The sequence below is a fragment of the Acinetobacter nosocomialis NIPH 2119 genome (assembly GCF_000368085.1).
GTDB lineage: Bacteria > Pseudomonadota > Gammaproteobacteria > Pseudomonadales > Moraxellaceae > Acinetobacter > Acinetobacter nosocomialis.
The window spans coordinates 1,521,082-1,636,424 of sequence record NZ_KB849239.1 but is presented as its reverse complement, the minus strand read 5'-3'; the positions used below and the strand labels follow the sequence as shown (position 1 = coordinate 1,636,424).

Sequence of the window (115,343 nt, the reverse complement as noted above, 5' to 3'; positions counted from 1 at the left end):
TTAAGCAAATCTTAACGCTTGAAGATAAATTGGGCGAGCGTGTAATGGGCCAAGATTATGCACTTACACAATTGGTTCAAGGTATTAAAACATCAAAGGCTAAATTAGAAGATCCAAATAAACCTCAAGGTGTATTCCTTTTAGTTGGCCCTAGCGGAGTGGGTAAGACTGAAACCGCAATTACCTTAGCAAATGAGCTATATGGTGGTGAGCAGCATTTAATCACGATTAATATGTCTGAATATCAAGAAGCACATACGGTATCTTCACTTAAAGGTGCACCTCCAGGATATGTGGGCTATGGTCAAGGTGGTGTGTTAACCGAAGCAGTACGCCGTAATCCTTATAGTGTTGTATTACTCGACGAAATTGAAAAAGCACATAGCGATGTGCAAGAGCTGTTCTACCAAGTATTTGATAAAGGTACTTTAGAAGATGGTGAAGGTCGCGTTATTGATTTTAAAAACACGACAATTTTATTAACTTCAAATGCAGGTTCTAGTGCAATTATGCAGGCGTGTTTAAATCAGCCTGTTGAAGAGTGGCCTACAGCAGAAGAGTTAATTGAGCATTTAAAACCAAGTTTATATAAACAATTTAAACCAGCCTTTTTAGGACGTATGAGAGTTGTGCCATATTTTCCGTTGCATGACGATTTATTAGTTCGAATTATTAAACACAAGTTGGGCAAAATTACCGCTCGAATCGAAAAACAATATGGAACAGCAGTCCAATATTCAGAGGATTTAGTCGAGTTACTACTTAGCCGTTGTACTGAAGTGGATAGTGGCGCCCGTAATGTCGATAACATCTTAAATTCGACAGTTTTACCTGCTTTGGCAACTGAGATTTTAGTGGCGTTAGCAGATCAAAAATTGCCGAAAGTAATCATGATTGATGCCAAAGATGATGAAATCCAATATTTACTAGATCCTGTGGCGAAGCCTGCTAAAAAACGGACTAGTAAAAAGTTGAAATCAGAAGTTTAAAATTAATAGAGCTAAAATTAGATGAGTATTGATATTTCTGAACTACTTAAACCCATTAATGACAGCTTAGTTTGTGGAGAGGATTATTCATTTTCTAATGAATTTCACGAAATAAAGAAAGCGAGAACAGAGGATGATCTATTATTAGATCAGGGGGATTGGGTTGCTGAGCGGAAACAGGCAGATTGGGATTTTGTCGCAAAGAGCGTCAGTAATTTGCTCACAGAAAAAACCAAAGATATCCGTCTATTAACATGGTTAATAGAAGCCTGGACTCATCTAAATGGCTTTGAGGGTATGGTAAAGAGTTTAACTTTAACCCATACCATCCTGAACCAATATTGGCAGGATATTCATCCGATTATTGAAGATGATGATTTAGACCAACGTATTGGTTTATTACAAGGTTTAATTAATCAGTTGCCTGGTTTGTTGAAGAAAGTATCTTTAACTAACACAGCGCCTTATTACAACTTACTTGATTACGATAATTTTCTATACCATGAAAATATTCGTCGTAAGCAAACTGAAGAGTACGACAGCCAGTCAGGTCCATCTGAATTGGAACAATTTGATCAAGCAATTTTTAATACGTCTAAAACCTTTCAATATACAAATTATCAAGAGTTTACTTCGGTTCTAACGGAGTGGAATGTTTTAAAACAGACGCTTGATCACTTAATGGGATTAGATGCACCAAGTTTTGCTGCAATTGATTCTGCATTTGAAACCATTCACAGCACCTTACGCAAGATTTATAAAGCAGAGGCTTTTGGTAGTGGGCTTGCCCAAACCCAAGAACAGATCGCTGTTATTACGACTCCATCTATGGAAAATCAAGTGCCTGTACAAATCGTATCAGAACAGCCTATGTTTCAGCCTCAAGCACAAACTCACTTGGCTAACCGTGAGCAAGCAATGAAAGTGCTACAAGAAATAGCCGATTATTTTCAGGCCAACGAGCCACATAGTCCTGTGAGTTATATGCTTCAAAAGACCATTAAATGGAGTCAAATGCCATTACATGAATGGTTGGCACAAGTCATTAAAGATGAAAACCCATTACAAATGGTTCAGGAAATGTTAGGTGTGCAGCCTAAAAATGAATATGAATAAAGATTGGTAAAGACATATGTTTAAAGCTGAAAAAGTCCTGTGGGGCGAAGGTTTATTTTTAAGACCTCAACATTTCCAAATTCAAGATACCTATCATGAACAACGCTTAAATCACACTGTTCGTGCTGTTGTGCCGTTTTCATATGGTGTTCAAAAATTAAGTTTTGATGAAGCACAGCTTAGTACACATATTCTTGCGCTTGAATCGGTAGAAATGATTTGGCAAGACGGTGAAATATATCAGGCACCGGCTTACGATTTATTACCTGAACCAATTCTGCTTGATGAGCTTAATTTACGTGGTGAAATGGTCATCTATTTGGCATTACCATTATTACAAGCCAATAAACAGAATTTAATTGATCAGAATCAATCACAGAAGGGGCGTTATCAATCACATTTGGTTGAGACCCACGATCTGTTCACAAATGCGACAGAAGCAGATATCAGCTTGTTACGTCGTCGAGCTGTGTTTAAATTATTAGATGCAAACAGTAATCCTGATCATAATCTGGATGGTTTCCTCTATTTGCCAATAGGTAAAATCAAACGTCAGAGTTCAGGTGCTTTTGAAATTGATCGTAAATTTATTCCACCTATTTTGCATGTCGATGCATCTGAGACATTGGTTTCGAATTTAAAAAGAACATTGAATGTTATTAAGGCAAAAATTAAAACCATTCAAACCAACAACCGTGAAAATGAACAGAAATTAATTGAATTCCGTTCAGGTGATATCGTTTCGTTTTGGTTAGTCAATGCTTTAAACACTGCACATGCTGGTCTGAATCATTTCCTGCAATATCCACAAATTCATCCGGAACGATTGTTTTTTGAATTATTGCGTTTAGCGGGCTCATTATTAACTTTTTCGACAGCTTATGAAGTTGATCAGTTACCGGCCTATAAACATCACAATTTGCAAGAGAGCTTTACCCAGCTCGACACCATTTTGCGTGATTTATTAGATACCATTATTTCTAGTCGCTACATCAGTATTGCCCTTAAAGAAATTCGACCTTCATATTGGGTGGGAAGCCTCGAGACAGATAAGATTACTCGTGATACTAGACTTTATATAGCCGTATCTAGCAGTGCAATGCAGACTCACGAGTTGATTCAGATTGTACCTCTACGGTTTAAAATCGGTAGTACGCTGGATGTTGAACAGCGTGTTGTTGCAGCATTACCAGCCATTCCATTACACCACTTAATTCAAGTTCCAACGGCTATTCCAGTGCGTTCTGGTGTGAGCTATTTCGAAATCGAACCGCATCATGAACTCTATCAGCGCATGTTGGATTCAGAAACGATTTGTATTTACGTTCCAGCGGGCTTCCAAGATATCAGTATTGAGCTGATTGCGGTCATGAACGCTTAAAGATAAAGGAGAGAAAAATGTCACAATCTACAGGTGCTCCTTCTTTATTTGATGACGGGCAAATCGGGACAGGGGGAAATAATAATAGCCAGTCCCAAGCAAAGCTACAGGCGATTAATCTGATCGATTTATTGCACGATGGTTTTTATTTAATCTTTTTGATTCGAAATCAGTATGTGCCAGCTGACGCGCAGCGGTTTCGTGAAAAGATTTTAGATTTGCTTAATCGATTTGAACAACAAGCTAAAAAGTTGCAGTTTTCAGCAGATGATATTCATGATGCTAAATATGCATTTTGTGCATTGATTGATGAAACAATCGTGACCCAACAAGACCCAAGCTATTTTAATTTGCAAAATGCTTGGTTGATTAGTCCGTTGCAATTGAGCTTATTTGGTTCTCAATTGGCGGGTTATCAGTTCTTCGAAATATTAGAACAGTTGAGAAGCCGAGGAAAAGATCGTTTGGCTGCTCTTGAAGTATTCCATTACTGTCTATTATTAGGTTTTCAGGGTAAATATCGAATTGAGTCTATCGAAAGCTTAAATCATTTGGTTGCGCGAGTAGGTGACGAAATTGATTATTTAAAAGGTAAAAAAGTTGCTTTTTCGCCGTTCTCGGCAATTCCTGATCAGATACGAAATATTATTCATCGCGAATTACCTTTTTTCTGGATTTTGATTTTCTTATTGATTTTTGCATTGCTTACCTTCGTGGGTCTAAGATTTATGTTGAATAATCAAAATGATAAAGCATTATCTACTTATCAAAATGTGATTTCTGCCCCACAAGAGCAGGCACATATTACAATTTATTTACCTTGATGATGGAACGAAATGGCTCAGGAAAAACCAACTTCTATTCGAGTTTTGCAATCGAATAAAAAAAAGTCGAGATCACCAGTAATCTATATCATCATTGGTATTATTGCCGGGGTGTTTGTAAGCATCTCACTGTTCCTGTTCTTGTCTCAACCGTATTCGTCAGATCCTACCACTGTTGAGAGTAAGTCAAATCAAGATCAGGAACGTGATCCAGTATTGATGACGAATTCTTCTACGCATGGACAAGTTACAGTTGATCAGCAAGAGCAAGCTGATCCAATGAGCCATGATGGTTTTGAGCAACCTAAAGAAAATGAACTGAGTGGTATTTTTAAACCTGCTCCTCATAAAAATGCGGCTCCAACTCAGCAACGTGTTTCACCTTTTGATGCACAGTTAACAGGTGAACGGGTAGCACCTAAGCAACAAGTTGTGGCTAAAACCACTCAACCAATACAACCAGCTCAGCAAAAACCTATCGCTCAACCTAAGGTAGTTCAAGCTAAACCTGCTGAAGCTAAGAAAGTTCCAGTTGAGCCAGAGGCTGAGGCGGAAACACCGAAAGCATCGGTTGATATCAAAGTGACTCGCAGTCCATTTGCGGTGAATTAGTAAATTCATGATGATTTTTCTAATTTTCTTTTGTTTTGCCTGCCTTGCTATAGGGCTGGCATTTTTAATGTCTTACGAACTCAGAAGTAAAGGTAGAACATTTGTTTTATCGTTATTACCTCAGGGACGTCGGCAACTAAATCAGGTCAGGCAATTTGCCCAGACCATGAATCAGGCAGCTGCACCTGAAAAATTACAATCTCATTGGCATTTGCAACAATGGTGGATTGTAATTGCAGGTTTTTTTTTATTTGCTAGCATTTTAGTTTTTGCCTTTACTCGTCCGATTAGTTCAACTCGGATTGAAGCCGAATACTTAAAAAAAACTGATCCGCAAATTTACGCATTATTAAATGGAGAAATCTTATCACCACCACCTGAAGTGGATGAAGGTCTGATTGAAGCGGCAATTGTTGAAGCGACTCAATTAGAACAACAATATGCTTCTCAAGACAGTGGTGCAATTAATTCTTCACCTATTGATAAAGCAAGTTTCGATGGTCGTGCAATTTTAGATACCAATATGGTCAATCGTAAGTGGGACAAAATGAACCCACGCTATAAGCAGCGTTTGCTTATGGTCTTTAAAATTATGAAAGAGCAATATGGTTATGAGTTAGTCTTGCTTGAAGGTTATCGCAGTCCAGGGCGCCAAAATATGTTGGCAGGCAACCCGAATACAACCAAGGCAAAAGGTTATCAGAGCTACCATCAATTTGGTTTAGCAGCAGATGTAGCATTTAAACGAAATGGTAAAGTGGTTATTTCTGAACGTGATCCATGGGCTATGCAGGGGTATCGACTGTATGGGCAAGTTGCAGAGTCCGTTGGACTGACATGGGGTGGACGCTGGAAATCTATACAAGACTATGGTCATACCGAGTATAGAATGCCTGGTTTGAAGAAAACTCAGGAAATGGCGGAAAAATTGATTGCTGAAAGCTTAAATGAAATAAGTTAAAAGCTTAAGAGAGCGATTCGAAACGATCCTGCAATACAGTAGTGATCTTATCAGCAAGCTGGGAAATCAACCCAGCTTTTTCCCATGTGTAAATTGAAACTACCATAGGTGAAGCTTCACCTAACGACCTATATTTACGTACACGACGACCTTTAGTGGTACTTACAGGAAGTAAAGATATTCCCAAACCTGTTTCGACACTGACTAAAACACTTTCTAAACTACTGCCTGTAAAAGCAATATACCAACGTTTCCGTTCTCGCTCTAAGGTTTCAAACATTTCGTCTCGATAAAGTCCTCCTTGGGGGAAAGTCACTAAACGAATGGGATCGGTTATGGGTGTAGTGGTATTTTCACTTTCAAACCAAGCCATTTCTTCAGGAAAAGATGCATAGCAATCAGCACTGGCAGTAGGCTCTTTCACAATAACAATATCCAGTTCACCATTTCGATAACGCTCTGTTAGGTTACGGCTTAGGCCAGAAGTAACATCTAAGCGAATAGATCGATGGGCTTGTGCGAATATGCCGAAAACTTCTGCCATAGCAGTACTCATCATATCTTCTGGTAAGCCAATCCGAATAGGAATACTACCTGCTGGATCTTTTAAAACAGCTTCTGCTTCTTGTTGAAGTGTCAAAATTCTTTGAGCATAACCAATTAAATATTCACCTGAGGCAGTCAATTGTAAAGGTCGTGATGTACGATCAATGAGAGTATGACCAACAGATTCTTCAAGACGTGCCAATTGCTGACTAATCGTTGATTGGGTCAGATGTAACTTATCAGCAGCGATGGTAAAACTGCCACTTTCAAAAATAGTCACAAATGCACGAAGAAGACGAGGGTCAAACATAAGAATTATCACCAACAATGCAAAAAGCACAATAAATAAGTATTTATAATCTTAATACAATCGATTAAATAATTTAATTTCCAAATACTTTTAAGCACATTTATTCTAGTTCCAAATTGTTCTGCTCTTAAAGCTTGCTTAGAGTTTTTCATACCTAAGTTTCTTATCTAGATAATTGGATCATTGCTACAGCATGTACATTCAAGTGAATACTGTGAAATTGAAAGTTACTTCTTTTAGTCGGCGCAAAGTTGGTTGAGGATAAATGATGAAAGAAAATCAAATGCTTTTACGCCAAGCGTTAGAACTTGCTTATCACAATGTTGAAAAAGGCGGCAGACCATTTGGCGCAGTAATTGTAAAAGATGGGAAAGTAATTGCTTCTGGCGTAAATCAGATTTTAACAACCAATGACCCGACGGCTCATGCTGAATTACTTGCAATTCGTGCAGCTAGCCAAGTTCTAGGAACTGCAAATTTAGAAGGTTGTTCTGTGTTTGCAAGTGGGCATCCATGTCCTATGTGTATGGCCGCAATGCGTTTAGCAGGTATAAAAACAGTTCATTATGCTTATTCTAATGAAGACGGAAAACCTTTTGGTTTATCTACAGCTGAAATATATGCTGATCTTGCAAAACCATTTGCTGAGCAGACTATGAAAATTGAATATGTACCTGTCCGATTTGAAGGCCGTACCGATCTTTACGTACTGTGGAAGAATTATCAAAGCAATCAGTCAGGCCTAAAGTAATGAATCAGTCTGGAGCTTCTTTTGCTCGATCCATGCTCATCGTTACAGTCGCCTTGGTTGGACTCAATTTAAGACCTTTTATGACAAGCATTGGTCCATTAGTCTCCAGTATCCGAGCAGACACTGGGTTGACTCTACAAGGAATAGCTTTACTCACTTTATTGCCGATGATGTTAATGGGAGTCATTGCATTTATTGGTCCAATCGTACAAAGCATAGTTGGCGAGCGCAGAGTTGTTTTGGGTGCTTTACTGACTATTTGTATTGGATGTGGCCTTAGATTTTTATTTCCTACAGCTGAGGGTTTAATTATCAGTGCGGTCGTGATCGGTTTAGGCGTCGCGCTGATACAAGCAGCTTTTCCAGGCATTATCAAAAGAGAGTTTAGTCAACATATTGGTCCGATGATGGGACTTTATTCCGCTATGCTTATGGGGGGCGGTGCATTAGGCGCATGGTTAGCGCCTGTGGTCTCAAATATAACGGGTTTATGGCCTGTGGGATTGGCTTTCTTTGCTCTACCAGCTGTATTGGCATTAATCTCAACATTTATTTTTTTACCCTCAGCCGTAAGTTTGAATGTATCTGCAGCACCTGTAAAGACGTTGCTTAAGAAACCTAGAACATGGTTATTAATGCTGTGTTTTGGGCTTGTTAATGGTGGTTATTCTTCGGTTGTTGCTTGGTTAGCACCTTCTTTTCAAGATCATGGTTGGAGTAGTGGACAAAGTGGAAAATTGCTCGCTTTACTTGCTTTAAGCCAAGCAGCATCGGCACTGATTTTGCCTATTTTAGCTAGACAATATAAAGATCGCCGTCCATGGCTATGGTTTACTCTATTCATGCAATTTGCTGGTTTTTCTGGACTTGCATTTGTGCCCAAGTTTGCATCTATTTTATGGGCAATTTGTTTAGGGATTGGCTTGGGAGGCTGTTTTGCTCTAACACTTATTGTTGCACTTGACCATTTTGAAGAACCTAGCAATGCAGGAGCTTTATCTGCACTTATGCAAGGGGGTGGTTTTTTACTTGCAGCAATACCACCTTGGCTAGTCGCAGCATTACACGACTTTACAGGGAGTTATAAAGCTGGATGGATTTTTCATATATGTAGTGTGATACTGGTGATAGTTTTAGTGATAAGGCTAGCACCTAAAAGTTATCGCAAAATTCGTCTATAAATTTTTATGTGAGTAGAGAATATTACATATCTAAAGAAATACGATTTAGTTGCAAAGAATATTAAAGAATAGTGATAGGATGATTCTGAAATTTTTAGATTTGAAATGAATACAATAATATTTGATTTTTATGACATCTTCTTTGAAAAAAATTGCCTTACTTAAACAAGGCTTAGGAAAAAATAGTCCATTTGCGACAGGAGTAGATGGAACCTTACAGGCGATTGAACATTTAGGATATGTGCAGATTGATACCATCTCTGTGGTTGAGCGTGCTCATCACCATATATTATGGAACCGAGTGTGTGACTATGAGTTAAGCCATTTAAATAGTTTGGTTCGCGAACGTCAAATTTTTGAATATTGGTATCATGCGGCGTCTTATCTTCCTATGAAAGATTATCGCTATGCTTTACCTGCCATGATGTCGGTTAAGAAAGGGGAAAGCCGTTATTTCAATAGAGGTGATCAACACCTGATGAATGAAATATTGGCGCGTGTTCGTGCTGAAGGTAAAATTCGATTACGTGATATTGACAAGAAAAATAAAAAAAGTTTAGGGAATTGGTGGAATACAGGTCCGGGACGCCGTGCTTTTGAGCAGTTATATATGCAGGGCGATCTGATGATTTGTGAGCGTAACGGTATGGAAAAAGTCTATGATTTGACTGAGCGTTGCTTGCCTGAAAATATTGATTTAACAATGCCCACGCTTTACGAATATGCGCAGTATTTATTTAATAATACGCTTCGAGCACATGGGGCATTTACATGGAAACAATTAGTTCATTTAAAGAAAAATGATTTAAAAGAGGCTATGCGTGTTGTGCTCAAAGAGCAGGTTGATGCTGGTATTGTATCAGCGGTTAAACTTGCTGACGGTCAAAGCCTATATGTGGATGTAGCAGCAATAGAGCAAAAAGTGGATAGTGAATTTGGTTTAAAAATACTTTCGCCTTTTGATAACTCGCTTATACATCGTGACCGCTTAACTTCTTTATTCGAGTTTGATTATCGGATCGAATGTTATGTACCAGCAGCCAAACGGATATTTGGATATTTCTGTTTACCTATTCTCTATCAAGATGAGTTGGTCGGCCGAATTGACTGTAAAGCGCATCGGAGTGTGAAAGAGTTAGAGGTAATTAGCTTACATTTAGAAAAAACAGTGAAAGATAAAGAGCATTTCTTTTTCGAGTTAGAGCAAGAACTCAAACGTTTCGCAGCATTTAACCAATGTTTAACTGTTAATGATAAAGTAAGTAAGCTTATTCGCAGCAAGAATTAAATAAACATTATTCTAGGTTTAAAAATAAAACACCAAAAGAATTAAGGCTTTTGGTGTTTTTACTTGTTAGGTTAAAGACATACGATATTGAATAACGCCGGGCTTTTGTGCAATCCAGTCGTAGAGTTTTTGAGCGGTATGATTACTTTCTTGTGTATGCCAGTATAAACGGTCGCAGTTATGTTCGGTGGCTTGCTTCTGAACATACTCAATAAGTTGCTTGCCAATGTGTCTTCCACGAACTTCAGGTGATACATACAGATCTTCTAAATAACAGTAGTTATTTTCTGCCCAAGTAGACCGATGAAACATATAAGTGACAAAACCTAAGATACCTTGTTTATTTTTGGCAACAGCACAATAAATGGGTTCTTTTTCATCGAAAAAACGATCCCAAGTCATTTTTGTGATATGGAGGGGTAAATTGACCTGATAGAAATTTTGATAGGCAACCCAATATTCTAACCATTGAGTATAGTCTTGTTGTTGAACTGGCGAGACTTTGATTATTTCATTTTGAATCATAATTACACTTCATTCTGACTGATTGATGAAATTATATGTTGGATATAAATAGTTTATAGAAACATTAAAGTATTAAAAACTAACACAATAAATCTAATGAGAAAAGAAATTGCTTATTTTTATGAGTTTTTAAAATAAAAAATTTTTATTAATATTATTTTAAGCTAACTTAATTATTATAAAAACATCAAAGCTCGTCTAAGTACACCTTTTAGCCACATTCTCCAGATGTGGCTCTTTTTATTTAAGGTTAAAAATTTAGAAAATGAAATAAATATAATTAACTTATTTATTTTTAAATAGCTAGAGAGATTTTTAATCTTCTTCCATAGCATTACTATAAAACTTAACACCAAGTTTAATACGATCTCGGCCATTACTCATACGCCAGCGATTTGTATCACGTAAAGAATAGACACAACCACAATATTCTTGCTGATAGAATTCTTCACGCTTACTAATTTCAATCATACGGCTAGAGCCACCATTTTTTCGCCAGTTGTAGTCCCAGTACTGGATTTCTGGATAGTGTGAAGCAGCGCGAATCCCGCAATCGTTGATTTGTGTCATATTTTTCCATCTTGAAATGCCTAAAGAACTACTGATTAAGCTAAAACCATGTTCATAAGCGTATAAAGCAGTACGTTCAAAGCGCATATCAAAACACATGGTACATCGAATACCACGTTCAGGTTCATTTTCCATTCCTTTAGCACGAGCAAACCAATTGTCTGTGTCATAATCTGCATCAATAAACGGAATATTATGTTTCTCTGCAAATCGAATATTTTCCTCTTTACGAATGAGATATTCTTTCACTGGATGGATATTAGGATTATAAAAGAATATAGAAAAGTCTATATTGGACTCAATTAATGCTTCCATGACTTCTCCAGAACAGGGAGCACAATATGAATGAAGTAATAATTTATTATGTCCTAAAGGAAGTTCAAGTTTTTGTCTCTGAGTAGTCATAAGGAAAAAATCAAGATATATTTCTATATATTCTAAGTTTTTTAAATAAATATAGGAGTGAATTTTTTTCAATTCAAGATGAAAAATATTTAATTATTGATTTTAATATAGTTCTTAAAAAAATAATTTAAATTATTTTTTATTTTATATAATAATATAAATATTATGTTTATGTAATTTTATAAGTATTAAGTTTGATTTTAAAATATTTGATCTAATTGAAAATGATAATTATTTTATATTTTGTTAACTATTTGTCTTTTATATATTTATTTTTTATAATTTGACAGCCAATTAGTGTGATAAACGTCACAAATAAGTATTATTTTTTAATTTTAAATATTTTTTTAGATTTATATTTTTATTAAATTTATACTAAAACAGTTATTCTATTTTTTTAATTTGAGTATGTGATATTTTAAGATATGGACGATTGGCAATGTAAGTATTGTAATGGTTACATTATGGTTAATCATTCAAATATAGAGGTAGGGGAAAAAGTTTACTTTTTGGTATATAAATTTGATGCAAAAAATGAAAGAAAAAAGCTATATAAAAAAGGAACAGTGATTGCACGCTGTGATAATATTTTACATATCGAATCGAGAAAAAAGACATATAAAATAGAAGAAGCTAAAGTCTATCCACTCAGCGCACCTATGCCATTTGTTTACAATATGTTTTGGGTTTGTGGCTGTGAAAATAGACCATAGCATTTTGTTTTATATGGCCTGACCTGAAATATTAATTTAAAAGGTTTGATTGTTTTTTGTTCGTTTTTGGATATATATTCTTAATTCATTCTAGTAGTTTAAAATTTAGATAAATATTCTAAATGCTTGAACTGTTAAAATTAAATTGTCTTATTTGACAAAGTTTAAGCATCCTTTTATAAAACCTCAACTAAAGTTGTGATTAATAGAAATGACTGAAACGAATCAAAGCCGTTTGTTGACTGTAGGTGAAGTTGCAAAACGCAGTGGTGTTGCAGTTTCAACGCTTCATTTTTACGAGTCTAAAGGTTTAATTAAAAGTATAAGAACCAATGGTAATCAACGTCGTTTTACTTTAGTGGTGTTGCGTTACATTGCGATCATTAAAATTGCCCAAAAAGTTGGGATTCCATTAGATGAAATTAAACAAGCTTTAAGTAAGTATCCGATGGGGTCTAAATTAACTGCACAGCAATGGAAAGAGTTATCTCTTGATTGGCGGAAAAGTTTGGATGATCGTATTCAAAAACTTACGCGACTTAGAGATGAAATGGATTGGTGTATAGGTTGTGGGTGCTTGTCATTAGAACAATGTCCACTAAGAAATCCAAATGATGTATTGGGACAAGAAGGCGTTGGGGCACGTATTTTAGAAAGATTATAGTGCACAAATTTGTTAATTGATTCTATTGCTAATAATGTACCGCTTGGAATAATTAATTATTTTATAAGTTACTCTCTATGAAGGTTTTTTATTGTAAACAGTTTATATAAAACATGAATTTTTTTGATATCTTTAGTTTTTTTAGTAAGAAGTAAAATTTATGAAAAAAACTATCTTTCTTGGATTAGCGCTTGTTTCGTTAACGGCTTGTTCAGCAGTACAGCATAAAGAATTAACTCCACCAAAAATTGGTTCACCAAATCCGGCAAGTCAATATTGTGTTGAACAAGGCGGAAAATTAGAAATTAGAAATGAAACAAATGGTCAGGTTGGATATTGTCATCTGCCAAATGGTCAAGTGGTCGAAGAGTGGAAATTATTCCGTGATAACCAAGCTAACTGCGTAGCAGAAGAAGCTCAAAAATTAGTGGGGTTATCTGGCTTAACTGATGACCAAATTAAGCAAAAAACGAAGTCAGAAATTGTACGTAAAGTAGCTCCTGGTCAGCCAATGACGATGGATTACCGTTCAAACCGAGTAACTGTTACCATTGATCCAGCAACTAAAAAAATTACCAACGCGAACTGCGGTTAATTTTTTAACTAAAAATTGATAGAAGACTGAATAAGAAAGCCTGTCAAAAGATGGGCTTTTATTCTTTTAGTTTAAGAAGAATGGAAGAGAGGATATTGCTTTTCGCTATGCTTATGAAGCTGATATAGCAGTTTTTATCTATTACAAAAAAAAGCCCCTAGCGGACTAGAGGCAGAAAAACTTCAGATGCAGGTAACAGGTGAATTATGCATCTGAGTTAAGTAGGTTGTATCAAACCATGTAAAGCACTTTACCAGTAAAAATGAGTAAAAATAGGGAAGTGCGACTAATGGCTAATGTTCCCTGTATCTTTTTTAATCTTTTCTGCAGCCTCGTTTAATTTTTGAATCGTTATTATTAATAAATTAGAAAAAAGCTTTCAAAACTTATTTTATTTATTAGTTCTAGAGTTTTTGCCTTTGTTTTTCCTAAATTTTTTTTAGACAAAAAGAATTTTAGAACAAAGACTATTCTTTTTTGTGTATATCGTATACGATATATGAAGAATGATTGGACAGCTATTGATACCCATTCCATAACTTTTGAGATGGATTAACTCAAAAGTACAACTACCAATAGTTTTAACTATATTACTGAGGAATAATTATGAGTAATATCTTCACAGGATGTATCCCGGCGCTAATGACTCCATGTACTTCTAACCGTGAGCCAGATTTTGATGCGCTTGTGAGAAAAGGGCATGAGCTTATTGAAGCGGGAATGAGTGCGGTAGTGTATTGTGGTTCGATGGGCGATTGGCCTTTATTGACCGAAGCTCAACGTCAAGAAGGTGTAGCACGACTTGTAGCTGCCGGTATTCCGACAATTGTGGGTACTGGGGCAGTTAATTCAAAAGAAGCAGTTTCTCATGCAGCTCATGCAGAAAAAGTAGGTGCACAAGGGCTTATGGTAATTCCACGTGTATTATCACGTGGTGCATCACCAACTGCACAAAAGGCACACTTTTCTGCGATTCTAAAAGCTGCACCTAGCTTACCTGCGGTAATTTACAATAGCCCGTATTATGGATTTGCGACTCGTGCAGATTTGTTTTTTGAATTGCGTCGTGAGTTTCCAAACTTAATTGGTTTTAAAGAGTTTGGCGGTGCTGCTGATATGCGTTATGCAGCCGAGTTCATCACTTCTCAAGATGACTCTGTGACATTAATGGCTGGCGTAGATACTCAAGTTTTCCATGGCTTTGTTAACTGCAATGCAACGGGTGCAATTACAGGCATTGGTAATGCTTTACCTAAAGAAGTTTTACAGTTGGTCGACCTTAGTAAGAAAGCTGCAGCAGGTGATGCAAAAGCTCGTCGTTTGGCACAAGAATTATCAAACGCTTTAGAAGTTTTATCATCTTTTGATGAAGGTACTGATTTAGTCCTTTATTACAAGTACTTAATGGTACTTAATGGTGATAAAGAATATACCTTACATTTTAACGAGACGGATGCATTGAGTGAATCACAACGTAAATACGTTGAAACTCAGTATGAATTATTCCGTACTTGGTACCGTAACTGGTCAGCTGAAATCTAAGCAAATATCTATAAAAAAAGAGGCTAATGATTTAGCCTCTTTTTACTTATATTATTTATTTTTTAGTGAGAACAATAACGCAGAGGAATATTAAAACTAAACCTAAATAACTATTCATTGTTAAACTTTCGCCTACGACAACAACTGCCAATAACGCTGCAACAGGAATTTCAACCAAAGCTAACGTCATGGCTTGACTGGCTGGAATACGTTTTAAACCAAAGCTAAAAAATAAATAGCCTAAGAACATAGGTACGATTGGGATATAAAGTGCCACCCAAATATTATTTGGATAATTAAATAGGTGAGTTGCTGTAATTAATAAAGTAGGTAATAACAGAACTGCTGAAATCCCAAAGATCACGCCCATTGCAGCTCTTGAGTCGATGCCTTTATGGATTAAATTTTTCATAATCCATGAATATGATGCATAACTCAGACTTGAGAGTAAGCCAAAAAATACACCTAATAGCCGTTCGGATTGAACGCCTTGATGTTGGTGACTATGTTCGCCTGCATATGAGAGTAAAATAACTCCTAAAAAGCCAAGAATAAAACTGATAAGCCATTTTAAAGAAAGCTTACGTTTATCTAATAGCCACTCAAGCATGACTGAAAACAAAGGGGCGCAACCAATTGAAATAACAGTACCAATAGAAACACCAGCTAATGAAACCGAAGAATAAAAAGCAAATGGACAAAGAATAGAAACAATGACGGCAATCAAAACTTTGGTTTTATAGCCAAAAAGCTTTCGGTAATCTTTTTTAATGGCTTTTAAACTTAAAAATGTGTGAATTAAACCACCGAAGCCCACAGAAATAGTAGCAATTACAAGTGGACTGATGCCCTTTGCAAAAGATGCTGCAGTGCCTGCCGTACCCCATAGAAAAGCAGCAAATAGTACAGATAAGAAACCCGTATAATAAGTCAGGGAAAATTTTGCTTCTGTTGGCGTACTCATATGAAGTGACTCAAACTCTGAAAGTTTTATGCAGCAAGATTTCTACAAGATAAAAATTTTTACCTTGTAAGGAATAATCAGCTCAATGGATAAGAATTTTTGACAGTTTCCCGTCAGGAGAACAGGGTAGTATGCTGGTATTTATGACGATTTGCTTGGTTAAATACAATAAAATAATGACGATTTCGGCATAGTCTAATAATAGTTTTGTGAATTAAATGGTATAAAGTATACTTTGTATAGGAATGATTTTAAAAATTATTGGTTTGTAGTGATATAAAAATAGTTTTTAAAAGCTTTATATGAAGGATAAACCGTACCGAAAATGATGCTTTCAAAGCAATAATTTCATTATGGTGGATGACTAAAATTATCATCCTTTTGTTTGTGTCATATTTTGAGGTTAAGAGAATATTCGTGACGCTACCATCTTTTAATGTATCAAATCTTGGTGCAATGCCTTCGGTATCAGAAGTTATTGTCAAATATATTAGAGAAGCAATTATTGCAGGGCATATTGCTGAAGGTGAGCCTATCCGTCAGGATGAAATTGCCAAGCTATTTAATGTCAGCAAAATTCCGGTACGTGAAGCCTTAAAGCAACTTGAAGCCGAAGGCTTGGTGGAGTTTATAAAAAATCGTGGTGCAATTGTGACCCGAATCTCTGAAGAAGAATTAGCTCAGATTTTTGAAGTACGGGTTATGTTAGAAACGAAGTTGATTCAGCTCGCCGTGCCGAATATGACAGAAGAAACTTATAAAAAGGCAGATGAAATTTGTAATGCCTTTATTGATAACATGGATATTGGAAGCTGGACCACACTAAATTGGCAGTTACATGCCTGCCTGTATGAACCGGCACAGCGGCCTTATATGCTCGGATTAATTCGTTCTATTTACGATAAAATTGAGCGCTATTTAAGATTACAAATGAATGTTTCCGAAGGTAAATCACGTGCAAATGATGAGCACAAAGAAATTGTGAAAGCCTGTAAAGCCAAGGATGTTGATTTGGCGGTTAAGTTAATTGAAGAGCATATTAATGGTGTTTGCCAATCACTTTATGAGCACTTACCTCATCATAAAAATGTGAAAAAATAAGTGCTGCATTCTTTATCATTTCAATTAGGCCAATGGCCTAATTTTTTTGTCTTTATTTTAGCTGAAGCAAGTTTTTACTATGCTGATTTCGTCATAGATTTATAAGAAAACGATCAAGCTTGCTGTTTTGAGATCAGTCATCCTAAAGGAAAATGTAAGGATACTTCTATGAAAACAGTAAAAATTTTGGACTCTCATACTGGTGGCGAACCAACACGATTAGTACTTGAAGGTTTTCCTGATTTAGGCACAGGAGATATGGAAAGCCGCCGAAAAATATTATCAGAACAATATGACCATTTCCGTAGAGCAACTATGTTAGAGCCGCGCGGTAATGATGTTTTGGTTGGTGCATTATTATGTAAACCTGTGAATCCCAAAGCGAGTGCTGGCGTTATTTTCTTTAATAACACAGGCTACCTCGGCATGTGTGGTCATGGCACGATTGGTTTAGTGGCTTCGTTAGCACACTTGGGCAAAATACAAGTGGGTACACACTTAATTGAAACTCCAGTGGGCGATGTTGAAGCGACATTGCATGAAGATCATTCGGTTAGTGTGCGAAACGTACCTGCATATCGTTATAAGAAAGCGGTTGAGGTTGACGTTGAAAAATATGGAAAAGTTACTGGTGATATTGCATGGGGCGGTAACTGGTTCTTCTTGATTAATGATCATGGACAACGTGTTGCAAGTGATAATTTAGATCAACTTACCGAATATGCGTGGACGGTTAGACAAGCGCTTTCGGCACAAGGAATAACCGGTAAAGATGGGCAAGAAATTGACCATATCGAGTTATTTGCAAGTGACACCGAAGCAGACAGTAAAAATTTCGTGCTTTGTCCAGGCAAGGCCTATGACCGTTCACCGTGTGGAACTGGAACGAGTGCGAAAATTGCTTGTTTGGCTGCAGATGGCAAACTTGAGCCAGGAAAGTTATGGAAACAAGCCAGTATTATCGGTAGCCAGTTTATTGCCTCGTATGAGCAAGCAGGGGAATATGTGATTCCAACCATTCGTGGTGAAGCTTACATGAGTGCCGAAGCAACTTTATTTATGGATGAAAATGACCCATTTGCTTGGGGTATTCAGCTATGAGAACCGATGCCATCGTCATTGGTGCAGGTATTGTAGGTGCGGCATGTGCTTATGAATTGGCTCGGCAAGGGTTAAATGTGCAAGTTTTGGATGCTCGGATCGGTGGTGCAACTGCTGCGGGCATGGGGCATTTGGTCATTATGGATGACTTGGAAGCCGAATTAAAACTTAGTCATTGGTCAGTTCAGCTATGGCATGAATTAGGACACGAACTTTCGGAAGACTGTGCCTATCGCCAAACGCCAACTTTATGGCTGGCAAGTAGCGCAGAAGAAATGCAGATTGCTGAGGAAAAATATCAACGTCTCACTGCACAAGGTGTCCGTTGCCAACTTCGAAACGCAGATGAAGTTCATCAGCTTGAACCTCACTTAAAGCAGGGTCTTTATGGTGGTTTAGAAGTTTTTGATGATGGAATTTTATATGCACCTTGTGCTGCTGAATGGTTATTAAAAAAATTTCCTCACAAGGTTCAGGTTCAACAAGCTAAAGTTATTCATATTGAAGAAAATCGAGTTCAGTTAAGTGATGGAACATGGCTAGAAGCTACGCATATCGTTTTGGCTAACGGCATTCATGCGACTGATTTTTTTCCAGAGTTACCGATTGAACCTAAAAAAGGTCATTTGGCGATTACCGACCGTTATCCCGAATTAAATGTAAAACATACGTTGGTGGCTTTGGCTTATGCAGCCAGTACTCAAGCGACAAGTGGAATTTCGGTGGCTTGTAATATTCAGCCTAGACCGACGGGCCAGCTTTTTATTGGGTCATCTCGTCAGTTTAATACAGTTGATCCGACTGTAGAGCCAGAAGTCTTTACTCGGGTGCTTAAAGAAGCTACTGATTATTTCCCAGCATTGGCTGATCTTAATGTTATTCGGGCATGGACTGGCTTTCGCGCAGCCACTCCGGATGGCATTCCGGTAATTGGACGACATCCTGCATTTCAATCGGTTTATTTAGCGGTAGGTCATGAAGGATTAGGTGTCACCACAGCGACAGGTACGGCAAAACTGATTGCTTCACACGTGTGTGGGTTAACTTTTGATATAGATCCAGAACCTTTTTTACCTCATCGCTTTATAGGAGCTGCATAGATGATTCAGCTTTTTATTAACGGCCAATCGGTTTCTGTGATTGAGGGCACCAGTGTTGCTGCTGCTTTAGCACAAAAGAAGTCCTATAGCCGTTTGTCTGTCTGTGGTGAAAAACGCACTCCATTTTGTGGAATGGGAGTTTGTCAGGAATGTCGTGTCAATATTAATGGACTCAGAGTGCTTGCGTGTCAGACGCTGTGCCAGCAAGACATGAAGGTGGAAACACAATAATGGAAAAACAATACGATGTGGTGGTTGTTGGGGCAGGTCCTGCGGGGTTGTCAGCTGCTATTGCAGCCGCCGAAAGTGGCGGGCGAATTTTAATATTGGATAATAACCCACAGGCGGGCGGTCAAATCTGGCGGGCTGGACCGATTTTTCCTGTGCCTGAAATGGCGCAGCAGAAATATCAACAAATCAAGGCTCATCCTAATATTGAATTTATGTTTGGTTCGAAAATTGTCGCCGCGCCTTTTGCAGGACAATTACTCGTTGAGCGACCTCATGACAGCCTAAACTTGTCTTATCGCCAGCTTATATTGTGTACCGGAGCAAGAGAGCTATTTTTACCTTTTCCCGGTTGGACTTTATCTGGCGTAACAGGGGCAGGTGGGTTGCAAGCCTTAATTAAAGCAGGTACACCAATCAAAAATGAACGCGTTGTGATTGCAGGTTCCGGCCCATTACTTTTAGCAAGTGCGGACACAGCAAAAAAAGCAGGGGCGCAAGTTCTCTATGTTGCTGAACAGGCGGCTTCATCTTCTGTTCGTAAATTTGCGCTACAACTTTGGCGCTGGCCTTCGAAAGTAATACAGGCGTTATCTTTACCTTATCGTTTATATCAACCTGACAGTTATGTGATTGAAGCGATTGGTCAGGAACGTCTTGAGCGAGTAAAACTACAAACGCCGAAAGGAATCATTGAAATTGAGTGTGATCGACTCGCGTGCGGGTTTGGCTTAGTACCGAATACTCAATTGGGGCAGCTAATGGGTTGTCAAATTAAAGACAATGCGATTACGGTTGATGACTATCAACGTACATCACAGCCACAGGTATGGGCAGCAGGTGAGTGTACAGGTTTTGGCGGAAGTGAGCTGGCGATGGTTGAAGGTAGCATCGCAGGTTATGCGGCTATAGGTCAAAATGAAAAAGCCAGTCAATTATCTGCCCAAAGACAACGGTATCGTTTATTTGCACATCTTCTTGAGAAAAGCTTCAAGTTACGTGCTGAGTTAAAAACGCTTGCACGTCCAGAAACTATTTTTTGTCGATGTGAAGATGTGACTTTTGATAAAGTTGCCGAGCGTAGTAGTTGGATTGATGCAAAATTACATACACGTTGTGGAATGGGAGCGTGCCAAGGAAGCACATGTGCAACAGCAGCAGCTTGTTTATTTGATTGGCAGTTGCCTAATGCTCGACCACCATTACTTCCTACTCGTATAAAAAGCCTCATGGCGATGTCTACTTCTCCTTTAAATCAAAAATAAAATGTTCTAGAGTAGACAAGTTATAATTTTGTCCGCTCTAGCTCATGACTTTGGTTCAAATTCCGAAACTAACTACCACTTTGGAAGATTTCTTAAAAAATCTGGAGAGTATAGAACCATTGTTTGATGCTTTATCTTCGGTGGTTTTTTTCATCAAAAATACCGAAGCACGCTATGTCTTTGTCAATCAAACCTTAGTAAATCGCTGTGGTCTAAAAGATAAAACTGCAATATTGGGGAAAACCTCTTCTGAAGTTTTTCCTCATTCACTTGGAAAAATATATACATCGCAAGACTTGCAAGTTATTCGCCGTGGTAAAAAGTTAACAGAGCAATTAGAGCTGCATTTATATGCAAAAAATCAGTCGGGTTGGTGTTTAACTTATAAAGAACCTTTATTTGATGCGGATGGAAACTTAGTAGGAATAGCGGGTATTTCTAATGATTTAAATGTGCCTGAAAATACACACCCTGCTTTTTACAAAATGGTTCAGGTTGAGGAATATATTAAAAAGAATTATGCCGAAACCATTACTTTGGCGCATTTGACCGCAATTGCTGGTGTGTCGGTGGCTCAGTTAGAACGTTATTGCAAAAAAATATATCATTTAACGCCTCGGCAAATGATTAGCAAAATTCGTCTTCAAGTCGCCACTGAACTATTGGCGACAGATTTACCAATCACTCAAATTGGTTTGCGCTGTGGTTATACCGACCATAGTGCTTTTTGTCGTCAGTTTAAGTTGCATACAGGCATGTCACCTACTTTGTATCGGGCCTCTATCAAAAATATTTAGACAAAAAAATTGGGCTGTATAAAACAACCCAAAATGATTATTAAGTGCTGAATTTATATATTAAAGACTAATCTTTGAAAGCCAATGACCGGCCTTTGGTTTCTTTCACTAGCAAAATCGAGACTATAGAGATCAGACTTGCAGCAACCAAATATAAAGAAATCGGAATTGAGCTATTAAATTCTTTGAGTAAGGTTAAGGCAATTAATGGAGCAAGCGAACCTGCCATAATTGGCGCAACTTGATAACAAAATGAAAGCGCCGTATAGCGGATGTGAGTTGGAAATAACTCAGTCATTAACGCAGAGTAAGGCGAGTAGGTCATGGACTCAATAAATAGACCGAGCACAATTGCTAGCATAATGAGCCAGTCATTGCCTGTATCCATTAAAGGAAAGCCGACAAAACCCCAAAAAGCAGTAAGTACAGCCCCAATAAGATAAATAGGTTTACGGCCAAATATATCGCTCAAATGCCCCATAAAAGGAATAATAAAGAAATGGATGAGGTGGGCGCCGAACATAAGCAATAAGATTTGCGAAGTATCTTTATGGACGACTAACTTTAAATAACTGATCGAAAAAGTAACCACCATATAGTACAAAATATTTTCTGCAAATCTGGCACCGATACCCGCAATAACAGATTTCTTATGATATTTTAAAACTTCAATAATCCCAAGTTGTTGCTTTTCAAGAAGCTGTTGTTTGGCCTGTGCTTCTTTAAACACTTCGGCATCATCTACATTTTTTCGAATCCATAGTCCAATCAGTACCACGACTGCTGAGAACCAGAATGCACAGCGCCATCCCCAATCTAGGAATTGTTCGGGTGAGAGATTTTTTGAAAGTAATAATAAAACCAGCGTGGCTACTAAATTCCCGAGGGGTACGCCAGTTTGTGGCCAGCTTGCCCAATAACCTCTGCGATCATCTGGACTGTGCTCTGAAACTAAAATAACTGCGCCGCCCCATTCACCACCAAAAGCAAAACCTTGAATTAAACGCAATATCACTAGGAGTGTAGGTGCCCAATAGCCAATTTGATGGAAGGTCGGAATACAGCCCATTAAAAAAGTAGTGATACCGACAATAATGAGGCTAATTTGCAATAATTTCTTGCGTCCAATTTTATCACCGTAGTGACCAAACACGAGGCCACCGAGAGGTCTTGCTAAAAAGCCAACGGCATACAGGGCAAAGGCCGCCAAAATGCCATCTATAGCATGGCCGGTTTGTTGAAAGAAAAGTTCGCCAAAGACAAGGGCAGAAGCAGTTCCATAAAGGAAAAATTCATACCATTCTGCTACGGAGCCGACCATAGAGGCCGCTACTACCTTTTTTAATGTTGTCGTCATATACCAATATCCTTATTTGAAAATATGTTACACATAGATTTGATGGGGTATCTTGTTATTCATTTTTTGCACTTTTTTATTTAAATAATGTGCGGTTACGCTGGAGGCTTTGAACTAAAAAAGGAGTTCATCTCTTGGATAAACTCCTTTAAAAAAAATTAAAGAGCAGCTTTACTCATTTCACCATTGACCAAGCGCGCGATACCAAGCGGATTGGCATTTTGAAGGGCGAGTGGCAATAAGTGATCTGGATAGTTTTGGTAGCATACTGGACGTAAATAACGGTCAATTGCCAAGGTTCCTACCGATGTACCGCGTGCATCTGAAGTTGCAGGATATGGCCCGCCGTGAACCATAGCATCACAGACTTCCACACCTGTTGGATAACCATTTAGAAGCAAACGTCCTGCTTTTTCTTCAAGTAAGGGAATAAGGGTCGCGAAGTTCTCAAAATCTTGTGGTTCGGCAATTAATGATGCTGTAAGTTGACCACGCAGACCATTTAAAGCTAGAGCGAGCTGCTCTGCCGATTCAACTTCAATCACAATTGTCGTTGGACCGAACACTTCTTCTTGAAGTAACTCATCATGCTCTAGTAAAAGAGATACATCGGCTTTAAAGAGCTGAGGATAGGCTTGTTGACCTTGCTGTGGTTGACCCGCTAAATGCTCTATTTGGTCATGTGCGAGTAATTCTTTCAGGCCATGCTCGTAGCTTCTTAAAGTACCTTTATTAAGCATGGTTTGTGGCGGTTGCTGAGCCATTGCAACCTTGAAATGGTCAAGGAATTGGCTAAATTCAGGTGATTTAATTCCAATAATTAAACCCGGATTGGTACAAAACTGACCGCAGCCTAAAACCACTGAACCACTAAGTTCGGTCGCAATTTTATCACCACGTACTTTTAGAGCTTCAGGTAATAAAATCATTGGATTAATGCTCGACATTTCGGCAAAAACAGGAATAGGTTCAGGACGTGCGGCAGCTAAATCGCATAGAGCACGACCACCTTTGAGTGAACCTGTAAATCCAACGGCTTTAATTGCTGGATGTTTTACCAGTGGCTCACCGACACCTTGACCATAAATCATGCTAAAGATGCCTTTTGGCATAGCGCATTTCTCAATCGCACTACAAATGGCATTTGCAATGTATTCGGCCGTTGCCATGTGACCGCTATGAGCCTTCACAATAACTGGACATCCAGCCGCAAGTGCTGAAGCGGTATCGCCACCAGCAGTAGAAAAGGCAAGAGGGAAGTTACTTGCACCAAATACGGCAACTGGTCCAACACCGATTTTATATTGACGTAAATCTGGACGTGGAAGTGGTTGACGTTCAGGTAAAGCCAAATCAATACGGGCACCTAAATAGTCGCCACGGCGTAATACTTGAGCAAACAGACGCAATTGGCCTGTAGTTCGCCCACGTTCACCGCGAATACGAGCTTCTGGTAAGGCAGTTTCTTGACAGACTGTCGCAATAAACTGGTCATCAAGCGCATCAATTTCACTGGCAATCGTTTCTAGAAAAACAGCACGTTGTTCTGGCGTAGTTTGTCTAAAAGCAGGATAAGCCAATGCAGCTGCTTGAGCTGCCTGATCAATTTCTTCAGGAGTGGCCTGAGCAAATTGATAGGGTAATGCTTCATCTGTTGCAGCATCGTAGCTTAATACAAACTTACTGCCTGCACTTGAACGTTGACCTGCAATAAAATTTTGACCAGTAATATTTAACATTATCAACCTCACTTGAGAGTGAACGTCAAAAGTGGTTCTTCTGACGTTGGAGAGTTATCAAAGTGAAGGTTTTACATTTGAAAATATTGTATTTTGTATACGGTATTAATCAAAAGAAAACCTTAACTTATATGTGTTTAAGCAAATGATCGCTAAGCTTCATCGTCATTTTTAATCAGTGCTTTTGGTAAACCTGAGCGTATTCCCCAGTAGTAACAACCAAGAGAAATCACCATGACGAATAAGGTGTCGAACGGCGCTGCCAATAGGTGTGTTGCGCCATCACCAAAGCTGCCAAGGTAAGAGGCAAGAATCATTAAGATGTAGTAAACAAGGAGCCATGTTGATGACTTTAACTGTTGGGCAAGGCTGACTTCTTGGGTTGGCACGTAGCGCTTAAAAATGACATAGAGTGCAAACAACACAATTTGTGCGCCTAACAACCATGAAATGACATTCCAGCCAGACCAATACACAATAAAAGACGCAATGACAAAAGCCAGTGGGCCTAGAATGGTAAATCCTTTTACATAGAATGGACGTTCAAGCTCAGGAGCATTACGGCGTAAGGCACCTACTGTGACAGGAGCAAGGGCATAACTTAAAACTAAAGCTGCCGAAACTACGGAAATTAATTTATCCCAAGATGGAAACGGCATGGTCCAAAATACTGAAAGTGCAAACGTTAACCATAATGCATAACGAGGAATACCTGATTTTGGATCTACACGCGTAAAAATACGGAAGAACGTATTACTGTTTGACCATGCATAAATGACACGTGGAGTTGCAGCCATATAGATGTTGCCGCAGCCAGACGGAGAAATAATGGCATCTGAAACAACTAACAGTGCTAACCATCCCAAACCTAATAACATGGCAATGTCGCGGTAAGGTAATGGGAACTTGTCACTAAGTCCTGACCAACCATTTGCTAGCATATCGGTAGGTACTGCACCCAAGAAAGCGACTTGAAGCACTACATAAATAATCGTTGCCAAAACGACAGATAAGATGAGTGCAAAAGGAATCGTAAATTGAGGACGTTTTACTTCACTTGCTACCGAAATAATCGGCGTTAAACCCAAGTACGCAAAAATAATACCGCCAGCAGATACGGCACCTTGTACGCCGTGAGCGCCCATTGGAGCAAACTCGGTCATTGAAAAGTTTGCAGGTTTAAAATGGTATAGAAGTGCAACCATCACTAAAACCGGCACAGCAAATTTCAATGCACTAATTAGGTTGTTGGCAATTGCAAAGGTCTTTACGCTGTAATAGTTCAATGCAAAAAATACGCATAAAAGCGCGAACTGAAACAACCATCCAATGGTCGTTGGAGTTCGAACACCATCATGTACGGCGGTAAGAGAAGGGAACCATGCGGCTGCATATTCACGAGCAGCGACGACTTCAATTGCAATTAAACTTGAAAAGGCAATGACGGTCACAGAACCCAATAAATATCCTTGTAATGGGCCATGTGAAAATACGGGGTAACGGATAATACCGCCTGCTCGGGGTAAGGCTGCGCCTAACTCACAATAAATAATTCCCAGAATTAAAACGGCAAAGCCCCCAATAATCCATGACAATATACCCGCAGGGCCGGCTTGAGAGGCCACATGACTTGCTGAAAATAACCATCCTGAACCGAAAATGGCGCCTAAGCCAATGAATGTAAGATCCATTAGAGATAACTGTTTTTTAAACTGACTTGTCATTACGTTTTCCTTAACGACAGAACTATTGTTCTTTCATATATCGTATACGATATATGGTTACTGGTAAATAGGGGAATTTTTATTCTATTTATGGGCAATGGATAATTTGAAAATTATGTAAATGTTTGTTTTTAATTGATTTTAAATGGTTTAAATTTTAACTAAATAACTTGAAAACCAAATATTTTTTATAAAAAATTGGCAAAGGTTTGTGATTTTATTTGCTCAAAAGAACAATTCTTCAATATGGGTTGAGTCATTTACCGTTTAAATTAATGGAAAATTCAATTTTTTAGAAAGACTGTATTAGCAATTGATTGTGTTGTTTTTAGGCAATGAACCATTTATTTTCAGTGCTTTATAGATGGCTTAATGATAATTTTAGAGCTATCCGAAAGGACACAATAATGACGAACATACGAATAATAATGAATCGAAGGTAGGACTACGTGTTTATTAGTGTATTTGATCTTTTTAAAATTGGCATCGGCCCATCTAGCTCCCATACAGTTGGACCAATGCGTGCGGCATACAGTTTTGTGGATGATTTATTGAAGCAAAACGATTTACAAGCAACGGTTAGAGTTCAGGTGAAGTTATACGGTTCGCTGTCGGCAACCGGTGTCGGTCATGCGACAGATAAAGCAGTTCTATTAGGCTTAATGGGTTTTGACCCTGAACATATTGATACTCAAGTAAGTACAAACTTGATTGAAGATGTTCTTGAAAATAAAGCAATCCAGCTTAATGGGCAAAAGACTATTTCTTTTGACTATAAGCATGATGTGCTTTTTTTAGATGAATCTTTGCCTTATCACCCCAATGCAATGGAATTGATTGCGTATAACGAGGCTCAAGAAATTTTATATGCAGAAACTTACTATTCGGTTGGTGGTGGCTTTATTGTTAGTCAAAGGCAACTAGTACACACTCAAACTGAAACTAACGATGTTAAGGTTCCATATCCATTTCACAGTGCGGCTGAACTTTTAAGCTTATGTAAGACTCATCATTTATCAGTGAGTGAGTTAATGCTTGAAAATGAAAAAAGCTGGCGTAGTGAGGCTGAGATTCGCAGCAAGATTATGGAAATCTGGAAAGTGATGCAGCAGTGCATTCACAACGGATTAATTAATGAAGGAATATTACCGGGCGGATTAAACGTAAAACGTCGGGCCAAGAAAATTCACGATAAGTTATTAAATAAGAAAAACTCAAACCTGATTGTGACGACTTTTCATGCCATGGAATGGGTCAATTTATTTGCCTTAGCGGTAAATGAAGAAAATGCCGCTGGCGGCCGAGTAGTGACGGCACCTACAAATGGAGCAGCAGGGATTATTCCGGCAGTTTTATATTACTACGTGACTTTCTCTAAAGATTTTTCTGAAGATAAAGTGGTTCGCTTTTTTCTAAGTGCGGCAGCCGTCGGCATTTTATGTAAACTCAATGCTTCTATTTCTGGTGCAGAAGTAGGGTGTCAGGGCGAAGTCGGCTCGGCGTGTGCGATGGCTTCGGCAGGTTTAGCCGAGATTTTAGGTGCATCACCTGAGCAAGTGGAACATGCGGCTGAAATTGGGCTTGAACATAACTTGGGTTTAACGTGTGACCCGATTGGTGGTTTGGTTCAGGTGCCTTGCATTGAACGAAATGCAATTGCAGCTGTAAAAGCCATTAATGCAGCCCAAATGGCACTTCATGATGACGATGAACACTTTGTCACCCTAGATAAAGTGATTCAGACCATGAAAGAAACAGGCAGAGATATGTCTGAGAAATATAAAGAGACTTCAAAAGGTGGCCTCGCTGTTAACGCCATTGAGTGCTAAAAAAATGAGATGGGGACGAGGTGACCCCATCTCATTTTAAACATTAAGCCTCGCGAGCAACTAAAGTTAAAATGTCGTAAGTTGCGACAAGTTCACCGCGTTGGTTTTTGACTTTAATATCCCATACCACAACCCCATGCGCAGGTTGAGACGGATCTTTTTGTGGTTTAGGCGTTTTTTGTTTACAGGTGAGTTCAACCTGAATTGAGTCACCAATTTTAACTGGTTCAACAAAACGTAAGTTGTCCATACCATAATTGGCAATCACAGGACCTTGTGCTGCATCGACAAATAGACCTGCTGCGGCAGACACAATAAAGTAACCGTGTGCCACACGCTCACCAAAGAAAGACTCGGCCGCTGCGATTTTGTCGGTATGCGCATAGAAGTAGTCACCGCTTAAACAAGCAAAATTGACAATATCTGCTTCTGTTACTGTACGACGTGCCGTTAATAAACGCTCACCAATCACTAACTCATCAAAAGACTTTTTAAATGGATGTACGCGGTCTTCGTTAACTTTCGAGCCAGCAGTCCATGAGTGGGTAATTTGCGTCAGACTGTTTGGAGAGCCTTGAATTGCAGTGCGCTGCATATAATGTTTAACGGCACGAATACCACCTAACTCTTCACCGCCACCTGCACGACCAGGGCCGCCATGTACTAAATGTGGAAGTGGTGAACCATGTCCTGTACTTTCTTTTGCTGACTCTGCGTCGAGTACATGCACACGCCCATGCCAAGGCGCAATTTTTTGAATAATCTGCTCAATATTCTCATCATTATTTTTAACGACAGAAGCCACTAAGCTACCTTCACCACGTGAAACAAGGTCAGCGAGTTCTTCAATGTTTTGATATGGCATGAGTGTACATACCGGACCGAAAGCTTCTGTGGTATGCACATGTGTCGCTTGTAAAGGCTGTTCGCAGAGTAATAAAGTTGGAGCGAAAAAAGCACCTTTTTCAGGATGATCTGCATTAAATGTAAAACTATCGTTGCCACCAAAAACAATTTTTGCATCTTTGCTGAGTTCGGCAACTTTTTCTGCAACGTCATGTTTTTGTTTAATGCTCGCTAAAGCACCCATGGTGGTTTCTTCTTTTTGAGGGTCGCCCACCACAACTTTAGCAAGTTTGGCAGTTAGCTTTTCTTGCACAGTCGCTAACAAGTTTTCAGGAACGAAAGCACGACGAATTGCAGTACATTTTTGGCCTGCTTTGGTGGTCATTTCACGGAAGACTTCACGCACAAATAAATCGACAGTTTCTTCATTTGCCTCAGGGCTTAAAATTGCACTGTTTACCGAGTCGGCTTCCATACTAAATGGAATCGAATATTTATTGAGGTGAGGGTGGTTACGTAGTTTTTGACCTGTGTAAGCAGAACCTGTAAAGGTGACACAGTCTTGTGGGCCTAGGTGGTCGAACAGGTCATAAGTTTGACCGCAAATGAGTTGTAGTGCGCCTTTTGGTAAGACATGTGTTTCCTCAATGGCTTTTACAACGGCTTGAGTTAATTGGGCACCATCGGTTGCTGGCTTCACAATACATGGCACGCCTGCAAGTAGAGTCGGTGCAATCTTTTCAAGCATTCCCCAAATTGGGAAGTTAAAAGCATTAATGTGAACGGCAACACCCGCTTTAGGGCTTAAAATGTGTTTAGCGCCGAAAGTGCCATTTTTAGATAATTGAATCCAGCTATCTTCAGTAATAATTTTTTCATCATTGAGTTCACGGCGAACCAGACTTGAATAAGCAAATAATGTCTGGATGCCACCTTCAATATCAATCCACGCATCTTTACGAGTTGCGCCTGTCGCATAAGCAAGTTTGTAGAAGTCTTCCTTACGTTCAAGTAAATGTTGGGCAATTTGTTTTAACGCATTGGCACGTTGGTGAAACGTCCAGTTAGCCAGTTCTGAACCATTCTGTTTGGCATATTGAACAACACGTTTCATATCTATGCCATGACTACTTACGGCATAAATCGATTCACCTGTAATGGCATGATAAACGGTACGTAATTCTTCGTCAGACGAATGCCAAGTTCCATAGACATAAGAAGCAAGATGAGGCAGTTGATGCTCAGACTGCTGAAAATCTGTGTCAGTTGAGGTTCCTTCTAGGTGTGCTTGTTCAAGCATGACCAAACTCCTTTTTTATTTGATACATCAATTATAAAAATTGCAAAAATATGATTCATAATTTCAGATTAATTTGTATAAAAGTCAACTTTATTTTGATTTTTAAAAGTAAAAAAGTTTTTTACATTTAACTTAATTTTATTAATTTCAATAGCTTGAATTGTTTTATTGTTGTGAATTTAATTTGATACTAAAAAATTAGTTGACTTTGTTTTTTGTGTATCGAAAAATAGATTTAAGGGTGATACCTACAGGGAATGAAAGAATGGAAAACAATTACCAGAAATTTGAACAAAATATTGCCAATGAAATTACGATCGAGGCTAAGGATCAAATGCCTGATGCCTACCGCAAAACATTGATTCGTCAAATCGGGCAACATGGCCATTCTGAAATTGTAGGTATGTTGCCTGAAGGAAACTGGATTACGCGTGCGCCGACTTTAAAACGTAAAGCGGTTTTGCTCGCGAAAGTACAAGATGAAGCGGGTCATGGTTTATATCTGTATAGCGCGGCAGAAACCTTAGGTGCTGACCGTGATGACATGATGGAAAAGTTGATTAATGGGAAAATGAAATACTCATCAATCTTTAACTATCCAACTTTGACTTGGGCAGATGTCGCTGCAATTGGTTGGCTTGTCGATGGGGCAGCCATTGTGAACCAAGTTGCGCTTTGCCGTACCTCTTACGGACCATATGCACGTGCGATGGTACGTATTTGTAAAGAAGAAAGTTTCCACCAACGTCAAGGTTTTGAAGCCATGATGGCTTTGGCAAACGGTACACCGGAACAAAAACAGATGGCGCAAGATGCAGTGAATCGTTTCTGGTGGCCAGCACTGATGATGTTTGGTCCAAGTGATGAGCATTCTCCAAACAGTGCACAAAGCATGGCGTGGAAAATCAAACGTTTTAGTAATGATGAATTACGTCAAAAGTTTGTCGATAACACCGTACCTCAAGTGTTGCAACTTGGCTTGGAAGTACCGGACCCAGATTTAAAGTTCAATGAAGAAACAGGCCACTATGAGTTTGGCGAGATTGACTGGCACGAATTTAATGAAGTGATTGCCGGACGTGGACCATGTAATCACGAGCGTATCGAAGCACGCCGTAAAGCATGGGAAAACGGCAAATGGGTTCGTGATGCAGCAGTAGTCTACGCGAAAAAACAGCAGCTTGAAGCGAACAAAGTGGCTTAACAAGATTTATGGAAAAATTTGAGGAAATCAAAATGGAAGATAAAAACAACTGGTCGCTCTACGAAGTATTTGTACGTAGTAAACAAGGCTTAAGCCACCGTCATGTAGGCAGCTTAAGAGCACCTGATGATGAAATCGCACTGCAACATGCTCGTGATGTTTACACGCGCCGTAATGAAGGAATTAGCATTTGGGTGGTTCGTTCAGAACTGATTAAGTCATCACAGCCAGATGAAAAAGCTGAATTTTTCGATCCTTCTTTAGACAAGGTTTATCGTCATCCGACTTTTTACCATATCCCAGATGGCATTGAGCACATGTAAGGGGAATGGCAAATGAATCATTCAGTTTTATCTAAATTCTTATTACATATTGGCGACAGCCAACTGGTTTTATCTCAGCGTTTGGCTGAATGGTGCGGGCATGCACCTGAGCTAGAAATTGATATTGCCTTAGCAAATATCGGCTTGGACTTGTTAGGTCAAGCAAGAAACTTTCTGACTTTGGCTGGTCAATATGATGAAGCTAAACGTGATGAAGACCAACTTGCGTATTTCCGTACAGAACGTGAGTTTTTAAACCTATTGTTGTGTGAACAACCCAATGGCGATTTTGCTCAAACGATTGTGCGCCAGTGGTTGATGGACCATTACCATTTTCATTTATTTACGGCTTTAGCGCAAAGCTCACTTCCTGAATTAAGTGCGCTTGCTGTGAAATCTTTAAAAGAAGTGAAGTATCACATCCGTTTTTCGACAAGCTGGATGGAACGTTTAAGTTTAAGCACAGATGAAGCACATCAACGTGTGCAAGACGGTTTAAATAATTTATGGCGCTTTACCGCTGAATTATTTGAACTGAGTGCAGACGAACAAGCATTAGTTGCAGAAGGCGTGATTCCAGATTTTTCAAATGAAAAAGAACAATGGAACCAAACCATTGCAGATGAGCTTAAGCGTTTCGAATTAAATGTTGCTGTGAACGGTGCTTATCGCCGTGGTGCGAAACAAGGATTACATACCGAGCATTTAGGTTATTTGTTGGCTGAAATGCAATGTATTCAAAGAACTTATCCGGGAATGACCTGGTAAGACAAGGAGGTGAGCCATGCAAATGATTCGTCATTGCATCGACCAATGTTGGGATGTTCTACAAACGGTAAGTGACCCTGAAATTCCGGTTTTATCGGTTGTCGATTTAGGCATGATCCGCGGTGTAGAGATTAACAATCAACAAGAAATTATTGTTCGTCTAACTCCGACATATAGCGGATGCCCAGCAACAGATATGCTCAAAGCACAAATTGTTGAGGCATTTACCGCAGAAGCTTTGACACCGGTCAAAGTCATGGTCGATTTATCAGAAGCATGGACCACGGACTGGATGTCTGAAGCAGGGAAAAAGAAACTGCAAGTTTATGGCATTGCTCCACCTGAAGGGTTGGCGCATCAGTGCGGAACTCACGTTCATTTAAATGATGGTGTTGAGTGCCCACGTTGTAAAAGCCGACATACCCGACTGTTAACAGAGTTTAGTTCCACCGCCTGTAAAGCACTTTATAAATGTCAGGACTGTCTTGAGCCTTTTGATTACTTCAAATGTATTTAAGTCTTTAGATAAGGAAATCAGCCATGAGCCAATTTGTACCATTAAAAGTAAAAAGTATTACGCCGCAAACCGATCAGGCAATTTGTATTGCATTTGACGTTGTACCTGAACAACAAGAACAATTTCAATTTCAACCGGGTCAACATCTAACCATTCGCCATTTAACCGAAGCGGGTGAAATCCGTCGTTGTTATTCAATTTGTAGCTATGCGGGCAAAGAAGACATCAGTATTGCGGTTAAAAAAATTGATCAGGGTCAATTTTCAAATTGGGCAAATGACCATTTGAAAGTGGGCGATGTACTTGAAGTGATGCCACCACAAGGTGTGTTTTTTCAAAAAGCAGCCAAGATGGGTGGACAAAACTATTTAGGCGTTGCTGCGGGTAGTGGTATCACGCCAATTTTATCAATTATTAAACAAGTTTTATTTGAACAACCTGAAGCTAACTTTACCTTGCTCTATGGCAATCGTTCATGGAAACAAACCATGTTTGCCGAGCAAATTATGGATTTGAAGGATCAGTTTAAAGAACGCTTTCAACTCATCAATATTTTTTCTCGTGAGTTCAACGATAGTGAGCTCATGAACGGTCGTATTGATGCAGAAAAGCTTAAGCAACTTTTTGATTATGAAGTGCTTGAAACAAACTTTGACCATGTGTTTGCCTGCGGCCCAGACGAAATGATGAATGCCGTAGAAAACACGTTGCCGAACTTTGGTATTGCCAAAGAGCGCATTCACACCGAACGTTTCCATACAGGACAAGCGCGTAAACGTAGTGTTGAAGCGGATGCAAACCGTAAAGAAGAAAAGGTCAATATCATTTTAGATGGTCGTGAACTGATTGTTTCTGTAGCTCAAGAAGATGAAAGTATTCTTGATGCGGCTTTACGCGCAGGTGCCGACTTACCGTATGCATGTAAAGGTGGGGTGTGTGCGACCTGTCGCTGTAAGGTGCTTTCAGGCGAAGTCGACATGTTCCTGAACTATAGTCTTGAAGAAGATGAAGTTGAAAAGGGCTATGTGCTGAGCTGTCAGACCTTACCAAAAGGCTCAAATGTTCGCTTGAGTTTTGATGAATAGAGGCTGTCATGCAAGAGTTGATCAAAGCCAGCACAGCAACTGACGGTGTTTTGTTATTAACCCTAAACCGTCCGGAAAAAAGAAATGCTTTAAACAATGCAACCTTGCAGTGTTTGTGCGAGTTGCTCGAAGAAGCTGAACATAATGCTCAAGTCAAAGCAGTGGTTTTAACGGGTAATGCTCAATGTTTTGCGGCTGGAGCAGATCTTAGTGAGCTAGCTGCAATGGACGCCGTGTCTTTGCAACTCGATATTCGCCCGAAGCTTTGGCAAAAAATTGATGCGTTTAGTAAGCCACTCATTAGCGCAGTCAATGGCTATGCCTTAGGCGCTGGGTTCGAGTTGGTTTTGCATTCAGACATGGTGATTTGCGGTGAAAATGCCCGTTTTGCATTACCTGAAATTACCTTGGGGATGTTGCCGGGTGCAGGTGGAACACAGCGTTTAGCACGCTTGGTTGGACAACAACTCACCATGCGCTGGGCCATGACAGGTGAGATGATTTCGGCAAAACAGGCAGAGCAACACGGCATTTGCAGTCAAGTGGTGCCGACTGAATTAACAGTTGAATATGCGATTCAACTTGCAGCCAAAATTGCCAAACAAGCGCCTTTAGCGATTCGCGTGATTAAACAATCAATTAAAAGTATTCATGAAACGACTTTAAGTCAGGGACTCAAGTTTGAACGTCAAAACTTTGTCTGGCTGGCGGCTACAAAAGATCGAAACGAAGGGATTAATGCTTTCTTTGAGAAAAGAAAGCCAGTGTTTAGAGGTGAGTGATGGACTATCAAAATATTATTGCTGAAGAAAAAAATGGTGTTGGCTACCTGACATTTAACCGCCCAAAAGCACTGAATAGCTTTAACGTTGATATGCACCGTGAAGTGGCCGAGGTTTTAAACCTGTGGACCAAAAATCCGGATGTTCGATGTGTTGTGATTAGTGGTGAAGGCCGTGGCTTCTGTGCAGGGCAAGACTTAGGTGATCGTGTAGTAGACCCAAATGCTGAAGCTCCAGATTTAGGATATTCCATTGAAACTTACTATAACCCGCTCATTAAAAAGATTGTAAATATGCCAAAGCCTGTAATTTGCGCCGTAAATGGTGTGGCGGCAGGTGCAGGGGCAAATATTGCACTGGCGTGTGACTTGGTGATTGCAGCTAAATCGGCAAACTTCGTACAAGCATTTTGTCGCTTAGGTTTAGTTCCAGACTCTGCGGGTACATGGTTTTTACCACGTGCCGTAGGCCATGCGCGTGCTATGGGATTGGCTTTGTTAGGTGACAAGCTACCGGCAGAAACCGCAAAAGAATGGGGCATGATTTGGGATGTGGTTGAGGACGCTGAGCTTAAAGAAAAAGTCACTGAACTTGCTGAACGTTTAGCGAAACAACCTACTTTTGGCTTATCTCTTATTAAAAAGGCCATTCATCAATCAAGTAATAACACCTTTGATGAGCAAATGCTGTTAGAGCGAGATTTACAACGTATTGCGGGTCGTTCCGAAGATTATCGTGAAGGGGTACAAGCCTTTATGAATAAACGTGAACCAAATTTTAAAGGGCGCTAAGCATGACAGATTTAGACTTATCTCGTGCCCGAATTGCCGTTATTGGTTCTGGCACTATGGGCATCGGCATTGCCCAGTTAGCAATTGTTAATGGGCACTCGACTGTTTTATATGATCTGGACGCTCAAAAAGCGCAGCAAGCCGCTCACGGCTTGGGGCAGACGTTTAAAAAGCTGGTTGAAAAGAGCAAGCTCACACAGCAGCAAGCGGATGAAGCTTTAGCGCGTTTAACGGTGGTCAATCAGGTTGAAGAACTGCGTGATGCTGACTTGGTCATTGAAGCGGTGGTTGAGAAAAAAGAAGTTAAACAGTCTTTATTTAAACAGCTCGCTGAAATTTGTAGTGCGCAAACCATTTTTGCAAGCAATACATCTTCAATTTCAGTGACTGCAATTGCGGCGGGCATTGCTCACCCTGAGCGGGTAGTGGGTTTACACTTTTTTAATCCTGCACCAGTCATGAAACTGGTTGAAATTGTACAAGGCTTAAAAACCCCAAACAGCTTATGTTTGACTTTAAAAAACTTGATGTTGGGCTGGAAAAAAATTCCGGTACTCACCAAGTCGACTCCTGGTTTTATTGTTAACCGAATTGCACGTCCGTTTTATGCAGAAGGTTTTAGAGCACTGCAAGAACAAGTCACTAGCTACGACCAACTCGACTATGCCTTAAAGCAGTGTGGCGGTTTTGCGATGGGACCGTGTGAACTCACTGACCTCATTGGGCAAGATGTTAACTTTTCGGTGACGCAAAGCGTTTACCAAGAATTTTTTTACGAGCCACGCTACCGTCCAAGCCTCATTCAAAAAGAATTGGTCGATGCAGGTGCTTGGGGCCGTAAATCAAAACAGGGCTTTTATACCTATAACGAAAAAAATCAGTACGAGACATTTCAGCCTCAAGCTGTAGTTGCCACACCAGTTGATGCCCATATTCAGCTAAAAGGGACTTGGTCTCAAATACCTGCGTTTTTAACACGTTTAGGTTTAAAAAGTGGATCTGCAAGTGATGACAATATCCTTCAAATTGATGATATCGACTTACGTTTAAGTCAAGGTGAGTCAGCCAATATTCATTACTTAAGCCGTAAAGTGGTTTTAATGGATTGGCACCATGATTTTGAGCATGCAGAGGCTTTAGTACTCAGTCATAACGAACTTTGTGAAGCAAGTGATCTAGCTAAAGTTGAGGCTTACTTTGCACAGTTTGGTATCAGCGTGATGTGGATTAAAGACCATCCGGCACTGTTAACTTTACGCACCATCGCTTTACTCATTAATGAAGCCTGTGAAGCAAGTTTACATGGTGTTGCGAGTCTGGAAGATATTGATAATGCCATGAAATATGGAGTGAATTATCCTAAAGGTCCTTACCAGTGGTTGACACAAATGGGCGGCGCTTATGTGCTCCAAACCTTAAATAACTTATATGCACTGTATGGAGAGGAAAAATATCGCGCGAGTATCTACCTCAAACAATATGTAGCGAAAACTCAAAACATTGCTACTCAATATTCACGTGATATGACCGAATTTGCATAATCAGGAGTCAACATGGAAGACGTTTTAATTTGCGATTTTATTCGTACCCCAATTGGACGATATGCAGGTGCCTTAAGTGCAGTACGTGCAGATGATTTAGCTGCATTGCCCATCAAATATTTAAAAGACAAACACCCGAACTTGCCGTGGAATACGGTAGACGAAGTGTTTTTAGGATGTGCTAACCAAGCAGGTGAAGACAACCGTAACGTTGCTCGTATGGCAACACTCTTGGCAGGCTTACCTGACACAGTACCAGCGATGACGGTCAATCGCCTATGTGCTTCTGGTTTAGATGCAGTAGGACTTGCGGCACGCTCAATTAAAGCAGGTGAAGCGCAGTTTGTGTTGGCAGGTGGTGTTGAGTCAATGAGCCGTGCGCCATTTGTACAAGCTAAACCAACAGAAGCGTTTAGCCGTACACCTGAAATTTATGACACCACTATTGGCTGGCGCTTTGTAAATAAGCAACTTAAAGCACAATACGGCACCGACAGCATGCCGGAAACTGCCGAAAATGTAGCTGAAAAATATCAAATTAGTCGTGAAGACCAAGATGCGTTTGCATTGCGTAGTCAACAAAAAACGGCTGCTGCACAACAAAACGGTTTCTTTAACGATGAGATTTTGCCTGTCGAGATTGTAGACCGTAAGAAAAACGTGGTTGTGGTGAACCGCGATGAACATCCGCGTGAAACGACACTTGAAGCACTCGCAAAACTAAAAGCCCCATTTAAAAAAGAAGGCGGTTCGGTGACTGCCGGAAATGCCTCTGGTGTAAATGATGGTGCTGCGTGTGTGTTAATTACCAACCGTGAATTTGCAAATACACATGGTTTAAAACCTTTAGCACGCGTGATAGGCATTGCAAGTGCAGGGGTTGAACCCAAATATATGGGTATAGGTCCTGTTCCGGCTGTGCAGAAAATTTTAAAGCAAACAGGTTTAACGCTAGATCAGATGGATGTGATTGAGCTGAATGAAGCATTCGCGGCCCAATCTTTGGCTTGTATGCGTGAACTCGGTCTAAAAGATGACGATGAACGCGTGAACCCAAATGGCGGTGCGATTGCACTCGGACATCCGCTCGGTATGAGTGGTACACGTTTAGTGATTACCGCAACACGTGAGCTAAAAAAACGCGGTGGACGCTATGCACTTTGCACGATGTGTGTAGGTGTTGGACAAGGCGTCGCACTGATTTTAGAAAACTTAAATTAATTCAGACGGTTTTTAAAAATACATAATGAGGAGATAGGCGATGGACAGCCTCACAACGGATAATGTTGAGCAATTAACACTTGCAGAGCTTAGAGAGCTGCAAACGAAACGGTTAAAACAAACCCTGACTTTTGTATATGAAAATAGTCCGGTCTATAAGAAAAAGTTCGATGAGGCAGGTGTACATCCTGATGACTTCGTCACTTTAGACGATCTGGCGAAGTTTCCATTTACCACCAAACAGGATTTAAGAGACAACTATCCGTTTGGAATGTTTGCCGTACCGCAAGAACAGATTGTACGTTTACATGCATCATCGGGTACAACGGGTAAACCGACCGTGGTGGGTTATACCCAAAAAGATATTAACACTTGGTCTGACATTGTTGCGCGTTGCTTACACATGGCAGGATTAACCGCGAAAGATATGGTTCAGGTGGCTTATGGCTATGGACTATTTACAGGTGGTTTAGGCGCACATTATGGTGCCGAGCGCTTAGGTGCGACTGTTATTCCTATGTCTGGCGGGCAAACTGAAAAGCAAGTACAGCTTATTCAAGACTTTAAACCGACTGCAATTATGGTTACGCCATCGTATTGCGTGAGTATTATTGAAAAGCTCGAACAACAATTTGGTACGGCACGTAATACGTCTTTAAAAGTCGGTATTTTTGGTGCCGAGCCGTGGACCAACGAACTGCGCCGTGAAATTGAAGAGCGCCTCAATATTAAAGCACTCGATATTTATGGCTTGTCTGAGGTAATGGGGCCGGGTGTTGCCATGCAGTGCTTAGGTGAGGGCGAGGGATTAACCATTTGGGAAGATCATTTCTACCCAGAAATTATTAACCCTGAAACGGGTGAAGTCTGTAAAGATGGTGAACTTGGCGAGCTAGTCTTTACGACTATTACCAAAGAAGGCTTACCGATTATTCGTTACCGTACCCGCGATTTGACCCGCTTACTACCGGGTGAAAATCTGGCAATGCGCAAAATGGATAAAATTGTGGGCCGTAGCGACGACATGCTGATTATTCGCGGCGTAAACGTTTTCCCGACTCAAATTGAAGAGCAAATTTTGCAAGTTCCGCATTTAGTTCCAAATTATGAAATTTTGGTGACTAAAAAAGGCCATATGGATACTTTGCATATTCGTACAGAGATGTGTCATAACTGTACTATACAGGCCAATCAACTTGCTCAGGAGTTGATGAAACGTATTAAAACCATGATTGGGATTAGCGTTACTGTAGAAGTTGTGACAGAAGCGACCTTACCTCGTTCGGAAGGTAAGGCAAAGCGGGTAATCGATATGCGTCAGATTGCTTAACATCAAGATCATTCAGGGTATAGAATCTATACCCTGAAACTAAACGCCAAGACATGAGTATGAGTGCAAAAATACAGCAAATAATTGATTCTGTTGTAAAGAATGAAACCTTAAGTGGAACTTCGCTTATTTCGACAATTTTTGGAGATTCAGTACTTCATCGGGGTGGAAACATTAGTCTTGCAAGCTTGATTCAGTTATTAGAGCTATTTGGTTTTAATGACCGCGCTGTAAGAACCTCTGTTTTTCGTTTAGTTAAAAATGATTGGTTATGTTCAGACAAAATCGGCAGAACCAGTTTTTATCGAATTACCGATTCGAGCCGTTCGACTTATTTGCAAGCCGAACAACGTATTTATAACGACCAGATGAAAGAGTGGGACCATTATTGGGATCTTATTCTGATGTCTAGTCTCGACACTGAAAATAAAGCGTTGTTAAAGAAAGAACTTGAATGGTTAGGATTTGCCAATATTTCGACAAACTTAATGGCGTATCCGGGTTGTAACCGTATTGAATTGCAACGCTTGTTGGTTGACTTAAATATGAGTGAGCAAGTGGTGGTGTTTAAAGCCGAAACCCTGCAGCTCTTTAATAACTCGGTCGATACCATTGGTCGTATGCTCAGAACCAACTGGCCAATCGATGAATTACGCCAAAGATACCTACAGTTTCTCGATATTTTTAGAGAAATTGGCGTGTTGCTGATGCAGGAAAACGAACAACTCGAACCTGTTCAGGCCTTTCAAATTCGAACTTTGCTGATTCATTATTATCGACGGATTTTATTGAAAGACCCAGCACTACCGCTTGAGCTGTTGCCAACTGACTGGCCTGCGATTAGTGCACGAACGTTATCAATGAATATTTATAAAAAAGTATTTGAACCTGCGGATGAATACTTCTTGTCTGTTGCCGCAACAGCAGAAGGGCCAATGCCAAATGCCACAGCACACTATTGGCGCCGTTTCGGAGGTTTGGTGGCGACAAATGAGAGGTTAAATCATGCCTTGTTATAGTATTGACGGTGTTATTCCCGTCGTTAGTCCAGAGGCTTTTGTACACCCAACCGCTGTTTTAATTGGTGATGTGATTATTGAAGCGGGCGTATATGTAGGGCCATTTGCTTCATTGCGTGCCGATTTTGGCCGTATTCATATTAAGCAAAATGCCAATATACAAGATAGCTGCACCGTACATGGCTTTCCGCAAAGCGTGACTTTAGTTGAGGAAATGGGCCACATTGGGCATGGTACAACTTTACATGGTTGCCGCATTGGAAAAAATGTTTTGGTCGGCATGAACAGCGTAATTTTGGACTATGCTGAAATTGGTGAAAACACCATTATTGGCGCAAATAGCTTGGTCAAAACCAAAGATATAATTCCGGCAAATGTATTGGCAATGGGTAGTCCTGCCAAGGTTGCGCGTGATTTGTCAGAACAAGAAAAAAAGTGGAAAACCAGAGGCACGCAAGAATACATTGAACTTGCACAGCGATGCTTAAATACAATGCAAGAAGTTCAGCCTTTAAGTTCAGAGTCAGATGACCGTTTGACCTATAAGGACTTTAGTTCTTCAAACTATCAGATTAAACAAGATAGCGTTTAACGGCTTATAAAGTCGATTTCAATACATATGAGTTCATAACATTTAAGGAATACTCGCACGAGTAGGGAGGCGTTTGTGCAAAAAATGGAAACTACCGCAGTTGATCAATTCGCAGAGCTATTGGGTGTACAAGTGCTGCATCGCAGTTTTGATGAGGCGCGTTGTCAGCTTAATGTAAAAGACGAACACATGAATGCCTTGGGCGGTGTGCATGGTGGCGTCATATTTTCTTTAGCCGATATCGCTTTTGCGATGGCTTGTAACGCAGGGGATGCGCCATATACAGGGCTACAGGCGGATATTCGTTATATGAGCGGTGCGAAAGATAAGGTGTTATTTGCAACAGCTACCAAGGTCGGAAGTAGTAAAAAATTTGCGCATTATGAAGTGGTGATAACAGACGGTTTAAATAATAGAGTCGCTTTGTTTACATCTACGTGTTACAGACTTGCGCCGTGAATGGCTTGCATACAGTTAGTAAACAAACTAGAGTGTAGAAAAACTACTTCTTTATTTTTTCATGTTATCTCGTCGAAAACTTCCATCCTTAAATGCTTTACGTGCTTTTGAAACAGCGGGCAGGAAGTTAAGTTTTCGCGCTGCTGCTGAAGAATTAGGTGTTACGCAAGGTGCAATTGCCCAACAAGTTCGTGCATTAGAAGATCATTTAAACGTAACTTTATTTCAACGGCTTCCACGAGGACTGTCTTTGACTCCTGAAGGAGCAAAGTATCTGGTCAATATTACTCGTGCTTTTGACATTCTTACTGATTCGACAGAATTACTATTAGATCAGCCAGATAGCGTTACTATAAGTGTTACACCAACTGTTGCTGCCAAACTTTTAATTCCTCGGTTAGGCGATTTACATACTCTATTACCTGACATTAACCTACATACATTAGCTACTGAAGCAGTATCTGACTTTGATCGGGATCAGGTTGATATTGCTATCAGGCTTACCACAAAATCATTTCCAGAGAATTTGGAAACACAATTATTGTTTCGTCAGGAACTCGTAGCTGTCGCAAGTCCTTATTTTGTCAAAGATTTAACGTTGCCATTAAAACGTGAACAGTTATTATCAATGCCACTTCTGCACGATGCACACGATCAATGGCCAAAATTTCTAAATACATTCACCAAGTTGTCAGGGCCTATATTTAATCAAACCACTCTGGCGTTGGACGCTGCTGTGTCAGGGCAAGGAATAGCTTTAGCATGTCGAGCATTTGTAGAAGCAGATATTAAGTCAGGAAAACTAGTACAAGTTATTTCCGAAACTAAAATTGTTGAGCCAAGTTATTTTCTTGTCAGAAAAAAAGTTCCACATCCGAATGACAAAGTAGATCAAATTTGGAAATGGTGTATTGAATATTTAGGTACAGAGCAAGATTAAAAAGAGAGTTTTATTGCTGTGATGAGTTTAACTCTAATCTTGAAGGGATAATGGTTTAGCAATTTATCCCTTCAAATTTTTATTAAGATTCATTATACAGAGCGAGTTAAGCCACCATCTACTCGGATATTCTGCCCTGTAATATAAGCAGCACTATAAGATGCAAGGAAAGCAACTGTATCTGCTATCTCTTCTTTTGAACCATATCGCTTCATTGGAACATTGTTAGTGCGTTCATCTATTTCTGGCTGAGTATCAATCCATCCAGGTAAGACATTATTGATACGGATATTATCAATCGCATAGGTATCTGCACAAATTTTGGTAAATGCTGCCAATCCAGAACGAGCAACTGCCGAAGTTGGAAATAGTGAGCTAGGCTCAAATGTCCATGCACTAGAAATATTAATAATTACACCTTGCTTTTGTTTTTGCATTACAGGAATAACTAAACGTATAGGTCGTACAGCATTAAGAAAGTAAGTGTCTATACCATCATGCCAATCTTGGTCTGTTAATTCTAAAATTTCCTTGCGGGGACCATGTCCTGCACTGTTAACCAAAACATCTATTCGTCCCCAACGAGAAAGAGTTTCATCAATAAGGCGTTGGACATCGTCTATTGATTGATTTGATCCAGTAATACCTAGACCATTCAGTTGGTTTGCGAGAGCTTCACCTTTTCCTGATGAAGAAAGAATCGCAACATTAAATCCATCTGCTGCTAATTTTTTTGCAATCGCTGCGCCCATACCACTTCCCGCAGCCGTAATAATAGCAACTTTCTCAGACATAATTTTTTACCTCTTAATTTCATTAAAAATATGAAACATTTAACAAATTTAAAGATGATGTTAAAATTTAAGAGGGTGTTGAGCAAACGATATATATTCGTTAAACCCAGTAGAAAATCTACTGTCTTACTTAATATTCAAATTATAGTTTTTAGAAAAAAGTATCCTAAAATAATTGAAACCGATGATTTATTAGACATTTCAAATTTTTATTAAGTTTCTAATGGAAAGCTTGAACTCGGTTATATAGGTCTTCACACAAAGCTGCATCTGTGTACTGATAATATTTTTTCTGAATGTGTAGTTACCCAAGCTTTAGTAAGAATTTACGCATTATGAGATGGTGATAACAGACGGTTTAAATAATAGAGTCGCTTTATTTACATCTACGTGTTATAGGCTTGCGCCGTGATGTGTGGTTAGTTTTAAGCAGAGTGGTTGGGCTTATTTACGCACATTTTCACTTATTAGTTCCGTTTTGATAAAATCAATTCCTGACTTTCATTGTAAAAAGTTAAGGTATAGCTTTTTAAAGTTTTCCCATTCGAACTGATAAAAAATTTGCCTGAGACTGGAACTTTCCATTCAGAGTCGACATTGCTTGCCAAGCCAATCCATGCGTATCCATTAAAAGTAAATACTCGTTCCTTTTCTATATGGAAGTCTTCAAAATAAATGGCATCACACCAAAATTTGTCGGTGTTATCAAAGTCTTTTTTAGAGAATTTCCAACAACTTAAAATTGAAAAGTTACTTTCAAACCATTCATCCTTGTAGTTGAGGTGAATATAGTTATGAATGGCCTCGGCCGTAAGTTTTTCTAATTGTAGAACCCTTCGCTGAATGCGTCTTTTACTCGAATAAATAAACTTTGTGTGTTTTTCTCCTTGGTATTCATTTCTTTCCATAGTTTTAGATATGTTCTATTGGCTTGAATAAAGTTAGTATATTAAACCTGATATAAAACATCTGAGTACATTTATATTGAAAAGTTTTTATCAGATAGAATTTTTTATACTTCAGATAACGTCCATTGTGTTAAATAGTAGAATTTATGATTCTAAATGAATGTGTAAAAAATAAAATTTTCCCTTATTTTCCCAAAAAAAATGATAATTTGGGCCACCTTCATCAGGACTATTAGGGACAATTTTAGAACAACCTAAGATTTCATAACTATTTGTAGTATTTTCAAAATTTAAAGTACATAAGTATTCTTTCAGGACTTTGGCACTTAAGCTCGCAGGAGATTCATTTAAAATTATATCTAATTGATTTATTAGACCATTAGCCTGTATTGCTAATTCTTCGATAGATATTTCTTTAAACTCTGTATTAACAATCCATTCTCTAAATGAATAGTCTGCTCTTGTTTCTTTATTAAGAATACATGCAAGTAACTCATTAATATTGTCTTCATAATAAAACAAATCCAAGCAAAAAAATTGAATATAGCTTGCTTGTTCAGTATGAATATACAAATGTAAAAAATCATCTCCATAGTAAATAGGATTTTTTACTTCTGTTATCTTACTTATTTGGAAGTCTAATTTTTTCATATTGAATAATTTAGATTATTTAAAATCAACATAATACACCTTATACGTACTCTTTCTAGCTCAAATAAAACCTCCCATCAGCAGGTTATTTTCATTGCTCAACTTAACAATAACCCACCCATTATTTAGCCTTACTTTTCTAATGATTTAATTTAAAACAAATGGCATGTTGCGTGCTTGACTGCAAAAGGGTTGGGCACTATTCTTTGCCTGCTGGCCACATTGCCAGCCGGTCGTCGCGGACCGATTACAACAGCATCAGAATTATTCCTTTCTGAGGGATAATTTTGTGTGAGCATCTCCTCGTCTCCTCCCGTAGCGGTAGGACGGGAGAGGGACACCTTCGGGTGTGCTGGTTGTTGTACCAGTCCGCGAACCCTTTCTCGTTCTGCCACCATAATTTCTATTCATGTCGGCAGAACTCCCAATAAAAAGGAGTTGGCTTTGCACATCCATTATTTCTTGGCTCTCAATGCCAAAAGCTATAACGACACAGCTTAAAAATTAAAACAGCTTGATAACCAAAAGGTTTTCAGGCTTAAAGTCATTTTTACTTAAAACTTAGCAATAACAAACTTGAGATGTGCCAAGCACAGTCTTTACGGCTTTGCTGTGCCTTTTTTTCTCCCAAAAAAGTATCTCATTTACAAACAACAAGAATTTATAACGGTAAAACTATGCCAAATTTAGTTCTCTCAACACGTGCTTTAGAAGTAGTAAAAAAAGGGATTAATCTGTTTCATCACGGTGGCTTTCACATGGTAGGCGTCGACAAAATTGTGAAAGAAACCGAAGTGAATAAAATGACGTTTTATAACTACTTTCACTCTAAGGAACGCTTTATTGAAATTTGCCTGATCGTACAAAAAGAACGGCTCCAAGACCAAGTGCTTGCAATGGTTGAGTACGACTTAAGTACTGCCGCCATAGATAAACTCAAAAAGCTTTATGACTTACATACCGATTTAGAAGGGCCGTATTACTTATTGTTTAAAGCCATTTTTGAAACTAAAAATAATTATCCCAACGCCTATCAAACCGCGGTGAGGTACAGAACATGGCTGACCAATGAAATTTATAGCCAGCTTAGAGTGTTAAACGCGGATGCTTCATTTAATGATGCCAAGCTATTTGTATATATGGTGGAAGGCACAATTATTCAGCTTTTAAGTTCAGATGGGACAATCGAGCGGGAAAAGATGTTGGAGCGTTTTCTTCTCGCCACTATCCATTCTCATTAGCTAAAGAGGCTGCTTTAATATCGCTTAAATTAACCTCTAACCAATCGGCAAGTGCAGCAACACGTTTAGCGACTTCTTCACCTAATAAGGTTAAATCATATTCGACATGGGGAGGGACGACTGGATAAGAAGTTCTACGTATAAAACCATCTTTTTCTAAATGCTGGAGGGTCTGAGTCAGCATTTTTTCGCTCACCCCGTTTGCTTTACGGCGTAACTCACTATAACGATGGGTGCCATCACGTAAAGCAATCAGGCATATCACTCCCCAGAGGCTTGTAACATGAGCAAATGCTTCTCGGGACTGACAATTATTTTCTCCAGTAAAAAGATCGCCTCTTCGGACTCTTTCGGTCAAGGTGGGGACTTTTACATTTTTCGTACCCATGCTTTATTTATCTCCATTTAAATGTGAATAAGCTTAATACTAACCTTGAGGTACGTACCTTATATGGCTCAGGAATAAATATTATATTAAGGCTCATCTCTATATTGGATCCAGAAATTTTAGGATTTTATTTACTCAACTAATTTTGAATATGGGTTCCATCAATGTAAGTAATACCCTTTTTATAGGATCAAACTTTTTTATAGATGCAGCTATACAATTTACACAGGATGAAGAATGAATAATTTGAATTTTAAAACGCTAAAGAAGTACTGGCTGAGATTCGTGGGTATTGCTGTAATCGCAGGCGCTTTAGTATTGGCATTTGCTTGGACCGCTGGTCTATTTGGACACCGAACAACATCCAAAACTTTTTTGGGTGACACATTAAAAAACTTTGATCCCGGATACCGACGTGCACACGGTAAAGGGATTTGCTTTGATGGGACTTACCATAGTAATGGTGCGGCAGCAGCACTCTCGAAAGCCACTGTATTTGCCAAGTCGGATATACCGGCGATTGGCCGATTTTCTATTGGTAGCGGTAACCCGCATGCGGCAGATAATTCTACCGCAACAGTGAGTATGGCTTTATTACTTTCCGCAGCCGATCATTCACAGTGGCGCATGAAATTAAACAACTTTCCCTATTTCCCTACGCGAAATGCTGAAGGTTTTTTGGCGCAGCAAAAAGCATTTAAACCCGTTCCATCTACTGGCAAACCTGATCCAGCCCTTGTTGAGGCATTTTTAAAAGAATATCCCGAAGCGCGTAAGTCTATTGAGGAAAAGGCCAAGATGCCATTAACCGGTAGTTTTAGCGGTGCAGAATTTTATGTCGTAAATGCCTTTATATTACGAGCGGCTAATGGACAAGAACAACCAGTCCGTTGGTCTATGCGTCCTCATTCAAAATTTATTAGTCTGACCAAAGAACAACGTGATCAAGCTGGCCCTGATTTCTTATTTAAAGACATCAAAAAACGTTTGGCTGAAGGGCCGCTTTATTGGGACTTAGTTTTGCAACTTGCCGAACCAGGAGACCCAGTGAATGACCCATCTCAGCCTTGGCCAAAAGAACGTAAAGAAGTTATAGCCGGAACATTGGAAGTCAAAAATGTAACTGATCAGGTAAATGGCGCATGTCGTGATATTAACTTTGACCCGACTTTGGTGCCACCCGGAATTGAGTTATCAGATGATCCAGTACTCGCAGCACGAGCGGCGATCTATTCACAGTCTTACAATGCTCGATTACGTGAAATTGGATTTGGCAAAGCAACAGATGCCGTGGGCAAATAGGAGAGCTGAACAATGCAAAATAAATCTAACGATAATGCTCCACGTCATTTTAATTTGACTGCTCGAATACTGCATTGGTTTATGGCGGCAGCAATTTTGGCCATGCTATTTATTGGGGTAGGAATGACCACCTCAATTACTTGGCGTCCATGGTTAATTGATATTCACCGTCCTTTAGGAATCGCAATCTTACTATTGGTCATCATAAGATTAATAAACCGACTCTGTTACCCAATTCCACCTTTGCCGCCGACTGTACCGCGCTGGCAGGCATTTCTTGCCCATGCATCACATTGGCTACTTTATATTTTGATGTTTAGTTTGCCATTGCTCGGATGGGCAACACTATCGGCAGGTAATTGGCCTGTCACTTTATTTCCGGGTTGGGACCTTCCGCCTATAGCACCAACCAGCTCTACGCTTTACGCTTGGTTCCGTACATTACATGGAATTTTGGCTTGGCTATTATTTGCTGTCGTTATTGGTCATTTATCTGCTGCGTTATTACATGCATGGATTTATCGCGATGGCGTATTTTCGAGTATGGCTTTGGGACCTTCTTCTAAAAAAGAGGACGCTGACTAGTTTGCTTGAAAGTTTTCGATTGAACGATGAATTAATGGTGAAGCTTTTATAAAGTTTATTTAAAACATATAAATAAGCTCGCTGATATAACGACTTAAAATAGAATTGATTTCTCAAGTTGAGAAATCAATTCAGCTATTTAGATACCTTCAACAAAACTCACCATGACATCACAGCAGCCTTGGCGTTTACTTTTGGCAAGCTGACAGATCGTGAAGAGAGGGCTGGGAAGATGATAGAGGGCTTAAGGGTTGATCTTGCCACGTCGTGCATCCACAACATAATTACCATCTACACAATTGATTGATATCAAATTGCCAGTGTCATCAACATAGTCGGCATTTAAAACCGAACTACATGGATGTTGTTGCAATCTCAGCGCACTAGCCACAGCCTCTAATATTTCGGGTTGAGTGGCAGCACGCTCGGTTGGCATCTTTGGCATTTCAGCTAATCGATTAGCATTAAAATAAACATTTTGCGTAAAACCGAGTAGTTGGCCAAGTAAGGGTAGAGGCAATTCTTGTTGGGTCTGTGCATTAACATTGCTAATCAGCATTGCTGAAACAAACCCAAATAGGCAAATGCGCGATTTCATTTACCTTTAACCTCACCTGTTAGAGGCAATACTTGATAGCTTTCTCCGCCAGCACACTTCACTGATATTTTTGAACCATTGGCATCTAGCGCGCGCGCGTCCACCACGCTACTACACTTTTTACCACGAACACGAACACCCGCAGCCACACCATTATAAAGTTCAGCTTTCGTCAACGGATGCCCTTTAGGAAATTGAGGCATATCCTCTGCTTTTTTTATACCTACAAATGCATTATATACAAAAGCTCTCAAGCCCAAGTGAGTGGCATCCATAGGAGCTTCCTCGGCGTGAGCAGTAGACACCAATAACAAACCTGTAAGTAATGCGATAACGTTATATTTCATATAAGTAATTTTTGTAAAGTTAGTCTAGCTAATACTCACATAAACGCATTTTAGAGTCAAGAAAGTTGACCATCACCTTATTATTTTTCTTCTAATAAAATAGTAACTTAAGAGTAATTTTAAGTGCGTACATAGTGAGGGGATAGGGTTAAAAAGTTAATTGGACAGTAAGGCTTTTTAAGGCTTGGTTCCTTATGTTCAAACCTCTTTTATTTTAAGCTTGTTTGTTCAGTTCAGGGGGTAAATGCTGCGCCAAATAATCAATTGCAAGACGCGTTTTAAGTGGCATAAACGGCAGTGCAGGCCATACCAAATGAATCGGAAAAGCAATGCTCGACATGGTTTCTAACACTTGTATGAGCTTACCGCCGTGTAATTCATTTTGAATAAGCCAATCGGGTAGCCAAGCGACACCAGCTCCAGCAAGCGCTGCATTTTTAATGGCTTGTAAGTCATTTAAAAGGAGTTTTGCTTTGGGCTTAATAAATAAAGGCGCGTCATTTTCCTTTTGAAGTCGCCATTTTTGCATTTGACCAAAATGCGGATCGGCAATCGTGGCGTGATGCTCTAAGTCCTCAATATGTTCTAGGGGACCTGCTTTATTTAAATAGTCAGGTGAGGCACAAAGTAGCATTCGATGCTGACCAATCGGTTTGGCAACGAGCTGAGTGGTATCAGGCAGTGCCCCGATTCTTATACACAAATCAAAACCTTCTTCGATCAAGTCTACAGTTCGATCATTAAATGAAATTTCTAGCTGTAAGTCCGCATGCTGCTGAGCAAATTTAACCATGAGCGGGGCAGCAAAGAGTTGTCCAAAAAGTACAGGCACAGACATTCTTAATCGGCCTGTTGCGTTAATTTTCCCTTGGTCTAATAACGCCGCCGCATTTTGTATTTCGTTCACTGCTCGGCGGCTATGTTCATAAAACAAAGCACCTTCGTCAGTCATGCTGAGTGAACGTGTTGTTCTTTTAAATAGAGCCACACCAAGCTGTTCTTCAAGCCGAGCAATATTTTTACTTATGGCTGAGCGAGTTAAATGCAATTGCTCGGCAGCCTTTACAAAACTTCCAGCTTCAACCACAGTCACAAATATAGATATTGCACTTAGTTCATGTTGCATGATTGTTGCCTAAAAGGAACCAATGACAAGAAATAATATCACCACTGTTGAATTTATTGTGGGGTTACTATGGCTTCATCAAAAATATGGAGACAGTCATGGCTAAAATATTGGTATTAAAATCCAGCATTATGGGTGAGGGTTCACAAACCAATCGCTTAATTGATGTAATGCTTGAACACCGTAAAGATCAAGGTTTGCAAGATGACATCACCATACGCAATTTAGCTGAAATGAATCTGCCTGTATTAGATCTGGAAATTTTTCAGGCGCTGCGTGGTGCGGAAAATAACAATCAAGACATTCAGCAAATCGTTGCTTTATCTGATGAATTAATTGCTGAGTTAAAAAGTGCTGATTTATTGGTGGTAGGCGCACCAATGTACAACTTAAATGTGCCGACTCAACTCAAAAACTGGTTTGATTTAGTGGCACGAGCAAGACAAACATTCCGCTACACCGAAACTTACCCTCAAGGTTTAGTTGAAGGAGTAAAAGCGGTGGTGGTAAGTAGTCGGGGTGGTATTCATGTTGGCCAAGAAACTGAGGCAGTCACGCCTTATCTCAAAGCAGTGTTAGGGCTAATGGGCATTCATGACGTCGATTTTATTTATGCAGAAGGCTTAGACATGCAAGCTTATCGCAGCAAGGCATTAGATCTGGCAAGCCAGCAAGTTAAAGAATTCGCTATTTAAAATTATGGGTTGAAACTCTTGTATCTCTAATTGATAACAAGAGTTTCTAAGTCTATTTAAATCACATTTCTAAGTTCATTTGCCGTGTTGCGTAGCAATGGCAAAATTTGCTGAACCAAATAATCTTCTTGTACACGGTTAGTTTGAGACATGCAGTTAAGCGCAGCAATAGCTTGACCTTGGGCGTTAAATACGGGCACTGCAATCGCAATCACACCAAGCTCATGTTCTTCTTTGGAAAGACAATAATCCGATAACGAAATACCCTTAAGCACTTCAAAAAATTTTGATTCATCTACTATAGTAAATGGTGTTAAGCGCTTTAAACCGTAAGTTTTTACCCATGCATGTTGAGTTTCTTCGGGTAGTGCTGCCAGCAATACTTTACCTGTGGAAGTGGCATGGGCAGGGAGTCGGTTTCCTAAATGCATACCATAAGGGCTGACACGTAAATTATCTTGCTGTGGTAAATAACTACGGGCAATCGGCACCACTTCGTTATCGTCTAACACCACAATTGAAAAAGTAAGAGATGTCTGTGCACACAAAAGGTTTAAAAATGATTGAGTAACTTTAGGCAGGTGGGCAGAGCTTAGATAAGAACTCGAAAAGCGCAGCACACGATGAGTGAGCCAAAAGTAATGTTCATCGGTTTCTAAATAGCCTAAGTATTTTAAAGTTTTTAGGTAACGCCTTGCCGCTGTACGACTAATACCGGTTCGCTCGGCCACTTGAGTGACATTGAGTCGTTGCCGATCTGTTCCAAAAGCTTCCAGTAAAGCCAAGCCTTTTGCTAACCCTGCAATGTAGTCATCTTGACGTATTTTCTCATGCGAGTTTGGGTGCTCTAGAAAAGCATCGAGAGAAGGCATCCTTTCATTCCTGTTATTTTGATTGTTTCTGTCCGCTATTCGGACAAACTAAATGATAAACGGTTATTTTCGTCTTGGATACATAGTGAACAAAAGTTAAAGCCAGTAATTTAAAAGTCAGGATGAAACAAGGATGAAGTTATGGATATTTTAAAGACACAGGTTGCAATTATTGGTTCTGGGCCAGCAGGGTTATTGCTTGGGCAACTTCTATATAAAGCTGGCATCGATCATATTATTGTTGAGCAACGTAGTGCTGAATATGTGGCTTCACGGATTCGTGCAGGAATTTTAGAGCAAGTTTCGGTCGACTTACTGAAACAAGCAGGCGTTGATCAAAACTTAAAAGAAAAAGGATTACCGCATTCGGGTATTGAAATCTTAACCAATGGTGAAAAGCATCGGGTTGATTTGGCAGCACTCACGGGTGGTAAACAAGTGACTGTATATGGACAGACCGAAGTCACCAAAGATTTAATGTCTACGCGTGAAGCAGCACAGCTCACTTCATTTTATGAAGCTCAAAATGTACAGGTAAAAGATTTCTACACGGCACCAAAAGTTGAGTTTGAGTACCAAGGTAAAGCTTTTCAAATTCAGTGTGACTTTATAGCAGGGTGTGATGGCTACCACGGCGTCTGCCGTGCCAGTGTGCCAGAAGACAAAATTAAGACCTTTGAAAAAGTTTATCCGTTTGGCTGGTTAGGGGTGTTGGCGGACGTTCCACCTGTAGCCGATGAACTCATTTACGTACAGTCTGAACGTGGATTTGCTTTATGTAGTATGCGTTCAGAAACGCGTAGCCGTTATTATTTACAAGTCCCTTTAACAGATCACGTCGAAGACTGGTCGGATGAAAAGTTCTGGGATGAGTTAAAAAACCGCCTAGACCCTGAAAGCCGTGAAAAGTTAGTCACAGGACCTTCTATTGAAAAAAGTATTGCGCCGTTACGTAGCTTTGTGACCGAGCCAATGCGTTTCGGAAAACTATTTTTAGCAGGTGATGCTGCGCATATTGTTCCACCGACTGGAGCAAAAGGTTTAAATCTCGCTGCATCTGATATTGCTTATTTATCAAGCGCACTCATTGAATATTATGCCGAAGGTTCCGAACAAGGGATAAATGAATACTCTGAAAAATGCCTACAACGTGTATGGAAAGCAGAGCGTTTTTCTTGGTGGATGACTCATTTATTGCATCGTTTTGAAACTGAAAGTGAGTTTGATCATAAGATTAAACAAGCCGAGTTGAGCTATGTATTAGGTTCAATTGCGGGTAAAACCACATTGGCTGAAAACTATGTCGGTTTACCTTATGAAATTACGCAAATAGATCGTTTTAAGCACGCAAGTTAAAGGCTAAATAAAAAGTAAAAAGAGCATGAAAATGCTCTTTTTTTATATAAGAATTTAAGTAGGATGTAATAGATTAAGAGATTGTTTTGCTTAAAAGATCAGCATTAATAAAAGCTTTTGTCACATTTTTTCAGTATATTGCTATTAATTTCTTTATTTATAAATTCTAAGTTTGTATGGAACAGGACCAAGCACGCATACCTAAATATATTCCTATTCGCGATGCAATTGCCCATGATATTGAATCTGGCGTATTAGAAGCCCACGCAAAACTCCCATCAGAAAGAGTGCTTTCTGAACAGTTCCAAACCACTCGTGTGGCTGCACGTGAAGCTTTACTGGCTTTGGAAACTGATGGTTTGATTTATCGACTAGACCGCCGTGGTTGGTATGTTCGTTCTCCTCGTATTATTTATCATCCGCAATCGACAAAAAACTTTAACCAGTTTGTGATTGAACAAGGCTATGAACCATCTACAGAAGTAATTTCGAGTGAACTGACTCAGGCTACTTCTTGGGATGCCAAGCATTTAAAAGTTGAAAAAGGGCATCCGATTTATTCAGTTTGGCGACGTCGTTGTATTAATGGTCGCCCTGTTTTGGTTGAGCATTTACGGGTGAATGCCGAACTTTTCCCTGAGTTTTTAACTCATGATCTTAAGCAATCCATTACTTTACTCATGGCAAATCAATATGACTGCCATATCACCCGAGCTGACATTAACCTGTATCCAACTGCTTTATCTGAACAACAGGCTAAAGCACTGCATGTGAATGTTGGGGCACTGGGTTTATATATTTGCCGTAGCAACAGAAATGAAGAAGGCGTGATTACCGATGTTGACCAAGAATATTGGCTACATGATGTTTTAGATTTACATTTCGAAGCGCGAGCATAAAAATACAATCTGGTTTAAACCAGATTAATTAAACTGTCATATAAAGCTGTTGAAATACGATCATCAAATAATTGCATTCGATGGTTTGCAGATGAAACAGTACGTTCAACAGACAATTAAACTCGGTACTGCATCAGTTTTAGGTGTAGTGGTCGCTATTCAGATGGGATGTTCATCAGCAACATCAAAACAATCAGAAGAAATTACAGTCTATACGGCAGTGGAAGCCGACCAGCTGAAGCAATACCAAGAGGAATTACACAAAGCCTATCCTGAACTGAAAGTAAAATGGGTACGTGATTCAACAGGTGTGATTACCGCTAAACTTTTGGCAGAGCAGAAAAATCCTCAAGCGGATGTGGTTTTTGGTGTGGCTTTAACCAGTTTGCTGGTCATGGAAAAGAAAGACATGCTTGAGCCTTTTAAACCTGAAGGCATTCAAAACTTAAAACCGGAATTTGTCAGCCAAAAACCTGTACCGACTTGGACGGGTATGGATGCATGGGAGTCTGCAATTTGTGTCAATAAAGTTGAATTAGAAAAGCGTAAGTTACCAATTCCAAAAACTTGGAAAGATTTAACCAATCCAATTTATAAAAACCTGATTGTGATGCCAAATCCAGCCTCAAGTGGAACAGGCTATTTGGATGTCACAGCTTGGATGCAAATTTGGGGTGAAAAGCAGGCATGGGACTATATGCAGGCTTTAGATAAAAACATTTCACAATATCCTCATTCAGGTTCCAAACCTTGCAAAATGGCGGCACAGGGTGAAATCCCAATTGGTGTTTCTTTCGGTTATCCGGCATTTAAATTAAAAGCAGAAGGTGCACCTTTAGAAGTGGTTTATCCAACTGAAGGTTTAGGCTGGGAAATGGAAGCCTCAGCAATTGTGAAAGGAACTAAAAAATTAAGTAGCGCACAAAAATTTATAAATTGGTCGGTAAGCAAAGCAGCAAATGAAGCTTATGCACATAACTTTTCAATGGTGGCTTATAAAGGCATTGAAAATACCACCATGGACTTCCCAAAAAATCTTCCTCAAATGCTCGTAAAAAATGATTTTTATTGGGCGGCCGAGCAGCGTGAACGTATTTTGGCTGAATGGTCAAAGCGCTTTGAAAAGTGATCTTTTAGATAAGGGCCTCATTATGCAAATTCCTTCGTCATTGCAATCATCGCTGCTAGGTCAAAACCCAAAAGGCGAGTTAGCAGGGCATTTATTATCGTCATTAACGACATATAAATATCCTGAACATGGCCCGTCGGTTTTAGAAGTGGTGGATATACAAAAAAAGTTCCAACACTTTCAGGCCCTAACGCATATTAATTTAGACCTGAAAGCTGGCGAGTTCGTGAGCTTTTTGGGGCCTTCAGGGTGCGGTAAAACTACATTATTACGGATAATTGCGGGTCTAGAAAAACCTGATTATGGAAAAGTCATAAAAAAGGGCGCAGACATTACGTTGCTCAGTGCTGAAAAGCGTCACTGTGGTATTGTGTTTCAGAACTATGCGTTATTTCCAAACTTAAACGTCGAAGAAAATATTGCTTTCGGCTTAGATAAAAAAAAGTGGGATAAAGCACAGCGTAGTCAACGAGTTCAGCAGTTATTAGAGCTGATTGAATTACCAGATATTGCAAAAAAATATCCAAATCAATTGTCGGGCGGGCAGCAGCAACGTGTTGCGCTTGCTCGGGCAATTGCACCGAAGCCTGATATTTTACTGCTAGATGAACCGCTTTCTGCACTTGATGCTCAGGTACGTCTGAACCTAAGACAAAAGATTCGTTCGATTCAATCACAGCTTAATTTGCCAACTATTATGGTCACACACGACCAAGAAGAAGCATTAAGCATTTCTGACCGTGTGGTGGTGATGAATCATGGCGTCATTGAGCAAATTGATACGCCGCACAATATTTATTACAAGCCGCAAACCCAATTCGTTGCAAAGTTTATTGGCACCATGAACTTTTTGGCAGCCACTTGTTCGGTCGTTAATCAGCTCGAGGTTTTGGGTTTTATTCCTCTGAATTTGGAACAGCAAAAACTTAAAGCAGGGCAAAGCTACAACATTGGTTTTAGACCCGAAGCTGTCGAGTTGGTTGATGATTTTGGTAGTGATAAAGAGTCGTTGTATTTGCCAGTTAAAGTATTAAGCACAGAATTTTTAGGTGCCAAACGTCGTTTGTTTTGCACTATTCATATCGATGGAATTGAGCAAGCAAAACATTTTTTGCAAATTGAAATTGAAAATACCAAGTTCAAATCTTTGCAAGAACTCATGTTTATAAAAGTGCCTAATCAGCTCATTCATGTCTTTGACGAACAAGGGTACGCACTATGTTAAATGAAGCTGCTTCAGCGGTTTTAAAAACACAGCCGCGTCGAAAAACTGAATATTCATTAAGATCAAATATTGCTTTAGCAAGTGTTGCAATTGCTTTGACTTTAGTGATTATTGCTCCATTAATCATGCTGTTTGAAACTGCATTTTTTGATGAAAATCAAAATTTTGTTGGTCTTGAAAATTTTTATCATTATTTTGGTAGTCCAGCTTTACTTAGTTCCGTATTTAACTCAGTGTGGGTTGCTTGTGCTGCTACTGTCATTACAGTATTGATTGCCAGTATTTATGCTTTTGCACTCACCAATGTAAATATAAAGGGTAAAAACTTCTTTAAACTGGTGGCTTTTTTACCCATTTTAGCGCCATCACTTTTGCCTTCTTTAGCATTGGTTTATTTGTTTGGTAAGCAAGGCGTATTAAAGCCTTTACTGGGCGATATACAAATTTATGGCCCAATCGGTATTTTAATCAGTTACTGCTTTTGGCTATTTCCAGCAATTTTGATATTGATGATGGTGTCTTTTCGCAGTGTCGATCAGCGTTTAATTGAGGCATCTTTGTCGCTCGGCAAAAATATCTGGAAGACCCATTACCACGTCACGCTACCTGCAATTCGGTATGGACTCATCAGCGCAAGTCTAGTGGCTTTTATTTATGTATTAACCGATTTCGGAATTCCGAAAGTCATTGGCGGTTCATTTAACATGATGGCGCTTGATGTCTATAAACAGATTATTGGTCAGCAAAACATGAGTATGGGGGCGGTAATTTCCATCTTGTTATTGCTACCAGCAGTGTTTGTCTTTATTTTCGATCGAATACAAAGCAAACGCCATGCACGGTTTCAAGCCTTTCAGGCTAAACCTTATGTTTCAGCACCGAATAAAAAACTTGAAGTCGTTCTGAGCCTATTTTGTGGTTTGGTTTCAGGTGCAATTTTACTGATTATCTTTACAGCTGTGCTGGCGTCATTTATTCAGTCTTGGCCTTATGATTTGTCTTTGACCTTGGCACATTACAGTTTTGAATATGTCGATGGTGGTGGTTGGGCGGCGTATTTTAACTCGGTTCGTATGGCACTCTTTAGTACGGTTTTTGGAACAGCACTCATTTTTATGGTGGCGTTATTAACCGAACGTTTTAAAGCACATCCACTCATTAAGAACTATGTGCAAGCTTTGGTTTTATTACCTCTTGCTGTGCCGGGATTAGTTCTAGGTATTGCCTACATTTTGTTTTTTAACCAGCAAAGCAACCCGTTAAATGTGCTGTATGGAACCATGACCATTTTGGTGATTTCAACCATTGTGCATTATTACACTGTGCCACACCTCACTTTAACCAATGCCATTAAACAGATTCCGCTACAGCTCGATCAGGCGGCGGAAACTCTAGGAACATCGAAGTGGAAAACCTTTTGGAAAGTATATTTGCCTATGTGTTTTCCAGCGTTGTGCGATGTATCGGTCTATATTTTTGTGAATGCCATGACCACTGTGTCGGCCGCGATTTTCCTTTATTCACCAGACACCAGTTTAGCGGCGGTGGCGGTTTTAAATATGGATGATGCGGGAGACACGGTTGCTGCTGTTGCGATGAGCATTTTGATTTTAACCACCTCATGTGTTGTAAAACTCATTCATTGGTTATTTACCAGAAAAATTATGGCAAGAAGTCAGCAATGGCGTGAAAGTGCTCACTAAGTTTTAGCTAAACACAATTTTTATTTAACCGACTGAAATGAAAATGCTTTGTTCAACAAGGCAAGGGTTTATTCATCCTAAATTTCGCAAATTGGAAGTCTTATGAATCACGCACAGTTTGATTTAATTGTTGTCGGAGCCGGTATTTTAGGTTTGTCCGCTGCCATACAAGCGCAAGAACAAGGCTTAAAAGTTTGTATCTTCGAGAAAAATGCCAAACCTGTAGGGGCAACTCGTCGTAATTTTGGCATGGTTGGAACATCGACATTAACTCATCCAGAGCAGCAGTGGCGAAAGTACGCACTTGAAACGCGTTGTTTTTATCAGCGTATTCAGGCTGAAACCGATATTTCATTTGCTCAAAGACAAGGTGTCTATTTCGCCAATACGGCACTTGAATGGCAGGTTTTAAATGAGTTTGCCGAGCGTGCAAATAACTACCAAATTCCTGTGCATTTACGAAGTCATGATGAGCTGGTCACCCAATTTTCTTATTTAAACCCCGAGCAGCATTTTCAAGGCGGCTTGGTTTTTGAAGAAGATTATTCGGTCGAACCACATGTGATTGGGCAGCGACTGTTGGCATATGCCGAAAGAAAAGGTGTAGAGATTTATACCAATGCTTGTGTCGTTCAAACTCAATATCAGCAGGAAATTTGTCGGGTCCATTTGGCAAGTGGTGAGACTTATCGGGCAAATAAAGTTTTGATCTGTCACGGTGAAGTGATCGATATTTTATATCCAGATCTCTTACAAAGCTTGAATCTGAAACGTTGTGGCTTACAAATGGCGCTGACGCAACCATTTCAACAAAAATTAAATGCTTCTCTTTATTCAGGCTTATCTATTTCACGTTATCCAGCTTTTGAAATTTGCCCAAGTCATTCTGAGTTGGTTAAAGCGTCACAGCAGGGATTCATTAAAGAATTTGGTATCCATATTCTGATTAAACAAAATGAATTTGGAGAACTGATCGTGGGCGATAGCCACGAATATCATTCGATTAATGAAGCACCTCAGTTTGAGCAGCGTGAAGAGATTAATGAGTTTATCCAAGCTTACTGTCACGAAAAATTAGGGCTGACTTTATCCCCAATTCAAAAACGCTGGAATGGTTATTACCTGACCCATGAACATGAGTTGGCTTGTGTCACTGAAGCCGAAAAAAATATCTTTCTGGTGAGTGCAATTGCTGGCAAAGGCATGACCACAGGGGCCGGATTTATGAAAGAAGTATTAGAACAAAATATTTACTAGTTTGTAATCTGGTTTAAACCAGATTGGTGTATATTGAAATGAACGCGAAAGAAATGAGTAACATTATGAACATGCAACCCCAACTCGATATGGATTTAGAGAACAAATATTTGCTTCTTACTCCAGGACCATTATCAACATCGGCAACAGTACGCCGCGCCATGCAAAAAGACTGGTGTACTTGGGACCAAGAATACAACTCGCTGGTACAAGATATTCGTAATCGACTGGTCAACTTGGCAACCAGCGAACCTGAAAAATATACGGCTGTGTTAATGCAAGGCAGTGGAAGTTTTGCTGTGGAGTCTGTGCTTGGGTCAGCTATTCCACGTGATGGCAAAATCTTGATCATTAATAACGGCGCATATGGTGCACGTATGGTGCAAATGGCGCGTTGCTTAAATATTGAAGTGATCGAGCTGAACTATTTAGAAACCCAGACACCAGATTTACAAGAGATTGAGCGCGTTTTACAAGATAAAACCATTAGCCATGTTGCGTGTGTACACTGTGAAACCACCACAGGAATTTTAAACCCGATTCAAGACATTGGCCGTTTGGTGAAAGCAGCAGGAAAAATCTGGATTGTGGATGCCATGAGTTCATTCGGTGGTGTGCCTATGGATATTGCCGAGCTTGAAATTGATTTTCTAATTTCAAGTGCAAATAAATGTATTCAAGGTGTTCCGGGTTTTGGTTTTATTTTGGCAAAGCGTGATTGCCTAGAAGCATGTAAAGGTTTAGCTCGTTCGGTAAGTCTCGATTTGTATGACCAGTGGAATACGATGGAGCAGCATAACGGTAAATGGCGTTTTACCTCGCCAACCCATGTGGTACGTGCATTTTATCAAGCATTACTTGAGCTTGAGACAGAAGGCGGTGTTGCTGCACGTTATCAACGTTATTTACAAAACCAACAAACCTTATCTAAAGGTATGCAACAACTGGGCTTTGAATTGGTACTCGGTGAAGAGTGCCCACAATCGCCCATTATTACTACTTTTCTTTATCCAACAGCCGAAACATTTAGCTTCCAGTCATTCTATGAAACGCTGAAAAAATCAGGCTACGTAATTTATCCGGGCAAAGTCACAGATCTTAACTGCTTCCGTATAGGCAATATTGGCGAAGTTTATATTCATGACATTGAAGGGCTTCTTGCTGCGATTGCCAGCTACTGCGAAAACCACCTAAACCAAGCTGTAACAGCATAATTTTTATTAAATTAAAGGGAATACACCATGACGACCAACAATACACAAATTCAGGCTGTGGTTTTTGACTGGGCTGGTACAACTGTAGATTTTGGCTCACGCGCACCAATTTTAGCTTTTATGGCTTTATTTAAAGACAATAAAGTTGAAATTACGGTTGAAGAAGCCCGTGCCCCAATGGGATTAGAGAAACGTGATCATATTGCAGCAGTTTTAAAAATGCCGCGTGTAGCAGCGGCATGGCAGGAAGTATATGGGAAACCTGCAACTGAAGCAGATATTGACCGTTTATATAAAGACTTTATTCCGTATCAGTTAAATTCTATTCCGAAATGTTCTGCTTTAATTCCGGGTGCATTAGAAACGTTTGAAAATATTAAAAAGCGTGGTGCAAAAATTGGCAGTAACACGGGCTATGCATCCATGATGATTGGTCGTTTAGTTAAAGATGCTGCTGATCAGGGTTACCGACCGGACTGTATCGTTACTGCCAGCGACGTGAAATATGGCCGTCCATATCCTGAAATGCTATGGAAAAACTTAATTCAACTCGATGTATCCGACATCAAAACCGTTGTAAAAGTAGATGATACTGTGGTGGGAATTGACGAAGGTTTAAACGCAGGTTGCTGGACAGTCGGGCTTGCGATTAGTGGCAATGAAGTCGGTTTAAGCTATGAAGAGTGGAGCGCATTATCGGCCGATGAACAGATTGTTCTAAAAGATAAGGCATACCAAAAAATGAATGCGTCGGGCGCTCACTATGTGATTGATAGTGTCGCCGACTTACCAAATGTACTCGATGATATTGAACGCCGTTTGGGGCAGGGTGAACGACCTTGAACAAAGTTTAGGCCTATATCTTTTTAAGCTTAGCTCCCTTGGGAGCTAAGCTTACCTAAAAAATTAAAATGAAGAGTAATAAACTCTACATATGTGGAAATAAGGAATAACTTTGAAACGTCAATTCCTTATTTCCTGCTAACCATCTAAAACACATGTTTAGATGGTTAGTACCATCAATCCTATAGGCATAGGACCTATAGGATTTTTTGTGATGGATCTCTTTACGACTTTTGAGGGTCGTATATTTTTTCTTTAATGAACAGGGCTGGTATCACACCACAAATTAGGTAGGCAGCCCCCATCACGACAAAACCTAAACCAATAGAGCCGCCGGATGCCAAGAAACCAATCGTTGCAGGGGCTAATGCAGCACCTAAACGTCCGACGTTATAGGCACCACCAATAGCTGTACCGCGAATGGCAGTCGCAAAACTTTCGGTCATATAGGTTGCATTTACGCCATAAGGGATACCGTATAGAAAACCAAAGGTCACCAGTAAATATAGAATGTTGCTTGGCGAGTTATAAAAAACAATCAGAGGTAGGAAAATAGCAGTACCGATTGCACCAAAGGCATAAGTAAAACGACGCCCTAATTTATCGGCCATCATGCCCGCAAGAACTTTACCCAAAATCATGGCGGTATATGTACCTACCATATAGGCGGTCATTTCCTTGAACTTCATACCGAGTTCACTTTCAAGGTATGACGGCATCCAGTTATTTACACCATAGTAGCCAAACTGTAAAAAGCCTGCCGTTAACGCCCATAAGATAAACATATTACGGTTTCGTTTATCTTGGAAAATAAGCTTAAATGCTGAAGTTTTCGATACATTTTGAGCCACAACTGGTTGTTGTAGTCGAGACTTTTGCCATGCTTCTGGTTCGGGTACAAGCACATGCATGAGAACAGCAATAATGACGGGAATAATCGCAACATAAAACAGCATGCGCCAGCCATGATCAGGAATAATCCAGCCTGCCAGTAAGGTCGCAACAATATAGCCAACGGTCCAGCCAGCTTGTAAAGTGCCAAGTACTGTTGTGCGGAAACGTGTTGGGACATACTCGGCCATGAGAGTATTACAGGCGATATAAAGTGAACCCAAGCCAAGAGATGCAAAAAATCTTAAAATACCAAACTGAAGAAAGCTGTGGGTAAAACCTAAGCCACAGGTAAGAAGTGAGAAAATTAAAATAGAAATAACCACAATACGCACGCGACCAAATTTATCGCATGCCCATCCCCCAAAAATGCCACCAACAGCCATACCTGCTAATGTAAAACTGCCAAGCATACCTGCTTGTACTGAACTTAATCCAAAATCTGCCTTAATACTATTTAAGCTATAAGACAGCAGCATCAAATCTGCACCATCTACCAGAAGTGCCAGAAATGCAAAAATAAATGCTATTTTCCACGTATGAGGCTGTATACGAGAAAGACCTTCTTTGTAATTTGTAGCCATAATCCATTACCTACATTTGATAAAAAGCACTTCAAGTCGTTTTGAAGTGCTTTAAATTTGATTAAGACGCAGCGCGAATCATATTTCGGGCAATAATCACTTGTTGAATTTGAGTCGTGCCTTCATAAAGGCGGAACAGACGAACATCTCGATAAAAACGTTCAATGGCATATTCACTGATGTAACCCGCACCACCATGAATTTGTACGCAGCGATCAGCAACGCGGCCACACATTTCGGTTGCAAACATTTTTGCGCAAGAAGCTTCCGTGCTGACGTTTTTTCCCGCATCGCGTAGGCGTGCAGCGTCTAAGACCATACATTTAGCTGCATAAATTTCAGCTTTTGAGTCGGCAAGCATGGCTTGAATGAGTTGGAATTCGGCAATTGGTTGTCCAAATTGCTTGCGTTCGATGGCGTAATTTAAAGAATCATCTAGCATTCGTGTTGCTGCACCGACACTCAAGGCAGCAATATGCAAACGGCCTTTATCGAGTACTTTCATGGCAGTTTTAAAACCAACACCTTCAACACCACCAATAAGTGCTGAAGCAGGGATGCGGCAATTTTCAAAAATAACGTCACAGGTATGGGCGCCTTTTTGTCCCATCTTTTTATCGCGTTTGCCAAGAGAAATGCCCGGAGTTTGGCTATCAACAATAAAAGCAGAAATGCCACCAGCGCCTTTAATATCAGTGTTTGTACGTGCCATGACTGTGAATACACCAGCATGAGGAGCATTGGTAATAAAGCGTTTGGTACCATTTAAAATATAAAACTCACCATCTTTTACTGCGGTGGTTTTTAAAGAGGCAGCATCAGAACCTGCGTCAGGTTCGGTTAAGCAAAAAGAACTGATCACTTCACCACGAGCTAGACGCGGTAAGAAAAATGATTTTTGTGCTTCGGTCCCATCAATAATCAGGCCACTTGAGCCAATGCCATTATTGGTCCCAATAAGAGAGCGAAAAGCAGGAGAGGTACGACCTAATTCAAAAGCGACATAGACCTCTTCTTCCATCGTTAGGCCAAGACCTTCGTATTCTTCAGGAATGGTTAAACCAAATAAGCCGAGAGCTTTCATTTGCTCAACAATCTCTTGAGGAATTTCATCCGTTTCAGCGACTTCATTCTCATGAGGAATTAAGACACCTTCAACAAATTATCGAATCATATCAACAAGTTGATTTAAGGTTTCCTGATCTCGAATCATAGTCTCGTCCTTTTACTCTATGCAAAAAACATCAATGTGATGTTCGTAAAATCACCAATATTTGAAGTGATAGTAATCAAAGGATGAGCGCAAAACAATATATTTTGAAAATTAATTTCGCAATGCGATACTTTGTTGTTGTTTTATCTTTGGCTAATTTATTGATTTATTTAAGCTATATTTTCTTATAAAAAATCATCATTTTTAGTGGAAAATTAAAGTTTGATTTTTAAAAAGAGCCGTGTATATTAAAAATATATATCGCTATGCGAAATTTTAAATGGATAAGTTTTCCTATAGGAAATGAATCACAAAATATAGTGGGATGAAGATGGGTGCTTTAAATGGAATTCGGGTGCTTGACTTAAGTCGGGTATTGGCTGGGCCTTGGTGTGGACAGATTCTTGCCGATTTAGGCGCAGAAGTAATCAAGATTGAACGGCCGAAGGTTGGTGACGATACTCGTTCTTGGGGACCACCTTGGATGAAAGATGACTCAGGTCAAAATACTCAAGAAGCCGCTTATTATCAGTCAACCAACCGTAATAAATTATCGGTTGCCATCGACATTGCCAATCCTGAAGGCCAAGAATTGATTAAAGCACTTATTCAAGACACCGATGTCGTGATTGAAAACTACAAAGCGGGTTCTTTGAAAAAGTACGGTTTGGACTACGAGTCTTTATCTGCAATTAACCCTAAACTGGTGTATTGCTCAATTACAGGTTTTGGTCAAACTGGTCCCAGAGCAGAAGAACCCGGTTATGACTTTATTATTCAGGGTATGGGCGGACTCATGTCGGTCACTGGTGAGCGTGACGATTTGCCCGGCGGAGGACCACAAAAAGTAGGTGTTGCATTTTCTGACTTAGCCACGGGGCTTTATTCTACGATTGCCATACAGGCTGCTTTACTCAACCGCCACGTGACAGGTTTAGGCCAATACATTGATATGGCTTTGCTTGATGTTCAAATTGCTACAATGGCAAATCAGGGAATGAACTATCTTTCATCGGGTAATATCCCTAAACGTTATGGCAATGCACACGCCAATATTGTGCCTTATCAAGTGTTCAAAGCCTCTGACCGTGATTTTATTATTGCATGTGGAAATGACACTCAGTTTATTCAACTCTGTCGAAGTATTGGTTTACCCGATTTACCAAATGATGCGCGTTTTGCCCGAAATGCAGACCGAATCAAGCATCGCGATGAAATTATCGGAATTTTACAAACTCACTTTTTAACAAAAACAGCAGATGAATGGGTAGACGCAATTTATGCGGCTAAAGTTCCGGTCGGTGTCATTAATAACTTGGAACAAGCTTTTCAAGAACCACAAGTGATAGCCCGAGAAATGTTAGTCGAGATGAACCATCCTCAACGTAAAAAATTGAAGATAATTGGCTCGCCAATCAAACTTTCTAGAACGCCTGTTGAATACAAAACAGCACCTCCATTGTTGGGTGAACATACGCAGGCGATTTTAGGGCGAGTAGTATCTACAGAAAAGTTAGCAGAGCTTAAAGAAAAGGGCGTAATTGGATAAGTAACCTAAAAGCGAAAGGTTAAAATGATATTTAAAATCAGAAAATAAAATATTTAATCTTTCGCTTTAATGAGTTAAATGAAGTTATTTTATAAATGCAGACTTGGACGTTTGCTCTTTTGCTATTTATAGAAAAAATAGATTATAATTTTCGCAGTGCGAAACAAAATATGGATTGGTATGACAATGAACGATGCAGTTGATGCAGAACAGACAGAAAAATTACTCGCGCCTTTAAGGCATGAATTATTACATCCAATTGAAGACATGCAGGATGAAAATGATCGCCAATTTATTACTGCATTAGCACGTGGTTTAGAACTATTACGTTGTTTCACGCCTAAACATCAGCATTTGGGCAACCAAGAGCTTGCTCAGATGACTGGTTTGCCAAAACCGACCATTACTCGCCTGACACATACTTTGTCGCGTTTGGGTTATATCAAACAAGTACCAAACTCAAGCAAATTCCAGCTTTCAGTTGGTGTTCTTGCTTTTGGTTATTCCATGCTCTCTAACGTATCGATTCGCTCTATTGCTCATCCATATATGAAAAATTTGGCAGACTATGCTGGTGCTGCTGTAGCAATGGCAACACGCGATCGACTGAATATGATTTATCTTGATGTGGTACAAGGCAAAGGCAATATGACCATGCGCCGTCAAGTCGGAACCTATTTACCGATTCATTTAAGTTCGATGGGGCGAGCATGTTTAGCTGCCATGCCAGAAGATGAAAGAGAGTTCTTGCTTAATGCCATTCGTAACAAGCACAAAGAAGACTGGATTAAAATTAACCGTGATCTAGACAAAGCCTTTAAAGACTACCAAGATTTTGGATACTGTTTTTCAATTGGCGAATGGCATAAAGACGTTAACTCGGTTGCGGTTCCACTCATTCATGAACAACATGGTTTGCTGGTATTTAACTGTGGTGGTCCAAGCTTTATTATGAACCGTGAAAAACTCGAAGAAGATATTGCACCGCGTCTTTTACACATGGTGAATAATATTCGTACCGAGATTAGCTAAACGTATCTGATTCATTTATAAAAGCCAGCCTTGTTTTTCAAGGCTGGCTTTTTAGTGTGTGAGTTTTAGGCTGTTTGCTTATGGAAGTTCGGTTTTCTTTTTTCTTTGAAAGCATTTAATGCTTCTTTAAATTCAGAACCCTGTAAACAACGCGAGAAAATAGTCGACTCATGATCAATACGATTGAGTAGATCATAGATTGGCATATCTCTTAGTAACTTTTTACTGAGCTGTAAGGCTTGACTTGGTTTGTGAGCGAGTTTAATGGCTACGTCTTCAACCACTTGATCCAGCTCAGTTGCTTCAAATATCTCATTTACCAAACCATAAATTTTTGCCTGGTCTGCCGAAAACTTTTCACCCAGTAAAATAAGTTCCGAAGCACGAGCAAAACCCAATAATCTTGGCAAGATGTAACTTGAACCGGCTTCGGGTACCAGTCCCAAATTCACAAAGGGAAACTGAAAAATAGAGTTTTGGCTTGCATACACAAGGTCGCAATGTAGAAGCATAGTGCTGCCAATGCCAATTGCTACCCCATTTACTTTAGCAATAATCGGTTTTGGAAATGTTGCTAAGCTTTTTAAAAAAACAATCGAAGCGGGTGGTTCTGAAGTGGTGGTATCACGTTTTTCAAAAGCATTAACGTCATTTCCACTCGTAAATGCCGAACCTTTGCCAGTAAGTATAACCACATGAACATCTTGATTGGTTGCAGCCTTATCTAATGCCTGACTTAAAGCCGTATACATTTCATAATTAATTGCATTCTTTTTAGTGGGGTTGCTCATGGTGAGCGTTAGTATATTTTTATCAAAATGCTCCTGAATTGTACCTGTTTTAAGCTCGCTTTGAGTTACATTGTCCTGTTGCATCATTTATTCCTTTAAATTAACTATTTGAAAAATATCTGCTTTCAGTTGGTGGAAGCTCATACTTTTCAGATGACGTACTGTCTAAAACTTAAACTTATTAAAATAATGCTATCGAAAAATAATTCCGTTATCAATTATTTTGTTTTATATTGTGGTATAAAATTTTGTATTGTGAAATTTTTATCTTAAGTCACTTTAAATGATGACAGGATTTATGCGTAAATAAGCATCTAGCTCTGCTAAGGAAATAAGAAGCTAGTTATAGAACGGTGAGTGGAAAGAATATGAAGACTAAAATTACAGAACTATTTGAAATCGAGCATCCAATTATTCAAGGTGGTATGCATTATGTTGGTTTTGCAGAGCTTGCGGCTGCAGTTTCGAACGCGGGTGGGTTAGGCATTATCACTGGCCTGACTCAGCGTACACCTGAAAATCTGGCAAAAGAAATTGCACGTTGCCGAGAAATGACCGACAAGCCTTTTGGGGTGAATTTAACCTTTTTACCAACGGTGAATACTCCTGATTATCCGGGTTTTGTAGAGGCAATCATTAAAGGTGGAGTCAAGATTGTAGAAACAGCAGGACGTAATCCTGAACAGGTCATGCCGTATTTAAAGGCTGCTGGTATTAAAGTAATTCACAAATGTACTTCGGTTCGACATAGCTTAAAAGCGCAGCAAATTGGATGTGATGCAGTTTCTGTAGATGGTTTCGAGTGTGGTGGGCATCCGGGTGAAGATGACGTGCCAAACATGATTTTATTGCCCTTAGCAGCTGATGCTTTAGACATCCCATTTGTTGCCTCAGGTGGTATGGCAGATGGACGCTCACTCGCGGCTGCTTTAGCAATGGGGGCCGATGGAATTAATATGGGCACCCGTTTTATTGCCACTCAGGAAGCTCCCGTACATGCAAATGTGAAACAAGCGATTTTGAATGCAACTGAAAGAGATACGCGTTTAATTATGCGTGCTTTGCGTAATACAGAACGTGTCATGAATAATGCTGCTGTTGAAAAAATTGTGGCAAAAGAAAAAGCGCTAGGCGATAACATTAAGTTTGAAGATATTATTGAAGAAGTTGCGGGAGTCTATCCAAAAGTTATGATTGACGGCGATGTTAATGCAGGTGCATGGTCATGTGGGTTGGTAGCAAGCTTGATTCATGATATTCCGACATGCGATGAACTGGTTAGCCGAATTGTTAAAGATGCAGAAGATATTATTCGCGGACGCTTATTAGGACTTTTATAGAATTATCCTAGCTTCTATACTTCATTATTAGCCTACTTTATATAAGATCAGCACAAGCTTTAATTGTGCTGATTTTTTGCATCATGCACACAGTAATAAAGACATAAAACGGCAAAAATTAAGCCTAAAACACAGACACCTGTCCATCCAAAATGTTTCCAAGCATAACTTCCCGCTGTTGTGCCTAAAGCGCCGCCAGCAAAGTAACCCGTCATATAAATTGCATTAAACCGTGAACGTAATTCTTGGTTAAGTTTAAATACAATACTTTGGTTGGTGACATGTACAGCAGAAAGAGAAGCGTAGAGAATAAGTAAGGCAATAATATAAAAAGCAAAATGGTAGGTTAAAAGTGAAAAAAGAATCCAACTTAAAATCAGCCCAATGCCGCAATAAATTGAAATTTTATGGATATAGCCTTGGTCAATAAATTTGCCTGAGAAATTAGCAACGAAAGTTCCTAACACGCCAACAAAACCGAAAAGGCCAATGGTAAAGTCACTAAAATAATAAGGCGCTGGAGCCAGAAGCAACGACATGGTGGTAAAGGTTAAACTCACACAAGCAAATGTAAAACCGCCAATATAAGTTCTGGTTCTTAAACGTGGATTTTGAATAAAAATCTGTGGAAGAGAACGAATGGTCTTTGTATAGTTTTCTGATTTGGTTGGTGGAAATAACCCAATATTACGGTGCAAAATAATGGCAATGATGAGTAATAGAAAGCCACTGACCAGATAAATAATATTCCATGCAAAAAGTGTAGACATTAACCCTGAAAGGGAACGGGCGAGTAAAACCCCCATCATGAGACCACTCAGTAGAAAGCCAACGACACGGCCGCTTTGTTGAATTGGAACCAGACTTGCAGCAAGCGGTAGCAAAAGTTGGGCTGCGCTGGAAAATAAACCGGTAATAACGGTACCAAGCAGTAAAAGATAAATATTGTGCGAAAAGCCACTAATAATTAATCCGCTTGAAGCTAGTAACATAAAGACAAATAGCAGCTTGCGCTTTTCTAATATGTCTCCCAGCGGCATTAAAAAGAGTAAGCCACAGGCATAGGTGATTTGGGCTAGAGTGGGCACCCATGCTGTAGTGGTTTCAGTTAAATTTAGGCTTAGACTAATTGAATGAATAAGTGGCTGACTAAAATAATTTCCACCTGTACAAATGCCTGCAGCAATCGCCATTAAAATAATGGTTGGGGTATAGAGTGCGTTTTTCATCATGCCTATCGTCATAATGAAAGTGGAACTTTAATCAACACAACCATTACTGCTTGAAGTAAGAGGGTTAGTGCGTTTCATTCAAGGCATCTTGAATATTGTGCACCATGTGGATTAAACGTGGTCCAATTTCACCTTCAAGTTTTTCCGGATTTAAATGAAAACTTGGCGCACCACAGTTAAAAACATAAAGACCATGTTTGGAGCTGACCAAAGGTACAGCTACTGAGTTTACTTCTTTATGCCACTCACCCAAAGACAAACAATATCCATAATCTTGATAATCACGGAAAGCTCGTTCTAATGAGCGTTTTATAGCTGGCCAATTTTCTGGATTTTTTTGTTTCAATGCATCAAGTAGAAAGTTGCGCTCACGTTCAGGAGTCGCAGCCAAGCATGCTCGTCCCATAGAACTGCTATGCAGTGGTAAAGTCGAACCAATTGGACGGCGCATATTTAAGGCTGTTTCAATTTGCACAACATCGATATACACCATATTTAAGCGATCACGCGTTGCCATCGCTACGGGCGCTTGAACATACTGGCTCATCTCTTCCATATATTGATGAGCAATATTACGAATCGAGATGTTAGATAAAGCTGCATATCCTAAGGATAAGACACCAATATCTAATGTGTATTTGGTCGAGTTAGGTAATTGTTTTAAATAACCTAATGACACAAGGGTATTGGTAATACGTGCAATGGTCGGTTTAGGTAAACCTGTCATTTTTGCTAATTCTTGGTTACCAAGCACCTGATTATTTGCAGAAAAGCATCTTAAAAGTTCTAAGCCGCGTGCTAAAGAAGCAATAAACTGGGGGTTATTTTCCCGATGTATATGCGAAATAGGATCTAAACGTATCTCATCAAAATTTATTGGTTTTTCAGTTTCCGTGTTTTGAGACATTCGATCCTCAAATATAATTAAAGCAATAGTTTGCCATTATATTTCGCTCTGCAAAATAAATCCATTCATCACTGCGCTGTTGTGATGAATGGATATTGGGTTCAATGCTTATGAAACGTTTTCAATCACCATCGCAAGACCTTGACCTACACCAATACATAGGCTCACCACGGCATATTTCTTTTTACGGCGAATTAACTCGCGGGCTACTGTTAACGCAAGACGAGCGCCAGATGCACCAAGTGGATGGCCAACAGCAATCGCACCACCGTTCGGGTTCACACGTGGATCATTAAAATCAACATTTAAACCTTTTAAACAAGATAAAACTTGTGAAGCAAAGGCTTCATTAATTTCGATAATATCCATGTCATCTAAAGTAAGGCCAGCACGCGCAACTGCTTTTTTAATAGCTTCGATCGGGCCTGCACCCATAATACGTGGTTCAATACCTGCAGCCGCAGCGGACAAGATTTTTGCCATTGGTTTTAGGCCATATTTTTGACCCGCAGCTTCTGAACCAATCAAAAGTGCTGCTGCACCATCATTAATACCAGAGGCATTACCAGCTGTAACCACGCCACCTTCAAAGAGTGGTTTTAACTTTGTAAGTGCTTCAACAGTTGAGCTTGGGCGAGGGTGTTCATCTTCTGAAACGAGTTTAGGGGGCAATTTTTTACCTTGGAAAACCTCAATTGGCGTAATTTCATCGGCAAAGAAACCTTCTTCTTTGGCTTTTTGATATTTGGCTTGTGATTGGGCTGCAAATAAGTCAGCTTGTTCACGGCTAATCCCAAACTCGGCTGCAACGTTATCACCCGTTTCAGGCATTGAATGACCGCCGTACTGCGCAATAATTTTTTTATTTGGAAAGCGAGAGCCAATCGTAGTGTCATAAATTTTTGCATCGCGGCTATAAGCACTTTCCGCTTTACCCATCACGAAGGGAGCACGTGACATACTTTCTACACCACCTGCAATATAGAGTTCGCCTTCACCACAAGTAATAGCACGCGCTGAGTCAATCACGGCACCTAAACCACTAGCACATAGGCGGTTTACCGTCTGGCCCGGTACAGTAACAGGCAAACCTGCAAGTAATAATGCATTTCGTGCCACATTACGACTATCTTCACCCGCTTGATTGGTGTCGCCTAAAATCACATCTTCAATATCCACGCCCGGTACACCAGTTTTTTCAAGTAGTTTTTGAATAACGGTTGCTGCTAAATCATCAGGGCGAATTGAGGCAAGTTCACCTGCATGACGGCCAAATGGACTACGTAAACCATCATAGATATATGCATTTAACATTGAGAAATTCCTTTTCAAGACTCGTGAGTAAAAGTAAGAGGTAAATGAAGTGCGACACGACGCTGTAACCACGGGCTAGGGCGGTAACGCGGGTCATGGGTAAGTGCTGTTATACGGTTCAGAATAAGTAAGACTTTTTCGCTACCGACTTGATCGCCCCATTCAATTGGTCCAAATGGATAGCCTAAGCCAAGACGTACTGCAGCATTAATATCATCTACTGTGGCAATATTTTGCTGGGCAATATCGCAGCCTAAATTAATGACCATGGCTAAAACGCGTTGTGCAACAAAGCCAATACTTTCATTAATCATACTGACCATATTTCCATCTAAATTGAAAATAGAGTGAGCTGCTTGACGATATTCAGGTTTGGTAACAAGTGATGGCATTAAGGTGCGATGTTTTGCAATGCCATAAAGCATGTCTATCGCAACAGTATGCTTTGGATTAACTCCTAGGCGAGTAGCTGCTTGAGTTGTATCTTCACCATAACAAGCGAGTAAACATAAGCTATCTGTTTGTGGTTCAGAATTAGTGTCTAGGGCAATATTTTGCTGAGTTAAATAATCTTCGAGTTGTTTCTTATCTTGAGGGAAATCGGCAGCGATCCAAACTTTTGGATATTGTGCTAAACGCTCTACCAATTTGGCTGGTTGTTCACCTGTTTTTGAACCGGTTTCATAGTTATAAAAACCTTGATTAACCTTACGTCCAAGTTGCTTGGCATCAAGCATTTGCTTGGTCAGCGGGCTTGGTTTGTAGCGGGCTTCTTCATAGTACTGGTGATAAATCGACTCCATCACAGGATGCGAAACATCAAGGCCAGTTAAATCCATTAATTCAAATGGCCCCATTCTAAAACCAACGCCGTCACGTAAAATTCGGTCAATTTCACTGATGTCACAAACGTTCTCGTTTAAAATTTTGAGCGCTTCAGTTCCATAAGCACGGCCCGCATGGTTAATAATAAATCCAGGGGTGTCCTTTGCCACAACAGGACGATGACCAAATGCACGAGACAAATCGTTTAAAGCATCAATAATAAGTGGATCTGTTTTTAAACCACGAATGACTTCGACCACTTTCATGAGTGGAACTGGGTTAAAAAAGTGGTAACCCACAACACGCTCAGGCTTTTTGCAGTTTGCCGCAATGGCTGTAATAGAAAGAGAAGAAGTGTTTGAGGCTAAAATAGTAGTATCCGAAACAATGTCTTCAAGCTGCTGCATCAAGCTTTGTTTAATATCGAGACGTTCAACAATTGCTTCTACAATGAGGTCACAATTTTTTAAATCTTCAATTTGATGAGCAACAATTAAATGGTTATTTGCCGCTGTTGCTTGCTCAGGCGTAATCTTATTTTTGTCGACTAACTTTTGAAATGTAGCAGCCAGTTTTTCTTTAGCCTGCTCTGCGGCGCCTGCTTTGGCATCATATAAATAAGTGGTATGACCTGACTGCGCAGCAATTTGAGCAATACCACTGCCCATGACACCTACACCAATCACAGCCATGCTTTTAATATCATAAGTCATGTCGATCATCCTGATGATTAATCTATATTTGAAATTAAACGGAAAAATAAGGTTGGGTGATTTAGCTTAAGCATTGTTTATCACCATCAATAGGTAAGATTTGCCCTGAAATTGAGCGACCACTATCTGACGCTAAAAATAGGCATAAATCTGCAATATGCTTTGGATTGACAAAATATTTGAGCGACTGATTTTTCAGTGCATTTTGAGTCACTTCTTCAAGTGAGGTATGCGCTACATCGGCACGGGCTTGTAATACGCGCTGAACCCGATCACCATCGACTGCACCCGGAAGAATAGCGTTAACTCGAATATTGTCTGCACCGAGTTCCATAGAAAGCGTTTTGGTAAAACCGATCAGCCCCCATTTGGAGGTGGAGTAAGCTAATCGGTATGGATAGCCTAAGCGTCCGGCAATAGATGACATATTTATAATCACACCTGCCTGTGCTTTCTTTAAATAAGGAATGGCTAACTGGGTAATTAAAAAAGTGCTATTCAGGTTTAAATTAATCACCGTGTTCCAATCCTCAAAACTTAGCTCATCTGCTGCAACGGTCGGGCCTGAGATGCCTGTGTTATTGACTAAAATATCAATACCGCCAATTTTATGAATGGCTTGACTAAACATCAGTTTAATTTGTTCATGGTCGGCTAAATCACAGGTATATATGTGTAGCTTTGGATAATCTTGTTGAAATTGTTCTAAGCTTTTAGCATTGATATCACAAACAAAAACTTCATCCTGATTGTTTAAAAATGCCTCGGCAATGCATCGTCCTATCCCTGAACCACCTGCACTAATTAATACTTTTTTGGCCATTTTCATTCCTTTGTTATTATGGTTTTAAATTATTTCCCTTGATACGACGGTTTACGCTTTTCGATAAAAGCTTGAACGCCTTCATTTTTATCTTCGGTAGAAAATAACAACTGGAATGCTTTTCGTTCTAGAGTTAGGCCTGCATTTAATGGAACATCTTCGCTCATTAGTGCAACTTCTTTAATTTGTTGCAGGGCAATCGGCGGCATTTTTGCGAGGCTTTGTGCCATTTGAATTGCAGTTGGAATAGTTTGGTCATCTTCTGTGACTTGTGAAACAAGACCAATGGTATAGGCTTCTTCGGCTTTGACCATGGCGCCTGTCATAATCATGCGCATGGCATGGAATTTACCCACAGCACGGAATAAACGTTGTGTACCACCAGCACCCGGCATTAAACCAACTTTAATTTCCGGCTGGCCAAAGGTTGCGCCTTTACCTGCAATAATAATGTCAGCATGCATTGCAAGTTCACAGCCACCCCCTAATGCATAACCATTTACAGCAGCAATCACGGGTTTAGGGCACTGGGCAATTGCATTCCAATAACGTTCGGTATGACGCAATAACATTTCTGTGGAAGTTGCGGTTGCCATTTCTTTTAGATCTGCACCTGCGGCAAAGACTTCTTCACCACCTGTGAGTACAACTGCATTGATCTCATCGTTAAAACTTAACTCGGTAAAAGCTTGTGCTAGTTGTTTGCGAACTTCACCGTTTAAAGCATTTTTAGCTTCTGGGCGGTTAATTTTAACAACCGCTATTTTTTGAATAGAAAAGTCGACTTCTACGAAATTATTCCCTGTTGACACACTCATTTTTGAATTCCTTGTTTCGCATATCAAAACTATATTCCTTTTATGATGCTTATTTTGGAATTTATTTCAAGTCTTATTTCTCTTAATAGCGTACGTATCATCTTTTAAAATAGATAAGTTATTGATATTAGGTAATGGTCTAAATTTAAATTTCGTTAAACGAAATTAATTTTCAAAAAAGCTTGAAATTTGTATTTTTGTTCTCGTACTATGAAACACATCCGCAGTAAACAAGATTTAAAAGCATGGTATCCAGACCAGCTGGAAATGGCTGATGGATACGATGGAAATATATAAAAAGGGAGATCACAGATGATCCGTGATGAAGGGATGTTGGAGCAGTTACTTTCAACAATTCGAGATTTTGTAAAAAATGAATTGATCCCTCGTGAAAACGAAGTGGTAGAGAAAGACAAAATTCCAGATGACATTGTGCAGCAAATGCGTGAGCTAGGTTTGTTCGGACTCACAATTCCCGAAGAATATGGTGGCTTAGGCATCACCATGGAAGAAGAAGTCAGAGTTGCATTTGAACTTGGGCAAACTTCACCGGCTTTCCGTTCTTTAATTGGAACCAATAACGGTATTGGCTCAAGTGCGATTTTGATTGATGGCACAGAAGAGCAAAAGCAAAAATATTTACCGCGTTATGCAAGTGGCGAAATTATTGGTTCATTTTGTTTAACCGAGCCTGAGTCTGGTTCTGATGCTGCCTCTTTAAAAACCAGCGCAGTAAAAGATGGTGACTTTTATGTATTAAACGGTACCAAACGTTTTATTACCAATGCACCCCACGCTGCGACTTTTACTGTAATGGCTCGAACGAATCCTGAAATTAAAGGGTCGGGAGGTATTTCAGCTTTTTTAGTTGAGGCGAATACGCCAGGTATTACCTTGGGCAAAATTGACCAAAAAATGGGTCAAAAGGGTTCACACACCTGTGATGTAATTTTTGATAACTGCCGTGTACCTGCTTCTGCACTGATTGGTGGGGTAGAAGGTGTCGGTTTTAAAACGGCCATGAAAGTACTGGATAAAGGACGTTTGCACATTGGTGCTTATAGCGTTGGGGTTGCTGAACGCATGCTAAACGACGCATTGCATTATGCGATTGAGCGTAAGCAGTTTGGTCAGCCTATTGCGAACTTTCAGCTGATTCAAGCCATGCTTGCCGACTCAAAAGCCGAAATATATGCCGCTAAATGTATGGTTTTAGATGCAGCTCGCCGCCGTGATAATGGCGAAAACATTAGCACAGAAGCTTCTTGCGCAAAAATGTTTGCGACGGAAATGTGCGGACGCGTTGCTGACCGCTGTGTACAGATTCATGGTGGTGCAGGCTATATCAGTGAATATGCCATTGAACGTTTTTATCGTGATGTACGTTTGTTCCGTTTATATGAAGGAACGACGCAAGTTCAACAACTTATTATTGCCAAAAACATGATTAGGGAAGCTACAGCCTAATAAAAAATCAAATGCCATGAGGCATGGGATGCCTCATGTTCCTTCTGAGGATATGGACATGACAACAAATACTGTGACAGAAAATATGAGTAGCACTGAAGCTATTCAAACGCCCAAAAAGATTTGGATTACTGCATTTATATTCGCTTTTTTTACACTTTTATGTGATGGGGCAGATTTAGGTTTTTTGGCATTAAGCCTCACTAGTCTTAAAACAGAATTTCATTTAACTGGTGTGCAAGCTGGAACATTAGGAAGCCTGACTCTATTTGGCTCGGCCGTGGGCGGTCTCATTGGTGGTTGGGCATGTGACCGTTTTGGTCGGGTTCGCATTATTGTGTTCTTTATTGCTTATTCTTCAGTTTTAACCTGTGCGCTAGGCTTTACACACTCTTATATGCAATTTGCAGTTTTAAGAACTTTTGGAGCGATGGGTTTAGGTGCACTTTATATTGCCTGTAATATTTTAATGTCAGAAATGGTTCCGACCAAACATCGTTCTACCGTTTTGGCAACGCTGATGACAGGTTATACCTTAGGTTCTTTACTCGCGACATTACTAGCAGGACACATTATTCCTGAACACGGGTGGCGTTTCCTTTACTGGATTGCAATTGCGCCTGTAGTGTTATCAATTTTGATGCACATATGTGTACCTGAACCTGAGTCATGGAAAAAAGCGCGTCAATTAAAAGCGTTAGAAATAGCTCAAAGTAGCCAACCTAAAAAACGTCAAAATCCATATCTTGAGATTTTAAGAGATAAAAAGCATGGCACCATGTTTGTACTTTGGATTATTAGTACTGGTGCACTACAGTTTGGTTATTACGGCGTAAGTAACTGGTTACCGGCTTATTTAGAGTCTGATCTAGGCATCAAGTTTAAAGAAATGGCCATGTATATGGTCGGTACTTTCCTGATTATGATGTTCGCCAAAGTAATTGCAGGAATTGTTGCCGATAAATTAGGACGCCGCGCTGTATTCGCTTTTGGAACCATTGGTACAGCCTTATTTATTCCAGTCATTGTTTACTTAAATACACCAACTAACATTTTATGGATGATGCTGTTTTTCGGTTTCCTTTACGGTATTCCATATGCAATTAATGCCACCTATATGACAGAAAGCTTCCCGACTTCTATTCGAGGTTCGGCGGTGGGCGGCGCTTATAACATTGGCAAAGTACTTTCAATTTTCTCTCCATTAACAATTGGTTATCTATCGCAAAACGGTTCTATTGGTTTAGGACTTTTGGTGATGGCTGCGGCTTATTTTATCTGCGGTGTAATTCCATTGTTATTTATTAAAGACCGACTATTTAACCCGCAAAAGGCAGAGTGACAGATCAATCTGTCACCTTAAATTAAGGATGAAAAGGGACAAGTGAGATGATAAATAAAATCACCAGTGACATTGAACCGATTTTAAAAGCTATTCCTGATGGAGCAACCATCATGACAGGCGGGTTTGGTGTGACGGGGCAACCTGCTGAATTAATAGAAGCCTTAATCGATTTGGGAAAAAAAGAACTCACCATTGTAAACAATAATGCAGCTTCGGGTGACCGTGGTCTAACCAAGCTGATTATTGCCGGGTGTGTTAAAAAAATGATTAGCTCATTTCCGAAATCTGCAGGATCCACTGTTTTTCAAGACTTATATAGAGCGGGAAAAATTGAGTTGGAACTGGTTCCGCAAGGTAATTTGGCATGTCGTATTCAAGCCGCAGGAGCTGGTCTCGGTGCTATTTTTACTCCGACTGGTTATGGCACTAAAATTGCCGAAGGCAAAGAAACCCGAACCATTAACGGTAAAAACTATGTGCTTGAATATCCACTTGAAGCTGATTTTGCACTGATTTATGCCGATAAAGCCGACCGCTGGGGCAATTTAACTTATCGCAAAGCGGCCCGCAATTTTGGTCCAATCATGGCAAAAGCCGCCAAGACCACGATTGTTCAAGTGAATGACACCGTAGAGCTAGGAACGCTTGACCCAGAGTGCATTATTACACCGGGAATTTTTGTTCAGCACGTTGTAAAAGTAGGAGATATCTAATGTCAGTTCAAAAGCGTTCTCGTGAAGATATTGCCAAACTCATTGCCAATGACATTCCGGAAGGTTCTTATGTCAATTTAGGCATTGGCTTACCGACCAACGTTGCTAAATTCTTGCCAAAAGACAAAGAAATTTTTTTACATTCGGAAAATGGTGTTTTGGCTTTTGGGCCTCCACCACAACCGGGTGAGGAAGATGAAGATCTGGTAAATGCCGGAAAAGAACTTGTCACTTTGTTAGACGGTGGATGCTTTATGCATCATGGCGACTCGTTTGACATTATGCGTGGCGGTCATTTGGACATTTGCGTGATTGGTGCATTCCAAGTTGCGGTCAATGGAGACTTGGCAAACTGGCATACCGGTAAAGCAGATGATGTACCAGCAGTCGGCGGTGCTATGGATTTGGCAGTGGGTGCAAAAACGATTTATGTCTATATGGAGCATGTGACTAAAAAAGGTGAGCCCAAAATTGTAAAAGAACTGAGTTATCCAATAACGGGTGAGCAGTGTGTAAACCGTATTTACACCGATTTATGCATTATTGAACTCAAGGACCAAAAAGCTTACGTCAAGGAAATGGTAGACGGCTTAACTTTTGATGAATTACAGGCAGTTACTGACTGTGAACTAATTGATGCACGTGTAGCCTAAATACACACGGAAAAAACGCTTCTTTAAGGATTAAAAGATGAAAAAATTAATTTTAGCTGCAGCTTGCGCTGCGGCTTCAGGGACTATTTTTGCAAATTCTTCAGATACGACAGAACAAAGAATTAATTTGCTAGAAACCGAGCTGCAAAAATTAAAAGCAGAACTTGCTGCTCAGAAACAAACTCAAAATAATTTACAGGTCAAACAGGTTAAGATCGAAGAGAACATTGAAAAAACTAAAGCAACGGTAACAGAAAAGCCTGTTGCTCCTTCATGGGTTACTTGGACGGATAATGTTAAAGTTTACGGTATTGCCCGTATTGATGCAGCGGTCGATTTTAAATCATCACCTGACTCGGGCGGTAGAACGACCAGCAGTCTGTACCGAACACCTTTTGAAAATGAAAAACGTTCGAATCATGCACGCTCTGATGCCATGATTAATGCAAGCCGACTCGGTGTTTATTTTAATAGCCCAAATAAAGCTGTGACGGGAAATATTGAAGCCGATTTCTTTGATAGCTCTAACATGGGAACGGGGGATGGTAAATTCCGTATCCGTCATGCATTTTTTACCTATAAAGACTGGACCTTTGGTCAAACATGGTCACTCATGTCTAACATGGAAACCCGTACAGAAGCTGTTGATTACACCCAATTTGTGGGAACTTCCTATACGCGTACTCCTCAAATTCGCTATGACTGGAAAATCGACGCCAATAATGATTTAAAAGTAGCTTTGGAATATACAGGTTCGAGAGTCTCGGCATTGCCATCTTTAACGGGGCGCTATACTTTTAAACAAGGTCCTTTAACTGCTCTTGCGCAAGGTTTTATCAATGAAAAATCCGCAGATGTCGCCACTGCCACAGTGAAGAAAGTAAGTTGGGGTGCAGGAGGCGGCTTAAAATATCAACTCACACCACAACAATCGGTACAAGCAAATTATCAATATATTGTCGGTGATCAAAAATTTATGCCGTATACCACCCAAAGTGGTTTGGCAAATTCAACAAGTTTAAATGCTGCGGGTGATTTTTCTTTAAACGAAGATAAAACAGATTTGGTGATGAATAAGTTGAATAGCGTCAATATTGGCTATTCATATAAATTTAATGAGCAATGGCGTGCGAACTTATCGGCTTCAATGTTTGATTATGATGACGACACGGCTTATGCCAAACTTAACCCCGATGCTAATAAACGCTTAACGGACTATGCTGCTAACGTCTTTTATTCTCCAATTGAGCAAATGGATATTGGGATGGAATATCACCAAGGCAAACGTGAAGTGTTCGATGGCCGAACCGCTGATGTGTCACGCATAAACTTTGTATCAATGTATAAATTCTAAAATAGGGCGTAGTTAAAGATGAAAACAATAGTTGAGCCCAATGCAGAAAATATACTGTCAAAAAGCTTTATTTTTATCATGGCAATGACATGTGGAATTTGTGCGGGTTCAAACTATTATAATCAGCCCTTAATCTATTCCATTGCAGAAGCATTAAAAGTCAATGCCGATCAGGTCGCTTTAACTATTGTGATTAGCCAACTGTCATATGCAGTTGGCCTTTTTATATTAGTTCCCTTAGGAGACTTTTTTGAAAAGCGTAGTTATATTTGCCTGCTCATGTGTTGTACGGGTTTTGCACAAGTAGGGTTATCTTTAAGTCAAACCTTACCAGCTTTATATGGCTTTACCTTTTTAGCTACATTTTTTTCGATTGCGACTCAAGTTTTAGTCCCTTTTGCCGCAGGTTTAGCCAGCCCGAAAAAAAGCCCTCAAGTTGTAGGCACCCTCATGAGTGGTTTGTTCTTAGGAATATTATTGGCGCGCTCTATTGCAGGCTTACTTTCTACAGTTTGGTCTTGGCATGCGGTTTATTTAATTAGCGGAATTGTCATTTTGATGTTTGCTTGGGTAATGTGGGTAAAGTTACCAGTGGCGTGAAAATCCCATCAACTCAATATTCTACAGATTTATGGTTCGTTATTTTCATTAGCTGTTCATCAGCCTCATTTGCTGCGCCGTGGTTTTGCTGGCGGAATTGGCTTTGGTATTTTGGCTCTCATTTTTACCACCATGACTTTTATTTTAGCGAATGAGCCTTATCATTTTAACGATTTCCAGATCGGTTTATTTGGAATTGTTGGATTGGCTGGCGTGTTTGCGACCCCATGGGCAGGCAAGAAAATTGCAGCAGGCCTTGAAAATAGGATTGCATTGGTTTGTATGGCACTATTAATGAGTGCATGGATACCACTATTTTTTGCACAGCAGTCTTTGGTTGCCTACGCTGTTGGCGTGATTATGGCGTATTTTGGTTTGTCAGCATTTCATGTACTCAACCAAAATCTGGTCTACCGGATTTCGGCCGAGGCACGTTCCCGTATTAATTCAATTTATATGACTTTATATTTTGGTGGAGCCGCCTTAGGTTCTTTTATTGCGGTGTATGCTTGGAAACACTGGGGATGGGAAGCATGTGCTGCTTTAGGTTTAGCAATGGCAATAACAAGTTTCGTGATTGATCGCTTAGATTTTTATGAAATGGGTAAGATTACCAAGCAAGAAAAAGCTCCATAAACAGGAGCTTTAAAATTTTATTATTTGCGAATAATCATTAAGGTTGCCGAAGCAAAAGCATACACCTTGCCGTTTTCATCTACGATTTTACCTTGAGTACTAATAATATTACGGCCCGCATTAATCAACTCGGCTGTCGCATAGTAAGACGTATCAACTTGCATAGGACGAATCATTTTTACATTTAAATCAATAGTTCCATAACCAACGCCATGTTCAAGTAGGGTATGAGCTGCGCTGCCTGTTGCTGTATCTAAAGCTGTAGCGCAAAAGCCGCCGTGTACACCGCCTTGTATATTTCTATGTTCTTTGCGAGGGGTAACTTTATAAGTTGCTTTACCTTCGGAAACTTCAACGAGTTCCATCGGTATGGTGTGAGCCATAGGTGATGGTGAAACTTCACCATTTTTTAAAGCGGTTAAAAACTCAAGACCTGTGTATTTCGGGCTTTCCATAAATCGTCCTTGCATGATTAAGCAGTCTAATCACCATACTATAAATTGAATTTTTACGGAATAAAATTTTGCAATACAAAATATAAATTTATTCTACTTAAAACGAGACTAATAACTTTTTATCTTATATTTGTATTTAAAACATATATCTATATTTTATTCCTATGGCTAAGTTACGATAATTTTATTAAATTAGTGAAAATATATTTTGCTATAAGAAATTTTTTGATATTTTGATGAGATTGAAACAATAAAAGTCCATTTTAAGGAAAAACGTTATCTGCCCATGACACAGGCAGAGAGGTGAAAGGAAAAAACTATGCCTTTATACAAAGCTCCATTACGCGATATGCAATTTGTACTGCATGAAATGCTTCAAACAGAACAGAACTATCAAGGTTTAAGCAAATATCAGGAAAGCGTAAATCGAGAATTAATTGATCAATACTTAGAGGCAGCAGCAGATTTTTGTGAAAATGAATTGGCACCGATTAACCAAAATGGCGATCAGGAAGGATGCCATTTAAATCAAGGTGTGGTGACAACCCCTAAAGGTTTTAAAGAAGCCTACCAAAAATATGCCGAGCTTGGGTTTACTTCATTAACCGCCGATCGGGAATATGGTGGGCAAGGCTTACCAACATTACTGCGGATTGCGATTTCTGAAATGTTATGTGGTTCTAATTGGGCTTGGGCAATGTATCCGGGATTGTCTCATGGCGCAATGAGAACAATTGAGCACCATGGTACCGAGCAACAAAAACAGAAGTTTTTGACTAAACTTATTAGTGGTGTCTGGACCGGAACCATGTGTCTAACCGAATCACATGCAGGCTCAGACCTTGGATTAATTAGAACAAAAGCAGAACCAAATTCGGACGGTAGTTACTCCATTACAGGCGAAAAGATTTTTATTTCAGCAGGAGAACATGATCTTTCTGAAAATATTATTCATATTGTTTTAGCCCGTTTACCTCAAGCACCTGCAGGGACTAAAGGTATTTCTTTATTTATTGTGCCTAAATTTAATGTGAGTGATGATGGTCAGGTGCTGGACCGTAACAAAGTCGTTTGTAGCGCGATTGAACATAAAATGGGGATTCATGGCAATGCCACCTGTGTACTTAATTTTGATGGTGCCAAAGGTTATTTGATTGGTCCGGAAAATCGCGGGCTTAATTGTATGTTTACCTTTATGAATACCGCACGTATTGGAACAGCAGTACAAGGGCTTGCTGCTTCTGAAATTTCATTTCAAGGCGCATTAAGTTATGCCAAAGAGCGCCTTGCTATGCGTTCACTATCCGGTCCTAAATATCCTGAGAAAAACGCCGACCCAATTATTGTACATCCCGCTGTACGTTCGATGTTAATGACACAAAAAGCTTTTTCTGAAGGTGGTCGTGCACTGGCTTACTTTCTGGCTCAGCATGTCGATATTGTGGAAAGCTCAAACGATCAGGTACAGCAAAGATACTCAGATGAATTATTGGCTTTTTTAACACCCATTGCTAAGGCCTTTTTAACAGAGTCGGGTAATGAGTCTGCAAAGCATGGTGTTCAAGTATTTGGTGGACATGGCTTTATTGTTGAGCATGGCATGGAGCAAATTGTACGTGATGCACGTATCTCGACATTGTATGAAGGTACAACCGAGATTCAGTCTTTAGATCTACTGGCACGTAAAGTCCTCAAGTCGGAAGGCAAACTTCTAAAGAACATGACCGATTTAATTGATCAGTTTATTAGTCAGCACCAATCAAATGAAGTCTTAAAACCTTATTTAGAAAAATTAGCTGAGCTTAAGCAGCAATGGCTGTCACTGACCAAATCTATTGCAGAGAAAGCCAAGCACAACCCAGAAGAAATAGGGGCAGCTTCAGTGGATTATCTTTATTTTTCTAGTTACGTCGTGTTCGCGTATTTGTGGGCTCGAATGGCACAAGTTGCCCATGAAAAATTAGAATCGGGTACACAAGAAGAAGCTTTTTATAAAGCAAAATTAACGACTGCTAAGTTTTTCTATCAAAAACTTTTACATCGTACAGAGAGCCATGCTGCTTCTATTGAGTCTGGAGCTGATCCTGTGATGGAGCTCGATCAAGATGCTTTTGCATTTTAGCAACTAGTAATTTTTAGAATCACTGGGTGAAATTGACATGCGAAATTTTACCTAGTAATTAAATTTGTAATTTTAGACTCATCAGTTTTTGGTAGGAAAAACCAGTTGAGCCAAATAAATAGAGGGTTAACATAAGCATTAAAAAGTGAATTTTCATCAAATATTGATGTTGGACAAGGACTAAGGAAAGAAAATCATGAATGCTTATTATCAATTACTGAATAGAACAATTGGTCCTCAAGGTGAAGTGATTGCTCATTATTGCTCAACTGTTCATGCACAAGGGGCTTGGAACCCTCATGAACAGCATATGGCACCTGCAAGTGGCGTGATCGCAGTAGAGTTAGAACAGTTTTCACCGCGACAAGATATGCGTATTGGTCGAATTAGTTTTGATATTTTTGGATTGATTGCATTTGGTGAATTTACGATTAAGACCCAGGTGATTCGTGCGGGTAAAACGATTGAATTGATTGAAGCAGAACTACAAGCACAAGGTAAAACTTGTATTGTGGCTAGAGCATGGCGCATGTGTACTCAAGACAGTTCCGAGATTGCGGGGCTTGAAGATCAACCAATTCATCATCCCGATACATTTACCGAATGGACGGGCATGAAAAGATGGCCGGGTGGTTTTATCCAGACATTAGTCACTAAAACTGATGATCAGCATCGCGCGGGCAAAGGCATTGTTTGGTTAAACAATGATAAAGAAATGGTTGAAGGGCAGCCGACCACAGATTTTGCGCATTTAATTGGCATGGTAGATACCGCAAACGGCATTGTCCCAAGACAAGAAGGAGAATTTACTTGGAGCTTCCCAAATCTTGATTTACAAATCCACATGCACCGTTATCCGCAAGGTAAATGGCTGGGTCTGGAAACTGTTCAGCAATATGGTACAGATGGCATTGGTTTAACCAGTGCAGTTTTACATGATGTGTATGGTCCATTTGGACGAAGCGAGCAGATTTTGACTTTACGTAAAATGACTAAATAAATTTTTGAGGCAATAAAAAAGTCGTCCCTAAGGATGACTTTTTTATTTTGAGATTTAATTTTTAGTTACGGACTTTTAGCAGTGTTGGGGTAAGTTCATCCCAACGTTGTTTTGCAGCGTCCATTGCTTTCATTTTGATATATCCATAACCTCGGACTTCTGCCGGTAATTTTGCAATTTGTTCAGCAACTGCCAAGTTATGATTGTCTGGTGCTTCAACAAGTGATTCAACAAATGCGATGTAACGGTCACGCCAAGCTTGTTCGTGTTGACGTTCTTCTTGACGCGCAAATGGGTCAAGGAAAGTTTCACGAAGCCATTGTAAGCGAGCAAGGATCATCATTGGGAAGCGCATCCAGTAACCAAACGCACGTTTACGGACATTTTTCAGACCACCAAGTAACGCTGGTGGAGCAAGATGATAGGTTAAACGTAAGCCTTTACCGAATTGGGTTTCGATCGATTCTTTGAAGCTTTTACCTGTTAGTAGACGTGCAACTTCATATTCATCTTTATAAGCCATAACTCTGTAAAGCTGAGTTGCAATCGTACCTGTTAACTCTTCTGGTAACTTTTTAGCTGCCAATTCTACAAGCGTACGGTATTTAGCTGCATAAGCTTCATTCCAGTAGTCTGTTAAACGAGCAGAACGGTCTTCAACAAGTTCAGCTAAAGTTTGCGGAGTTTTGGTTTTTGGCATTGCTGCAAGTAAACGCGCAGCTAAAGTCGGGTCACTTGCAAGATGACAACCTACACGGAAAGCTTCAAGGTTCTTTTCAACAGCCGTACCATTTAGGCGAATTGCTTTTTCAATACTTTCACGTAATAGCGGAATGCGACCAGATTGCCAAGCCATACCAAGTAATAACTGGTTGGTATAAATTGAATCACCTAAGAGTAGTGTTGCGATGCGAGCTGCTGGCAGAGAAACCAGTTGACCTTGACGAACACGACCACGAAGACGATCAATTAAATCGGTAATAGGTGCATACCAGTCACGAGATTTAATAAACTCAGAAGTAGGGGTACTGTCTTCATTCACAATAACTAAAGCATCATCTTTTAAACGAGATAGAGCAGCGCTACCACCAGCGACTACGGCATCTGCACCGATGAGTAATTCACATTGACCTGCCGGAATTTTGGTAGAAGAAATTTGCTCATCACTTGCTGCAAGTTGAACGTATGAATAAACAGTACCACCTTTTTGGGCAAGGCCAGCCATGTCCATAACACGTGTTGCTTTACCTTCGAGGTGAGCCGCCATACCAAGCAGTGCACCGATAGTCACAACACCTGTACCACCAATACCACCGACCATAATACGACTTGGAACGTCATATAACTGAGGAATAACGGGTGATGTTGGCCAGCCTGCACCAATACCTTCAAATTTAGCAGGACGTTTCATATCACGTGTATGAACAGTCACAAAACTAGGGCAGAACCCTTCGGCACAAGTGAAGTCTTTATTACAGCTACTTTGGTTAATTTGACGTTTAGTACCTAATGCTGTTTCTACAGGTTCAATAGATAAACAGTTTGATTTTTTAGAACAGTCACCACAACCTTCGCAAATATCACTATTAATGTATAAACGCTCAGCTGGGTCAGGGTAGGCATCACGTTTACGGCGACGGCGTTTTTCACTGGCACAGGTTTGTACATAAATTAAAGCGGTTACACCTGAAACTTCACGTAGCTCACGTTGAACTGCATCAAGCTCATTACGGTGGCGAATTTCTACACCCGCTGCAATACCGTCTTCTTCATTTAATAATTTAACTTCATCAGTGACAATGACTTGTTTTTTAATACCTTCGGCAGCGAGCTGGCGAGTTAACTGTGCAACGCTCAAATGCCCATCTACATGCTGACCACCTGTCATAGCGACCGCATCGTTGTAGAGAATTTTGTAGGTGATATTTGTTTTTGCAGCGATAGATTGACGAATTGCTAAGTAACCAGAGTGGAAATAGGTTCCATCACCAAGGTTAGCAAAAATATGTTTTTCATTGGTAAATGGTGATGCACCTACCCAACTTACACCTTCACCGCCCATTTGAGAGAACGTTTCGGTACCACGGTCCAGTGAAACGGCAATATAGTGACAACCGATACCGCCTAACGCACGACTACCTTCAGGAACGACTGTTGATGAGTTATGTGGGCAACCACTACAGAAATACGGTTTACGTTCAGCAAGATCAATCACACGTTTTGATTCTTGCTCTGCTTTTAGCAGTAAGTCGATTCTGCTTTGAATTTGTACTTTTAAGCTTTCTGGAATATCTAGTTTTAAGAAGCGAGCAGCCAACATTTTTGCAATCGGTTCAGGCTGATACTCATAGTGACCAATGAGCGGTGCTTCTTCAATAGAGGTACTCCATTCACCTTTGCCAGCAATCGCTTTACCAATAACACGAGGACGTTTGTCATCAGGAAGTGAGTACAACTCATCTTTAATTTGTGTCTCAAGAATTGGTCGTTTTTCTTCAACAACAATTAGCTCTTCTAAACCTTCGGCAAATTCACGTAGACCTTGTGGTTCTAGAGGCCAAATCAGCCCAACTTGATAAACACGTAACCCAAGCTGTTGGGCTGTTTCATCCTCAATACCTAAAATACGTAGGGCTTCAATGGTATCTAAATAACCTTTACCACTTGCAGCAATACCAATACGGGCATTTTCACAAGGCCATGTTACGGTATTGATTTTATTCGCACGGGCATAAGCCAAAACAGCAGGTAAGCGATATTTATAAAGACGTTCTTCTTGTTGAATACCATGATCTGGCCAACGAATATTAACGCCACCCTCTGGGAAATTGACATCTTTTGGTATAACAGGAGTGACACGGTCTAAATCGACATGAACAGAAGCTGAAGTTTCTACAATTTCACTGACCAGCTTCATTGAAGTCCACAGACCAGAAAAACGTGAAACAGCAATGGCGTGAACACCAAAGTCTAAAATTTGTTGAACGGATGTTGGGTAGAAAATTGGAATACCGCAACCAATCATGACATGTTCAGACTGGTGGGGAATTGTAGAAGATTTACAAGAGTGGTCATCACCAAATAAAGCAACGACACCACCACGTTCAGAGGTACCAGCTAAGTTAGCATGGCGGAGTACGTCGCCTGAACGGTCAACACCCGGGCCTTTACCATACCACCATGAAGACACTCCATCATATTTGCCTTGACCTGAAAGGTTAACTTGTTGTGTACCCCAGATTGCGGTAGCAGCCAAGTCTTCATTTACGCCAGGTTGAAATACAACATTATGGGATTTAAGTAATCCTTGAACTTGCCAAAGGAAACTATCATAGTTACCAACAGGAGAACCGCGATAACCAGAAATAAAACCAGCAGTATGATAACCATTGATCGCGTCACGGCGAGTTTGGGCAAGAGGCAACCGAACAAGTGCCTGAATGCCGGTCATATATGCTGTACCGTTATCACTTACATATTTATCTTCAAGTGACACATCCTTTGTTGCAATAATATTTGGAGTGACTTTTGTAGCTATATTCATTTATATCTCCTTAGAATTTTTAGTAGCTCGGACTACTTTCTTTTTTCAACATCCAGTTGAATATTTGGAGCAAGTGACATACGAAATAAAAAAAGATCGGTTCCTCTTCTTAAAAAGAATTGGTGCCAATGTATGTACATTTAGTCATTGTGGTTGAACTAAACTGGTGCAACAATCCGTAATTTAGGAAAACATATTTACGTTATGCGCAAAAATCTCGATGGTGGACTATTGCATGCAATGCATGCATTCCTGAAAGTGATTGATAGCGGGAGTTTCACAGCAGCAGCTGAGCAGATGGATCTGACCACAGCACAGGTTTCACGTCTTATCAGCGAGTTAGAAACACGCTTAGGTACAAAATTAATACAACGCTCAACGCGCCAGCAGGCCCTCACTGATATTGGTGCGACTTATGCAGAGCGCTGTCGCCAAGTCATTTCAATGGTGGATGAAGCGGAGTCAGAAGTAACAGGAACAGCTTCTAAACCCAAAGGCCGTTTACGCGTGTTAAGTATGGGAAGCTTTGGGCATCATTATGTTTTTCCAGTGATGGCTGAGTTTTGTAAACATTACCCCGAATTAACCGTGGAATATACGACTTCTCAATACGTTCCGGACCTGTTGGCAAAAGGGGTCGATGTTAGTCTTTATCTGACTGAATCATTAACAGACTCACGGTTTGTCGCACGCAGAATTGGCACTATTTTTTCTGTTTTATGTGCATCACCTGCTTACCTAGAAAAACATGGGATACCTGAGTCCCCTGGAGACTTAAAAAATCATGCCTGTTTACGCTTGGTAAATCCGTCTATTACACCAGATTGGCACTTATTAAATACAAGTGGTGAGTCTTACCAAATTGACATTGGTGGGCAACTCATTGCAGATAACCCTGAGTTATTATTAGATGTGGTGCAGCAGGATATGGGCATCGCATTATTGCCGATGTTTTCGGCTTTAGATGCAGTTCAGAATGGAAGATTATGTCATATCTTGCCAGAGTGGCGTTCACCAGATATCGGGGTTTATACCTTATTGCCTTCACGCCATTTTATTGATGCCAAAACACGTGCATGGTTAGATTGGGTAGAAGAATATATTTCTCCAAGAATTGAAATGGATGCATCTTATTTTTATAAATAATGAGATAAATTTTTTAAGGATTACAATTGAAAAAGGATGAAGAATAATACGGATTAGAATAAAAATAGGGTAGAAAATGCTTCTTTTGAAAGAGGCATTTAATACAAAGATAAATAATAGATTTTAAAAAAATTGCATAAGGGATTGAGTCCCAATTCCTGAACAGAATGAGATAGGATGATCTGGTATTTCACCTAATATTCAGCTTTATACCAGATGCTGAGCTACTTTAATTGATGACTAGGCACACTTGGTTTGCCAGTAAGCATTTGCATAATTCGACAAGCTTTTTCGGTTTAATACATTGCTAATATTTTGGCTGGCTTGCATCAGTTTTTCTAAATTAATGCCAGTTTCAAAACCCATGTGGGATAGTAAATAAAACAAATCTTCGGTCGATACATTACCTGAGGCGCCTTTGGCATAAGGGCAACCCCCAAGTCCTGCAAGAGACGAGTCAAAAACGCGAATACCTTGTTGTAAAGACTGATAAATATTGGCAATTGCCATACCATAGGTGTTGTGGAAATGCCCAGCTAAAACCTTGCTATCGAGTTCAGCAAGGCAGGCTTGCCATACCTTTTGGACGCGATCTGGTGTTGCGGTACCAATGGTTTCACCTAAAGACACTTCATAGCAGCCCATGTCATAGAGTCGTTTAACCACTTTTACGACTTGCTCAGGGGCAATTGCGCCTTCATAAGGGCAATCGACTATACAAGAGACATAACCTCGCACACGGATGTTATGGGCTTTTGCCGCGCTCATGATATCGCTAAATTTCTCAAAGCTTTCTTCGATTGAACAGTTGATATTTTTGCGGGTAAAGCTTTCCGAAGCTGCGGTAAACACGGCAACCTCTTTGCATCCGACCGCTTGAGCAGTTTCAAAACCTTTGATATTGGGGGTGAGCAGGCTAAATTGCACATCGGCTGTTTGGGGTAATAACTTAAATAGCTCGTCACTTTGAGCCATTTGTGGCACCCATTTTGCCGAAACGCATGAACCCACTTCAATTGATTTCAGGCCTGCATTAATCAGGTCGTTAATGAAGTTTAAGCGTTGTTCAACTGTTAAAGCCTGCTTTTCGTTTTGAAGGCCGTCTCTGGGACCGACCTCCACGATTTTGACAAATTCACTCATGCAACTTCCTCCTGTGCAGGTTGAAATTCCACAAGCTCATCGCCAGCTTTGACCTGATCACCAACTTGGAAGTAGGAATCTACAATCACGCCGTCTTTAGGAGCACGGATGGTATATTCCATTTTCATTGCTTCAAGCGTCATTAAAATATCGTCTTTCTTCACGCTATGATTTGCACTGACTAGCACTTGAGTGACCACACCTGGCATAGGGGCTTTTAAGTGACCTTCATCGGCTTGGCTATCTGCCTGATTAAAGTCTTGGCGAATATAAGCAAACTTATAGCTTTGTCCATTTTGGAACAACGTAATGCCTTGCTGACTTTGGTTAAAAGACAGCTTTTGCTGAGTCCCACCAATTTGAACAGAGGCAGTATGAGCATCAATCAATTGGCCAGAAATCGGGTAGCTTTGACCGTTATATTCTGCGGTGAAGCCATCTTCATTTGAGGCAAATTTGATTTGAATATTTTGGTTTAAATAATTCAGTTTAATGCTGTGCTGATAAGCAATATTTAAACGCCATAGAGGTTGAGCTTGCCAAAGTTGTTTTTGGTTTGAGCTGTTGTTATTAAGTTGGCTTAGAAACTCAATAAATGCCGCTGCCACTACCAGTTCCGGTTTGATTTCTTCAGGATTAAACAAGAAGTTTTGTTCACGTTGAATCAGGTTAGTATCAAGCTTAGCTTGTTTAAACGATTCGCTACGTACAATCTTTTCAAGAAAAGCAATGTTGTTGCCTAAGCCATCGACATGGAATTGGCTCAAAGCATTTTGCATTTGAATAAGCGCAGCTTCACGGTTTTTACCCCATACAATGAGTTTGGCAATCATAGGGTCGTAATACGTCGTGATTTCATCGCCTTCAACAATACCGCTGTCTACACGCACATATTGGTTTTGAGTTGGGTAGTGCAGATAGTCAATTTTACCGATGGCAGGTAAAAAGCCTTTTTCAGGTTCTTCAGCGTAAATACGTGCTTCGAGCGCATGTCCGTGAATGCGTAATTCGTTTTGTAGTTTAGGCAAAGGTTCACCATAAGCCACACGAAGTTGCCATTCGACCAAGTCTTCACCTGTAATCATTTCAGTAACAGGATGTTCGACTTGCAGACGGGTATTCATTTCCATGAAATACGCCGTACCGTCTTGTTCTACAATAAACTCGACCGTACCTGCACCAACATAATTTACGGCGCGTGCAGCATCAATTGCAGCTTGGCGCATTGCCTCGAGCTTTTCGCTTGGCATTTGTGGAGCAGGGGCTTCTTCTAGCACTTTTTGGTGACGGCGTTGTACCGAACAATCACGTTCAAACAAATGTACGTAGTTGCCATGTGTATCGCCAAACACTTGCACTTCAATGTGGCGCGGTTGAATCACATAACGCTCAATCAAGACATCATCATTACCAAAGCTCGATTTGGCTTCACGTTTACAAGAGGCTAAGGCATGCAGAAAATCTTCACTGCGTTCAACCAGACTCATGCCTTTACCACCGCCGCCAGCACTGGCTTTAATTAAAACAGGATAGCCAATTCGGTCTGCCTCTTGCTTTAAAAAGTCAGCATCTTGGTTAGTTCCGTGATAGCCCGGCGTTAAAGGGACACCTGCTTTTTCCATTAAAGCTTTCGAGGTTGCTTTTAAGCCCATCGCTAAAATGGCATCCACTGGCGGGCCAATAAAGCAAATGTTGTGTTGTTGGCAAGCGAGTGCAAACTGGTCATTTTCAGAAAGGAAGCCGTAACCTGGGTGAACCGCTTGGCTACCTGTATCAATGGCAGCTTGAATAATGCGGTCGGCTTGTAAATAACTTTGTGTTGCAGGGGATTGACCAATATAAACCGCTTCATCTGCAAGTTTGACGTGTTGTGCATTTGCATCTGCATCTGAGTAAACGGCAACCGTTCTAATACCTAATTTTTTAGCTGTACGAATTACGCGGCAGGCGATCTCGCCACGGTTCGCAATTAAAATCTTTTCAAACATGATGATCGTCCTTAATTGTTGTTATTCGAGTTAGAAACCCAAGCAGGCTGCTGTTTATTTAAAAAGGCACTCAGACCTTCTTTTGCCTCCCTGCCTTGACGAACTTGAGCAATATGATGTGCTGTCTGTTGCAGCAAATCATTGCTCATGGTCTGGTTGCTCACCATTTGAATGAGTTGTTTTGAGGCCGATTGAGCGTGCGGACCACCGAGTAATAGAGCATCAATAATTTCTTGAACTTTTTTATCTAAGTCTTCGGCATCTGCTACTTCGTGGGCCAAGCCAATTTGTTTGGCTTCACGTGCTGAAATCCGCTCGGCAGTTAAGAAGTAACGAGAAGCTTGTCTTGCACCAATCGCACGGATCACGTAGGGACTAATGGTTGAAGGAGTAAGTCCTAAACGAACTTCAGACGTTGCAAACTTAGCATCAGTGCTGGCAATACAAATATCACATGCCGATGCCAAGCCCATACCACCGCCAAAGGCAATGCCGTGTACGCGGGCAACAGTCGGTTGCTTAAGGGTTGCAAGTGCATCTAACATTTGGGCAAGTTTTAATGCATCTGCTTCATTTTCTGCTGAAGATGCCTGACCTGCCTGTTTCATCCAGTTGAGGTCGGCACCTGCTGAAAAGCTTTTGCCGCGACCAGCTAGAACGACCACACGTATATCATCACGTGTATTGATTTGCTTAAAGCAAGTATGCAGCTCTTCAATAACTGTTGTATTAAATGCATTGTGCAATTCAGGGCGGTTCAGCCAAACATAGGCAACCTGATCTTGTTGTTCGAGTTGTAAAAATTGATAGCTCATATACACCTCTTACATGCGGAACACGCCAAATTTGGTTGGCTGGATTGGGGCATTCATGGCCGCAGCCAAACTTAAACCAAGTACCTGACGGGTTTGAGCTGGGTCGATTACACCGTCATCCCAAAGGCGGGCAGAAGCATAGTATGGATGGCCTTGGCGCTCGTATTGTTCACGAATGGGTTGTTTAAACTCGTCTTCTTCTTGCGCTGACCACTCGGCACCTTTTTGCTCAATTTGATCACGTTTTAAAGTCGAAAGTACGCTCGCTGCTTGTTCGCCGCCCATCACTGAAATACGAGAGTTCGGCCAAGTCCATAAAAAGCGTGGTGAATAAGCACGGCCACACATACCGTAGTTACCTGCACCAAACGAACCACCAATAATCAGGGTGAGTTTAGGTACATTTGCGGTGGCAACTGCCATCACTAATTTAGCGCCGTGTTTAGCAATCCCTTCATTTTCATACTGGCGACCAACCATAAAGCCAGTAATGTTTTGTATAAATAACAAAGGAATATTGCGCTGTGTGCACAGCTCAATAAAGTGCGCGCCTTTTTGAGCAGACTCGGAAAATAAAATCCCGTTATTTGCAATAATGCCGACCGGCATGCCGTAGAGAGAAGCGAAACCTGTTACAAGTGTTGAACCAAAGCGGGCTTTAAACTCGTCAAAACGAGAACCGTCTACAATACGGGCAATGACTTCACGCACATCGAAAGGTTTACGCGCATCACTTGGCACCACGCCATAGAGTTCCGATGCATCAAACAATGGTTCATCAACTTGTTGATTTAAGTCATTTGGCTTTTTATTTAAGTTAGCAACAATGTTTCGTGCAATCGCAATGGCATGTTCATCATTTTCAGCTAAGTGGTCAGCTACACCTGAAAGACGTGTGTGTACATCACCCCCGCCTAAATCTTCACTGCTTACCACTTCGCCAGTTGCAGCTTTTACCAAAGGAGGGCCGCCTAAGAAAATCGTACCTTGATTACGGACAATAATGGTTTCATCAGACATGGCAGGCACATAAGCACCACCTGCGGTACAACTACCCATCACCACGGCAATTTGAGCAATACCTAAGCTCGACATACGTGCCTGATTATAGAAAATACGCCCAAAGTGATCGCGGTCTGGGAAAACCTCATCTTGCATTGGTAAATAGGCACCGCCAGAATCTACCAAATAAATACAAGGCAAGTGATTTTGTTCAGCAATTTCTTGTGCGCGTAAATGCTTTTTAACCGTAAGGGGGTAATACGTTCCGCCTTTAACCGTTGCATCGTTGGCAACGATCATGCAAGTTACGCCGTTGACTTGACCAATACCTGCAATCACACCCGCAGCAGGAACATCATCTTCATAAACGTTGTAGGCTGCCAGTTGACCAATTTCTAAAAATGCCGTGCCGACATCAATCAGTTGATCAATACGTTCACGAGGTAAAAGTTTACCTCGAGCCAAATGTTTTTGACGGGCATTTTCACCACCGCCTAAAGCAATACGCTGGGCAACCTGTTTGAGATCTGTGACCAATGTTTGCATGGCTTGCTGGTTTGTTTTGAAGTCTTCGCTTCGAACATTAATCTTGCTTTGTAATTGGTTCATAAGATGCGTCCTTATTTATAATTATTATTTGGTTTCATTGAAAAGTTCGCGGCCAATTAGCATGCGGCGAATTTCAGAAGTTCCCGCACCAATTTCATAAAGTTTGGCATCGCGCCATAAACGGCCAGCAGGGAATTCATTGATATAACCGTTGCCACCTAAAGTCTGAATGGCTTCACCAGCCATCCATGTTGCTTTTTCGGCAGCATATAAAATGGCACTTGCGGCATCTTTGCGTAAGCTGCGGTCATGATCTGCTTTGTCACATGCAGCACCAACCGCATAAACGAGAGCTTTACATGCAAGCCATGTTGAATACATATCGGCAAGTTTGCCTTGCATAAGCTGGAATTCACCTAAAGCCTGACCAAACTGTTCACGCTGATGCAAGTAGGGAATAACGACATCTAAGCAAGCATCCATAATGCCTAAAGGTCCGGCACTTAAAACTGCTCGTTCATAGTCCAAACCACTCATGAGTACTTTAACCCCGTTACCCACACCACCGAGTACGTTTTCAGCAGGAACTTCTACATTGTCAAAGAACAGTGGGTAAGTATTAGAACCACGCATACCGAGCTTATCTAAGTGGTTGCCGTGACTAAAGCCTTTCATACCTTTTTCAATCAAGAATGCGGTCATGCCTTTAGGGCCAGCTTGTGGATCAGTTTTAGCGTAAACGACCAGTACATCTGCATCACCACCGTTGGTAATCCACATTTTTGAACCGTTTAAAACAAAGTGATCACCTTTTTGCTCGGCGCGTAATTTCATGCTGACGACATCAGAACCGGCATTTGGCTCAGACATGGCAAGGGCACCAACATATTCACCGGAAATTAATTTTGGTAAATATTTCTGTTTTTGCTGCTCGTTACCGTTACGGTTAATTTGGTTTACACATAAATTAGAATGAGCACCATAAGAAAGACCAATGGCTGCCGAAGCACGGGAAATTTCTTGCATGGCAATAATATGAGCTAAATAACCCATATTGGCACCGCCATATTCTTCAGAAACCGTCATGCCTAAAAGGCCCATATCTCCGAATTTTTTCCAGAGATGTGCAGGGAATTTGTTGTCTTGATCAACTTGTTGGGCAATTGGTGCAATTTCCTTTGCACAAAATGCGGCTACCGAATCTTGAAGCGCAATTAAAGTTTCATCTAGACCGAAATTCAAGCTGCGTAGGTTCATGATATTTTCATCCTATTGGTTATATTTGTTGTCCATAAAATATTTTGTGGGTATTTGATAAGTAACATACAATGATTTTTTGAAAAAGTGAATACGGATTCATAAAATGATTTACAATTCATTTTATTTGTTAGAGAATAAATTATGAGCTATAAACGATCATCTTTAATGCAAGAGCGGATGGAGCAAAATCGTAAATCGATTTTGAATTCAGCTAGAAAAATAATTTCAGAAGGAGGATTTAAGGACGCACAAATACAAACAATTGCAGAGCAAGCAGGTGTATCTAGTGGACTGGTTTATCGCTACTTCGATAATAAAAGCCAAGTGCTAATAGAAGTTTTGTCTGATGCCATTAATACAGAGCTATTGGTCATCGATTCGATTACCGAAAGTGACTTATCGGCAAAGCAGAAATTACACAAGGCGGTGGCAACTTTTGTAAAACGGGCGCTGAATAGTCCTCAGCTTGCGTATTCACTCATGTTTGAACCTGTCGATTCCACGGTTGAACATGAACGTTTTCGTGTGAAGCAATTGATTAAACAAAGTATTAAAAAAATACTTGCGGATGGAAATGCAAGTGGTGAGTTTGTCTTGGATGATTTAAACACAGCAGCACTTTGTGTAGTCGGTGCCATGACCTATGTGGTGGTTGAACCCCTAGACCCAGCTCAAAATACAAAGTTTGATCATGCGCACAAAGACTATTTTTCAAAACAGATTGCGGACTTTTGTGTAGATGCTGTGCAAAAGAAATAGGGCATATAAAGGATAAAACGACACAAAATAAGTAGTTTGGAAAAGTAGTTGCAGTAACAACAATTAGATCAGGTAAGAAGAGAATTAGAAGAATCAAGGAGAATGATTCAATGCAACAAGAACGGTTAAGCTACGCCTCGGGACCAAGTACACAACCCTTATTGGGTATGACCATTGGTGAACAATTTGATCAGGCCTGTCGGCAATATGCTGAAAAGGAAGCGATTGTCAGTTTTCATCAAAACAGACGATTAACCTATAAAGCTTTACAAGATGAAGTAAACGCTTTTGCGTGTAGCCTATTAAAATTGGGATTAAAAAAAGGAGATCGATTAGCGATTTGGTCACCTAACTGTGTGGAATGGACGGTAACCCAATTTGCGGCTTTTAAAGCAGGGATTATCTTAGTTAACCTGAATACAGCTTATAAAAGTCATGAACTTGAATATGTGTTGAATAAAGTCTCGTGCAAAGGATTGATTATTGCTTCTCAATTCAAAACAACTGATTACCAAGAATTACTCACAAAAATTGCCCCTGAATTAACTAATAGCCCAGATAAAGTGCTCAGTTCAGAGCGTCTGCCGCATTTAAAATTTGTCATTAAAATTGATGACCAACAACATACGGGTATTTATCGTTTTAGTGATTTAGTCACCATACCAACTTCTGAACAGCTAGAACAATTAAAACAATTAGCCAGACAGCTCCAGTTTGATGAAACCATTAATATCCAATTTACCTCAGGTACAACAGGTAACCCGAAAGGGACCATGTTAACCCACCATAATATTTTAAATAACGGTTATTTTGTCGGTGAAGGCATCCGTTTAACTGCTCAAGATAAAGTCTGTATTTCCGTGCCATTGTTCCATTGTTTTGGCATGGTGATGGGGAATTTAGCGTGTGTAACGCATGGGGCAACCATGGTCTATCCATCGGCTGTATTTAATCCTTTAGAAACTTTAAAAGCGATTCATCAAGAACGTTGCACGGCAGCTTATGGTGTACCAACCATGTTTATTGCCACTTTAGAGCATGAACAGTTTAATGAGTTTGATCTGTCGAGCTTAAGAACAGGCATTATGGCAGGCAGTCCTTGTCCACGTGAAATTATGCAACGTGTCATAGACCGAATGCATATGTCAGAAATTACCATTTGTTATGGCATGACCGAAACCTCGCCAGTGAGTGTACAAAGCTCGGTAAACGATTCAATCGATAAACGGGTAAGCACAGTTGGGCATGTTCATCCGCATGTTGAAATTAAAATTGTCGATTTAGAAGGACAAATTGTTCCGCAAGGCACATTGGGTGAGTTATGCGTTCGTGGTTATTCAGTGATGGCCGGTTATTGGGGAGAAGAAGAAAAGACCCGTGAAGTGATCGATGCTGCTGGTTGGATGCATACGGGTGATATTGCCGAGATGGATCAAGACGGTTTTATTAAAATTAAAGGCCGCATTAAAGATGTCGTGATTCGCGGAGGAGAAAACCTCTTTCCAAAAGAGATTGAAGACTTTTTATATACCCATCCAGATGTAAGCGATGTACAGGTGATTGGCTTGCCAGATGCGAAATATGGTGAAGAACTTTGCGCATGTATTATTTTGCATGAGCATCACCAAGTCGATGAAGACAGCATTCGCCAATTTTGCAAAGAGCATATTTCTCATAATAAAGTGCCGCGCTATGTCCGATTTTTTAATGAGTTTCCAATGACTGCTTCTGGCAAAGCGCAAAAGTTTAAATTGCAGGAAATTATGCGAGCTGAACTTAATTTAACGGGCAATGTCTTTGACTAAATAAGTTAAAAGCTCGTTCAAAGTGCAGAAAATGATAAACCGAAAAGCAGTTTTAAAAGGAATAAAACAAAATGGCAAAAGACTTTAATAGCCCTAAAGTAGTTGAAGGATATGATGCGCATATTCGTAAATTAATTCCGGGTTATGAAGTCATCCATCTACAGGTGGATGCCATTTTACAGTCGGTGTTGCCACCAGATGCTCATGTCTTAATTGTGGGCTGTGGTACGGGTTATGAACTCGAATATTTACTTAAAAGACATCCAAACTGGCAATTTACAGCAGTCGATCCATCTTTAACCATGCTGCAAAAAGCTCAGGAGCAGGTTGAACTTTTAGGTAAATCTACCCAAGTCACTTTTGTACATGGTGATACTTCAGCACTGCCTTTGGAACCATGTTTCGATGCTGCATTGTCTATTCTTGTGGCGCATTTTATTGCAGATGACATAAAACCAACCTTCTTTAAGGATATTTATGATCGCTTAAAAGAAAAGGCGCCTTTACTTACTTATGACCTCATGACTTGTGTAAATCCACAGCAGCTTCAAGCATTGCGTTATTTGTGCTTGGCTCAAGGGTTAACAGAAGAACAATGTCAAAAAATGTTGGAGCGTATGGCGGAGGACTTTTTTAGCTTAACGACTGAAGGATATATAAAACTTTTGGAAAAGACGGGCTTTGAAAGTGTACAGCCTTATACGCAAATTTTGACTTATCAGGGGTTTATTGCAAAAAAATAATACTATTGGGGAATATAAATAAGGGGTTAAAACTGAATATTCTCAATGTGGAAGAGAATATAAAAAATGAAAAATTAAAAAGTTGCTTTTGCTGCGTTAGGGAGGATACGGCTAAAAAATATGAGGGAGGGTCTTTCTTGTGAAAGAAAGGCAAATTTTTAAGGATCTATTTTAGATAGGTACATAACAAAAAGGATGTCGAGACTTTTAAGACTACTTAAAGGTCTAAAGGAAAATTTCATGATGAAAGTTTTAAATACAACGGTTCAAAAAAACTTGTTGGCAGTTTCTGTGACTCTACTTATGTCTTCTGCTTTTGCTGGTCAAGTAAACCCTGAAATAGAGCAACTTCGCCAAGAAGTAAACGAATTACGGGCAATGCTACAGGCAGATATACAAACTCAAAAATCTTTAAGCCAAGAAAAAGTAGAACAAGTTGCTCCTGTGGCTACTCAAGCTCCACAATCCATACAACAAGTATTAACTAAATCGGGTACAGAATTTAACTTATATGGTTATATACGAGCAGATGCTTCTTACCAAATTAAGGGTGCATCTACGATGTATAACAATATTAGTGGAGTTCCACTTGAACATACGCCAGAAGAATCTGCACAAAAAGACCAATTGCACAGTACGGTTTATGTGACTCGTTTCGGATTGAATTTTAAAACACCAACAACTGCTGGTGATGTGGGTGGAAAGTTAGAAATGGACTTTTTTGGGGCGGCTACTCGTGATCAGTTCCGTATACGTCATGCTTATTTAACTTTTGATAAATGGTTGATTGGTCAAACATGGTCGACATTCATTGCACCTGAATATTACCCAGAAACAATCGATGCAGGAACATTTGTAGGCAGTGCTTTACTTAGATCGCCAATGGTTCGCTATGGCGATAATTTAACGGCAAATACAAGTTTTGCACTATCAGTTGAAGACCCGAAATATACTGCGGCAACAGATCCAGATAATAAAATGCGTTTACCCGCTTTAGTCGGGCGTTTAAATCATAAATTTGCCAATGGTTCGATACTTTCGGGGCGTAGTTTTGTCGCTGAAAAAAGAACCAATAATGACAGTGAGTGGGCTTGGGGCGTAGGTTTCGGCGGTAAATACCAAATGACACCCGATACTTTACTTAAAGCCGATTATTACCATGTCAAAGGCGATGGACGTTTCTTGTTATGGAGCAACAGTGGCTATGCAATAGATGAGCAGAACAACATGCATAGCAATGAATTTGATACGGTGTCTTTGGGGGTAACTCATCAATTCACGCCAAAAATTCGCTCGACTTTAGCTTATGGCTATATGAAGGCCAAAGATGATAACCGTTTTGCCGAATTACAGCATAATAGTACGACTCAAAACAAACAGCTTTGGCAGGGCTGGGTAAATACGATGTATAACCCATACAAGCCAATTACCTTAGGTGTTGAATATGTATATGGCGAACGCGAAACTTTCGATGGTCGAAACGGGGTGGATAACCGCTTCAACATGATAGCAAGTTATGATTTCTAAATAGCTATTCCCATCAGATGAAAGGCTCACCTGATGGGGCAATCATTAATTTTTAGTAATTTGATCTAAATCTACCAATTCCGCCATATGCTGATTACCACGGTCATTAGGATGTAAATGATCTCCAGAATCATAAATTGGATTTAATCGATTGGGATGCTTTGGATCTTTTAAGCCTTCATCAAGATCAAGTACACCATCAAATGTATGACTGGTTCTTATCCAGTGGTTAATGCGCTGACGTAATTGATCTTTGTTGGGTTGATAATAATTATCTAAAGGGGTATTAGGCAAAGCACTAGAGAACGGAAGTAAGGTTGCACCAATTACCTGAATACCTTGCTTGTGAGCTTCATTTACAACACGTTGATAACCTTTAGTTAAGGCTTCAAAAGAAGGTATTTGCTGTTTAGGAGCAAACGCTGTGCCGGGCCATGAAATATCATTTATACCAATTAAAACGATTAAAGTTTTAACATCTGTATATTGAAATATTTCATTGTTTAAACGTTTTAAAACACTATCGCCCATACCATCGGTAAGCAATCGATTTCCTGAAATTCCGCTATTAATTACCGCTACTTGATGGGGAGATAAACGCTTAGCCAAAAAATCGGTCCATCTCGTATTCGCATCTAAGGTTGCAGTCGCTCCATCGGTAATTGAGTCTCCAATAACAGCAACCACCTGAGCTTTCTCTTTGGGTTTTACCTCGATTGCAGACAGTAATAATCGTGCTGTTGTAGTTTTTGCATTCGTAGGCGCATTTAAATTTGTTGTCTGATTTCCACTAATGAGCCAACTGGTTTGTTTGGCATCCCAATGAAATGTTTTAAACGTTGTAGGCTTTTGAATAAAGCTATTCACCACCAATTGAGCATGATCGGGAACAGCTAACTTGATTGGATCACTCACTAGTTGTTTGCCAGGTAAAATTTTTGCTTTAAGTTGACCAGAAAAATAAACGGAATAGGTGCTCTTAGATTTTGGAGTTACTGCGTTCGCTAAACCAATCGTTGTTTGATCAATATAAAGCGGTTGCTCGCCATATTGATTGGTAAAAACAAGCCGAACAGCTTCACCACCTAAACTAATTTGGCTTACCTGCCTAATTGTTTGGTTGGATATTTGCTCTGGAATGAGTGTCGGAAAAACGAAATCTTTATTCCAGACTTTTTGGGGGCTGGCAGACCAAGTGGTAATCCAATGGTTCTTTGGTACTTCTGCTTGTGCAACGCTCGTAAATAAAACCAGAGAAAATAGGGTAGCTTGAGAAAGTTTCATCTCGTGAACTCTTTGAAACGAATTAAAGTTATCTTGAAATAAATTGATGCCTTGTTATAGCGGGCTAAGCGGAATAAGATTTGTGAATACAATTCATAAATAAATTTTGTTATGTCTTATTTTGATATTAATCGATCTGGCGAGTTGGCAATTTTTATACGTGTAGTCGAGCTTGGAAGTTTTTCAGCCGTAGCACGAGCATGTGATATGACGCCGTCTGCGGTCAGTAAGTTAATTTCCCGTTTAGAAAAAAGACTTGGTGTCAGGTTATTGAACCGTTCAACACGTCAGTTTCAGCTTACCAGTGAAGGGTGTCAGTTTTATGAGCAAGGCCTTCAAATACTCAATAATTTAGATGAACTTGAACAATCTGTTACTGCTCACCATAAACCGCAAGGGCGAATTAGGATCCATACCAGCTTTTCATATTGGACTCACTTTTTATTGCCTTGCATTAGTTTGTTTAATCAACGCTACCCGGAAATTGAATTAGAAGCTCATTTGAGTGATGAAGTAATTAACTTAGTTGAACAAAGAATTGATGTTGCGATTCGAACAGGACCTTTGAAAAGCTCCAATTTGGTAGCTCGCTCACTCGGGAGTACACATAAATATTATGTATGTTCACCTACATATATTGAAAAGTATGGTTGTCCCAAACATCCGGATGAGTTACATGCACATCGGCTTTTAGATGTAAGTTATCAACGCCAGAACAAAACCTGGTTATTCAAAAAAGCAACTCAGGAAATTAACTTAACGCCATCTAAAGTTTTAAAAGTAAATCAGGGTGAAGCAATTTTACAGTTAGCACTGGCAGGCGTTGGTATTGCTCAGCTGAATGAATTTCAAATTCAAAAAGCAATACAGCAAAAGCAACTCATCAAGATTCTTGAAGACTGGAATATTCATGCTTGTGAAGAATTCCATGCTGTCTGGATTGGTCATGATAAATATGTTCCAAATCGTGTTCGCGCATTTTTAGATTTTTTGGTAGAGCATGCTCCTATACAGTAACTCATTGTTTCCTTGCACTAAATTGGCACTGTTGCATAGTTTTATTCATTGTTTCTACAAAATTCATTTTAGTATCAATATTCTGCAAGCTCACTTTTGGTAAGCTTTCTACAAATTGTGGTGAATAGTGCTGCTCTAACGAGCTATAGATACAATTACACTGTGAAAGGTCATGTCCCGCCCCAACACAACGTGTATTAAATTCATTTTTACTCATGGGTCTGCAGCCCATCAGATTTAAAACACTGAGTGTAACAAGGCTCACCAAAACAAAACGATAGAGAAAAAACATTGTTGTTACTCTGCATGGGTTGTTGTTATCGTTAAGTGATGTTGATAGAAGTTCTAATCTTTATGTGGTATTTGAATACTTAAAACTTTTAACCCAAACTTATATAAAAAGGGTAGAAAAAAGATTTAAGTAAACGATTTTTGAACTCTATTAGAAAGTTTTTATTTTTGAGAAATGGGTACGATCTCTAAAAATGCTTGAACAAATAAAAAATGCCGAATGTAAGTAAAATCAATAAAAGTACGTAAAAAATATAGAATAATAGTCATGAGTGACTCCTTGATTAAAAGAAGTTATGCCCACTCATTGCTAATCATTATGGTGGCGAAACGAAAGAGGGTTAGCAGACTGATACCTAAGAAACCAGCACACCCGAAGGTGTCCCACTCTCGTTCCTCCATCAAAGGCACGAGGGGCATCACACCAAAAAACGTGTTTTTTAGTGCACTTAGGTAGACGGTCTGCTAAAACCGACTGACAAAATTGGTCAGCGCGAGCATCATAAGCTGAGCATTGGGGTGGGTCAATTGCAAAAATAAAAGATTGATTTATATAATTTGATATAAATATTTGCCTGTTTTTATTTAGAAAATAGAAAAATTAAAAAATATAATGTGTATATAACTGTTTTTTATTTCACCTTTGGAGTTGTTTTTTAATCTTATATATCAAATATTTATTAATTGTTTATTTGTATAGTATGTCAATGTCGTTAATTAGATGTATCGTTTGGCTAAACTATTTAATAATTCGATTTTTATAACCTAGACGATGTAGTATAAACACTGCATGCCAAAAAATAACCAAAATTTCAATTGCAAGAAATGTAATTTTATTAATCATATTTTTGGGTTTTTACAAAAGCTTGCATAATCTACAAAAGTTAAGAGAACCACTGCGGTAGGCCAACATAAGATAATGTTATTCATAAACCTACATTTTAATATTTATAAAGGTGATTTAAATGGTAAGAATATTTTGTGCAGTAAGTATGGTGCTGGCAATTGCTATGGGCATGAGTGCTTGCCAAGACCGTAATTCAAAAAATGATGGCATGCATGGAGCAAGTGATCCAGCGACCTCTCATGATATGAATAAAAACTCGTAATAAATTAGTTTTTACTAAAAAAGCCTACTTTATAAGTGGGCTTTTTTTATCGTTATTTTATCTAAAGAATATAACTTAACAAGTAATCAAATATTTTAAAATAAAATATAAATCAATAATTTATGTTGTTTAAATGACTGGGATTTTTAGTGTTACTGAATTGTTGTAAAATGAATATATCTTTTCAAAAAGTTAATAAAACAAACACAATAGCTTACTTATATTCATCCAAAATTCATTTTAGTAATAATGAACTATAAAGGTAAGGATATGCCCCAATATTTAAAAATAGCTGAGAAAATATATCAAAATGTTAAAGAAAAAAAAGGTTTTACAGATGATCCAATGGAAGATCTTAACAACTTGATGATCGAACTCAGACAGGAAATTAAGGGGACAAAGTTAAAGCTTTTATATAATTATATTGATTTTGCCGAAATACTTATTAAGCCCTTGCAAGAGTCAAAAATTAAATTGGATTTAAGTCTTATTCCTAAAAGTAAGAATACTCAAGAATTTGTACTCTGGCTTGCTGGTTTTATTGAGCGGATTACTACGGGTGGACAAGAGAAATTACCCCCAATTCGAGCTAAAATTACTTTACCCGCCTATGCTTACGAAGAAACTTACCCCTCGCAGAAAAAGCCTGTAAATAATGGGGAAGAAATAATTGAATATTTTAAAAAAAATCAAAGTTGATTTTGAGGAAAAGCCTGACCAGATTAACTGAGTCAGGCTTTATGTTTGATAGGACCTTTATGTTTAGTGATATTTAAGGTAGTACGTATGTTTGTATATTTTACAGATGGAACTTGCATTAATGATTCTGAAATTTATGGCGTAAAAGCTAAGCACGAGCAAAATAAATATGTAGTGGAGGTGACTATTAAGCCGACCCATGTACTCACTACAACCGTGAGCGTACAATTTAAGAAAGAAGTTTTTGATGATCCAAATTTAGCAAATCAGTACCTTAATCATAATTTTAATATGCCACCATATTTTTAAAACAATAAAAAAGCCTATTTCCCAGGGCCAATAGGAAATAAGCTTATAGCTTTGGACCAGTTGAGAATGTTACATATCATCCCATGCATCTTTAATCGCTTGTTTAGCGTGTTCCCATTTAAGGCGGGACTCGGCTTTTAGCTCTTCCCATTTTTGCTTTAAGCTACCTTCCATATCTTCAAACTGAGTTCCTTCTTTAGATTCAGAACGAGCCCGATGACCAAGTTCATAAGCTGCAGAAAAATCACGATCATAATCTAGATCTGGTGTAGTTAATTGCGCTTCTTGATAATAAGGACGAGTAAGATAGCTTTCACGCCAGCGAGAGTCAGAATAGTTATGATCGCCAGCTACCAGTTGAGCATGATCTGTATTTTGATCTGTCATCAGAATTCCCTCATATTTTATTGAATTTTATGTTTATATTTTGATTTAGGAAGGTGCTTTCACCTTCCTAAATGATTGACCGCATCAAAGAACAACTAAAAACGATTAGCGTTGTTGGTTGTTATTTGAGTTTTGTTGGCCAGAATCTTTTTGGTTAGATCCTTGTTGTTGGCCGCGGTTATCATTTTGCTGTTGCTGCTGATTATTTTGTTGCTGTTGATCGTTTTGCTGTTGGTTACCGTGTTGCTGTTGATTACGGTTGTCATTTTGCTGTTGTTGTTGCTGCTGATTATTACGTTGATTTGCTTGATTATTAGTAGTGCTCATTTTTTAATACCTCATATCAATTATGACGATGTGTTTTATCTGAGAGCTTCAGATAGGTTTATTAAAACATGTAGATTTTAAATGTGTAGGGTAGGGGTGTTACCCTATATTTAACTGTAAATTTAAAAGTTGAATAAATTGCTGATTTTTAATATAAGTAATTTTTTAGAATAAACATTATTAATATGAATGTTTAATAAATTACATTTTAGTACACAACATTTAAAAAAGATAATAAATATGTCTAAATGTATATTTGTTATCTTTTATATAGGTTAAGGTGTTTTTTTATCTAATATAATAAATTTTATATCTTGAGTAATGTAGTAAGTCAACTTTCTAAGCTTTAAAAAAGCAGGTCCTTTTAATACACGCCTAAAATTATAAAAATTATTTTGATAATATATTGAATAAAAGAACGTTCCTACTGGTTTTTCTTGTGTTTCGGAACCCCCTTTTTTGAGTAGACCCGTACATGCAACATACATATCTGCATGTAAAAGTTCTTTTCCTTTATTAATCATTTCAACAGTTACTTGCATTGATTCTGCTGTATATTTTTCAATAAGTTCTTCTGAAATATGTAGGGTATTTTCTTTGACACGAAGATCATAACTCACAAGGCTTCCAATCAATATATCCCCCGAATAAGGGCTCAAAGAGAAGCGGTAAGCCAGATAGCCGGCAGAAGCACTTTCAAAAAAAGCAATTTTAATTTTTTCCTTAGCTAATAATTTACAACATGAATTAAACATTTTAATTCTCCCTTAAATTGTTTTTAAAATGTTATAAAAATATATAACTATTTGCTTTGTTATTTTTTTAATGTTTATAATTTTGATGGTGAAACTAATGTAAGTTTAGATTAAGTTTTGCAAATTTTATATAAAAACAGCAGCTTAAATAATTCTAAAAGTTTAAATGTAATTTTGCGTTAGTAATTATGTTATTGAAATATTTTAATTTTTAGGTTTGATCTTAATTTTTAATAACGCAAAATAACAAAGTTAAAACTTGATTATAGTTAGGGTGACGTATGGTAATTGATATCTCACAAACGGAGAATGAAAATGCCTGTTGTAGTGAAAAAAAGATTATTAGACTTATTACAAGATAATCAACAAAATTATTATGAATTGTTTGTTTTTTTTCTTGACCCTGATGTTTCAAGTTTTGAGAAAGAGAAAAAGGCAAGAGATTTTCTTATTAAAGAAATAGATAAACTAGAGATGACGGAAATAGATTTTCCTTCAAGTATCTATTCGATTAAAGAATGGTGTGAAAACGATAATAAAAAAAATTGTCAGGAATTTCAGGCATATTTAAATCGTAGACAAGATGGTCATGGTAGAGAGTATTTTCAGAATGTTGCTCAGGCGTTTGAGTTTTTAATAAAGGTATCTCCGACCAAAAAAGTAGATGGTGCTTGGCTATATAGCTCTGTACATTACTGGAATGATCCTGTCTTTCATGAACTTATTATTACTTATCTGGAAGAGCTTGGATTAGGTGAACCGAAAGCGAATCATGTGTGTATCTATGATGATCTTTTACGTAGTCTTGGACTCGACAGTTTCGACCTGCTTTTAGAAGATGATTATTACCATCAAGCCGTAGTACAGCTTGCACTAGGGTATGCACCGCCTGAGTTTATTCCAGAAATTGTTGGTTTTAACTTAGGTTATGAGCAGCTTCCTCTGCATCTTTTAATTTCAAATTATGAGCTTGCTGAATTAGGTATCGATTCTAAATACTTTAATTTACACATTACTATCGACAATATTGACAATGGCCATGCTTATAAAGCGATTAAGGTTATTGAAGATATTTACAATAAATACAGGGATAAAGAGCTCTTCTTTACCAAGTTAAAACAAGGTTTTGCCTTGAATAACCGTGGTGAATCTTCTTCAAATATTATAAAGAATTTAAGTCTTGAAGACTTTGTTCATAAAATTTTGAAAAGAAAAGCACTTGTCGGTCAGTTAATTCATAACGAAACCAGACAGTTTGGCTGCAAAACTATTAATCAATGGTTATCAAACCCCGATGATATTGCAGGATTGATCAATCATTTAACTGAACAGAAATGGATTAAGTTTAATACCGACCCTGAACAGAGCGTGTTCTGGCGGATGATTAATGAAGAAAATGGAAAAATGTTTGGGGTATTTAACCCTGTAGAGCGTCAAATTATTCATGACTGGATCGCTGGTAGTGATCATTCTTCTAACTTCTTGGCATACAGCAGAGAACTAAAGAATAGCCAGCGTATTCAAGATTATCTGTTTAGCTATATCTCTGATGGCGAGCTTGATGCACTGCAAGAGCGCGTGCTGCAATCAAGCGATCTTGCAATAAAAATATGCAAACTTACTCCGTTTCTAGCCCCTGATTCTCATCATAAAAGTATTGGTCTTTGGAGTACTCGTAAATACGTAGAACTTCTTTTTCCTTATTTAGGGACGTTTAAAAACTAGTTTGATAAACGTTTTCAACTTCAACCCAAGTTTAACTTTCAAAACATAGGTAATGGACATGAACGACAAAACTAAATTAACTAATAAAACAAGTGAAATGGCTGGTGCCGATGCAGCAAATAAAGCCAATACTACCCAGAAAACTGAACAGTTAGACACAGTAAGAGATGATGCAACCAACGAGGCATTAACCACAAATCAAGGTGTTAAAATAGCTGATAACCAAAATAGCTTAAGAGCGGGTATTCGTGGTTCGACCTTGTTGGAAGATTTTATCTTAAGAGAAAAAATCACCCACTTTGACCATGAGCGTATACCTGAGCGTATTGTGCATGCTCGTGGTGTTGGGGCGCATGGTTATTTTCAGGCTTATGAAGGAAATGAACGTTTGACCAAAGCTGGGTTCTTAACAGACCCAACCATTCAAACTCCAATTTTTGTACGCTTTTCAACAGTGCAAGGTCCGCGTGGTTCAGCCGACACTGTCCGTGATATTCGCGGTTTTGCAATTAAGTTTTATACCCAAGAAGGTAATTTCGATTTAGTTGGTAATAACGCCCCAGTCTTTTTTGTGCAAGACGGTATTAAGTTTCCAGACTTTGTCCATGCAGTAAAACCTGAACCAGATACCGAAATCCCGACTGGTGCAACTGCACACGATACTTTCTGGGATTTTGTGTCTTTAGTGCCTGAATCTGCACATGCGGTAATTTGGGCAATGTCAGACCGTGCGATTCCACGTAATTTACGTTCAATTCAAGGGTTTGGTGTGCATACCTTCCGTCTAATTAATGCCGAAGGTAAATCACACTTTGTGAAATTTCACTGGACACCAAAACAAGGTTTAAGTGCGCTCGTATGGGATGAAGCTCAAAAACTTGCTGGTAAAGACCCAGATTTCCACCGTCGTGATCTTTATGAAGCGATTGAGCAAGGTTTTTATCCAGAATGGGAACTCGGCGTGCAGATTGTCGAAGAAGAAGATGAAATGAACTTTGACTTCGATTTGCTTGATCCAACAAAAATTATTCCTGAAGAATTAGTCCCTGTTACGCCAATTGGTCGATTTGTTTTAAACAGAAATGTAGATAACTTCTTTGCTGAAACAGAGCAGGTGGCTTTCTGTCCGGGTCATGTAGTGCCTGGTATTGATTTTACAGATGACCCACTTTTACAAGCGCGTCTATTTTCATATACAGATACCCAGTTAAGCCGTTTAGGTGGACCAAACTTCCACCAAATTCCGATTAACAAACCTGTGTGTCCATTCCATAACAATCAACGTGATGGCATTCATCAACATACCATTCATAAAGGTCAAGCTTCATATCAACCGAACTCGATCGATGGAAATTGGCCAGTTGAGACACCGCCAGCAGCATCAAATGGTGGTTTTGAAAGTTATCCTGAAAAAATTAGTGGACATAAACTTCGTCAAAGAAGTGAGACATTCTCTGATTATTTCTCACAGCCTCGACTTTATTACAAAAGCCTTGCGCCGCATGAGCAAAAACATGTGGTCGATGCCTATACTTTTGAGTTAAGTAAAGTTCAAAGAAAACATATTCGTGAGCGCCAAGTTCAACAAATTTTGGCAAATATCGACCTCGATCTGGCACGTCAAGTCGGTGCGAATTTAGGTATTGAAGTGCCGGATTTAACCTTAGATTATAAGAAAACAGCAATTGAAAAATCTGCCAAGTTGTCTTTTTTAGCTTTCCCTCCTGAAGACATTCAAGGTAGAAAAGTCGCTGTGCTTATTCATAATCTTGTGAAGTCAGATACACTTGAAGCAATTAAAAATTGGGCAATTAAAGAAGGTGTAGTTGTTCATTTACTAGCGCCGAGCTTGGCTCCAGTAAAAGACCATAAAGACAATATTATTGTAGCTGATGGTATGCAAATGGCTGAACCTTCAATAGCTTATGATGCTGTAATTGTTCCAGATGGCGATAATTTAAGTGCAGTGATGCAAGATGGTGTAGCGCGCCATTATGTACTAGAAGCTTATAAGCATTTAAAACCAATTGCATTTTTAGGCAATAAATCTGATTTGCTTGAGCCACTCGGTTTAGTTGCAGATGAAGGAACTTTGGTAGAGGATGAGTTCCAACATATTGCAGAAAAATTTAAAAATCTGATTAAAGCTCATCGTGTTTGGTCACGAGAACAAATAGCCGCACACGTACCGGCTTAAATAAAAAAGCCCTGAAAGTTGAAGCTTTCAGGGCTTTTTCTAAATGATGTTAGCGCTTAGCCATTAACAATTTGACCGCCATTTACATGAATTACCTGACCCGTAATATAACTTGCATCATCTGAAGCAAGGAAAAGGTAAGCAGGGGCAACTTCACTTGGCTGACCCATGCGACCCATTGGGGTATCTTTACCAAATTTCTCAACCGTTTCTGCATCGAAACTGCTTGGAATGAGAGGAGTCCAAATTGGCCCTGGTGCCACACCATTTACGCGAATACCTTTTTTCTGTTTCATTAAGTTGTTCGACAAGCTACGAGTAAAAGAGGTAATCGCACCTTTAGTACTCGCATAATCGATGAGCTCATCATGACCTTGATAACTGGTAATACTGGTGGTGTTTATAATACTATCACCTTCTTCCATATAAGGAATCGCTTCTTTGGTTAAATAAAACATGGCAAAAATATTTGTTTTAAATGTTTTTTCTAATTGTTCATTACTAATACTTTCAATTTCTTTTTGCTGATATTGAACTCCAGCATTATTTACTAAAATATTAATTTTTCCAAAATGCTGTAAAACCTTATCAATATTTTGTTTTGCAAGGTCTGCATCGGAAATATCACCTTTTAATAGAAGACAGTGTTGTCCTTCCTTTTCAACAAGTTGTTTGGTGATTTCAGCATCTTGATCCTCTTCAAGATACAGTACCGCAATATCGGCGCCTTCACGGGCAAACAATACGGCAACCGAACGGCCAATACCGCTATCACCACCACTAATCACGGCAACTTTGCCTTTTAGTTTCTCACTACCTTTATGAGATGCTTTAATGATTTCTGGTTCAGGATGCATCTTCTCCTGATCGCCTGGCTGATGAGGTTGAACTTGTGCTGGAACTGCTGATGGATACTCATTTGTTGTATTTTCCATGTCTAGACTACCTCTATTTAAATTTCAGTCCCTTTATAGTGATTAATCTGCACGTGAATATAAGTAAATAGTCTTTTTTAAAAAGTTGTCTTTGTTATTTTATATATAAGGATGTAAAAAAATATAACACTTAAATTTTTATTAAATAATATCCAATAATTTAACCTTGTTTTTATCAATCATACTTTCAATAATTGATCGATTACCTGTATCCTCTAACCAATTTTCTATAGGTATATAATCCGATAAATCTAAAATTTCTTTTATTACGGTTTCTGCTTCTACTATAGATTTTAATTCTGGTTTATTTTTAGCTGCTAAATTATCAAATGGTTCTTTTATATCTTCTTTCTCAATGTTTTTTGATTTAATAATATGTAAATCTCTTTGGAAAGGATGGCTTGCATGAGGTGGGTCTAATCTATAGCTCCATTCTTGGTTATAATCTTGCCAAATATTTTTAATTTGTATGTTACTAAGTAAAATTTCAGGTACAGAAATATGAATGTATTGTAGCGATGACTGAGTTTGAGGTAATTGCATGATTCATCTCTCATAAATATTATATTTTAATTTTAAATCTTGATTTTGCTCACTCAAGTAAATTTTTTCTGAAAAAGTAATTGATTATGTTATTGTTTTTAAATAATTTTAATTGTATTTTTTATTTGTTTCTTCAATTGTTAAGATGTTTTTGTTTATTATTGATTTGTACATTGTGAAAGTTTATGTTATTCACATTGATATTTTAAAGGCATTTGTAAAAATATATTATTATGTAGGATTGAGTAATAATAAGTATGGCCAGTATTTAAAAAGTAAAACTATAGAATATTTTATAAATATTTTAATTGATAAAATCTTTATTTAAATAATCATCTTAGAGTTTTTTGCGTATTTTAATTTATATACATTTAAAAAGGTTGAAACATAGCATAGGTATAAAAATATTTTAAATCTCTTATCTTAAATTTATCCGTTCAACAAAAGCGGTAGCTACTATAATTTAAATATAGGAAGATATAACTATGGCTAATACTAGATATGAAGATCACGATAACAATAGTTCAGGTACTTCAAATCGTGGATTTGCAAGTATGGATCCTGAAAGAGTAAGAGAAATAGCCAGTAAAGGTGGGCGTGCTGCGCATGCAAGTGGTAATGCACATGAATTTACTTCAGAAGAAGCTCGTGAAGCTGGTCGAGCTGCACACGCTAGTGGTAATGCACATGAATTTACCTCGGAAGAGGCTCGTGAAGCTGGTGCTTTAAGTCATAAGAATGATGATCGCAATGGTCGTGGTCGCAGCCGTTATGACGATGACGAAGATGATGATCGCGGTCGTTCAGGTGGCCGAGGCCGTAGCCGCAGTCGTTACGATGACGACGAAGATGATGATCGCGGTGGCCGTTCGAGTGGCCGAGGCCGTGGTCGCAGTCGTGATGACGATGACGAAGATGATGATCGCGGTCGCTCAAGTGGCCGAGGCCGTGGTCGTAGCCGTTATGATGATGACGATGAAGATGATGATCGCGGTCGTTCAAGTGGCCGAGGTCGTGGTCGCAGCCGTTATGATGACGACGATGAAGACGATGATCGCGGTCGTTCAAGTGGCCGAGG

The 115,343-nt window shown here is 39.5% G+C and carries 106 protein-coding genes and 4 pseudogenes (1 of these 110 running past the window's edge); 70 read left to right on the top strand and 40 right to left on the bottom strand.

The window, feature by feature from the left end; all coding sequences use genetic code 11:
- The 6 genes in view from tssH to F984_RS11655 are tightly spaced (at most 21 nt apart) and all read left to right on the top strand, a layout consistent with a single transcriptional unit that may run on beyond the window.
- Positions 1-989 carry the 3' portion of a type VI secretion system ATPase TssH gene (gene tssH, locus F984_RS11680; protein ID WP_080631561.1) on the top strand. It extends 1,696 nt beyond the left edge of the window, so the window shows 989 of its 2,685 coding nt (coding positions 1,697-2,685); its start codon lies off the left edge, out of view; the stop codon is at positions 987-989.
- 21 nt (positions 990-1,010) lie between these two features.
- Positions 1,011-2,105: a type VI secretion system protein TssA gene (tssA, locus tag F984_RS11675; RefSeq protein WP_004709545.1), complete on the top strand. Its 1,095-nt coding sequence runs from the start codon at positions 1,011-1,013 to the stop codon at positions 2,103-2,105.
- A gap of 16 nt (positions 2,106-2,121) precedes the next feature.
- Positions 2,122-3,486, top strand: coding sequence for a type VI secretion system baseplate subunit TssK (gene tssK, locus F984_RS11670; RefSeq protein ID WP_004702450.1), 1,365 nt, complete (start codon positions 2,122-2,124; stop codon positions 3,484-3,486).
- A 17-nt stretch (positions 3,487-3,503) separates the two neighbouring features.
- The gene (gene icmH, locus F984_RS11665; RefSeq protein ID WP_004709543.1) at positions 3,504-4,310 is read left to right on the top strand and encodes a type IVB secretion system protein IcmH/DotU; all 807 of its coding nucleotides are present in this window, start codon (positions 3,504-3,506) and stop codon (positions 4,308-4,310) included.
- Positions 4,311-4,322: 12 nt separating this feature from the next.
- A complete protein-coding gene (locus tag F984_RS11660; RefSeq protein ID WP_004709541.1) occupies positions 4,323-4,922 on the top strand; it encodes a hypothetical protein in 600 nt (199 codons plus the stop codon).
- 7 nt (positions 4,923-4,929) lie between these two features.
- Entirely contained in the window at positions 4,930-5,883 is a 954-nt protein-coding gene (locus F984_RS11655) for a M15 family metallopeptidase (RefSeq protein WP_002048347.1), read from the top strand.
- A 4-nt stretch (positions 5,884-5,887) separates the two neighbouring features.
- Here the strand turns inward: F984_RS11655 and F984_RS11650 are convergent, their stop codons facing one another.
- Positions 5,888-6,739 (bottom strand): LysR family transcriptional regulator, encoded by an 852-nt coding sequence (locus F984_RS11650; protein ID WP_004709537.1) that lies wholly within the window; start codon positions 6,737-6,739, stop codon positions 5,888-5,890.
- 268 nt (positions 6,740-7,007) lie between these two features.
- On the opposite strand from F984_RS11650, the gene F984_RS11645 reads away from it, so the two are divergent.
- From F984_RS11645 to F984_RS11635, 3 genes are all read left to right on the top strand, one after another.
- A complete protein-coding gene (locus F984_RS11645) occupies positions 7,008-7,490 on the top strand; it encodes a nucleoside deaminase (protein WP_004709534.1) in 483 nt (160 codons plus the stop codon).
- A complete protein-coding gene (locus F984_RS11640) occupies positions 7,490-8,671 on the top strand; it encodes a cyanate transporter (protein ID WP_004709533.1) in 1,182 nt (393 codons plus the stop codon). Before F984_RS11645 ends, F984_RS11640 begins: the two co-directional genes overlap by 1 nt.
- Before the next feature lie 130 nt (positions 8,672-8,801).
- Entirely contained in the window at positions 8,802-9,959 is a 1,158-nt protein-coding gene (locus tag F984_RS11635; protein ID WP_004709530.1) for a winged helix-turn-helix domain-containing protein, read from the top strand.
- Positions 9,960-10,025: 66 nt separating this feature from the next.
- On the opposite strand, the gene F984_RS11630 is transcribed toward F984_RS11635, so the two are convergent.
- Together F984_RS11630 and F984_RS11625 are read right to left on the bottom strand one after the other, a co-directional pair.
- Positions 10,026-10,484 carry a GNAT family N-acetyltransferase gene (locus F984_RS11630; protein ID WP_004709528.1) on the bottom strand — a complete coding sequence of 153 codons (459 nt, stop codon included), beginning with the start codon at positions 10,482-10,484 and terminating at the stop codon, positions 10,026-10,028.
- Positions 10,485-10,799: 315 nt separating this feature from the next.
- Positions 10,800-11,459 carry an epoxyqueuosine reductase QueH gene (locus F984_RS11625; protein ID WP_080631560.1) on the bottom strand — a complete coding sequence of 220 codons (660 nt, stop codon included), beginning with the start codon at positions 11,457-11,459 and terminating at the stop codon, positions 10,800-10,802.
- 425 nt (positions 11,460-11,884) lie between these two features.
- On the opposite strand from F984_RS11625, the gene F984_RS11620 reads away from it, so the two are divergent.
- The 4 genes from F984_RS11620 to F984_RS11605 all read left to right on the top strand — a co-directional run bounded on the left by F984_RS11620 (position 11,885) and on the right by F984_RS11605 (position 14,973).
- Complete coding sequence (locus tag F984_RS11620) at positions 11,885-12,172, top strand: hypothetical protein (RefSeq protein ID WP_004709525.1); 288 nt, start codon at positions 11,885-11,887, stop codon at positions 12,170-12,172.
- 211 nt (positions 12,173-12,383) lie between these two features.
- On the top strand, positions 12,384-12,836 hold the full coding sequence (gene soxR, locus F984_RS11615; protein ID WP_004709521.1) for a redox-sensitive transcriptional activator SoxR: 453 nt from the start codon (positions 12,384-12,386) through the stop codon (positions 12,834-12,836).
- Positions 12,837-12,996: 160 nt separating this feature from the next.
- Entirely contained in the window at positions 12,997-13,431 is a 435-nt protein-coding gene (locus F984_RS11610) for an I78 family peptidase inhibitor (RefSeq protein WP_004709519.1), read from the top strand.
- Positions 13,432-14,037: 606 nt separating this feature from the next.
- Positions 14,038-14,973: a dihydrodipicolinate synthase family protein gene (locus F984_RS11605; protein ID WP_004709517.1), complete on the top strand. Its 936-nt coding sequence runs from the start codon at positions 14,038-14,040 to the stop codon at positions 14,971-14,973.
- Positions 14,974-15,028: 55 nt separating this feature from the next.
- On the opposite strand, the gene F984_RS11600 is transcribed toward F984_RS11605, so the two are convergent.
- A complete protein-coding gene (locus F984_RS11600; protein ID WP_004709514.1) occupies positions 15,029-15,937 on the bottom strand; it encodes a DMT family transporter in 909 nt (302 codons plus the stop codon).
- Positions 15,938-16,354: 417 nt separating this feature from the next.
- Between F984_RS11600 and F984_RS11595 the strand changes: the two genes are divergently transcribed.
- The 6 genes from F984_RS11595 to F984_RS11570 all read left to right on the top strand — a co-directional run bounded on the left by F984_RS11595 (position 16,355) and on the right by F984_RS11570 (position 21,529).
- Positions 16,355-17,038, top strand: a complete 684-nt coding sequence (locus tag F984_RS11595) for a GntR family transcriptional regulator (RefSeq protein ID WP_000174668.1) — start codon at positions 16,355-16,357, stop codon at positions 17,036-17,038.
- Between the two features lie 168 nt (positions 17,039-17,206).
- Positions 17,207-18,139: a 4-hydroxyproline epimerase gene (locus F984_RS11590; RefSeq protein ID WP_004709512.1), complete on the top strand. Its 933-nt coding sequence runs from the start codon at positions 17,207-17,209 to the stop codon at positions 18,137-18,139.
- Positions 18,136-19,239 carry an NAD(P)/FAD-dependent oxidoreductase gene (locus tag F984_RS11585; protein WP_004709510.1) on the top strand — a complete coding sequence of 368 codons (1,104 nt, stop codon included), beginning with the start codon at positions 18,136-18,138 and terminating at the stop codon, positions 19,237-19,239. The genes F984_RS11590 and F984_RS11585 overlap by 4 nt, the downstream gene beginning before the upstream one ends.
- Positions 19,240-19,470, top strand: coding sequence for a (2Fe-2S)-binding protein (locus F984_RS11580; protein ID WP_004709508.1), 231 nt, complete (start codon positions 19,240-19,242; stop codon positions 19,468-19,470).
- Positions 19,470-20,732, top strand: coding sequence for an FAD-dependent oxidoreductase (locus F984_RS11575; protein WP_004709506.1), 1,263 nt, complete (start codon positions 19,470-19,472; stop codon positions 20,730-20,732). The genes F984_RS11580 and F984_RS11575 overlap by 1 nt, the downstream gene beginning before the upstream one ends.
- Before the next feature lie 44 nt (positions 20,733-20,776).
- Positions 20,777-21,529, top strand: a complete 753-nt coding sequence (locus F984_RS11570) for an AraC family transcriptional regulator (protein ID WP_000177080.1) — start codon at positions 20,777-20,779, stop codon at positions 21,527-21,529.
- A 67-nt stretch (positions 21,530-21,596) separates the two neighbouring features.
- Here the strand turns inward: F984_RS11570 and abaF are convergent, their stop codons facing one another.
- The 3 genes from abaF to F984_RS11555 form a co-directional block, all read right to left on the bottom strand.
- Complete coding sequence (abaF, locus tag F984_RS11565) at positions 21,597-22,886, bottom strand: fosfomycin efflux MFS transporter AbaF (RefSeq protein WP_004709504.1); 1,290 nt, start codon at positions 22,884-22,886, stop codon at positions 21,597-21,599.
- Between the two features lie 158 nt (positions 22,887-23,044).
- Positions 23,045-24,625 (bottom strand): aldehyde dehydrogenase (NADP(+)), encoded by a 1,581-nt coding sequence (locus F984_RS11560; RefSeq protein ID WP_004709502.1) that lies wholly within the window; start codon positions 24,623-24,625, stop codon positions 23,045-23,047.
- Between the two features lie 152 nt (positions 24,626-24,777).
- Complete coding sequence (locus F984_RS11555; protein ID WP_004709500.1) at positions 24,778-26,349, bottom strand: APC family permease; 1,572 nt, start codon at positions 26,347-26,349, stop codon at positions 24,778-24,780.
- Between the two features lie 449 nt (positions 26,350-26,798).
- Here F984_RS11555 and F984_RS11550 point away from each other — a divergent pair, with 449 nt between their 5' ends.
- Complete coding sequence (locus F984_RS11550; RefSeq protein WP_004709499.1) at positions 26,799-28,178, top strand: L-serine ammonia-lyase; 1,380 nt, start codon at positions 26,799-26,801, stop codon at positions 28,176-28,178.
- Between the two features lie 43 nt (positions 28,179-28,221).
- Here F984_RS11550 and paaZ read toward each other — a convergent pair whose 3' ends face one another.
- Complete coding sequence (gene paaZ, locus F984_RS11545) at positions 28,222-30,324, bottom strand: phenylacetic acid degradation bifunctional protein PaaZ (protein WP_004709497.1); 2,103 nt, start codon at positions 30,322-30,324, stop codon at positions 28,222-28,224.
- A 265-nt stretch (positions 30,325-30,589) separates the two neighbouring features.
- Between paaZ and paaA the strand changes: the two genes are divergently transcribed.
- The 14 genes from paaA to F984_RS11475 all read left to right on the top strand — a co-directional run bounded on the left by paaA (position 30,590) and on the right by F984_RS11475 (position 42,896).
- Complete coding sequence (paaA, locus tag F984_RS11540) at positions 30,590-31,528, top strand: 1,2-phenylacetyl-CoA epoxidase subunit PaaA (RefSeq protein WP_000431128.1); 939 nt, start codon at positions 30,590-30,592, stop codon at positions 31,526-31,528.
- Positions 31,529-31,560: 32 nt separating this feature from the next.
- Positions 31,561-31,851 carry a 1,2-phenylacetyl-CoA epoxidase subunit PaaB gene (gene paaB, locus F984_RS11535; protein ID WP_000389648.1) on the top strand — a complete coding sequence of 97 codons (291 nt, stop codon included), beginning with the start codon at positions 31,561-31,563 and terminating at the stop codon, positions 31,849-31,851.
- Between the two features lie 12 nt (positions 31,852-31,863).
- Positions 31,864-32,619, top strand: a complete 756-nt coding sequence (paaC, locus tag F984_RS11530; RefSeq protein WP_004709493.1) for a 1,2-phenylacetyl-CoA epoxidase subunit PaaC — start codon at positions 31,864-31,866, stop codon at positions 32,617-32,619.
- A 16-nt stretch (positions 32,620-32,635) separates the two neighbouring features.
- The gene (gene paaD, locus F984_RS11525; RefSeq protein ID WP_004709491.1) at positions 32,636-33,136 is read left to right on the top strand and encodes a 1,2-phenylacetyl-CoA epoxidase subunit PaaD; all 501 of its coding nucleotides are present in this window, start codon (positions 32,636-32,638) and stop codon (positions 33,134-33,136) included.
- Between the two features lie 23 nt (positions 33,137-33,159).
- Positions 33,160-34,221 carry a 1,2-phenylacetyl-CoA epoxidase subunit PaaE gene (paaE, locus tag F984_RS11520; protein WP_004709490.1) on the top strand — a complete coding sequence of 354 codons (1,062 nt, stop codon included), beginning with the start codon at positions 33,160-33,162 and terminating at the stop codon, positions 34,219-34,221.
- A gap of 8 nt (positions 34,222-34,229) precedes the next feature.
- Positions 34,230-35,003, top strand: coding sequence for an enoyl-CoA hydratase-related protein (locus F984_RS11515; RefSeq protein WP_004709488.1), 774 nt, complete (start codon positions 34,230-34,232; stop codon positions 35,001-35,003).
- Positions 35,003-35,794 carry a 2-(1,2-epoxy-1,2-dihydrophenyl)acetyl-CoA isomerase PaaG gene (paaG, locus tag F984_RS11510; protein ID WP_004709486.1) on the top strand — a complete coding sequence of 264 codons (792 nt, stop codon included), beginning with the start codon at positions 35,003-35,005 and terminating at the stop codon, positions 35,792-35,794. The genes F984_RS11515 and paaG overlap by 1 nt, the downstream gene beginning before the upstream one ends.
- A gap of 2 nt (positions 35,795-35,796) precedes the next feature.
- A complete protein-coding gene (locus tag F984_RS11505) occupies positions 35,797-37,335 on the top strand; it encodes a 3-hydroxyacyl-CoA dehydrogenase (RefSeq protein ID WP_004709485.1) in 1,539 nt (512 codons plus the stop codon).
- A 12-nt stretch (positions 37,336-37,347) separates the two neighbouring features.
- Positions 37,348-38,556: a 3-oxoadipyl-CoA thiolase gene (pcaF, locus tag F984_RS11500; protein WP_004709481.1), complete on the top strand. Its 1,209-nt coding sequence runs from the start codon at positions 37,348-37,350 to the stop codon at positions 38,554-38,556.
- Between the two features lie 40 nt (positions 38,557-38,596).
- A complete protein-coding gene (paaK, locus tag F984_RS11495) occupies positions 38,597-39,886 on the top strand; it encodes a phenylacetate--CoA ligase PaaK (RefSeq protein ID WP_004709480.1) in 1,290 nt (429 codons plus the stop codon).
- A 53-nt stretch (positions 39,887-39,939) separates the two neighbouring features.
- Positions 39,940-40,905: a phenylacetic acid degradation operon negative regulatory protein PaaX gene (gene paaX / locus F984_RS11490; RefSeq protein ID WP_000062822.1), complete on the top strand. Its 966-nt coding sequence runs from the start codon at positions 39,940-39,942 to the stop codon at positions 40,903-40,905.
- Entirely contained in the window at positions 40,892-41,497 is a 606-nt protein-coding gene (locus F984_RS11485) for a DapH/DapD/GlmU-related protein (RefSeq protein WP_004709476.1), read from the top strand. The genes paaX and F984_RS11485 overlap by 14 nt, the downstream gene beginning before the upstream one ends.
- A gap of 75 nt (positions 41,498-41,572) precedes the next feature.
- Complete coding sequence (locus F984_RS11480) at positions 41,573-41,956, top strand: PaaI family thioesterase (RefSeq protein WP_004709473.1); 384 nt, start codon at positions 41,573-41,575, stop codon at positions 41,954-41,956.
- A 61-nt stretch (positions 41,957-42,017) separates the two neighbouring features.
- Entirely contained in the window at positions 42,018-42,896 is an 879-nt protein-coding gene (locus F984_RS11475) for a LysR substrate-binding domain-containing protein (RefSeq protein WP_004709471.1), read from the top strand.
- A gap of 92 nt (positions 42,897-42,988) precedes the next feature.
- Here the strand turns inward: F984_RS11475 and F984_RS11470 are convergent, their stop codons facing one another.
- Positions 42,989-43,690: an SDR family oxidoreductase gene (locus tag F984_RS11470; RefSeq protein ID WP_004709470.1), complete on the bottom strand. Its 702-nt coding sequence runs from the start codon at positions 43,688-43,690 to the stop codon at positions 42,989-42,991.
- A gap of 322 nt (positions 43,691-44,012) precedes the next feature.
- Here F984_RS11470 and F984_RS22790 point away from each other — a divergent pair.
- Positions 44,013-44,102, top strand: a pseudogene (locus F984_RS22790) (PaaI family thioesterase); the annotation flags it as partial.
- Positions 44,103-44,157: 55 nt separating this feature from the next.
- Here the strand turns inward: F984_RS22790 and F984_RS11465 are convergent.
- Positions 44,158-44,598 carry a hypothetical protein gene (locus F984_RS11465; protein ID WP_004709468.1) on the bottom strand — a complete coding sequence of 147 codons (441 nt, stop codon included), beginning with the start codon at positions 44,596-44,598 and terminating at the stop codon, positions 44,158-44,160.
- Positions 44,599-44,742: 144 nt separating this feature from the next.
- A complete protein-coding gene (locus F984_RS22890) occupies positions 44,743-45,249 on the bottom strand; it encodes a hypothetical protein (RefSeq protein ID WP_004709466.1) in 507 nt (168 codons plus the stop codon).
- 677 nt (positions 45,250-45,926) lie between these two features.
- Here F984_RS22890 and F984_RS11460 point away from each other — a divergent pair.
- A complete protein-coding gene (locus F984_RS11460) occupies positions 45,927-46,490 on the top strand; it encodes a TetR/AcrR family transcriptional regulator (RefSeq protein WP_004709465.1) in 564 nt (187 codons plus the stop codon).
- Here the strand turns inward: F984_RS11460 and F984_RS11455 are convergent.
- Complete coding sequence (locus F984_RS11455; protein WP_004709463.1) at positions 46,474-46,878, bottom strand: winged helix-turn-helix transcriptional regulator; 405 nt, start codon at positions 46,876-46,878, stop codon at positions 46,474-46,476. The genes F984_RS11460 and F984_RS11455 overlap by 17 nt on opposite strands.
- Before the next feature lie 237 nt (positions 46,879-47,115).
- Here F984_RS11455 and F984_RS11450 point away from each other — a divergent pair, with 237 nt between their 5' ends.
- The gene (locus F984_RS11450) at positions 47,116-48,180 is read left to right on the top strand and encodes a catalase family peroxidase (protein WP_004709462.1); all 1,065 of its coding nucleotides are present in this window, start codon (positions 47,116-47,118) and stop codon (positions 48,178-48,180) included.
- 12 nt (positions 48,181-48,192) lie between these two features.
- Positions 48,193-48,765 carry a cytochrome b gene (locus F984_RS11445; protein ID WP_004709460.1) on the top strand — a complete coding sequence of 191 codons (573 nt, stop codon included), beginning with the start codon at positions 48,193-48,195 and terminating at the stop codon, positions 48,763-48,765.
- A gap of 139 nt (positions 48,766-48,904) precedes the next feature.
- Here the strand turns inward: F984_RS11445 and F984_RS22435 are convergent.
- The 4 genes and pseudogenes from F984_RS22435 to F984_RS11430 form a co-directional block, all read right to left on the bottom strand.
- Positions 48,905-48,970: pseudogene (locus tag F984_RS22435) on the bottom strand (DUF1330 domain-containing protein); the annotation flags it as partial.
- A gap of 39 nt (positions 48,971-49,009) precedes the next feature.
- Positions 49,010-49,363, bottom strand: coding sequence for a hypothetical protein (locus F984_RS11440; RefSeq protein WP_004709458.1), 354 nt, complete (start codon positions 49,361-49,363; stop codon positions 49,010-49,012).
- Positions 49,360-49,710 carry a hypothetical protein gene (locus F984_RS11435; RefSeq protein WP_004709456.1) on the bottom strand — a complete coding sequence of 117 codons (351 nt, stop codon included), beginning with the start codon at positions 49,708-49,710 and terminating at the stop codon, positions 49,360-49,362. The genes F984_RS11440 and F984_RS11435 overlap by 4 nt, the downstream gene beginning before the upstream one ends.
- 214 nt (positions 49,711-49,924) lie before the next feature.
- Positions 49,925-50,836, bottom strand: coding sequence for a LysR family transcriptional regulator (locus tag F984_RS11430; RefSeq protein ID WP_004709454.1), 912 nt, complete (start codon positions 50,834-50,836; stop codon positions 49,925-49,927).
- Between the two features lie 98 nt (positions 50,837-50,934).
- Here F984_RS11430 and F984_RS11425 point away from each other — a divergent pair, with 98 nt between their 5' ends.
- Positions 50,935-51,531, top strand: coding sequence for an NAD(P)H-dependent oxidoreductase (locus F984_RS11425; protein ID WP_004709452.1), 597 nt, complete (start codon positions 50,935-50,937; stop codon positions 51,529-51,531).
- A gap of 56 nt (positions 51,532-51,587) precedes the next feature.
- Here the strand turns inward: F984_RS11425 and pobR are convergent, their stop codons facing one another.
- Entirely contained in the window at positions 51,588-52,403 is an 816-nt protein-coding gene (gene pobR / locus F984_RS11420; RefSeq protein WP_004709450.1) for an IclR family transcriptional regulator PobR, read from the bottom strand.
- A gap of 141 nt (positions 52,404-52,544) precedes the next feature.
- Between pobR and pobA the strand changes: the two genes are divergently transcribed.
- The 8 genes from pobA to phnX all read left to right on the top strand — a co-directional run bounded on the left by pobA (position 52,545) and on the right by phnX (position 62,029).
- Entirely contained in the window at positions 52,545-53,759 is a 1,215-nt protein-coding gene (gene pobA, locus F984_RS11415; protein ID WP_004709449.1) for a 4-hydroxybenzoate 3-monooxygenase, read from the top strand.
- 176 nt (positions 53,760-53,935) lie between these two features.
- Positions 53,936-54,658 (top strand): UTRA domain-containing protein, encoded by a 723-nt coding sequence (locus F984_RS11410; protein WP_002048349.1) that lies wholly within the window; start codon positions 53,936-53,938, stop codon positions 54,656-54,658.
- A gap of 91 nt (positions 54,659-54,749) precedes the next feature.
- Entirely contained in the window at positions 54,750-55,787 is a 1,038-nt protein-coding gene (locus F984_RS11405; protein ID WP_004709446.1) for a putative 2-aminoethylphosphonate ABC transporter substrate-binding protein, read from the top strand.
- Positions 55,788-55,809: 22 nt separating this feature from the next.
- On the top strand, positions 55,810-57,012 hold the full coding sequence (locus F984_RS11400) for an ABC transporter ATP-binding protein (protein WP_004709443.1): 1,203 nt from the start codon (positions 55,810-55,812) through the stop codon (positions 57,010-57,012).
- The gene (locus F984_RS11395; RefSeq protein ID WP_004709442.1) at positions 57,006-58,715 is read left to right on the top strand and encodes a putative 2-aminoethylphosphonate ABC transporter permease subunit; all 1,710 of its coding nucleotides are present in this window, start codon (positions 57,006-57,008) and stop codon (positions 58,713-58,715) included. Before F984_RS11400 ends, F984_RS11395 begins: the two co-directional genes overlap by 7 nt.
- A gap of 102 nt (positions 58,716-58,817) precedes the next feature.
- On the top strand, positions 58,818-59,972 hold the full coding sequence (locus F984_RS11390; protein WP_004709440.1) for a TIGR03364 family FAD-dependent oxidoreductase: 1,155 nt from the start codon (positions 58,818-58,820) through the stop codon (positions 59,970-59,972).
- A 26-nt stretch (positions 59,973-59,998) separates the two neighbouring features.
- Positions 59,999-61,186, top strand: a complete 1,188-nt coding sequence (gene phnW, locus F984_RS11385; protein ID WP_025469320.1) for a 2-aminoethylphosphonate--pyruvate transaminase — start codon at positions 59,999-60,001, stop codon at positions 61,184-61,186.
- 27 nt (positions 61,187-61,213) lie between these two features.
- Complete coding sequence (gene phnX / locus F984_RS11380) at positions 61,214-62,029, top strand: phosphonoacetaldehyde hydrolase (RefSeq protein WP_000210524.1); 816 nt, start codon at positions 61,214-61,216, stop codon at positions 62,027-62,029.
- 224 nt (positions 62,030-62,253) lie between these two features.
- Here phnX and F984_RS11375 read toward each other — a convergent pair whose 3' ends face one another.
- Both F984_RS11375 and F984_RS11370 read right to left on the bottom strand, forming a co-directional pair.
- Positions 62,254-63,504: an MFS transporter gene (locus F984_RS11375; RefSeq protein WP_004709438.1), complete on the bottom strand. Its 1,251-nt coding sequence runs from the start codon at positions 63,502-63,504 to the stop codon at positions 62,254-62,256.
- A 61-nt stretch (positions 63,505-63,565) separates the two neighbouring features.
- Positions 63,566-64,717, bottom strand: a pseudogene (locus tag F984_RS11370) (acyl-CoA dehydrogenase family protein).
- 331 nt (positions 64,718-65,048) lie between these two features.
- Here F984_RS11370 and F984_RS11365 point away from each other — a divergent pair.
- Positions 65,049-66,266, top strand: a complete 1,218-nt coding sequence (locus F984_RS11365; RefSeq protein WP_004709436.1) for a CaiB/BaiF CoA transferase family protein — start codon at positions 65,049-65,051, stop codon at positions 66,264-66,266.
- Between the two features lie 186 nt (positions 66,267-66,452).
- Positions 66,453-67,298 (top strand): IclR family transcriptional regulator, encoded by an 846-nt coding sequence (locus F984_RS11360; RefSeq protein ID WP_000996083.1) that lies wholly within the window; start codon positions 66,453-66,455, stop codon positions 67,296-67,298.
- A 65-nt stretch (positions 67,299-67,363) separates the two neighbouring features.
- Here the strand turns inward: F984_RS11360 and F984_RS11355 are convergent, their stop codons facing one another.
- Positions 67,364-68,173, bottom strand: a complete 810-nt coding sequence (locus F984_RS11355) for an enoyl-CoA hydratase (RefSeq protein ID WP_004709435.1) — start codon at positions 68,171-68,173, stop codon at positions 67,364-67,366.
- 284 nt (positions 68,174-68,457) lie between these two features.
- Here F984_RS11355 and F984_RS11350 point away from each other — a divergent pair, with 284 nt between their 5' ends.
- Positions 68,458-69,429, top strand: a complete 972-nt coding sequence (locus F984_RS11350) for an NAD(P)H-dependent flavin oxidoreductase (protein ID WP_004709434.1) — start codon at positions 68,458-68,460, stop codon at positions 69,427-69,429.
- Between the two features lie 59 nt (positions 69,430-69,488).
- Here the strand turns inward: F984_RS11350 and F984_RS11345 are convergent, their stop codons facing one another.
- From F984_RS11345 to F984_RS11320, 6 genes are all read right to left on the bottom strand, one after another.
- A complete protein-coding gene (locus tag F984_RS11345) occupies positions 69,489-70,661 on the bottom strand; it encodes an MFS transporter (RefSeq protein ID WP_080631558.1) in 1,173 nt (390 codons plus the stop codon).
- Between the two features lie 64 nt (positions 70,662-70,725).
- Positions 70,726-71,568, bottom strand: a complete 843-nt coding sequence (locus tag F984_RS11340; protein WP_000081482.1) for an IclR family transcriptional regulator — start codon at positions 71,566-71,568, stop codon at positions 70,726-70,728.
- A gap of 108 nt (positions 71,569-71,676) precedes the next feature.
- Positions 71,677-72,882, bottom strand: a complete 1,206-nt coding sequence (locus F984_RS11335; protein WP_004709432.1) for a 3-oxoadipyl-CoA thiolase — start codon at positions 72,880-72,882, stop codon at positions 71,677-71,679.
- 14 nt (positions 72,883-72,896) lie between these two features.
- Complete coding sequence (locus F984_RS11330; RefSeq protein ID WP_004709431.1) at positions 72,897-74,420, bottom strand: 3-hydroxyacyl-CoA dehydrogenase; 1,524 nt, start codon at positions 74,418-74,420, stop codon at positions 72,897-72,899.
- Between the two features lie 61 nt (positions 74,421-74,481).
- On the bottom strand, positions 74,482-75,243 hold the full coding sequence (locus tag F984_RS11325; protein WP_004709430.1) for an SDR family oxidoreductase: 762 nt from the start codon (positions 75,241-75,243) through the stop codon (positions 74,482-74,484).
- A gap of 29 nt (positions 75,244-75,272) precedes the next feature.
- Positions 75,273-76,061 carry an enoyl-CoA hydratase gene (locus tag F984_RS11320; protein ID WP_000116915.1) on the bottom strand — a complete coding sequence of 263 codons (789 nt, stop codon included), beginning with the start codon at positions 76,059-76,061 and terminating at the stop codon, positions 75,273-75,275.
- A gap of 312 nt (positions 76,062-76,373) precedes the next feature.
- On the opposite strand from F984_RS11320, the gene F984_RS11315 reads away from it, so the two are divergent.
- The 6 genes and pseudogenes from F984_RS11315 (at position 76,374) to F984_RS0103860 (ending at position 82,829) form a co-directional block, all read left to right on the top strand.
- Entirely contained in the window at positions 76,374-77,528 is a 1,155-nt protein-coding gene (locus tag F984_RS11315; RefSeq protein WP_002157175.1) for an acyl-CoA dehydrogenase family protein, read from the top strand.
- 58 nt (positions 77,529-77,586) lie between these two features.
- On the top strand, positions 77,587-78,870 hold the full coding sequence (locus F984_RS11310; protein WP_002048335.1) for an MFS transporter: 1,284 nt from the start codon (positions 77,587-77,589) through the stop codon (positions 78,868-78,870).
- 47 nt (positions 78,871-78,917) lie between these two features.
- On the top strand, positions 78,918-79,586 hold the full coding sequence (locus F984_RS11305; RefSeq protein ID WP_002048307.1) for a 3-oxoacid CoA-transferase subunit A: 669 nt from the start codon (positions 78,918-78,920) through the stop codon (positions 79,584-79,586).
- Positions 79,586-80,239, top strand: coding sequence for a 3-oxoacid CoA-transferase subunit B (locus tag F984_RS11300; RefSeq protein ID WP_000116037.1), 654 nt, complete (start codon positions 79,586-79,588; stop codon positions 80,237-80,239). The genes F984_RS11305 and F984_RS11300 overlap by 1 nt, the downstream gene beginning before the upstream one ends.
- Positions 80,240-80,276: 37 nt before the next feature.
- Positions 80,277-81,593 (top strand): outer membrane trimeric porin-like protein DcaP, encoded by a 1,317-nt coding sequence (dcaP, locus tag F984_RS11295; RefSeq protein ID WP_004709428.1) that lies wholly within the window; start codon positions 80,277-80,279, stop codon positions 81,591-81,593.
- An 18-nt stretch (positions 81,594-81,611) separates the two neighbouring features.
- A pseudogene (locus F984_RS0103860) lies at positions 81,612-82,829 on the top strand (MFS transporter).
- Positions 82,830-82,849: 20 nt separating this feature from the next.
- Here F984_RS0103860 and F984_RS11290 read toward each other — a convergent pair.
- On the bottom strand, positions 82,850-83,299 hold the full coding sequence (locus F984_RS11290) for a PaaI family thioesterase (RefSeq protein WP_001984007.1): 450 nt from the start codon (positions 83,297-83,299) through the stop codon (positions 82,850-82,852).
- A gap of 304 nt (positions 83,300-83,603) precedes the next feature.
- Here F984_RS11290 and F984_RS11285 point away from each other — a divergent pair, with 304 nt between their 5' ends.
- Both F984_RS11285 and F984_RS11280 read left to right on the top strand, forming a co-directional pair.
- Positions 83,604-85,406 (top strand): acyl-CoA dehydrogenase C-terminal domain-containing protein, encoded by a 1,803-nt coding sequence (locus F984_RS11285; protein ID WP_004709422.1) that lies wholly within the window; start codon positions 83,604-83,606, stop codon positions 85,404-85,406.
- A 196-nt stretch (positions 85,407-85,602) separates the two neighbouring features.
- On the top strand, positions 85,603-86,406 hold the full coding sequence (locus F984_RS11280; protein ID WP_004709420.1) for a thioesterase family protein: 804 nt from the start codon (positions 85,603-85,605) through the stop codon (positions 86,404-86,406).
- A 61-nt stretch (positions 86,407-86,467) separates the two neighbouring features.
- On the opposite strand, the gene F984_RS11275 is transcribed toward F984_RS11280, so the two are convergent.
- A complete protein-coding gene (locus F984_RS11275) occupies positions 86,468-89,950 on the bottom strand; it encodes an indolepyruvate ferredoxin oxidoreductase family protein (protein WP_004709417.1) in 3,483 nt (1,160 codons plus the stop codon).
- Between the two features lie 204 nt (positions 89,951-90,154).
- On the opposite strand from F984_RS11275, the gene F984_RS11270 reads away from it, so the two are divergent.
- Positions 90,155-91,096, top strand: a complete 942-nt coding sequence (locus F984_RS11270; protein WP_004709415.1) for a LysR family transcriptional regulator — start codon at positions 90,155-90,157, stop codon at positions 91,094-91,096.
- Positions 91,097-91,336: 240 nt separating this feature from the next.
- Here the strand turns inward: F984_RS11270 and F984_RS11265 are convergent, their stop codons facing one another.
- From F984_RS11265 to F984_RS11245, 5 genes are read right to left on the bottom strand one after another with little or no spacing between them, the layout of a single operon-like run.
- Positions 91,337-92,239: a hydroxymethylglutaryl-CoA lyase gene (locus F984_RS11265; RefSeq protein ID WP_004709413.1), complete on the bottom strand. Its 903-nt coding sequence runs from the start codon at positions 92,237-92,239 to the stop codon at positions 91,337-91,339.
- Positions 92,236-94,227 (bottom strand): acetyl/propionyl/methylcrotonyl-CoA carboxylase subunit alpha, encoded by a 1,992-nt coding sequence (locus tag F984_RS11260; RefSeq protein ID WP_004709411.1) that lies wholly within the window; start codon positions 94,225-94,227, stop codon positions 92,236-92,238. Before F984_RS11260 ends, F984_RS11265 begins: the two co-directional genes overlap by 4 nt.
- Before the next feature lie 11 nt (positions 94,228-94,238).
- On the bottom strand, positions 94,239-95,042 hold the full coding sequence (locus tag F984_RS11255; RefSeq protein WP_004709409.1) for an enoyl-CoA hydratase/isomerase family protein: 804 nt from the start codon (positions 95,040-95,042) through the stop codon (positions 94,239-94,241).
- 9 nt (positions 95,043-95,051) lie between these two features.
- Entirely contained in the window at positions 95,052-96,653 is a 1,602-nt protein-coding gene (locus F984_RS11250; protein ID WP_004709408.1) for a carboxyl transferase domain-containing protein, read from the bottom strand.
- Between the two features lie 24 nt (positions 96,654-96,677).
- Positions 96,678-97,850, bottom strand: coding sequence for an isovaleryl-CoA dehydrogenase (locus F984_RS11245; protein ID WP_001053639.1), 1,173 nt, complete (start codon positions 97,848-97,850; stop codon positions 96,678-96,680).
- 144 nt (positions 97,851-97,994) lie between these two features.
- Here F984_RS11245 and F984_RS11240 point away from each other — a divergent pair, with 144 nt between their 5' ends.
- The 4 genes from F984_RS11240 (at position 97,995) to F984_RS11225 (ending at position 102,687) form a co-directional block, all read left to right on the top strand.
- Positions 97,995-98,612, top strand: a complete 618-nt coding sequence (locus F984_RS11240; protein WP_000120687.1) for a TetR/AcrR family transcriptional regulator — start codon at positions 97,995-97,997, stop codon at positions 98,610-98,612.
- 110 nt (positions 98,613-98,722) lie between these two features.
- Positions 98,723-100,417 (top strand): AMP-binding protein, encoded by a 1,695-nt coding sequence (locus F984_RS11235; RefSeq protein WP_004709405.1) that lies wholly within the window; start codon positions 98,723-98,725, stop codon positions 100,415-100,417.
- Between the two features lie 71 nt (positions 100,418-100,488).
- On the top strand, positions 100,489-101,160 hold the full coding sequence (locus F984_RS11230) for a class I SAM-dependent methyltransferase (RefSeq protein WP_004709403.1): 672 nt from the start codon (positions 100,489-100,491) through the stop codon (positions 101,158-101,160).
- Positions 101,161-101,403: 243 nt separating this feature from the next.
- Positions 101,404-102,687, top strand: coding sequence for a DcaP family trimeric outer membrane transporter (locus F984_RS11225; protein WP_080631632.1), 1,284 nt, complete (start codon positions 101,404-101,406; stop codon positions 102,685-102,687).
- 45 nt (positions 102,688-102,732) lie between these two features.
- On the opposite strand, the gene F984_RS11220 is transcribed toward F984_RS11225, so the two are convergent.
- Positions 102,733-103,971, bottom strand: coding sequence for an SGNH/GDSL hydrolase family protein (locus F984_RS11220; protein WP_004709399.1), 1,239 nt, complete (start codon positions 103,969-103,971; stop codon positions 102,733-102,735).
- A gap of 111 nt (positions 103,972-104,082) precedes the next feature.
- Here F984_RS11220 and F984_RS11215 point away from each other — a divergent pair, with 111 nt between their 5' ends.
- Entirely contained in the window at positions 104,083-104,988 is a 906-nt protein-coding gene (locus F984_RS11215; RefSeq protein ID WP_002048352.1) for a LysR family transcriptional regulator, read from the top strand.
- Position 104,989: 1 nt separating this feature from the next.
- On the opposite strand, the gene F984_RS0103855 is transcribed toward F984_RS11215, so the two are convergent.
- Positions 104,990-105,280 (bottom strand): hypothetical protein, encoded by a 291-nt coding sequence (locus F984_RS0103855; protein ID WP_004709395.1) that lies wholly within the window; start codon positions 105,278-105,280, stop codon positions 104,990-104,992.
- A gap of 964 nt (positions 105,281-106,244) precedes the next feature.
- Between F984_RS0103855 and F984_RS22885 the strand changes: the two genes are divergently transcribed.
- From F984_RS22885 to F984_RS11200, 3 genes are all read left to right on the top strand, one after another.
- Positions 106,245-106,388 (top strand): hypothetical protein, encoded by a 144-nt coding sequence (locus tag F984_RS22885; protein ID WP_002048336.1) that lies wholly within the window; start codon positions 106,245-106,247, stop codon positions 106,386-106,388.
- Between the two features lie 270 nt (positions 106,389-106,658).
- Positions 106,659-107,087 carry a hypothetical protein gene (locus F984_RS11205; protein WP_001136759.1) on the top strand — a complete coding sequence of 143 codons (429 nt, stop codon included), beginning with the start codon at positions 106,659-106,661 and terminating at the stop codon, positions 107,085-107,087.
- 87 nt (positions 107,088-107,174) lie between these two features.
- Positions 107,175-107,396: a hypothetical protein gene (locus tag F984_RS11200; protein ID WP_002048363.1), complete on the top strand. Its 222-nt coding sequence runs from the start codon at positions 107,175-107,177 to the stop codon at positions 107,394-107,396.
- A gap of 69 nt (positions 107,397-107,465) precedes the next feature.
- On the opposite strand, the gene surA1 is transcribed toward F984_RS11200, so the two are convergent.
- The 3 genes from surA1 to F984_RS11185 form a co-directional block, all read right to left on the bottom strand.
- Positions 107,466-107,783: a surface antigen protein 1 gene (gene surA1 / locus F984_RS11195; RefSeq protein ID WP_002048358.1), complete on the bottom strand. Its 318-nt coding sequence runs from the start codon at positions 107,781-107,783 to the stop codon at positions 107,466-107,468.
- Positions 107,784-107,888: 105 nt separating this feature from the next.
- Complete coding sequence (locus F984_RS11190; protein ID WP_000108365.1) at positions 107,889-108,110, bottom strand: hypothetical protein; 222 nt, start codon at positions 108,108-108,110, stop codon at positions 107,889-107,891.
- A 275-nt stretch (positions 108,111-108,385) separates the two neighbouring features.
- Positions 108,386-108,865 (bottom strand): CinA family protein, encoded by a 480-nt coding sequence (locus tag F984_RS11185; RefSeq protein ID WP_004709389.1) that lies wholly within the window; start codon positions 108,863-108,865, stop codon positions 108,386-108,388.
- Between the two features lie 315 nt (positions 108,866-109,180).
- On the opposite strand from F984_RS11185, the gene F984_RS11180 reads away from it, so the two are divergent.
- Together F984_RS11180 and katE are read left to right on the top strand one after the other, a co-directional pair.
- Entirely contained in the window at positions 109,181-110,590 is a 1,410-nt protein-coding gene (locus F984_RS11180) for an iron-containing redox enzyme family protein (protein WP_004709387.1), read from the top strand.
- A gap of 52 nt (positions 110,591-110,642) precedes the next feature.
- Complete coding sequence (gene katE / locus F984_RS11175) at positions 110,643-112,787, top strand: catalase HPII (protein WP_080631557.1); 2,145 nt, start codon at positions 110,643-110,645, stop codon at positions 112,785-112,787.
- Positions 112,788-112,843: 56 nt separating this feature from the next.
- Here the strand turns inward: katE and F984_RS11170 are convergent, their stop codons facing one another.
- Together F984_RS11170 and F984_RS11165 are read right to left on the bottom strand one after the other, a co-directional pair.
- Positions 112,844-113,722, bottom strand: a complete 879-nt coding sequence (locus tag F984_RS11170) for an SDR family oxidoreductase (protein ID WP_004709384.1) — start codon at positions 113,720-113,722, stop codon at positions 112,844-112,846.
- A 141-nt stretch (positions 113,723-113,863) separates the two neighbouring features.
- On the bottom strand, positions 113,864-114,265 hold the full coding sequence (locus tag F984_RS11165; protein ID WP_004709381.1) for a DUF6367 family protein: 402 nt from the start codon (positions 114,263-114,265) through the stop codon (positions 113,864-113,866).
- A 485-nt stretch (positions 114,266-114,750) separates the two neighbouring features.
- On the opposite strand from F984_RS11165, the gene F984_RS22940 reads away from it, so the two are divergent.
- Positions 114,751-115,343 (top strand): KGG domain-containing protein (locus F984_RS22940; protein WP_004709376.1); only part of this gene is annotated, 593 nt, incomplete at its 3' end.

What these genes read in the sequence shown, in the direction of transcription:
- F984_RS11340 (WP_000081482.1), bottom strand. Translation starts at nt 71,568, where the DNA reads ATGTCTCAAAACACGGAAACTGAAAAACCAATAAATTTTGATGAGATA.
- F984_RS11590 (WP_004709512.1), top strand. Translation starts at nt 17,207, where the DNA reads ATGAAAACAGTAAAAATTTTGGACTCTCATACTGGTGGCGAACCAACA.
- F984_RS11310 (WP_002048335.1), top strand. Translation starts at nt 77,587, where the DNA reads ATGACAACAAATACTGTGACAGAAAATATGAGTAGCACTGAAGCTATT.
- F984_RS11485 (WP_004709476.1), top strand. Translation starts at nt 40,892, where the DNA reads ATGCCTTGTTATAGTATTGACGGTGTTATTCCCGTCGTTAGTCCAGAG.
- F984_RS11230 (WP_004709403.1), top strand. Translation starts at nt 100,489, where the DNA reads ATGGCAAAAGACTTTAATAGCCCTAAAGTAGTTGAAGGATATGATGCG.
- F984_RS11330 (WP_004709431.1), bottom strand. Translation starts at nt 74,420, where the DNA reads ATGACTTATGATATTAAAAGCATGGCTGTGATTGGTGTAGGTGTCATG.
- F984_RS11270 (WP_004709415.1), top strand. Translation starts at nt 90,155, where the DNA reads ATGCGCAAAAATCTCGATGGTGGACTATTGCATGCAATGCATGCATTC.
- F984_RS11600 (WP_004709514.1), bottom strand. Translation starts at nt 15,937, where the DNA reads ATGAGTACGCCAACAGAAGCAAAATTTTCCCTGACTTATTATACGGGT.
- F984_RS11315 (WP_002157175.1), top strand. Translation starts at nt 76,374, where the DNA reads ATGATCCGTGATGAAGGGATGTTGGAGCAGTTACTTTCAACAATTCGA.
- paaC (WP_004709493.1), top strand. Translation starts at nt 31,864, where the DNA reads ATGAATCATTCAGTTTTATCTAAATTCTTATTACATATTGGCGACAGC.
- F984_RS11300 (WP_000116037.1), top strand. Translation starts at nt 79,586, where the DNA reads ATGTCAGTTCAAAAGCGTTCTCGTGAAGATATTGCCAAACTCATTGCC.
- F984_RS11455 (WP_004709463.1), bottom strand. Translation starts at nt 46,878, where the DNA reads ATGGGTACGAAAAATGTAAAAGTCCCCACCTTGACCGAAAGAGTCCGA.
- surA1 (WP_002048358.1), bottom strand. Translation starts at nt 107,783, where the DNA reads ATGACAGATCAAAATACAGATCATGCTCAACTGGTAGCTGGCGATCAT.
- F984_RS11275 (WP_004709417.1), bottom strand. Translation starts at nt 89,950, where the DNA reads ATGAATATAGCTACAAAAGTCACTCCAAATATTATTGCAACAAAGGAT.
- tssK (WP_004702450.1), top strand. Translation starts at nt 2,122, where the DNA reads ATGTTTAAAGCTGAAAAAGTCCTGTGGGGCGAAGGTTTATTTTTAAGA.
- pcaF (WP_004709481.1), top strand. Translation starts at nt 37,348, where the DNA reads ATGGAAGACGTTTTAATTTGCGATTTTATTCGTACCCCAATTGGACGA.
- F984_RS11620 (WP_004709525.1), top strand. Translation starts at nt 11,885, where the DNA reads ATGGACGATTGGCAATGTAAGTATTGTAATGGTTACATTATGGTTAAT.
- F984_RS11240 (WP_000120687.1), top strand. Translation starts at nt 97,995, where the DNA reads ATGAGCTATAAACGATCATCTTTAATGCAAGAGCGGATGGAGCAAAAT.
- dcaP (WP_004709428.1), top strand. Translation starts at nt 80,277, where the DNA reads ATGAAAAAATTAATTTTAGCTGCAGCTTGCGCTGCGGCTTCAGGGACT.
- F984_RS11660 (WP_004709541.1), top strand. Translation starts at nt 4,323, where the DNA reads ATGGCTCAGGAAAAACCAACTTCTATTCGAGTTTTGCAATCGAATAAA.
- F984_RS11645 (WP_004709534.1), top strand. Translation starts at nt 7,008, where the DNA reads ATGAAAGAAAATCAAATGCTTTTACGCCAAGCGTTAGAACTTGCTTAT.
- abaF (WP_004709504.1), bottom strand. Translation starts at nt 22,886, where the DNA reads ATGACGACAACATTAAAAAAGGTAGTAGCGGCCTCTATGGTCGGCTCC.
- F984_RS11280 (WP_004709420.1), top strand. Translation starts at nt 85,603, where the DNA reads ATGAATGCTTATTATCAATTACTGAATAGAACAATTGGTCCTCAAGGT.
- paaA (WP_000431128.1), top strand. Translation starts at nt 30,590, where the DNA reads ATGGAAAACAATTACCAGAAATTTGAACAAAATATTGCCAATGAAATT.
- F984_RS11570 (WP_000177080.1), top strand. Translation starts at nt 20,777, where the DNA reads ATGACTTTGGTTCAAATTCCGAAACTAACTACCACTTTGGAAGATTTC.
- F984_RS11445 (WP_004709460.1), top strand. Translation starts at nt 48,193, where the DNA reads ATGCAAAATAAATCTAACGATAATGCTCCACGTCATTTTAATTTGACT.
- F984_RS11655 (WP_002048347.1), top strand. Translation starts at nt 4,930, where the DNA reads ATGATGATTTTTCTAATTTTCTTTTGTTTTGCCTGCCTTGCTATAGGG.
- F984_RS11260 (WP_004709411.1), bottom strand. Translation starts at nt 94,227, where the DNA reads ATGTTTGAAAAGATTTTAATTGCGAACCGTGGCGAGATCGCCTGCCGC.
- F984_RS11425 (WP_004709452.1), top strand. Translation starts at nt 50,935, where the DNA reads ATGGCTAAAATATTGGTATTAAAATCCAGCATTATGGGTGAGGGTTCA.
- F984_RS0103855 (WP_004709395.1), bottom strand. Translation starts at nt 105,280, where the DNA reads ATGTTTTTTCTCTATCGTTTTGTTTTGGTGAGCCTTGTTACACTCAGT.
- F984_RS11225 (WP_080631632.1), top strand. Translation starts at nt 101,404, where the DNA reads ATGAAAGTTTTAAATACAACGGTTCAAAAAAACTTGTTGGCAGTTTCT.
- F984_RS11410 (WP_002048349.1), top strand. Translation starts at nt 53,936, where the DNA reads ATGGAACAGGACCAAGCACGCATACCTAAATATATTCCTATTCGCGAT.
- F984_RS11435 (WP_004709456.1), bottom strand. Translation starts at nt 49,710, where the DNA reads ATGAAATATAACGTTATCGCATTACTTACAGGTTTGTTATTGGTGTCT.
- paaK (WP_004709480.1), top strand. Translation starts at nt 38,597, where the DNA reads ATGGACAGCCTCACAACGGATAATGTTGAGCAATTAACACTTGCAGAG.
- tssA (WP_004709545.1), top strand. Translation starts at nt 1,011, where the DNA reads ATGAGTATTGATATTTCTGAACTACTTAAACCCATTAATGACAGCTTA.
- paaD (WP_004709491.1), top strand. Translation starts at nt 32,636, where the DNA reads ATGCAAATGATTCGTCATTGCATCGACCAATGTTGGGATGTTCTACAA.
- F984_RS11610 (WP_004709519.1), top strand. Translation starts at nt 12,997, where the DNA reads ATGAAAAAAACTATCTTTCTTGGATTAGCGCTTGTTTCGTTAACGGCT.
- F984_RS22890 (WP_004709466.1), bottom strand. Translation starts at nt 45,249, where the DNA reads ATGAAAAAATTAGACTTCCAAATAAGTAAGATAACAGAAGTAAAAAAT.
- F984_RS11165 (WP_004709381.1), bottom strand. Translation starts at nt 114,265, where the DNA reads ATGCAATTACCTCAAACTCAGTCATCGCTACAATACATTCATATTTCT.
- paaX (WP_000062822.1), top strand. Translation starts at nt 39,940, where the DNA reads ATGAGTATGAGTGCAAAAATACAGCAAATAATTGATTCTGTTGTAAAG.
- F984_RS11350 (WP_004709434.1), top strand. Translation starts at nt 68,458, where the DNA reads ATGAAGACTAAAATTACAGAACTATTTGAAATCGAGCATCCAATTATT.
- F984_RS11430 (WP_004709454.1), bottom strand. Translation starts at nt 50,836, where the DNA reads ATGCAACATGAACTAAGTGCAATATCTATATTTGTGACTGTGGTTGAA.
- F984_RS11460 (WP_004709465.1), top strand. Translation starts at nt 45,927, where the DNA reads ATGCCAAATTTAGTTCTCTCAACACGTGCTTTAGAAGTAGTAAAAAAA.
- pobA (WP_004709449.1), top strand. Translation starts at nt 52,545, where the DNA reads ATGGATATTTTAAAGACACAGGTTGCAATTATTGGTTCTGGGCCAGCA.
- F984_RS11580 (WP_004709508.1), top strand. Translation starts at nt 19,240, where the DNA reads ATGATTCAGCTTTTTATTAACGGCCAATCGGTTTCTGTGATTGAGGGC.
- F984_RS11505 (WP_004709485.1), top strand. Translation starts at nt 35,797, where the DNA reads ATGACAGATTTAGACTTATCTCGTGCCCGAATTGCCGTTATTGGTTCT.
- F984_RS11170 (WP_004709384.1), bottom strand. Translation starts at nt 113,722, where the DNA reads ATGGAAAATACAACAAATGAGTATCCATCAGCAGTTCCAGCACAAGTT.
- F984_RS11255 (WP_004709409.1), bottom strand. Translation starts at nt 95,042, where the DNA reads ATGAGCTATCAATTTTTACAACTCGAACAACAAGATCAGGTTGCCTAT.
- icmH (WP_004709543.1), top strand. Translation starts at nt 3,504, where the DNA reads ATGTCACAATCTACAGGTGCTCCTTCTTTATTTGATGACGGGCAAATC.
- F984_RS11395 (WP_004709442.1), top strand. Translation starts at nt 57,006, where the DNA reads ATGTTAAATGAAGCTGCTTCAGCGGTTTTAAAAACACAGCCGCGTCGA.
- F984_RS11285 (WP_004709422.1), top strand. Translation starts at nt 83,604, where the DNA reads ATGCCTTTATACAAAGCTCCATTACGCGATATGCAATTTGTACTGCAT.
- F984_RS11555 (WP_004709500.1), bottom strand. Translation starts at nt 26,349, where the DNA reads ATGACAAGTCAGTTTAAAAAACAGTTATCTCTAATGGATCTTACATTC.
- soxR (WP_004709521.1), top strand. Translation starts at nt 12,384, where the DNA reads ATGACTGAAACGAATCAAAGCCGTTTGTTGACTGTAGGTGAAGTTGCA.
- F984_RS11475 (WP_004709471.1), top strand. Translation starts at nt 42,018, where the DNA reads ATGTTATCTCGTCGAAAACTTCCATCCTTAAATGCTTTACGTGCTTTT.
- F984_RS11205 (WP_001136759.1), top strand. Translation starts at nt 106,659, where the DNA reads ATGCCCCAATATTTAAAAATAGCTGAGAAAATATATCAAAATGTTAAA.
- F984_RS11290 (WP_001984007.1), bottom strand. Translation starts at nt 83,299, where the DNA reads ATGCAAGGACGATTTATGGAAAGCCCGAAATACACAGGTCTTGAGTTT.
- F984_RS11405 (WP_004709446.1), top strand. Translation starts at nt 54,750, where the DNA reads ATGAAACAGTACGTTCAACAGACAATTAAACTCGGTACTGCATCAGTT.
- F984_RS11560 (WP_004709502.1), bottom strand. Translation starts at nt 24,625, where the DNA reads ATGTTAAATATTACTGGTCAAAATTTTATTGCAGGTCAACGTTCAAGT.
- F984_RS11250 (WP_004709408.1), bottom strand. Translation starts at nt 96,653, where the DNA reads ATGAACCAATTACAAAGCAAGATTAATGTTCGAAGCGAAGACTTCAAA.
- F984_RS11335 (WP_004709432.1), bottom strand. Translation starts at nt 72,882, where the DNA reads ATGTTAAATGCATATATCTATGATGGTTTACGTAGTCCATTTGGCCGT.
- F984_RS11585 (WP_004709510.1), top strand. Translation starts at nt 18,136, where the DNA reads ATGAGAACCGATGCCATCGTCATTGGTGCAGGTATTGTAGGTGCGGCA.
- F984_RS22885 (WP_002048336.1), top strand. Translation starts at nt 106,245, where the DNA reads ATGGTAAGAATATTTTGTGCAGTAAGTATGGTGCTGGCAATTGCTATG.
- phnX (WP_000210524.1), top strand. Translation starts at nt 61,214, where the DNA reads ATGACGACCAACAATACACAAATTCAGGCTGTGGTTTTTGACTGGGCT.
- F984_RS11360 (WP_000996083.1), top strand. Translation starts at nt 66,453, where the DNA reads ATGAACGATGCAGTTGATGCAGAACAGACAGAAAAATTACTCGCGCCT.
- F984_RS11190 (WP_000108365.1), bottom strand. Translation starts at nt 108,110, where the DNA reads ATGAGCACTACTAATAATCAAGCAAATCAACGTAATAATCAGCAGCAA.
- F984_RS11575 (WP_004709506.1), top strand. Translation starts at nt 19,470, where the DNA reads ATGGAAAAACAATACGATGTGGTGGTTGTTGGGGCAGGTCCTGCGGGG.
- F984_RS11400 (WP_004709443.1), top strand. Translation starts at nt 55,810, where the DNA reads ATGCAAATTCCTTCGTCATTGCAATCATCGCTGCTAGGTCAAAACCCA.
- F984_RS11365 (WP_004709436.1), top strand. Translation starts at nt 65,049, where the DNA reads ATGGGTGCTTTAAATGGAATTCGGGTGCTTGACTTAAGTCGGGTATTG.
- F984_RS11305 (WP_002048307.1), top strand. Translation starts at nt 78,918, where the DNA reads ATGATAAATAAAATCACCAGTGACATTGAACCGATTTTAAAAGCTATT.
- paaB (WP_000389648.1), top strand. Translation starts at nt 31,561, where the DNA reads ATGGAAGATAAAAACAACTGGTCGCTCTACGAAGTATTTGTACGTAGT.
- F984_RS11235 (WP_004709405.1), top strand. Translation starts at nt 98,723, where the DNA reads ATGCAACAAGAACGGTTAAGCTACGCCTCGGGACCAAGTACACAACCC.
- F984_RS11630 (WP_004709528.1), bottom strand. Translation starts at nt 10,484, where the DNA reads ATGATTCAAAATGAAATAATCAAAGTCTCGCCAGTTCAACAACAAGAC.
- F984_RS11605 (WP_004709517.1), top strand. Translation starts at nt 14,038, where the DNA reads ATGAGTAATATCTTCACAGGATGTATCCCGGCGCTAATGACTCCATGT.
- F984_RS11450 (WP_004709462.1), top strand. Translation starts at nt 47,116, where the DNA reads ATGAATAATTTGAATTTTAAAACGCTAAAGAAGTACTGGCTGAGATTC.
- F984_RS11650 (WP_004709537.1), bottom strand. Translation starts at nt 6,739, where the DNA reads ATGTTTGACCCTCGTCTTCTTCGTGCATTTGTGACTATTTTTGAAAGT.
- F984_RS11265 (WP_004709413.1), bottom strand. Translation starts at nt 92,239, where the DNA reads ATGAGTGAATTTGTCAAAATCGTGGAGGTCGGTCCCAGAGACGGCCTT.
- F984_RS11345 (WP_080631558.1), bottom strand. Translation starts at nt 70,661, where the DNA reads ATGATGAAAAACGCACTCTATACCCCAACCATTATTTTAATGGCGATT.
- F984_RS11640 (WP_004709533.1), top strand. Translation starts at nt 7,490, where the DNA reads ATGAATCAGTCTGGAGCTTCTTTTGCTCGATCCATGCTCATCGTTACA.
- pobR (WP_004709450.1), bottom strand. Translation starts at nt 52,403, where the DNA reads ATGCCTTCTCTCGATGCTTTTCTAGAGCACCCAAACTCGCATGAGAAA.
- F984_RS11200 (WP_002048363.1), top strand. Translation starts at nt 107,175, where the DNA reads ATGTTTGTATATTTTACAGATGGAACTTGCATTAATGATTCTGAAATT.
- katE (WP_080631557.1), top strand. Translation starts at nt 110,643, where the DNA reads ATGGACATGAACGACAAAACTAAATTAACTAATAAAACAAGTGAAATG.
- F984_RS11180 (WP_004709387.1), top strand. Translation starts at nt 109,181, where the DNA reads ATGCCTGTTGTAGTGAAAAAAAGATTATTAGACTTATTACAAGATAAT.
- F984_RS11245 (WP_001053639.1), bottom strand. Translation starts at nt 97,850, where the DNA reads ATGAACCTACGCAGCTTGAATTTCGGTCTAGATGAAACTTTAATTGCG.
- F984_RS11465 (WP_004709468.1), bottom strand. Translation starts at nt 44,598, where the DNA reads ATGGAAAGAAATGAATACCAAGGAGAAAAACACACAAAGTTTATTTAT.
- F984_RS11390 (WP_004709440.1), top strand. Translation starts at nt 58,818, where the DNA reads ATGAATCACGCACAGTTTGATTTAATTGTTGTCGGAGCCGGTATTTTA.
- F984_RS11325 (WP_004709430.1), bottom strand. Translation starts at nt 75,243, where the DNA reads ATGGCCAAAAAAGTATTAATTAGTGCAGGTGGTTCAGGGATAGGACGA.
- F984_RS11375 (WP_004709438.1), bottom strand. Translation starts at nt 63,504, where the DNA reads ATGGCTACAAATTACAAAGAAGGTCTTTCTCGTATACAGCCTCATACG.
- paaZ (WP_004709497.1), bottom strand. Translation starts at nt 30,324, where the DNA reads ATGCTTGAACAAGCACACCTAGAAGGAACCTCAACTGACACAGATTTT.
- F984_RS11635 (WP_004709530.1), top strand. Translation starts at nt 8,802, where the DNA reads ATGACATCTTCTTTGAAAAAAATTGCCTTACTTAAACAAGGCTTAGGA.
- F984_RS11625 (WP_080631560.1), bottom strand. Translation starts at nt 11,459, where the DNA reads ATGACTACTCAGAGACAAAAACTTGAACTTCCTTTAGGACATAATAAA.
- F984_RS11215 (WP_002048352.1), top strand. Translation starts at nt 104,083, where the DNA reads ATGTCTTATTTTGATATTAATCGATCTGGCGAGTTGGCAATTTTTATA.
- F984_RS11355 (WP_004709435.1), bottom strand. Translation starts at nt 68,173, where the DNA reads ATGCAACAGGACAATGTAACTCAAAGCGAGCTTAAAACAGGTACAATT.
- F984_RS11220 (WP_004709399.1), bottom strand. Translation starts at nt 103,971, where the DNA reads ATGAAACTTTCTCAAGCTACCCTATTTTCTCTGGTTTTATTTACGAGC.
- F984_RS11320 (WP_000116915.1), bottom strand. Translation starts at nt 76,061, where the DNA reads ATGAGTGTGTCAACAGGGAATAATTTCGTAGAAGTCGACTTTTCTATT.
- F984_RS11440 (WP_004709458.1), bottom strand. Translation starts at nt 49,363, where the DNA reads ATGAAATCGCGCATTTGCCTATTTGGGTTTGTTTCAGCAATGCTGATT.
- F984_RS11185 (WP_004709389.1), bottom strand. Translation starts at nt 108,865, where the DNA reads ATGTTTAATTCATGTTGTAAATTATTAGCTAAGGAAAAAATTAAAATT.
- F984_RS11515 (WP_004709488.1), top strand. Translation starts at nt 34,230, where the DNA reads ATGCAAGAGTTGATCAAAGCCAGCACAGCAACTGACGGTGTTTTGTTA.
- F984_RS11470 (WP_004709470.1), bottom strand. Translation starts at nt 43,690, where the DNA reads ATGTCTGAGAAAGTTGCTATTATTACGGCTGCGGGAAGTGGTATGGGC.
- paaG (WP_004709486.1), top strand. Translation starts at nt 35,003, where the DNA reads ATGGACTATCAAAATATTATTGCTGAAGAAAAAAATGGTGTTGGCTAC.
- paaE (WP_004709490.1), top strand. Translation starts at nt 33,160, where the DNA reads ATGAGCCAATTTGTACCATTAAAAGTAAAAAGTATTACGCCGCAAACC.